The 85857-nt window shown below is 41.0% G+C and carries 72 protein-coding genes and 2 pseudogenes; 37 read left to right on the top strand and 37 right to left on the bottom strand.

Features of this window, described 5'->3' with window-relative positions; all coding sequences use genetic code 11:
* The first annotated feature begins 411 nt into the window (after window positions 1-411).
* The 4 genes from AN389_RS12370 to AN389_RS12355 all read left to right on the top strand — a co-directional run bounded on the left by AN389_RS12370 (window position 412) and on the right by AN389_RS12355 (window position 2587).
* On the top strand, window positions 412-876 hold the full coding sequence (locus tag AN389_RS12370) for a hypothetical protein (RefSeq protein WP_055016912.1): 465 nt from the start codon (window positions 412-414) through the stop codon (window positions 874-876).
* Between the two features lie 244 nt (window positions 877-1120).
* Complete coding sequence (locus AN389_RS12365) at window positions 1121-1390, top strand: hypothetical protein (RefSeq protein WP_235575972.1); 270 nt, start codon at window positions 1121-1123, stop codon at window positions 1388-1390.
* Window positions 1391-1438: 48 nt separating this feature from the next.
* The gene (locus AN389_RS12360) at window positions 1439-1762 is read left to right on the top strand and encodes a hypothetical protein (protein ID WP_055018919.1); all 324 of its coding nucleotides are present in this window, start codon (window positions 1439-1441) and stop codon (window positions 1760-1762) included.
* Between the two features lie 189 nt (window positions 1763-1951).
* The gene (locus AN389_RS12355; RefSeq protein WP_055019912.1) at window positions 1952-2587 is read left to right on the top strand and encodes a trimeric intracellular cation channel family protein; all 636 of its coding nucleotides are present in this window, start codon (window positions 1952-1954) and stop codon (window positions 2585-2587) included.
* Here AN389_RS12355 and AN389_RS12350 read toward each other — a convergent pair.
* Window positions 2584-2964: an N-acetyltransferase gene (locus tag AN389_RS12350; RefSeq protein ID WP_055019911.1), complete on the bottom strand. Its 381-nt coding sequence runs from the start codon at window positions 2962-2964 to the stop codon at window positions 2584-2586. The genes AN389_RS12355 and AN389_RS12350 overlap by 4 nt on opposite strands.
* A gap of 358 nt (window positions 2965-3322) precedes the next feature.
* Between AN389_RS12350 and AN389_RS12345 the strand changes: the two genes are divergently transcribed.
* The 7 genes from AN389_RS12345 (at window position 3323) to AN389_RS12315 (ending at window position 9560) form a co-directional block, all read left to right on the top strand.
* A complete protein-coding gene (locus AN389_RS12345) occupies window positions 3323-4162 on the top strand; it encodes a DUF417 family protein (RefSeq protein WP_055019910.1) in 840 nt (279 codons plus the stop codon).
* Window positions 4163-4177: 15 nt separating this feature from the next.
* Window positions 4178-4429: a Rho-binding antiterminator gene (locus tag AN389_RS12340; protein ID WP_055019909.1), complete on the top strand. Its 252-nt coding sequence runs from the start codon at window positions 4178-4180 to the stop codon at window positions 4427-4429.
* A gap of 357 nt (window positions 4430-4786) precedes the next feature.
* Window positions 4787-5038: a hypothetical protein gene (locus AN389_RS12335; RefSeq protein WP_055019908.1), complete on the top strand. Its 252-nt coding sequence runs from the start codon at window positions 4787-4789 to the stop codon at window positions 5036-5038.
* A gap of 138 nt (window positions 5039-5176) precedes the next feature.
* Window positions 5177-5929 (top strand): SDR family oxidoreductase, encoded by a 753-nt coding sequence (locus AN389_RS12330; protein ID WP_055019907.1) that lies wholly within the window; start codon window positions 5177-5179, stop codon window positions 5927-5929.
* 421 nt (window positions 5930-6350) lie between these two features.
* Window positions 6351-7889, top strand: coding sequence for a glucan biosynthesis protein (locus AN389_RS12325; RefSeq protein ID WP_055019906.1), 1539 nt, complete (start codon window positions 6351-6353; stop codon window positions 7887-7889).
* 267 nt (window positions 7890-8156) lie between these two features.
* Window positions 8157-8468 (top strand): hypothetical protein, encoded by a 312-nt coding sequence (locus AN389_RS12320; protein ID WP_055019905.1) that lies wholly within the window; start codon window positions 8157-8159, stop codon window positions 8466-8468.
* 531 nt (window positions 8469-8999) lie between these two features.
* Entirely contained in the window at window positions 9000-9560 is a 561-nt protein-coding gene (locus tag AN389_RS12315) for a YrbL family protein (protein WP_055019904.1), read from the top strand.
* A 111-nt stretch (window positions 9561-9671) separates the two neighbouring features.
* Here the strand turns inward: AN389_RS12315 and AN389_RS12310 are convergent, their stop codons facing one another.
* The 7 genes from AN389_RS12310 to AN389_RS12280 all read right to left on the bottom strand — a co-directional run bounded on the left by AN389_RS12310 (window position 9672) and on the right by AN389_RS12280 (window position 17291).
* Window positions 9672-10958 carry an allantoate amidohydrolase gene (locus AN389_RS12310; RefSeq protein WP_055019903.1) on the bottom strand — a complete coding sequence of 429 codons (1287 nt, stop codon included), beginning with the start codon at window positions 10956-10958 and terminating at the stop codon, window positions 9672-9674.
* Window positions 10959-10972: 14 nt separating this feature from the next.
* Window positions 10973-12202: an alanine--glyoxylate aminotransferase family protein gene (locus AN389_RS12305; protein ID WP_055019902.1), complete on the bottom strand. Its 1230-nt coding sequence runs from the start codon at window positions 12200-12202 to the stop codon at window positions 10973-10975.
* A 2-nt stretch (window positions 12203-12204) separates the two neighbouring features.
* Window positions 12205-13029, bottom strand: a complete 825-nt coding sequence (locus AN389_RS12300; protein WP_055017403.1) for a sulfite exporter TauE/SafE family protein — start codon at window positions 13027-13029, stop codon at window positions 12205-12207.
* The gene (locus tag AN389_RS12295; protein ID WP_055019901.1) at window positions 13026-14600 is read right to left on the bottom strand and encodes a gamma-glutamyltransferase family protein; all 1575 of its coding nucleotides are present in this window, start codon (window positions 14598-14600) and stop codon (window positions 13026-13028) included. The genes AN389_RS12300 and AN389_RS12295 overlap by 4 nt, the downstream gene beginning before the upstream one ends.
* On the bottom strand, window positions 14597-15805 hold the full coding sequence (locus tag AN389_RS12290; protein WP_055019900.1) for an amidase family protein: 1209 nt from the start codon (window positions 15803-15805) through the stop codon (window positions 14597-14599). Before AN389_RS12290 ends, AN389_RS12295 begins: the two co-directional genes overlap by 4 nt.
* A gap of 346 nt (window positions 15806-16151) precedes the next feature.
* The gene (locus AN389_RS12285) at window positions 16152-16634 is read right to left on the bottom strand and encodes a putative 4-hydroxy-4-methyl-2-oxoglutarate aldolase (RefSeq protein WP_055019899.1); all 483 of its coding nucleotides are present in this window, start codon (window positions 16632-16634) and stop codon (window positions 16152-16154) included.
* Window positions 16635-16637: 3 nt separating this feature from the next.
* Window positions 16638-17291, bottom strand: coding sequence for a TetR/AcrR family transcriptional regulator (locus tag AN389_RS12280; RefSeq protein ID WP_055014521.1), 654 nt, complete (start codon window positions 17289-17291; stop codon window positions 16638-16640).
* A gap of 175 nt (window positions 17292-17466) precedes the next feature.
* Here AN389_RS12280 and yddG point away from each other — a divergent pair, with 175 nt between their 5' ends.
* Window positions 17467-18387: an aromatic amino acid DMT transporter YddG gene (gene yddG, locus AN389_RS12275; RefSeq protein WP_055014520.1), complete on the top strand. Its 921-nt coding sequence runs from the start codon at window positions 17467-17469 to the stop codon at window positions 18385-18387.
* 20 nt (window positions 18388-18407) lie between these two features.
* On the opposite strand, the gene AN389_RS12270 is transcribed toward yddG, so the two are convergent.
* The 3 genes from AN389_RS12270 to AN389_RS12260 all read right to left on the bottom strand — a co-directional run bounded on the left by AN389_RS12270 (window position 18408) and on the right by AN389_RS12260 (window position 21765).
* A complete protein-coding gene (locus tag AN389_RS12270) occupies window positions 18408-19274 on the bottom strand; it encodes an alpha/beta fold hydrolase (protein ID WP_055014519.1) in 867 nt (288 codons plus the stop codon).
* Window positions 19275-19664: 390 nt separating this feature from the next.
* Window positions 19665-20126, bottom strand: a complete 462-nt coding sequence (locus tag AN389_RS12265) for an ankyrin repeat domain-containing protein (RefSeq protein ID WP_408003056.1) — start codon at window positions 20124-20126, stop codon at window positions 19665-19667.
* 100 nt (window positions 20127-20226) lie between these two features.
* Window positions 20227-21765, bottom strand: coding sequence for a catalase (locus tag AN389_RS12260; protein WP_055014517.1), 1539 nt, complete (start codon window positions 21763-21765; stop codon window positions 20227-20229).
* A 373-nt stretch (window positions 21766-22138) separates the two neighbouring features.
* Between AN389_RS12260 and AN389_RS12255 the strand changes: the two genes are divergently transcribed.
* From AN389_RS12255 to AN389_RS12225, 7 genes are all read left to right on the top strand, one after another.
* Window positions 22139-22810, top strand: coding sequence for an HAD family phosphatase (locus AN389_RS12255; protein ID WP_055014516.1), 672 nt, complete (start codon window positions 22139-22141; stop codon window positions 22808-22810).
* Between the two features lie 382 nt (window positions 22811-23192).
* The gene (locus tag AN389_RS12250) at window positions 23193-24914 is read left to right on the top strand and encodes a cytosine permease (RefSeq protein WP_055019898.1); all 1722 of its coding nucleotides are present in this window, start codon (window positions 23193-23195) and stop codon (window positions 24912-24914) included.
* A gap of 36 nt (window positions 24915-24950) precedes the next feature.
* Window positions 24951-26474: a mannitol dehydrogenase family protein gene (locus AN389_RS12245; RefSeq protein WP_055014514.1), complete on the top strand. Its 1524-nt coding sequence runs from the start codon at window positions 24951-24953 to the stop codon at window positions 26472-26474.
* Window positions 26475-26476: 2 nt separating this feature from the next.
* On the top strand, window positions 26477-27394 hold the full coding sequence (locus tag AN389_RS12240) for a carbohydrate kinase (protein WP_055014513.1): 918 nt from the start codon (window positions 26477-26479) through the stop codon (window positions 27392-27394).
* 270 nt (window positions 27395-27664) lie between these two features.
* Window positions 27665-29131, top strand: coding sequence for a carbon starvation protein A (locus AN389_RS12235; RefSeq protein WP_055014512.1), 1467 nt, complete (start codon window positions 27665-27667; stop codon window positions 29129-29131).
* Between the two features lie 92 nt (window positions 29132-29223).
* Window positions 29224-29916, top strand: a complete 693-nt coding sequence (locus AN389_RS12230; RefSeq protein WP_055019897.1) for a cupin domain-containing protein — start codon at window positions 29224-29226, stop codon at window positions 29914-29916.
* 226 nt (window positions 29917-30142) lie between these two features.
* On the top strand, window positions 30143-30523 hold the full coding sequence (locus AN389_RS12225) for an STAS/SEC14 domain-containing protein (RefSeq protein ID WP_055014510.1): 381 nt from the start codon (window positions 30143-30145) through the stop codon (window positions 30521-30523).
* Window positions 30524-30588: 65 nt separating this feature from the next.
* Here the strand turns inward: AN389_RS12225 and AN389_RS12220 are convergent, their stop codons facing one another.
* The 3 genes from AN389_RS12220 to AN389_RS12210 form a co-directional block, all read right to left on the bottom strand.
* Window positions 30589-31536: a carbohydrate kinase gene (locus AN389_RS12220; protein ID WP_055019896.1), complete on the bottom strand. Its 948-nt coding sequence runs from the start codon at window positions 31534-31536 to the stop codon at window positions 30589-30591.
* 112 nt (window positions 31537-31648) lie between these two features.
* On the bottom strand, window positions 31649-34039 hold the full coding sequence (locus AN389_RS12215; RefSeq protein WP_055019895.1) for a TonB-dependent receptor: 2391 nt from the start codon (window positions 34037-34039) through the stop codon (window positions 31649-31651).
* Window positions 34040-34202: 163 nt separating this feature from the next.
* Window positions 34203-35420, bottom strand: a complete 1218-nt coding sequence (locus AN389_RS12210) for a sugar MFS transporter (protein WP_055019894.1) — start codon at window positions 35418-35420, stop codon at window positions 34203-34205.
* A gap of 173 nt (window positions 35421-35593) precedes the next feature.
* On the opposite strand from AN389_RS12210, the gene gtfA reads away from it, so the two are divergent.
* The gene (gene gtfA, locus AN389_RS12205; protein ID WP_082422664.1) at window positions 35594-37066 is read left to right on the top strand and encodes a sucrose phosphorylase; all 1473 of its coding nucleotides are present in this window, start codon (window positions 35594-35596) and stop codon (window positions 37064-37066) included.
* Between the two features lie 73 nt (window positions 37067-37139).
* Here the strand turns inward: gtfA and AN389_RS12200 are convergent, their stop codons facing one another.
* Window positions 37140-38171: a LacI family DNA-binding transcriptional regulator gene (locus AN389_RS12200; protein WP_055017417.1), complete on the bottom strand. Its 1032-nt coding sequence runs from the start codon at window positions 38169-38171 to the stop codon at window positions 37140-37142.
* Between the two features lie 79 nt (window positions 38172-38250).
* Entirely contained in the window at window positions 38251-39147 is an 897-nt protein-coding gene (locus tag AN389_RS12195) for an AraC family transcriptional regulator (RefSeq protein ID WP_055017418.1), read from the bottom strand.
* A gap of 163 nt (window positions 39148-39310) precedes the next feature.
* Here AN389_RS12195 and AN389_RS12190 point away from each other — a divergent pair, with 163 nt between their 5' ends.
* The 5 genes from AN389_RS12190 to AN389_RS12170 all read left to right on the top strand — a co-directional run bounded on the left by AN389_RS12190 (window position 39311) and on the right by AN389_RS12170 (window position 43390).
* Window positions 39311-40831, top strand: coding sequence for an aldehyde dehydrogenase family protein (locus AN389_RS12190; protein ID WP_055019893.1), 1521 nt, complete (start codon window positions 39311-39313; stop codon window positions 40829-40831).
* Between the two features lie 432 nt (window positions 40832-41263).
* Window positions 41264-41836: a hypothetical protein gene (locus AN389_RS12185; protein ID WP_055019892.1), complete on the top strand. Its 573-nt coding sequence runs from the start codon at window positions 41264-41266 to the stop codon at window positions 41834-41836.
* Window positions 41837-41862: 26 nt separating this feature from the next.
* Window positions 41863-42081 (top strand): hypothetical protein, encoded by a 219-nt coding sequence (locus AN389_RS12180; RefSeq protein WP_235575971.1) that lies wholly within the window; start codon window positions 41863-41865, stop codon window positions 42079-42081.
* Between the two features lie 114 nt (window positions 42082-42195).
* The gene (locus AN389_RS12175) at window positions 42196-42774 is read left to right on the top strand and encodes a hypothetical protein (RefSeq protein WP_146258084.1); all 579 of its coding nucleotides are present in this window, start codon (window positions 42196-42198) and stop codon (window positions 42772-42774) included.
* 316 nt (window positions 42775-43090) lie between these two features.
* On the top strand, window positions 43091-43390 hold the full coding sequence (locus tag AN389_RS12170) for a hypothetical protein (RefSeq protein WP_055014500.1): 300 nt from the start codon (window positions 43091-43093) through the stop codon (window positions 43388-43390).
* 292 nt (window positions 43391-43682) lie between these two features.
* Here AN389_RS12170 and AN389_RS12165 read toward each other — a convergent pair whose 3' ends face one another.
* The 10 genes from AN389_RS12165 to AN389_RS12120 form a co-directional block, all read right to left on the bottom strand.
* Window positions 43683-46616, bottom strand: coding sequence for a TonB-dependent receptor (locus tag AN389_RS12165; RefSeq protein WP_055019890.1), 2934 nt, complete (start codon window positions 46614-46616; stop codon window positions 43683-43685).
* Between the two features lie 66 nt (window positions 46617-46682).
* The gene (locus AN389_RS12160; RefSeq protein ID WP_055019889.1) at window positions 46683-49343 is read right to left on the bottom strand and encodes a glycoside hydrolase family 16 protein; all 2661 of its coding nucleotides are present in this window, start codon (window positions 49341-49343) and stop codon (window positions 46683-46685) included.
* A 594-nt stretch (window positions 49344-49937) separates the two neighbouring features.
* Window positions 49938-50729 (bottom strand): sterol desaturase family protein, encoded by a 792-nt coding sequence (locus AN389_RS12155; RefSeq protein WP_055019888.1) that lies wholly within the window; start codon window positions 50727-50729, stop codon window positions 49938-49940.
* Window positions 50722-51366 carry a CDP-alcohol phosphatidyltransferase family protein gene (locus AN389_RS12150; RefSeq protein WP_055019887.1) on the bottom strand — a complete coding sequence of 215 codons (645 nt, stop codon included), beginning with the start codon at window positions 51364-51366 and terminating at the stop codon, window positions 50722-50724. Before AN389_RS12150 ends, AN389_RS12155 begins: the two co-directional genes overlap by 8 nt.
* Before the next feature lie 22 nt (window positions 51367-51388).
* Entirely contained in the window at window positions 51389-52027 is a 639-nt protein-coding gene (locus AN389_RS12145; RefSeq protein ID WP_055019886.1) for an ATP-binding cassette domain-containing protein, read from the bottom strand.
* A gap of 22 nt (window positions 52028-52049) precedes the next feature.
* Entirely contained in the window at window positions 52050-53804 is a 1755-nt protein-coding gene (locus tag AN389_RS12140; protein WP_055019885.1) for an ABC transporter permease, read from the bottom strand.
* On the bottom strand, window positions 53801-55078 hold the full coding sequence (locus AN389_RS12135; protein WP_055019884.1) for an ABC transporter substrate-binding protein: 1278 nt from the start codon (window positions 55076-55078) through the stop codon (window positions 53801-53803). The genes AN389_RS12140 and AN389_RS12135 overlap by 4 nt, the downstream gene beginning before the upstream one ends.
* A complete protein-coding gene (locus AN389_RS12130; RefSeq protein WP_055019883.1) occupies window positions 55065-55883 on the bottom strand; it encodes a DUF547 domain-containing protein in 819 nt (272 codons plus the stop codon). The genes AN389_RS12135 and AN389_RS12130 overlap by 14 nt, the downstream gene beginning before the upstream one ends.
* A gap of 1 nt (window position 55884) precedes the next feature.
* Window positions 55885-58038: an FAD-dependent oxidoreductase gene (locus tag AN389_RS12125; protein ID WP_055019882.1), complete on the bottom strand. Its 2154-nt coding sequence runs from the start codon at window positions 58036-58038 to the stop codon at window positions 55885-55887.
* Between the two features lie 21 nt (window positions 58039-58059).
* The gene (locus AN389_RS12120) at window positions 58060-60414 is read right to left on the bottom strand and encodes a TonB-dependent siderophore receptor (protein ID WP_055019914.1); all 2355 of its coding nucleotides are present in this window, start codon (window positions 60412-60414) and stop codon (window positions 58060-58062) included.
* A gap of 380 nt (window positions 60415-60794) precedes the next feature.
* Here AN389_RS12120 and AN389_RS12115 point away from each other — a divergent pair.
* Window positions 60795-61174 (top strand): annotated as a pseudogene (locus tag AN389_RS12115) (hypothetical protein).
* An 85-nt stretch (window positions 61175-61259) separates the two neighbouring features.
* On the opposite strand, the gene AN389_RS12110 reads toward AN389_RS12115, so the two are convergent.
* The gene (locus AN389_RS12110; protein ID WP_055014489.1) at window positions 61260-61685 is read right to left on the bottom strand and encodes a hemerythrin domain-containing protein; all 426 of its coding nucleotides are present in this window, start codon (window positions 61683-61685) and stop codon (window positions 61260-61262) included.
* 313 nt (window positions 61686-61998) lie between these two features.
* On the opposite strand from AN389_RS12110, the gene AN389_RS12105 reads away from it, so the two are divergent.
* Genes AN389_RS12105 through AN389_RS12095 form a run of 3 tightly spaced genes read left to right on the top strand, consistent with a single transcriptional unit; the run spans window position 61999 to window position 62810 of the window.
* Window positions 61999-62250, top strand: a complete 252-nt coding sequence (locus AN389_RS12105; RefSeq protein WP_055014488.1) for a hypothetical protein — start codon at window positions 61999-62001, stop codon at window positions 62248-62250.
* 57 nt (window positions 62251-62307) lie between these two features.
* On the top strand, window positions 62308-62565 hold the full coding sequence (locus AN389_RS12100) for a hypothetical protein (protein WP_055014487.1): 258 nt from the start codon (window positions 62308-62310) through the stop codon (window positions 62563-62565).
* A 26-nt stretch (window positions 62566-62591) separates the two neighbouring features.
* Window positions 62592-62810 (top strand): DUF6500 family protein, encoded by a 219-nt coding sequence (locus AN389_RS12095; protein ID WP_055014486.1) that lies wholly within the window; start codon window positions 62592-62594, stop codon window positions 62808-62810.
* 10 nt (window positions 62811-62820) lie between these two features.
* Here the strand turns inward: AN389_RS12095 and AN389_RS12090 are convergent, their stop codons facing one another.
* Window positions 62821-64728: a tetratricopeptide repeat-containing diguanylate cyclase gene (locus AN389_RS12090; protein WP_055019881.1), complete on the bottom strand. Its 1908-nt coding sequence runs from the start codon at window positions 64726-64728 to the stop codon at window positions 62821-62823.
* A 301-nt stretch (window positions 64729-65029) separates the two neighbouring features.
* On the opposite strand from AN389_RS12090, the gene AN389_RS12085 reads away from it, so the two are divergent.
* The 3 genes from AN389_RS12085 to AN389_RS12075 all read left to right on the top strand — a co-directional run bounded on the left by AN389_RS12085 (window position 65030) and on the right by AN389_RS12075 (window position 67998).
* Complete coding sequence (locus AN389_RS12085) at window positions 65030-66025, top strand: transposase (RefSeq protein ID WP_055019880.1); 996 nt, start codon at window positions 65030-65032, stop codon at window positions 66023-66025.
* A gap of 396 nt (window positions 66026-66421) precedes the next feature.
* Complete coding sequence (locus AN389_RS12080; RefSeq protein WP_055014483.1) at window positions 66422-66928, top strand: TetR/AcrR family transcriptional regulator; 507 nt, start codon at window positions 66422-66424, stop codon at window positions 66926-66928.
* Between the two features lie 11 nt (window positions 66929-66939).
* On the top strand, window positions 66940-67998 hold the full coding sequence (locus AN389_RS12075) for an alcohol dehydrogenase family protein (protein WP_055014533.1): 1059 nt from the start codon (window positions 66940-66942) through the stop codon (window positions 67996-67998).
* Between the two features lie 56 nt (window positions 67999-68054).
* Here the strand turns inward: AN389_RS12075 and AN389_RS12070 are convergent, their stop codons facing one another.
* From AN389_RS12070 to AN389_RS12060, 3 genes are all read right to left on the bottom strand, one after another.
* Window positions 68055-69281: a threonine/serine exporter ThrE family protein gene (locus tag AN389_RS12070; RefSeq protein WP_082430556.1), complete on the bottom strand. Its 1227-nt coding sequence runs from the start codon at window positions 69279-69281 to the stop codon at window positions 68055-68057.
* Window positions 69282-69388: 107 nt separating this feature from the next.
* Window positions 69389-70618 carry a glycosyltransferase gene (locus AN389_RS12065; RefSeq protein ID WP_055019879.1) on the bottom strand — a complete coding sequence of 410 codons (1230 nt, stop codon included), beginning with the start codon at window positions 70616-70618 and terminating at the stop codon, window positions 69389-69391.
* Window positions 70618-71595 carry a LacI family DNA-binding transcriptional regulator gene (locus tag AN389_RS12060; RefSeq protein ID WP_055019878.1) on the bottom strand — a complete coding sequence of 326 codons (978 nt, stop codon included), beginning with the start codon at window positions 71593-71595 and terminating at the stop codon, window positions 70618-70620. Before AN389_RS12060 ends, AN389_RS12065 begins: the two co-directional genes overlap by 1 nt.
* A 165-nt stretch (window positions 71596-71760) precedes the next feature.
* Here AN389_RS12060 and AN389_RS12055 point away from each other — a divergent pair, with 165 nt between their 5' ends.
* Window positions 71761-74226 (top strand): prolyl oligopeptidase family serine peptidase, encoded by a 2466-nt coding sequence (locus AN389_RS12055; protein ID WP_055019877.1) that lies wholly within the window; start codon window positions 71761-71763, stop codon window positions 74224-74226.
* A gap of 67 nt (window positions 74227-74293) precedes the next feature.
* Window positions 74294-74911 (top strand): LysE family translocator, encoded by a 618-nt coding sequence (locus AN389_RS12050; protein WP_055017438.1) that lies wholly within the window; start codon window positions 74294-74296, stop codon window positions 74909-74911.
* A gap of 50 nt (window positions 74912-74961) precedes the next feature.
* Here the strand turns inward: AN389_RS12050 and uvrA are convergent, their stop codons facing one another.
* Window positions 74962-77544: an excinuclease ABC subunit UvrA gene (gene uvrA / locus AN389_RS12045; protein WP_055019876.1), complete on the bottom strand. Its 2583-nt coding sequence runs from the start codon at window positions 77542-77544 to the stop codon at window positions 74962-74964.
* A 183-nt stretch (window positions 77545-77727) separates the two neighbouring features.
* Between uvrA and AN389_RS12040 the strand changes: the two genes are divergently transcribed.
* On the top strand, window positions 77728-78138 hold the full coding sequence (locus AN389_RS12040) for a hypothetical protein (RefSeq protein ID WP_055014477.1): 411 nt from the start codon (window positions 77728-77730) through the stop codon (window positions 78136-78138).
* Window positions 78139-78154: 16 nt separating this feature from the next.
* Here AN389_RS12040 and AN389_RS12035 read toward each other — a convergent pair whose 3' ends face one another.
* Genes AN389_RS12035 through AN389_RS12025 form a run of 3 tightly spaced genes read right to left on the bottom strand, consistent with a single transcriptional unit; the run spans window position 78155 to window position 81861 of the window.
* On the bottom strand, window positions 78155-78943 hold the full coding sequence (locus AN389_RS12035) for a LytTR family DNA-binding domain-containing protein (protein WP_055019875.1): 789 nt from the start codon (window positions 78941-78943) through the stop codon (window positions 78155-78157).
* On the bottom strand, window positions 78940-79980 hold the full coding sequence (locus AN389_RS12030) for a histidine kinase (RefSeq protein ID WP_055014475.1): 1041 nt from the start codon (window positions 79978-79980) through the stop codon (window positions 78940-78942). Before AN389_RS12030 ends, AN389_RS12035 begins: the two co-directional genes overlap by 4 nt.
* A 27-nt stretch (window positions 79981-80007) precedes the next feature.
* Complete coding sequence (locus AN389_RS12025) at window positions 80008-81861, bottom strand: CIA30 family protein (RefSeq protein ID WP_055019874.1); 1854 nt, start codon at window positions 81859-81861, stop codon at window positions 80008-80010.
* Window positions 81862-82140: 279 nt separating this feature from the next.
* On the opposite strand from AN389_RS12025, the gene AN389_RS12020 reads away from it, so the two are divergent.
* Both AN389_RS12020 and AN389_RS12015 read left to right on the top strand, forming a co-directional pair.
* Window positions 82141-83100: a hypothetical protein gene (locus AN389_RS12020; RefSeq protein ID WP_055019873.1), complete on the top strand. Its 960-nt coding sequence runs from the start codon at window positions 82141-82143 to the stop codon at window positions 83098-83100.
* 207 nt (window positions 83101-83307) lie between these two features.
* Window positions 83308-83808, top strand: a complete 501-nt coding sequence (locus AN389_RS12015) for a hypothetical protein (protein WP_055019872.1) — start codon at window positions 83308-83310, stop codon at window positions 83806-83808.
* A 148-nt stretch (window positions 83809-83956) separates the two neighbouring features.
* Here AN389_RS12015 and AN389_RS12010 read toward each other — a convergent pair whose 3' ends face one another.
* Both AN389_RS12010 and AN389_RS12005 read right to left on the bottom strand, forming a co-directional pair.
* Complete coding sequence (locus AN389_RS12010; protein WP_055019871.1) at window positions 83957-85282, bottom strand: hypothetical protein; 1326 nt, start codon at window positions 85280-85282, stop codon at window positions 83957-83959.
* Window positions 85283-85644: 362 nt separating this feature from the next.
* Window positions 85645-85857, bottom strand: a pseudogene (locus AN389_RS12005) (sulfotransferase family protein); the annotation flags it as partial.

The raw sequence follows: 85857 nt of genomic DNA, 5'->3' as shown, positions 1-85857 counted from the left end.
AAAGCTAAAAGCTAAAAGCTAAAAGCTAAAAGCTAAAAGCTAAAAGCTAAAAGCTAAAAGCTAAAAGCTAAAAGCTAAAAGCTAAAAGTTAAAAGTTAAAAGTTAAAAGCTACGCCAGTCTTTAATTTAAGATATTGAATAAATTACTAAAGCTATGCTACTTTGAGATAAATTACGTAAAGGAATCCCCCCAAGCATGGACACCCCAATAGACTTTTCTACCTACACATTAGATGAACTTTACTCCAGCGCAAAAGCCATTGACCGAGAACGCTTTCCTGAGCGCGAGAAGGAATAGACGCACTTATAAGCGCAAGAGCCCGCAAACAATGCCGACCCAACAATAGCAGGAAAAAAATAAGTAATATTTTGTAGCAATATTTATCTAGGGATAACGTTAAAAAGGGACTTATGAATAAACTAACAAGGTACAAAAAAACACCCAGCGCAAAACTACTTTGGACGCTTGGTTTCAACACATTTATCGCAGTTATAGTTTTATTTTGGGTAGAGGTATTTATTGAACAGCCTTTGCTGCATCAATTTTTATACCTCTTTGCGTTTGTATTATTGAGGTTTTTTTCACAGTGGTATTGTGCAAACACAGAACAGGCTCATGCAATTGAAATTGTAAATGGCGAGTTTGAACTACTCGGCATAAATATAAAAGTGTCTGAGCTAGAAGAAGTGCTTTATTGCCAAACTAAGCGTTTTGAGCATATTTTACGATTTAAGTTTAAAAACGCGACATACCAAGATATTGAAATAACCGCTCCAGACTTAATTGACGACCTACGTTTTTACTATTTTATGGTTGATAACGGCCTACCAGTAAAAATGACAGATGATAGTGGCCGTTTTTTTGACGAAGATTAACAGCGCAGCAAGGAGCAGTGGTGAGCAAACTGGTTTTAATATTTTTGATGCTAGTAAGTGTCATCTTTAGTGGATATTCATATGCAAGCTCATTTGAAGGATGTTATTCCACAACGGATAAAATAACAGGCGCGACCCCTATGCTCAACAAAGATGGAGGCGAAAGTAATGAGCATTTTAAACTAAAAACGAGTTACATAAATATATTCAAAAAAAGCGAAAAATATTTTACAGAAGGCCTTATATGGGGCTACAACTTTCATATTTGCACTATCACAGCGCCGCTGAGGGAACTACAGAACCATTACCTTTGGTACTAAAGGATAAAAAACTGGTGTTTGAAGAACAAGAGCCCGAATACGTCATTAACTGTAAATTTGAGCTAGAATTTGATGAAAATGGCTTGAATCTTAAGGATGAGAACCATCACTGCTCCAACTATATGTTTTACTGTGGCGCCCATGCAAGTGTTCATGACGTTCACCTAACTAAAACCAATAAAGGCTGCAATTAACTAGGCTAGTTATTATTTAACTTACAATTCAGCTAACAGGGACTTACTATGCGCGGCTTTTTATTATTTATAGGTTACTCATCTTATATTGGCAGTGTGGGTGATGGCTTGCTTGGTATGTATGCACTATGGGTTGTAATCAGTAATAATTTAGCACCTCTGAGCTTATCGCTTAATGACTTTTTAGCGCAGTATGTTGAGTTTATTTATTGGGTGAAGCAGGTTGCATTTTATGTAATGCCCCAAGGCTTTGCCAATTGGTTATTTGGTATTCCTGCTGTTGTTTACTTTCCCGTACGTATATTAATGAGTCTAACAATTGGTTGGTGGGCACTAAAAAAAGCAGCTCAGCTAAAAACAAAAAATGTGTAAAAACTACTCACTTTTAAAATAATTACCTTTTTAAATATTACATTTTATTAAGCCTTACCTACAACTGCGTTAAACGTTTTCTACTGTATTGTTTTTAAATAGTATTTTTTAATCCTCTTTTTGCTCTTGCTAATTATTTTTGGCATATAAGTTGATGCACACATTTATAAATTTTTAAAAGGACTGCACATGACTGCTGAATACTTTATGGTGCTGGGGTTACTCGGTGTGGCATTTTTTGCTGTAGCAGGCGCATTATTGGGCTACGAAAAAAACATAAGTGGATTTGGTGTAGTTGTAGTTGCAACAGTTACTGCTTTAGGTGGTGGCACACTACGAGATATACTGTTAGATAAACCGATCTTTTGGGTAGCCACGCCCGAGTATTTATATTCAGCGTACGCCGCTATTATCGCCACCATATTATTTGTGCGTTATCTACCACATGTAAACAACTATTACTTTTTACTCGTAGATGCCATAGGGATGGCATTATTTAATATTATGGGCATAGAAAAAGCCTTAATAGGCGGCACAGGTATGATTATCGCGATAACAATGGGGATCACTACAGGGATATTTGGCGGCCTAATACGCGATGTGATTTGCCGTGAAGTGCCTTCAGTTATGCGTAACGAACCCTATGCCTCAGCCTGCTTAGTCGGTGGTTTAGTTTATGCTGCGTTATTTACCCTAGAAGTCGATTATATTTGGTGTATTTTAGGCTCATTGTTTTCAACGGTTTTTTTAAGGCTTGGCTCGCTTAAATGGGGCTGGCACCTAACCATTTTCAGAAAAAAAGATTTTAAAAATCAAGGTGATTAGGTTTTAAGGCGGGAGTTATTAATTGGCTGAGTTTGCATATGGTACTCATAGTTATCTTCCCCAGTGATCTTAAAGCCTAGTCGAGTATAAAGTGCTTTAGCAGGGTTGTTTTTAAGTACTGTTAGTTTGATAGGCTTTAACTTTGCAGTTTTAATTACTTGCTCAATAACGCCTCTGCCGTAGCCTTTATTTTGATGGTTGGGGTGTATTTGTAATTGCATTATTTCAATGTGGCTACCCCATATTTTGTACTTTAACGTACCTATGGTATTACCATTAAACTGTATAAGATGAGAGCAATCGTATTGTTCGTCAACCCTTTCATTATGCTGTTGCTCAGTTAAAAATAAGCCGGCCACCTCAAGGTGCTCTACCATAGTAAGTTTTCTAAGATTTAATTAATAACCTGAGCCTTGGCTAATAAATCTATCTCAAGCAGCTATTCTTAGCGCTAACTGCGTTGAATTTACTTGCAATAGGCTAGCTATTGACGCGCAAATTCGCCTTGTTTTCACTTAAAATTTCTAGCTAGAGAAAACAGACCCAGTAACATTACTAACCAACTATATCTAAATCTCTTAACCAAAGCGCAGGTTAAACCGCTTTTCACGCGTGGCTTTTGTAAACGTAAAATCCAAAATGTCCTTCCTAGTATTTAAAAAATTTAACTTTAGTTGAATCACTTTTTGTAAAAATTAGGTCTTTATTAGCCATTACAGATTTAATGGGCACACAATGAACATAACACACACAAATAACGCACTCACCTTTTTACTTACACTCAGCTTTGCATTACTTGGCGTATCGTTTGCTTTAGGTGCAAACCCAAATACACTTACAGCTACCTTTAGTTTTTATAAACTTGATACTTTACTCAGTGTAAACACATTAGGTTTACTCACAGGCACTGCAATGATTGCGCTGGCAGTCACCACCTTAGCTGCGCATTTAAAATTAGTAAAGCCTGTGCCTGCAGTTATACTCGCATTAGTTGTTAGCATAGTGCCTTTACTTACCTTATTTGCCAGTAACCGCTGGATGGCACAGTTAGGCGGCTTTCCAATTATTGGCAGTGGGCAAGGCATAATTAAATACTTTGCTGTTATCCCTTTGTATTTATTTTTGTTTTACAAAAATAAGCTAACAGACAAACAACACGTATTTTTAAACTTTATACCGGTTGCTATGGTTTTACTGTGGATTGGCGGCATGAAATTTTATGAGTTTGAGGCCAAAGCCATTGTAAGCCTAGTAGAAACCTCACCGTTTATGTCGTGGTTATACACGGTATTTAGCGTACAAGGCGCATCAAATATCATTGGTGGGTTTGATGTATTATTTGCAGTACTACTTGGTGCAGGCATTTTACTCAACAATAAAAAGCTTATTATTGTTAGTGGCTTAGCGTGTTTAAGTGTATTTTTAATGACCCAAACATTTTTAATTACCGCCACCGGTGCATTTAGCTCAAGCACGTTATTAGAACGTTTAGGACAATTTGTAATTAAAGATTTATGGTATGTAGGCAACTTAGTTGTTATTGCCACTTTAATGCTATTTAAACCAGCTAAATAATGTAAAGAGAACTTTATGATCAGTTGCAACCATTACGATTACATCGAAATTGCCTGTATGCACAGGCTGAATATTGAGCTTGTATTAAAAAATGGCGATGGTGTATGTGGCGTAGCAACTGATACAAAACGCAATGCACTTAAACAAGAGTGCATTGCCATTAACGTAAATGGCGAGCTAAAGCTTATTGTGCTCACTACAATTAGTCTACTTAAAGCGCGTGAGAGTAATCCTTACTTTGATCATGTGAACTTTGATGTAAAGTAAATCACTAACCAATTCGTTTTATCATAAACACTCCAGCGGGCCTGTTTCATTATTATGTTAAGGCTCGCTTATCTGGCCAATGCTTTAACTCATACGTGCTAAATACCCAAAGCCAAAATTTACCCTTAGAATAAATTGTTCACATAAACAGCTATTGTGACGTTGTCCAATAACATTATTAAAAGTCGTTTTGGTGCAAAATAAACAAGGGTTTTTAACTGCATGCCTAATTGCTTGTTTACATTGCAATTATTTAGTGGAATTATTGAGCGATGTAATATGCGCCGTTTTTGGGGGGTTATAACCCCCCAAAGTGGTGTTCAATAAGCTGTTATATACCCCAAGGAGTTTGTGGTAATGGATATAGATCAAAGTATAAAAATTATCGAGCAACAAAATCGAAAACTTTTCAGTGCAACCCACACATGGCTTATTGTCATTGGAATTACTGCAATTGCGCTCATCCTTACTCTAACTATTCCGTCTATACCAGCCGCTCTAATAACAGGTATATCAGCATTTTTTGTTCTTTATCATTATGTCGCTCATGCGATTAAAAACATTAATGCTCGTATCACGTTAATGGAAACAAGAAATAAAACAAAGTAAGGGTATATAACAAGCGCCTAAACTCCGGCAATGTTACGTTGTCATGTTTTTGGCAAACAACGCAAAAAGCCATGCCAACAAATTATTATTTAGCAAAGCATTCCATATTCCTCCAATATCATTATTTAAGGATGACTTATGAATAACACAAAAGTGGTTTTAATAACGGGCGGAGGCCGAGGTATTGGTGCTGCTACGTCTAAATTATTTGCATCAAAAGGGTATGCGGTTTGTATCAATTACAAATCTAATCGAGCTTCGGCTGAAGCTGTCGCAAGCGATATTAGGGCTGCAGGTAATCGTTGTATTACAGTCCAAGCAGATGTTTCGGTTGAGAATGATGTAGTAAGGCTGTTTAAAAAAATTGATTCAGAGCTAGGCCCTTTGTCAGTGCTTGTTAATAACGCTGGTATTTTACATAAGCAGTCGCGTTTGGAGAATTTAACAGCTGAAAGAATTAATACTATTTTAGCAAACAACGTGACTAGTTACTTTTTGTGCTGCCGAGAGGCCATAAAGCGTATGTCTACACGTCATGGCGGAAACGGAGGGGTTATTGTAAATGTTTCATCGGGGGCGTCTCGTTCAGGTTCACCGAATGAATATATTGATTATGCTGCCTCAAAAGGGGCTATAGATACACTCACCAAAGGATTATCACTAGAAGTTGCCAGTGAAGGCATTAGAGTTAATTGTGTGCGCCCTGGGCTAATTAATACGCAAATGCACGCTGATGGTGGTGAACCTGAAAGAGTAGAAAGGTTAAAGGAGCTTATTCCTCTTAAGCGTGGAGGTGAACCTGGGGAGGTGGCCGAAGCTATTTATTGGCTTTCATCGGCAAAGTCATCGTTTTCAACAGGGAATTTTTTAGACTTATGTGGTGGCCTCTAATACATAGCAAACCAATGTAATGGCAATTCCCCAGGCTTAGCACTTTTAAGTGGGTGTTAAAATTTAATAGGGGGTTGAACATGCTACTCGACTTCTCAGTTCTTGTTCACAAGCCTTTATTAATCAGGTGTTTATACTAAGCCTAGCTGCGACGCATTGTTCAGTATTTCGATTTTAAAGCACTCACTGGCTTTAACTAAGTAAAAGCTGGATTAGCCGCATTTATTAAACACAACTATCCAAACATAACTATTCAAATACAACTTCCCCAAACGCAGCTAAGCATAAAAGCTTCGCCAAATAACGTTATTTTAGTAAACGCGAGTTCATATTGCCGTGTGTAATATCTTTACACGCATTTTAAGTTAGGCGCTCATACTGGGCGCTTATTTTTAGACTCATTTTACTAGAGATACTTTTTATGAAGTTAAAGTTATTTATTGCCGCTATTATTACCTCCTCTGTGTCGTTACACGCGGCGCAAGCACAAGCAAGTGCTAAGTTTACTTTTGAAGATTTAAAAGCAATGGCAAAAGCCTCTGCCAAAAAGCCTTATACGCCAACTGCAGTGCCCGCACCTGATCTTATTGATAAAATTACCTACGATGAACACTGGAAAATACGCTTTAAAGAAGATGAAACCCTCTACCCAAATGGCAAAAAGGCACCGGTGCAGTTATTTTACCCAGGGCGATATTTTCCTGAGCCGGTAAGTATTTATATCAGAGATGATAAAAACAACGTAAAAGAACTGCCTTTTAATAATGCGCTTTTTGATATGCCTGACGACAGCCCTGCCCACGACCTGCCAGAAGGGTTTGGGTTTGCAGGCTTTAGAATTATGCGCCCTGATATAAAACCAGATTGGATATCGTTTTTGGGGGCGTCTTATTTTAGAACTGATGGCCCACAAGGGCAATATGGGTTGTCGGCTCGCGGTATTGCAATAAATACCGGTATGAGTGAGCCAGAAGAATTTCCGCGCTTTTCGGCATTTTGGTTAGGCCCTGCAGAAAATAAAGGTGAAAGCATGTCTGTGTGGGCATTGCTTGAGGGACCCTCTGTTACAGGTGCTTATCGGTTTGGTTTAAGTAAAGACAACAAAGAGGCCAAAGGGCATGTTACCTCTGTAAGTGCTAATTTGTATATGCGCGCCGATGTAGAGCGCTTAGGCATAGCACCGCTAACGAGTATGTATTGGTACTCAGAAAAAGATAAAACACAAGCTAAAGACTGGCGCCCAGAAATTCACGATAGCGATGGCTTAGCGATTCATACTGGATCGGGCCAGTATATTTGGCGACCGTTAAATAATCCGCAATCGGTGTCGACCAATAGCTTTATTGATGAGAACCCAAAAGGCTTTGGTTTAATCCAAAGAGATCGCGACTTTAATAACTACCAAGACGATGGCGTATTTTACAATAAGCGCTCATCAGCATGGATAAAACCTCAGGGTGATTGGGGTAAAGGCGCTGTGCAGCTAATCGAAATTCCAACTAAAGATGAAACGTTTGATAACATTGTTGCTTATTGGGTGCCTGAAAAAGAGGTACGTAAAGGCGATGAGTTTACCTTTTCTTATGATATTGAGTGGCGTCCACTCGATCCAAAATTAAAAAACCTAGCAAGTGTTGTTAATACTCGCCAAGGGCAGGGCGGAGTTCCTGGCCAGCCTATTCCTGAGGGCGTAAACAAAATGGTGATAGACTTTGAAGGGCCTGTATTAAAAGGCCTAGACAGAGAAAGCGGTATAAAGCCTATAGTTGAAGCCAGCAACGGCGAAATATTAGAGCCAATTGGTGCTTACCCAATAGTGGGTACCAACCAATGGCGATTAGCATTTGACTACAAACAAAGCAATAACGACCCCGTAAGCATACGCGCGTATTTAGTTGATAAAAACGAAGAGCCGATAACCGAAACATGGGTAAGTGATGCAAAGGTAACGATTGAGTAACTATAAAAATTAAAGCGGGTGGCCCTAAAGTTAGTTTTATGTAGCCACCCGAACAACTGCATAATAAATGTTTTTAACGAGGGTTAGCTAAAGCAATTCTCTTATTTCAATATACATCTAATACTTAGTTATAAATTTAATAGGCTTGGCTAACTACTTGGTGAATTGGCTATTTTAAGTTGCTCCTACTTGTTTTTATGTTTGCTTGTGTGAATAATAAACATTCGCTCAGGAAAAATAATAAAAGTAATTAAATTAAGGATATATATGAAACTTTACCCATACTCAAAAATTAAAACAGAAAACCTTAAGGGCCTGCTTATCGCTTCTAGAATGCTTGGGTTTTTGAGTTACATACTGTTTTTTGTAGCTATTTGCATTGGTTTATTTGGTATTTTCTCTAATCTTGGCGCACCTAAAGACTTAGGAAATGGAATAGTTATGTCTGCACCAAATGCCGGTTTACCTGTGATGATAATGGCAATTTGGGGTGCAGTATCGTCAGTCTGTATTTTAGCTTTTAGTGGCTTATGTGCAGCGGTTGTTTCATGCGAATACAAATATACAAAGTCTGTTTAGCTATATACCGGAGTATTTAGATAGTAAAAAAAAAGGGCTTCTACTATCTAAATATTTATTTTTAAGACTAGGTCAACTACCACGAACAACTCTCAACTTTTTGTATCTCCTCCTTACCTCAACAGCCTGAAACTCATTTAAAAAAACACAAAAGAAAGTCGAATCTAGCCTTTATTGTGAGTGAATTGTAGCTAATTTACCTTGATTAACCCTAATTTATAGTTAAAATGGTCGGCTTATTTAACGAACGTGCCTACTTTATTACTGACACCGTAATAGAAGCAGCACTAATAGATGTAAATACCAAGCGTGCATTTTAAGGCGTGTTATTTACCTCGTTTATTACTAATCCACAATAATACTTGATCATTTTACGGGGCTAAACGTCTTGCTACCTGTTAAAAAAAACTCATTTAGAGCGACTAAATAGCGAACTTTTGCCCAGCTATCAACACGGGTTTCCCTTCTTAAAATAGATTACTTAATTAAGCGAGTTAGTATTTTTAAATTTACGCTAGGACGAAAATTGGTTTGATCTCATTAAACGATGACTTAATGGTAGGTAAAGGGGCGCATAGAACGTGTTATAGGCACCCTGAGGCACATAATTTATGTATTAAAGTAAGCCATGATGGGTTTTCGCAAGAACAAGACCAAGAGTTGGCTTATTATAAGCGACTTAGTAACCGAAATATTCAGTGGCAGTTATTAGCGCGATACCATGGTACGGTGCAAACCAATATTGGCACAGGGTACGTGTTTGATTTAGTGATTGATGCAAATAATCAGCCGGCTAAAACCCTTGAGCATTATTTAAATCAGCCAAATAGTGAAGCACTAGTCGAGCCGCTATTAAAGCTAAAAGATTATTTAATACATAATTTAGTGATCACCAAAGAAATAAAACCACGCAATATAGCGTGTGTTAATAATAACGGCACCATTGAGCAATGTGTAGTGGTGGATGATATTGGTAATACTGAGTTTTTTCCTATTAGTAATTATGTGAGCTCATCGGCTAAGCGTAAGATAAATAGAAAATGGCAACGTTTTGAAGCGAGTTTAAATGAGCTTGGCTTAAGCCTTAATTAAGTTTAAAACACCGACTTTAAATACTGGCTTTAATTAATAATCACAGCCAAGTTTAATACGCAGGGCTAAGCTAACAAACATAACTTTACCCTGCGGATGCACAAGCGTTTGTTACTTTTCTAACTCTTTTACATACAGCATAAGGGCGCTGTACATTACGCTAAGGGCTTTTGTTACATCCTCATCAATAACAGCTTCTGCGGGGTGATGGCTTATTCCGCCAGGGCTGCGTATAAACAGCATACCAACAGGGCAAATAGGGGCTATTGCCATGGCATCGTGCCCAGCGCCAGAGGCAAGTGAAGGCGAGGCTTGGTTATTCAATTTACAGGCACTGCTAAACAATTGTTGAATTTGAGTGTCGCACGCTACGGCGTCGGCCGCATGTGTCCATTGCCAATCGAGCGTTAAATTACGGCTAGTTGCAATTTGCTCCGCGCGGGTATGTATTGCATTAAGTAAAACTGCAAGGTCGTTATCGTTTTGTGCGCGTGCATCAAGGCTTATAGTGGTTTTACCGGCAATGACATTTGTAGCGCCTGGGCGTGCTTGAATTTGCCCTACAGTGGCTACTTCACCATTACTGGCACTTTTTGCTAGTTGCTCTATGGCAAGGGTAAGCTCGGCGCAGCCTGCTAACGAATCTTGGCGTAAGTTCATTGGTGTAGTACCCGCGTGGCCGCTTTGGCCTGTTAGCGTGATCATAGCGCGCTTTGCCCCTGCAATGGCAGTAACAATGCCTAATGCTTGATTTACCGACTCAAGCACGGGGCCTTGCTCTATGTGGGTTTCCCAGTAACCGAGTAACTCGTTTTTATTAAGCGCTGCTTTTGCGTAATCATTTGGGTTTAGGCCAAAATCAAGCATGGCTTGGCGCATAGTAATGCCGTTTGTATCTTCTATATTTAACCACTGCGGGTCAAACTCGTTTGCCAGTGCTTTTGAGCCAATTAATGTGGTGGCAAAGCGGGTGCCTTCTTCATCACAAAAACCCACAACATCTAAATGAAACGGTAAATCAAGCTTAAGTGTATGCGCAAGGGCGGCGATTTCAATACCCAGCAACACGCCTAAAATACCATCAAATGCACCGGCGTTTGGTACGGTGTCTAGGTGTGAGCCAATAATTAAACGTTTAGCGTTTGGGTTAGATGATGCTAAACGCCCCCATAAATTGCCGACTTGGTCTTGCCACGATTGCATGCCCGCCTCAGCCATCCACGCAGCAGTTACACGGTTACACTCTTTGTGCTCTTTAGATAAATACACACGGTGAATGCCACCTTGCATTTGCGATAGGCCACTGAGCGTTTTACAGCGCAATAACGCGCGCGCGGCAAATTTATTAGCCAGCTCAGTGTTTAATAATGGCTCATGGAGGGGGCTTGCGATCGTCATGCTAAATCCTTTTTTTATTTATAATGGGCAAGGGCGGCAATAGCGGCTTCGCCTTTAGGGCCTTTATAGCCGTTGGCATGTAAGCAGGCATCTAGGCTTGCCAATGTTTGTAATACGGCATCTTTACGGGCGTTGTAACCCATGGTGCCAATACGCCAAATTTTGCCATGCAGCGGGCCAAACGAGGTGCCAATTTCAATACCAAAGTCGGTTAGCATTTGAGCGCGGACGTGGTCAGCATTAATGCCCTCGGGGATATACACACCCACTACGTTGTTCATTTTATGGTTTAAATCGCCAAATACATTTAAGCCTAGCGCTTGAATACCCGTTAGCATGGCATCGCCGTGTAACTTGTGGCGGGCAACGCAGTTGTCTACGCCTTCTTCAATAACAATGCGAGCGCATTCTGATGCGCAATACAGCATGCTGGTGGCTTCGGTGTGGTGGTTAAGGCGCTCCTCGCCCCAGTAATTCATGATCATGCCTAAATCAAAGTAGTTTGAGCGTACAAATGGCTCGGTGCCGTCGGTATGATCGGCCGTGCGTATACCCGCTTCTACTTTTTTACGTTTTTGGATCCAATCGGCGCATTTATCGCTCAGTGTTAAAGGCGCAGAGCCAGAAGGACCGCCTAAACATTTTTGCAAACCAACCGAAAGCGCGTCGAGTTTCCACTCATCGGCGGGTAAATCGTTACCTACAATCGAAGCGGTGGCATCGCAGTAAAATAATACGTCGTGCTTTTGGCAAATATCGCCAATGTGTTCAAGCGGTTGGTTCATAGTTGTAGAAGTATCGCCCTGTACCATAGCAAGTACATGGGGTTTTACATCAACAATGGCTTTTTCTATTTGTTCGGGGGTAAATACCTCACCCCACGGAACTTCTATGGTGTGTACTTTTGCGCCTACGCGCTCGGCTATTTCAGCAAGCAAGTGGCCAAAGCGGCCCATAATGGGCACCAGTACTTTATCGCCTGGGCGTAAAATAGAGCATAAAACGGCTTCTATGCCTGCGCGCGATGTACCGTCAACTAGCAGGGTCCATTCGTTTTTGGTTTTAAAAATTTCGCGATAGCGAGCCATGGTTTCGTTCATAAAACCGGTCATTACTGGGTCGTATTGGCCAATTAGCTGCGCCGACATAGCACGTAGCACGCGTGGATCTGCGTTTATTGGGCCTGGGCCCATGAGTAATCGCTGTGGCGGATTTAAAGTTTGAATTTGCGTGTCGCTAAACATGTTTAGGCTCCCAGAGTCTGAATAAGCATACGAATGCCCGTTATCATTAATACAACGGCAAAGGCGCGTTTTAATTGTTTTTGATCTAGCTTGCTACCAATTTTTACGCCAATAGGCGCAAACAAAATAGTAAGCGGAATAATAAGTATAAAAGCAGGTAGGTTTACAAGGCCCCACGTGCCAAGCGGTGCATCGGCGGGTGTAGTACCAATACTTAATAAAGTAATAACGCCCGGTAGCGCAATTAATAAGCCAAATACAGCAGCGGTGCCAACGGCAACATGGGCGCGTACGTTAAACGCGTTTAGCATGGGCACGCCAATAGTGCCACCACCTATACCAATCATTACCGATAAACCACCAACAATACTTGCCATAATGCCTTGGCCAAATTTACCTGGTAATTTACTAACTAGGGCAGGCGCGCCGGCTCTAAATAACATGTTTAAACTTACTAAAATAGCAATACAGGCAAACATAAGTACCAACGCATTACCGCGTATTGAGTGCGCTAAGTAGCTACATACAACGGCCATTACTAAAATAAACGGGGCCCAGTATTTAATTAAAGCAAGGTCGATATTGCCTTTTGCATGGTGCGAACGTATAGACGAAATAGACGTAGGCACTATGGTGGCAAGCGAGGTCGCCGTGGCTATCATCATGGCCGACTCGGGGCTTACGCCAAAGCCTTGCAATAAAAAATACAGCACAGGCACAATTACTATGCCGCCGCCTACACCAAATAGGCCTGCTAAAATACCTGCAAAAATGCCGGTTGCTATTAAGGCCGCTATAATGGGCCATTGATTTATTATTTCTGTCATTGTGTTCCTGCTGTAGTTACTGTTGCACGACCATCTGAACGAGGGTCGGTGGCTGCTTCAAGGCTGGTAGGTGTATCTAAAATGGCACCCGCGTGGCCCATCATTTCATTGTTATTATCAACGCTTACCCAGTCGTGGTCACGTTGATTTAATTCATGTTTAACTTGAATTACTAAGCTTTGCTCTACCTTTAAGTTTGTGCTTGTATCGCCCCAGGTGCGCCCTAGTAACCAACGCGGATCGCTTACTGCTTGGGTAATTGATTTATTACGCCATGCGTAACCACTAAATACGGCAGCTTGTGTTTGTGGTTGGCCTTCGCCGCCCATGGTGCCGTAGGCAAGGCGTCTGCCATCATCAAATTTTGCTAAAGCAGGGTTAAGTGTATGAGCTGGCTTTTTATGTGCTTTTAAGGCATTGGCATCGTTGTTATTTAAACTAAAGCTCAAACCACGGTTATTCCACACAAAACCACCTTCACTCATTAATATGCCGCTGCCAAATTCCCAGTAAACACTTTGAATAAAGCTCACGAGTTGGCCGTTTTTATCACGTGCTGCCATCCAAACGGTATCGCCTGGCTCTGCATTAAATGGCCATTGCTTGGCTTGGTTCATATCAATATTGCTGGCAAGCGCACTTAAGCGCTCATCGGTTAGTGCATTTTTATAATCATCGCCAAGCGCATCTGGGTCGGCCCAAAGTGTGGGACGGTGAGTAAAGCTTTGTTTGGTTGCCTCAACAATTAAGTGCATCCAATCGGCCTCTGTTTTGGCCAAGTGTTTTAGTTTATTAACGGCGCCAATTATTTGCAGAGAATGCACGCCTTGCGTGGGAGCAGGTAAGTTAAAACACTGTATGCACGATAAATTAGCATTAAGTGGTGTTACTACATCTGCTTTTGTATTGGCTATGTCGGCTGGGGTAATAACACTGCCTGCGGCTGCTAAATCGCTTGCAAATGAGTCGGCAAGTTCTCCTTCATAAAAAGCATTTAATCCCTGCTCGGCCAAGTGCTCAAAGGTACTGGCGAGTTTTGGGTTTTTAAAATGTTGCCCTGCTTGTAGCGGTTTACCATTGGGTATGTAAAGCTCTTTAAATGCAGCGTTAGTGTTTGAAACGGCAGCAAGCTTTTCGCAGCCTGCTTGCAGGCTTTTTGACACTGTAAAGCCTTCGCGCGCAAGCTTTATGGCAGGCGCTAAAATAGTACTTAGTGGTAGAGCTGCGTGCTCATCTACCTCAAGGGCTTTTTGCCAGCCACGAAGCGTAGCCGCTTGGGTCAATGCGCTTAAACCACCGCGCTCTGGTATGTGTGGCTCATTGCTATAGGCGCTTATATCATTTGGTGCGCGCCCGCAGGCATCTATAGCTGTGGGTGTGCTTTGGTTTAGGTTATCAATAAGCCAAAAGCTGTCGCCGCCAATTGAGTTCATATGCGGGTATACCACGCTAATAGCAGCGGCGGCTGCTACCATGGCCTCAACGGCTGTACCGCCTTGCTTTAATATTAGGGTGCCTGCCTCGGTTGCCGCAAAATGCGGGGCAGTAAAGGCAATGTTGTGTGTGCTCATGCAAGTGTGTCCTGTTTAAAGTGGGCAGCTAATTGTTGTACGCAGGCAAGTAGGCTTTTATCGTTGCCATGGCTCATCATTAATGAAAACCCATAAGGGTGGCCATTTTCTAAATTAGCCAATGGTAAGTGTACTTGCGCCGAGCGGCTCAAACCCGCTATGGCCGATAAGGTGATTATTTGCATGCGTAAGGCGCTTGTGTCGGCGCCCAATTTAGGTGCAGTTATGGGTGTGGTTGGCAAAAATAAACAACTGTTTGTATTTAGGTTTTTAGCAATTAATGTTTGCCATTGGGTTTGTACATTTAGTGCTTCTTGTTCTTCTTGGGCGGTTAGGGCAAGCGCCATGTTAAAACGTGCCGCAATTGCCGGAGCAAACTGGGGAAGTTGCCCTGGCAATTGAAGCCAATCTTTATGCGTTTTTGCGATTGCTCGCCCTTGCAGTATTCTAAAGCTGTCAGCCAGTTCGCTTAATAAGTTGCTGTCAGGCAGTTTAAATTCTTTATGGTGTTTAAAATAAGGTTTGGTTTTTTTAAGCAATTGTTTAAGCGGGGCTTGTAATGCAGGGTCAACCAGCTCAAATAATGGCTCGCAAATAACTAAAGTATCAACGTTATTAATAGCTTGATTTGGCAACAGTATATTGCCTATATCGCTTAGCAGCTCTGCACTTTGCGTAAGCCAGCCTATGGTATCAAAAGGGGGGGCGAGCGGTATTAGGCCATCTTTTTCAATGACGTTATGGCTTGGCCTTATGCCAAATAAGCCACAATAACTTGCGGGTATTCTAATAGAGCCGCCGGTATCGGTACCTAAGCCAATATCAGCTAGGTTAGCAGCTACGGCGGCCGCCGACCCCATACTTGAGCCACCACTTGCATGGCCCTTAAGTTTTGGGTTTTGTGCTGCACCATAGTGAATGTTATTGCCCTCTAAGCTGTAAGCCAGCTCATCGGTATGGGTAAAGCCTGTAAAGCGACAACCTTCATTCATTAGTTTATTTACGGCACTTGCTGTTTGCTGTGCAGGTTTTGCTGCTTTAAACCAGCTTGGGTTACCCGCGCTGTTGCGCTCGCCTTTAACAGCAAATACATCTTTTACCGCAAGGCGCTTATTTACAAGTTTGCCGTGGGTTTGTGTTTGCCATGCGTTAGGGCCATGGTCACAAAAAATACCGGTAAAATTATTATGTGTTTTGGTACTCATATCACCACTCGTTATAAAGTAAATCTGACCAACTGGTTATAATCAGATTTAGGGTGATTAAAAAGACGAATTAGTTATTATTATTTTTCAGCCCACTGCGTAACATCTTATTTTTATTTTACAGAGCCTGATCCGCTTTTTAATCGGTTAGCTATTATATTGCCTAAAAGCTAAGCAAAAGCAATGCCAAATGCAATAAAGTTGTCCGCTCGGTCAGGTTTTATTTGGTTTACATGGGGTTTAGCAGATATTTATAAAAATATAAGTATTAAAGAAGGCGTAATTTAGAGGTGAAAACACACCAAGTTGGTGCGTGATTGCACCAACTTGGTTGCAAATATGGCGTTTATAGTAATGCGTTAGGGCTAATAATTAAGCCATTTACATCGGCGTATAGCCAATCGTTAGGGTTAATTGAGGTACTCAGCATGGTTACAGTTTGGTTTTTATCGCCAAAGCCACGCTTTAATGTACTGCGCGGGGTTGAACCTAGCGCCATAACCGGTAAATCCATAGTGGCTAGTATTTCAATGTCGCGGCAACAGCCGTTAATAACAACGCCTTCCCAGCCATTTTTTAACGCGCGCTCAGCCATAATATCGCCTATAAAAGCAAAGCGTTTGCTAGCAAAGCCATCAATAACCAATACTTTACCCTCACCGTTTTCATGCAGTATATCGGCGGCAAACGAGTTATCGTCTGGACATGTAACGGTAACTGCTTGACCACTAAAGGTGGTTTTTTTACCAAAGTGGCGCAGGCCGCTGTCGGCGACTTGTACGCTTTCGCGGTGATCGTCAAATAAGTCTGGGGTGGTAAAGTTATTCATGGGTTAGGCCTCACTGTGCTCAGGTATTTTTAAGCCAATACCTTTTAAAATTATGTGGGCAGTTGATTGCGTTATTTGTGCCACATCGGTTTCGTCGTATTCTAATTTGTTCATTACCAGTAGCACTTCGGCTTGAAAGTCGGCGTAGTACTGCGTAGTTGACCAAATGGTAAATAATAAATGATAAGGGTCAACATTATCCATTTTGCCTGCATCTATCCAGGCCTGAAACATGTCTACCTTTTGTTTTACCCACGGGCGCGTGTTAGTTCTAAAGTAGTTTTGCAAATATGGAGCACCGCGCAGTATTTCACTGGCAAATAAACGTGATTGCAGTGGCTGGTTTACGGCAAGTATTACTTTACTTTTAATATAGTGATAAAGCACATGTGCAGGGTCGTCCTCAGGGGTTACGTTATCTAAGCCTAAGTTCCAGTGCGCAATTATGCGATCTATTACGTTTTCGTATAGGCCGTCTTTGCTTTTAAAATAATATAAAATATTGGCCTTAGGAACGCCTGCTTCTTTGGCAACCATGCTCATACTGGTGCCATCGTAACCAAGCTGAGAAAATAATTGCTCGGCGGCATCGAGTATTAATGTTTGGTTTTTTACTCGGGTGAGTTCTTTTTTATTTGGCTTTGTTTGTGTGCTCATTATGGCGATGCTGTTTTTAACGTGTTGAATGATTGTAACTTTACTGACCAAAAGGTCAAACACTTAAGTGCAGGCTAAAAACACCTTTATAACAATAAATGATGAGCAACAATTGTTTAAAGCATTAATTACTGTTAGCGTAACGTCAAACATAAGTAGTACTTTTAGGTAGTTAATGGACTTTTTTTCTAATCACAAATACACGCTTTATGGCATTGCCGCTATTTTATTATGGAGCTGTTTAGTGGCTCTGCTCAGGGATGTTTCGGAGTTATTTGGCCCTATAGGTGGGGCGGCACTTATGTATAGTGTAAGCGCGCTGTTTTTAATTTTGGTAATGGGGCGTCCTAAATTTGCTGGGTTTAATAAGCGTTATATTATTTGGGGTACTGCTTTATTTGCACTTTACGAGGTGTGTTTAGCACTGTTTGTGGGGCTTGCTAATAATCGCCACCAAGCAGTAGAAATGGCGGTTATAAATTATTTATGGCCCACGCTTACCATTTTGCTCAGTATTGTTGTTAACCGTAGTAAAGTAAGTGTATTGATTTACCCCGGTATGCTGCTCGCCTTTTTTGGCGTGGCATGGTGCGTGGGTGGCGATAGTGGGTTGTCAATTAACAGTATTATGGGCAATTTTGCAAGTAACCCAACGGCCTACTTGCTGGCGTTTGTAGCGCCTTTTATTTGGTCTGTTTATTGTGTGATTACTCAAAAAAATAGCAATGGGAAAAATGCCATTGTGCTATTTTTTATCGCCACAGCACTGAGCTTATGGGTATTGTATGGATTAAGTGACGAGCCAAAAATGACCTTTACACTACACGCTACCATAACGCTTATTTTAGCTGGTGTGGTTGTTGGCAGCGGTTATGCACTTTGGAACCAAGCAATTATTGGCGGTAACTTAATGCTGCTTGGTACGCTTTCGTATTTTACGCCGGTTTTTTCGGCGATTATTTCGGCGCTTTATTTATCAATTACCCTTAGTGCCTCATTTTGGCAAGGAGTAATAATGGTCACTGGTGGTTCACTCGTTTGCTATTTTGTAACACGTGAAAAACCAGCTAAAAAGCCACTAAACGCCGTAAATTAACGGCGTAAACGCATCCTTTTTTAACTGTGTTTGTTTAGCCAGTTAAGTGCCAGTGGCCATAGTCCGTCTGACTTTTTACTAAAAAACTTCATATGGCCAATTTCCTTCAAACCATAGTCGTGTGGGTTTAAGGTGAGTGTTTGTGCTTTTAATTTAGGAAAAACCGAGAGCATATCGGCGACATTCGCGTTATTTGCAATGTCGTCGTCGGTAGCATTAACCCAAAGCGAGGGCATAGAAAGCGTGTTGTAACAGTGTTGAAATACGGTATTGCCAAATGCTGATTGCACATACCCTTGTGCGTTACACCATTTTTGCCATTGTTTAGCTACGCCTTTAGGTAGTGGCTCGCCCATGCCAAACCATTGTGATTTAGTATGGCCAAATAGTGCATTACTAAGGGGGATAACTCCATTCATAAAAAAGTGCGCTTTAACCTGATACGCCAAGCGCATATTAGTTAATTTACCTGACGAGCAAGCAAAGTTAAACGCAGATCTTAGCTCGTTGGCGTTATGCATTAGCCCCACTAATTGTCCGCCGGCGCTATGGCCCACTAAATGATACTGCGTATTAGGAAACACCCTTTGCAAATGCTCAAGCACCGCAGGCATGTCTTGCTCGCCCCAGGTTTGTAATGTGGCTTTGCTTTTTTTAATACTGCGGTTAAGCGATTGGCCAATACCACTGTTATCAAAGGTAATTACGCCAAAGCCCTGTTGTTGTAAGTAAGTAGCAAAATTTGCATAAAACTGTTGTTTTATACCGGTTGCAGGGGCAATCATCACCGCACCTTTAATAGGGCTGGTGGGTGTAAATACACGGGCGCTTAGAGTTTGCCTGTTATTACAGGTTATAGTGGTGTGCTCAAAGTGTGGTGAGGTCATTAGAATTATTATTTCCCATATAAAGTACACAGGTTAAAAACAATATCTGGTAAGACCAGTTTAAGCAAGAGGGGAAGGCGTTGTTTATACCTACTCCATTAAGTATGTGCTCTTAATTTTACGCCGACAAAAAATTCAGCTTTAGGCATATATTGATGTAAATGGTTGTTCCCTTGTCGAAATTACAAAAAAAAATGAGTTGTTTTAGCGAGTAAAATAGGCCAGCTATTTATTGGAATTGGTATAAACCACGCCCCAAATGAAGTGGGGCGAGAGGAAGGTTTAAATAACTACAGGGTACTACTTATTTTGCTAAAGCCTTGTTATTGGCAGTTAATGGAGCCTTATTGCCATTAACAATAACGGGCTAATAGGTATATTAAAAGTTGGTTAATTAGATTTACTGTTTACCTGAGCGAGTAAGTCGAGCACTTTTTGTTGGCCAAATTTTTGTGCAAATTGCTCGGCTGTTTGGCCTGCTTTGTTTTGATGTGCGTTGTCGCAATCAAGGCCTACAAGTGTTTTAGCGATACTAAATTCGCCTCTAAAAATGGCGGCCATTAGGGCTGTGTTACCGCGGTTATCTTCAAGGCAGGCATTAGCACCTAGTTGCAATAAAGTGTTTACCGTATTTTTATTGCCGTGGTAGGTGGCAATCATTAGCGCGGTGTAACCTTTGTTGTTGTAACTATTAATAGGAATGCCAGCATCAACAAATTGCGTTATTACGGCGGTGTCGTCGGTGCGTGCGGCTGCAAAGTAATAAGCAAGTAAGCTGTCGTATTGCGACTGGGCGGTGCTTTGTTCATTTACAGGGCTTTGTGGCTCATTGGCAAAGCCTGAAAAGCTCATCACTAAAGTAAATATAATAAGTAATTTACGCATACTGGTTACCTTTTTAAAAAAGAGGAAAGCTAGGCTTTCCTCAATAACTTACAGGTTGGGTAAAATATTAAAGCTTAGCGGCTAGTTGCTTAACTTGTTTCATGTCGCCGTTTACAGCGTTAGTTAAGCGTGTACCGTATTCGCTATCTGCTTTGTAGAAGTGGCTAAGCATTTTGTGCATAACTTTGCTGTCTTTCACTTTGCCTAAATCGCCGGCTAAGTTGTTAACTAAGTTAGTGCGCTCTTGCTTGCTAAAGCTGCGGTAAAGTACACCCGCTTGAGCAAAGTTTTGCTGCTTTTTAATAGCTGCTTGTTGTACGTAGCCTTTTAGCTCTGTGTTACTTCTGCGTGCAATTGGGTTTTCTGCAACGTTTTCGTGACTTGGTTGGTAATTCACGTTACTTGTTGTATTACCGTAGTTCATTGCGCCGTCTTGGTTGTAGTTAACCACTTCAACTTTTGCACGGTTAATTGGCAATTGTTGGTGGTTAGCACCTAAGCGGTACATTTGCGTATCGGCGTAAGAGAAAACACGCCCTTGTAATAGTCTGTCTTCAGATGGCTCAATACCCGGAATAACATTTGCCGGTGCCATTGCAACTTGTTCTGTAGATTGGAAGAAGTTAGTTGGCATACGGTTTAGGGTCATGGTGCCTACTTTAGTCTCTTTCACGTCTAACCACATTTTTGTTGCATCTAATGGGTTGTAGTCAAAGTCATCTAACTGCGACGGATCAAGGGTTTTAATGTATAGATCCCATTTAGGGAAATTGCCTTTACCAATCTCACTGTATAGGTCGCGTGTTAAGTGCTGGAAGTCTTGGCTTTGCACTTCAGCTACTTCTTTTGAGTCAAGGTTATCAATACCTTGCTGGCTCACCCAATGAAACTTAACGTATTTAACATCGCCTGACTTATTAATCATTTTGTAAGCATGTACGCCCCAGCCGTCCATTTTACGAAGGCTTGCAGGTGTGCCGTAGTCGCTGTATACCCACGTTAACATGTGAGTAGAACCTGGCTCGTATGAGAAAAAGTCAAAAAAGCGGTTAGGATCTTGAATGTTATCAACCGGTGATGGCTTTAACGAGTGAACCATGTCTGGAAATTTAATCGCATCGCGAATAAAGAATACCGGTAAGTTGTTACCTACTAAATCCCAGTTACCTTGGTCGGTGTAAAACTTAGTCGCAAAACCACGCGGGTCGCGCAGTGTTTCTGGGCTACCTTTTGAGTGAATTACTGATGAAAAACGTACAAATACGTCTGTTTCTTTACCCGCTTCTGCAAACGGTGCAGCAATTGTTAAGTCATCTAACTCTTTAGACGCTACAAACACACCGTGAGCACCTGTACCACGCGCATGCACTACACGCTCAGGAATGCGCTCACGAGCAAAGCGTTGTAGCTTTTGAATTAGGTGTACGTCTTCAAGTAATACACTTCCGCGCTCACCAGCGGTAATAGAGTTTTGGTTGTCGCCAACAGCCGCGCCGTTGTCTTTAGTTAAGGTGGTAGCGGCACTTGCAGGTAATGCCATTGCTAGCGCTAATGCACTTAGCGTTAATGTAGATTTATTATTAATCGTGTTTTTTTGAGTATTCATTGTCGACCTCATCTGTATAAAAGTGCCGGCAGTGTTGCTGGCTGTTTAACTGTGAATGAGTGTATTAACAAAAGTTAGTTCGGTAAAATTGATTGTTTAGATTGGGGTAATCACAAATTTAGATTGTTATTTGTGAGCTGCCTTCTATTTTCTAAATAGCGTTTTTGTAATGTTCGACCTTAGTCGTAATTGCAATTTTGAAATCAATGAAAATACAGACAATTTCATATTTAATGAATAAATATTCACCATCGTGGTGCGTTTTTCACTAACAAGATGTTGACTTATTATAACAATAAAGAGAATATGCTCACTTGCTGGGCTTATGCTCAAGTTAAGGTTGCACCAAACTAGGTGCATAAAAAGGGGCAATATGAATACTAAAATAGAATTAGTTATTTTTGATTGTGATGGCGTTGTTATAGATAGCGAAATATTGAGCGCGCAAGTGTTAATAAACATGCTTGCAGAGATTGGCGTTAATATTGACCGAGCCTATGTACAACAATATTTTTTAGGCTGTAATTTTAAAACAGTTACCCAAAACTTATTCGATACCTTTAACGTGACATTAGCTGAGAGCTTTGAAGCCGATTACCGAGAAGCATTATTAAACGAGTTCGAAACTGCATTAATGCCAACTAACGGTATTAAACACGTGCTAGAGCAATTATCTGTACCTTGTTGTATTGCAACAAGCAGTAGCCCTAAACGCACTGCTAAAGCGCTTAATGTGGTTAATTTATCGCAGTACTTTAATAAGGTATTTACCTCAAGTGAGGTAAAAAATGGTAAGCCCGCACCCGATTTATTTTTACATGCTGCAGAGCAAATGGGTGTTAACCCAAGCAAATGTTTAGTGATTGAAGACTCAAAAGCCGGTGTGTGCGCTGCACTTGCCGCCAATATGCAGGTTTTGCATTACAGCGGAGGTGGGCATATGCAAGATGCAGTGAACTTTGTTCACCAAGCTTACCCAGAGGTCGCACATTTAACCCATTGGGATGACTTTTATAAGCAGTACCCAGCATTACAAACACAGTAATAGAATATTAACGTTGAGCTTTATGACACTGACAAAGCTTAACGTAAAATGCATTAATTATTAGATAGTTATAGTAGTAGCATTATAAAAAGGCACGGCGATTTACTCATTATTAATTTAAATAAAAAAACACTTATTTAAATTAATAGTTAACCTGAACTTTGGTTAAGAGATTTACTAACATATTAAATCAAAAGTGATATCTATGTTTATTTTCTCTAGCCAGAGATTTACAGTGAAAACAAGGCGAAATTACGCGTCAATAGCTAGCCTATTGCAAGTAAATTTAACGTAGTTAGCGCTGGAAATAGCTGCTTGAGATAGATTTATTATCCAGAGTTCAGGTTAGTTAGGGCTGTGCTTAAAACAATAGGAAAATACCATGGCATCAAGTCCACACACACAAACATTTAACGATGTTAACGAAGAGCAATTGCCCGTTGCTAATCATAAGCTTCATGGTTGGAAGCACTTTGCCGGCTTATACGCTGGTGAGCACGTTGCAGCCACCGAATTTGTTATTGGTGCAACCTTTGTTGCATTAGGCGCATCGACCATCGACATTCTATTAGGTTTATTAATTGGTAACCTATTAGCAATGTGTTCGTGGTGGTTAATTACTTCTCCAATTGCGGTAGAAACACGTTTAAGTTTATACAACTACCTAAATAAAATTGCGGGTAACTCAATGACCAAGCTCTATAACTGGGCAAACGTGGTCATATTTAGTGTGATATCCGCCGCGATGATCACGGTATCGGCAACCGCCGTTCGGTTTTTATTTGATATACCCGCACAACTCGATTGGTATCCTAACAGCTTAGCATTTGTGGCCATTGTATTATCAGTTGGCTCTATTGTTGTATTTGTGGCTATGTATGGTTTTTCTACGGTTGCTGATTTTTCTAAAATTTGTGCGCCGTGGTTGTTTGTTATTTTTATAGCGGGCTCGTTTGCATTGTTTCCTGAGCTTTCTAATCATGTATTAGGGGTAACCACGCTAACAGGCTTTGACGACTTTATGGCAATAGGGGATTCATCAATCTGGACTGGTACCACTGCTGATGGCGAAAAAGGTATTGGCTTATTAGAGGTTATAGGTTTTGCATGGGCTGCAAACTCTATTACCCACTTTGGCTTAATTGATATGGCTATTTTTAGATTTGCCAAACGTAAAAGCTACGGTTTGTTTTCTGGCGTAGGTATGTTTTTTGGCCATTACTTAGCGTGGATATCGGCCGGTATTATGGGCGCGGGTGTTGCGGTATTACTTAAAACCACTATTTCATCGCTTGACCCAGGTGACGTTGCTTACCACGCATTAGGTTGGACGGGTTTTGTAATTGTAATTATTGCAGGCTGGACAACAGCTAACGCTAATCTTTACCGCGCAGGGCTTGCAGCACAGTCTATTTTTGTTGACCAATCACGTGAGCGTACAACCGCCATTGTGGGTGTTGTAACCGTTATTATTGCGTGTTTCCCGTTTGTATTTTCGCAAATGTTACCACTACTTACCTACGCAGGATTATTAGTAGTGCCTGTGGGCGGTATTGTATTTGCTGAGCATGTTTTATTTCCTAAAATTGGTTTAACCCGTTACTGGGCTAAATATAAAAACATTACCCGTAGCGTACCGGCTATTGCTTCTTGGGCGTTGGCACTTGTGTTTGGCTTTGGTTTAAATGCAATTGATGTAATGTCATTTTACTACCTATTTATTCCTACTTGGATATTCACCATTGTGGTTTACACCCTACTGGCTAAAAAGTACGGCGCAGGTGAAGACTACAGCAAAGAAATTGCAGCAGAAGAGCAAGAGCTAAAAGACATAAAAGAGTACCAAGCAGGACTGGCTAAAGATGTTAAAGCGCCAGTTATTGATAACTCATTGCTAACCAAAGTGTTAAATGGTGTGTCTACTGTTTCGTTACTTATTATTTTTGGCTTTGCCAGCCAAGTCATGTTTTTTAGTGACAGCATGAGCATTTACGCAGGAAATAAAACGCAGTTTGAAATTGCCTGTTTTATTTGCACCATTATTTATTTTGCAACCGCTTACTGGTCGCTATTGCGCCATAAAGCACTCAACACTGCATCTTAAGTTAAATTTTTAATATTGTTTTAGTAAGGTCGCACCATGACGCAACACCAGCACACTGACGCTCTTGTTAAAGGGCTAAACCAACAAAGCTTGGCAGATATGCCAAGCCATGTAGATACACCAAACTACGACCGCAGCAAGCTAAAAGCGGGTATAGTACATATTGGTGTGGGCGGCTTTCACCGTGCTCACCAAGCGGTGTACATAAACGAGCTATTAAAAACGCCAGGTGCTGAACAGTGGGGTATTTGTGGTGTGGGCTTATTAGAGGGTAACCGTGGTCTGCGCGATATTTTAAAGCAGCAAGACTACCTTTACACGCTAACAGTAAGACACCCAAATGGGCAGATAGATAACAAAGTTATTGGCTCTATGATTGACTTTTTGTTTGCCCCAGAGGACAAACAAGCGGTTATTAATAAGCTTGCGCACAGCGATACGCATATTGTGTCGTTAACCATTACCGAAGGGGGTTATAACTTTAACCCTGTAACGGGTGAGTTTGATTACTCAAATCCAGACATTATTAACGACATTAATAATCCTAACGATCCAATCACGGCGTTTGGTTACATTACTGCTGCGTTAAAACTGCGTAAAGAGCAAGGCCTTGATGCGTTTACTGTACAGTCGTGCGATAACATTCAGCACAACGGTAATGTAACGCGCAAAATGCTACTTGCCTTTGCAGCTGAGCAAGATAAAGAACTAAGCGAGTGGATTGCCGCTAATGTAACCTTTCCAAATGCAATGGTTGACCGTATTACACCGGTGTCTAAAAAGAGCGATATTGACTACGTTGTTGATGCGTACGGTGTTAGCGATGAATGGCCAATTACGTGTGAGTCGTTTACTCAATGGGTGATTGAAGACTCATTTTGCTGCGGACGCCCAGATTGGGATAGCGTAGGCGCACAATTTGTAAGTGATGTAACGCCTTATGAAACCATGAAAATACGCTTATTAAATGCAGGCCATTCGGTACTGGGTTTATTAGGCTCTGTACATGGCTATAGCACAATTGACGAAACAGTATCTGATCCTTTATTTGCGAAGTACCTACGTGCGTTTATGGATAAAGAAGTAACGCCTAACCTAGCGCAACTAGAAGGCATTGATCTTGAAATCTACAAAGACACGCTAATCGAGCGTTTTGCTAATCCAAACATTAAAGACAGCTTATCGCGCATTTGTTCAGAAAGCGCAGCAAAGCTACCTAAGTTTTTAATTGCCACTATTAACGAAAACCTAGTGCAAGGCCGTGATGTGTCTCTTGCGACTCTTGTTATTGCTGCATGGTGTTTTTACAGCGATAAAGGGGTCGATGAGCAAGGCAATACACTTGAAATAATCGATGCAATGCAAAGCGAATTGCATGAAGCCGCGGCTAAAACAGCCAGCGATGACCTTGCATTTTTGTCGCTAACAAGTTTATTTGGTGATTTAAACACGCAAAGTGCTTTTACGTCTCACTACAAAAACAACATAGAAGCGTTATACGCACCGGCAAGTAAAATTAAAGCAATTATGAATAACGTGCTTGAGCCTAAAGGTAACTAATAATGAGCATTTTAATTGATTCTAAACAAGGTAAAGACGTAAGCGTAAGTTGCTTTGGTGAAGTACTATGGGATTGTTTTGAAAACGATAAACGCTTAGGCGGCGCGCCGCTTAACATGTGTGTGCGTATTAACTCACTGGGCATTAAAGCCGACATGATAAGCGCGGTAGGTAACGATGAACTTGGTACTGAGCTATTAGGCGAAATTAAAAGCAAAGGCGTTAGCTGCGAATATATTGGCGTTAATAACGACAAAAAAACCAGCACCGTGCAAGTTACCCTAGATAAAAGCGGCTCAGCCAGCTACGAAATAGTTGCCGATACAGCATGGGATAACATTGAGCTTACAGACTCACTTATTGAAAAAGTAAAAGCCAGTGATGTATTTGTATTTGGTAGCCTAATTGGCCGAAGCGAAGCCTCACTTGCTACCTTAAACCAGTTAGTTGATGTAGCTAACTTTAAAGTGTTTGACGTAAATTTACGTGCGCCACACTACACGTTAGATACATTAGTAGATTTAATGAATAAAGCCGACTTCATCAAATTAAACGATGAAGAGCTTTACGAAATTGCCAAAGCAATGGGCTGTAAGTTCCATTCACTTGAGCAAAATTTAGCGTTTATTGCACAGCAAACAAACACCGAATACTTATGTGTAACTAAGGGCAGCCACGGTGCACTACTAACCATTAAAGGCGAAAATTACTATAACTCAGGTTATTTAATTAGCGTTGTGGATACAGTAGGTGCGGGGGATTCGTTTTTAGGGTCGTTAATTTATCAGCTTTGTAGTAGTGATTGTGCACAACATGCTGTTGATTTTGCGTGTGCAGTAGGTGCTATGGTGGCAGAAAGTGCTGGTGCTACACCTACACTTACTCATGAACAAATTAACGAATTTATGAGCCCAGCGTAACGTAAATTACACAGCTATACCCAATCATTGTGTGTGTAAGCGGTTTTACTTTTTATAGTAAAGCCGCTTTTTTTTGCTTTTATTTTTATTAATGAAGCCGTTTAGATTAAGTGTTGAGCAAGGTGCACAAAAAGTGGCTGGTGTATTAGCTAATCGTCTTATAGCGGTGGCATTAATACTTTGTTAATGTTCGTCGATTATTCATGGATTGAAAGGCGGGGCGTTAATTACACGCTCTATACTCCAAATACAAAAAGAGAAACGTGCTTTATGATCATCTTTTTTATCTGCATAACAATCTTAATACTGGGATATAAGTTTTATAGCCCGTTTGTTGAAAAACAAGCAGGTATGGATACAACGGTTGATACACCACAAAAACGCTTTAGCGAAGGTGTTGACTATGTAGCCATTCACCCTGTGCGTGCATTTTTAATTCAGTTTTTAAATATTGCGGGTGTAGGCCCTATATTTGGCCCAATTTTAGGTGCACTTTACGGACCGGTAGCACTTGTGTGGATTGTGCTTGGTAACGTATTAGGCGGTGCAGTACACGACTTCTTCTCAGGTGTGATGAGCATTAAAGAAGATGGCAAAAGCTTACCAGAAATAGCAGGACACTATTACAACGTTGTGTTTAAAGGCTTTATGCTGATATTTACAGCCATGCTGCTGTTTTTTGTGGGCGTTGTATTTATTATGAGCCCAGCGGGCTTATTAAGTAACTTAGATGTATTTGAAGGCACTTTTTTTGCTAATAATACTTTTTGGGTTTTGGCTATTTTAGCGTACTACTTTTTAGCAACGCTGCTCCCTATTGATAAAATTATTACTAAGTTTTACCCGCTATTTGGCTTATTAATGATTGTAATGACTACATTAATAGCCGGTGCGCTATTACTCGATGCGCCACATTTACCAGTTGCAGGCGACTTTTTAGCCTACTTTGAAGCCGACCACGCGCATGACTTTTTAGAGCCAAACCCTGATGGCTTACCAACCTGGCCATTACTGTTTATTACCATTACTTGTGGTGCCATTAGTGGCTTTCACTCTACCCAAGCGCCTATTATTGCCCGCTGTTTAACAAACGAAAAATACGTACGCCCAGTATATTATGGCGCAATGATGTGTGAAGGCATTGTAGGTTGTGTATGGGCACTTGCGGGTATTGCTGCATTCCCAGAAGGTTACGCTGGCTTAAAAGCATTGCTTGACCAAGGTGGCCCAGGTTTAGTGGTTAACCATGTAGCAAATAGTTACTTAGGCGTAATGGGTGGTATTATGGCCATTATTGCTGTTGCGGTGTTCCCTATTACCTCTGGCGATACGGCGTTCCGTTCACTGCGTTTAACCGTGGTTGATGCGTTTAATATTCCGCAAAGCTTACGTAATCGCTTATTACTGGCAGTGCCTATTTTAACGATTGCCTTTTTTATGACTAAATTAGATTTCTCAGTGATTTGGCGCTACTTTGCGTTTTCAAACATGCTGCTTTCAACAAGCGTACTATGGCTTGCTACTAAGTACTTGTTTGATAGACGTGCCTTTCATTGGATCACCAGCGTACCTGCTGTAATTGCAACGGGCGTAACTCTTTCGTACATAATGACCGCTGCAATTGGCTTTAATTTATCGGCCGACCTAGGCAAACCTATTGGCGCAGCAGTCGTTGTTATTGGTTTAATTGCTTTAGTTTTTGTACACTCTAAACATAAAAAGTTAGATGTAGCATAACAGCTTAAAAATTTAAGGAAGCGAGCTTAGTAAGCTCGCTTTTTTTATGCGTAAAATTTACTCTCACACTATGCAATTTTAAAGGTAAAAAAATGAAAATAGCCGCCGATTTTTCAAAGCGTGTCGTTGTTCATAGTGAGCAGCTTGATTGGATTTCCTCACCAATGGCAGGCGTTGATAGGCGCCCTCTTGATAGAGTTGGCGCAGAAGTAGCCCGCGCTACAAGTATTGTGCGTTATGCCCCTGGCAGCGAGTTTTCGCCTCATGTGCATACAGGCGGCGAAGAATTTTTAGTACTAGAGGGCGTATTTCAAGACGAACATGGGGATTTTCCGCAAGGCTCGTATATTCGTAACGCGCCGAAATCAAAGCACAAACCAGGCTCCGATGAAGGCTGCATAATATTTGTGAAGCTCTGGCAATTTCAGCCACATGATAAAACCCACGTGCGCCTACAAACACACCACATGGGCAGCGTACAACACGCCACATTTAAAGGGCTTGCCATTACACCGCTTTATAAAGATGACCTTGAAGAGGTGAGCCTATTGCACTTTGAAGCCGGTGCCAATATGCAAATTAGTGCAAGCGATGGGGCTGAGCTACTGGTGCTTGAAGGCGATATTCGTGAGCAATCAGACACTTTAAAAAAGCACAGTTGGTTAAGGCTGCCTATTAATAGCGAGCTTAATATAACTGCTGGTAAGCAAGGTGCAAAAGTATGGCTTAAATTAGGCCATTTAACAGATGTAGATAAGCAAATTGAGCGTGTGCAAAACGCTTAGTAAATACCCTTATTTAGCAGTGTTGTTTGATCTAGTTCAGTACTAATTAACTTAATAGGGTGTAGTTTTATAGTTTAACTCAGTAAGTGATGGGTATTTTTGGGGTTTTTATTTTTTTAAAGGGAATAATTTCACTTTATAGGCTTTAATTAACTCCAACTTTCGTTATTAAACCCACTCACACAGGCTGTAAATAACATAAGCGCACCCGATTAAGGAGAGCTGCATGGTACACACAACACATGGTTTATCTATTGGTATTGAACGCGCAGGCCGAGAATTCTTTTTAAAATTAAAAGCAGTGGGTACACTCACTCACGAAGACTATAAAGTCATTACCCCCATGATCGACTCAGCCCTTGGCGAGGTTAAACACCCTATAGCAAATGTACTTATTGATGCCAGTGAGCTAGAAGGCTGGGAGCTTCGCGCCGCGTGGGATGATTTAAAGCTTGGCGTAAGACACTCAAAAGAATTTAATAAAATTGCTATTTATGGCAATAAGGAATGGCAAGCCCGCATGGCCAAAATAGGCAACTGGTTTATTTCAGGTGAGGTGCAATACTACGAAAACGCCACCGCCGCTATTGATTGGCTAGATGAATAACGTGATTAAAAACGCTCTCAAGAGCGTTTTTTATTATTTAAAGCACCTTGCACTCTACTTAAGAGTTACATTACATCAGCGAGTACTGGTAACGCCGGAAAAGCACCTTTAGCTAAACACGCTTTAGAGCCACATTTAAGTGCAAAGTGCAGGGCGCCTTTTACGCTTGTTTCATCATTTAGTTTATCTGCTAGCGGTAAATCACGTCCTAGGTTATTTAAGTAGTATAAAACTCCCGCTATAAATGCATCACCCGCACTTGTTGTATCTACTGCGTTTATTTTTGGTGCCGACTCGTTAAGTGTAAATGCGCTGTGGTAAACCTTGGCAGGCTCTGGCCCGTCGGTTAAAAACACCAGTTTTACTCCCGTATTTAATAGCGTTTTAATGTAATCGTCGCCCGTTGTATCGCTATGCTGTGCTAAAAAATTAAGTTCATCACGCGAAAGTTTTACTATGTCGCAATAGGTATAACAGGCTTGTACATTGCTTGCTATATCATTTGTGTTTTGCCACAAGCTATAGCGTAAATTCACATCAAAACTAACGAGCTTATTATGTGTTTTAGCAAGTTCTAGCGCTTTAAGTGTTGTGCTGGCAATTGCGGGGTCGGTTAGGGTGTTTGAACAAAAGTGTAGGGTGCTAATGTCTTGCCAATTTATATGCGCTAAATGCGCTTGGGTTAATAATACATCGGCTGTGTTATGGCGATAAAAGCCAAAACTACGCTCGCCGGTTTCATCAAGGCTGACTATTACCATAGCGGTTTGTGAGCCTTCAATGGCAAATAAATAGTCTGTATTTACATTATATTGCGCTAATGCATTGTTTAATTGATTGGCAAAATGATCATCCCCTTTACCACCACAAAACGCGGCTTCACCACCGAGTTTTGCATAGCCAACAGCTACATTGGCAGGTGCACCGCCAGGTATAGGTAAATAGGCCGAGTTATGAGCATCTTGTGGCAGCATATCAATTAATAGCTCGCCTAAGCACAGGAGTTTTGTCATTTTGAATATCCTAAAAAGCCTAGCAAGGCTAGGCTAAAAACGTGAAGGGGGTTATTTATTCATACTTTAAAAGGCGCTACAGTGATTACTCACTGCAGCGCAATACACACATTTAGTTAAAAGCGTATTTTAAAGTAACCGACGTTGTGCGGCCGTTAATTGTACGGGCACGAATAATGTCGTTTTCAGGTACTGAACCTTCTTCAGCTTCTGTAATACCTACTGTATCGAATAGGTTGTTTACATTAAGCGCAAGGTTTAAGTTTTCTGATAAGTCGTAGCTTACAAATGCATTTACTTGCGTGTAGCCGTCAAACTTAAGGTCGTTGTTATCTTGTGCGTAAGCATCGGTTGTGCCAATAAAGCTTACACCTGCCGCGCCTTTATCGTAGCTGTAACGTGCCATTAGTGAGTAAATTAAATCCGCTTGGCGACGTGGTGTGTTACCTACAACTTCAGGGGTTAGCGCATCTTTTGCAATTTCAGCATCGGTCCAAGTAAAGTTACCTCTAAAGTCCCACGCATCCATAAAGTAAGTTGATTCTACCTCAATACCTTTTGCTTCGTATTCGCGGTCAAAAAAGGTTTGCGAAGTTGCTTCAAAGTTTTGCTCTTCTGTTTCTGCATAGAAGGCCGTTGCAAATACTGAGAACGAATCAAAACGTTTTTTCACACCAATCTCAAATTGATTTACTTCATCTACTGCATCTTCGTCAGCAACACTGCCGTCACTGCGTACTTTACCAAATAACAAACGGTCTGCATTGGCACGGCCGCCTTTACTGATACGCGCAAACGTAGCAAGGCTTGGGTCAATTTGGTAGTTAGCACCCACTGAGTAAGATGAGTAGCTCCAATCGTAATTTACTGGGCTGGCGTTAGCTATATCAATACCAGCTACGTTTTGCTCAGGAATAGAAATAGTACCGTCGCGGTTCATATCTACTGTTGAGGTTACAGCATCTGCGTAGTTACCGCGTGCTTCACCGCTGTCGTAGCGGGCGCTTGCATCAATGCTTACATCACCAAGTTTTGTTGAAAAGGCAACGTACGGGGCGCGTGTATCGTACTCGGTGTCGTAATCGCGCTGACAACAGTTACCCCAATAAGGCGTGCCATAAGCGTATAAACCATTTTCTGAATATTCAGTGCCATCGGCTGCGGTTACATTTAAAAGTGCAGCATTGTCGCCTTTAAGCTCCATTAAGTACGAGTTCCATAACCACGACATCGCAATATTTTGTGTAGAGGCAAAGTAACCAAAAGTTAGGCTGGTGTCATCTCTAAACGATTTAGTTAGTTTAAAGTCGTTAACAATAGATCCAAAGTCATTAAGCGTTACATCAAAAGTGTGAATACGCATAGCAAGTTCATCATTAAACGCCTCACCCGTATTTGCGTTACTCAGTGTTGCACCTGCACCACCAATACTTTGTGCAATAGACGATGCACTGCCAACTTCCGCAGGAATTAGCGAGTTAAAGTTGCCGCTAATTGACGATTTACGAAAACGGTTTTCGATTCGCCAATCGTTATCTAAATCAAATACAGCTTCAAAACCTACCGCATCTACATTAGGGTTCATGCCGTCGCGTAAATCGCCACTGCTAATTTGGTTTTCGCCATTTAAGCGCACTGTTTTAGTAAATAAAGCAGAGTGTGGTGTATCTGATTGTGCATCAAATCCTGCAATAGAATCACCATTTGAGTACATTGGCATAGGTAAGTAACCTACGCTTTTATCGTCTAGGTGTTTGTAGTAAAGGCGTACGTAGCCGTTTTCAAAATCTTTAGTAAGGTTAGCTTTAATTTGGCCACCCTTATTTGATGTGTAGCCTGTTTCGCGCGGGCCTTCGCCTTGGCGTACAAAACCGCCTACATGAAAACGTACACTATCGGTTAAGTAGGTGCCGTATTCAAAGTCGGTGCGAACACTGTCGTAATCAAGACCAACAGTAGAAGATACGCTACCCGATTCGTTTTCGCCGTTTTTAGAAATAAAGTTAATAATGCCACCGGGTGCATTACTAGCCGAGGTAGAGGCAGAGCCACCACGGATTGATTCGATTGTTTGCACCGTGTTATCAAGGCGCATAAAAATATCGGCGTTACCAAAGGCAACATCACCAAACTGCATCACAGGCAGGCCATCTTCTTGCAGTTGTAAAAACTTAGCGCCACCCGAGGCTACAGGTAAACCACGCACTGCAATATTTGCGTTACCTTCACCGCCTGTTGATTCAGCGCGAACGCCCGGGATAATTCTAAATGCCTCAGCCGTTGAGCGCGGTGTAGATACCTCTACTTGTTCAAGCGATAAACTGCTTACTGATGAACTCGACGCCATAATAGTTGTGCGGCGAGGAACGCCGGTAACAACAATTGTTTCAAGCCCTTGGTTAGCTTGCACTTTGGTTTCTTGCTCGTCTTGTGCATGAACGCCTTGGCTTACTGCAAGTGCTAAGGCACTGATTAAATATAAAGGTGTGTGGTGTGTTGTCATGTTAACGCCTCATTGTGTTGTGTGAGTTTGTTATTTTTACTTAATCGATTAAGTAAAAATAACAAATTTTTTACAAGAAGCAAATTATTTTTGTGTGTAATTTGCTCTTACTTTGTTTTCGTATTGATTTATAAAGTGTTTTTAATAGAGATTTAATGGCAATTTATGCACTTTTAGTTAATGCTTTTGCCGCAGGGTCGCGGTAAAAGTTATAAAGCATGGCTAAAAACAAGATCACAGCAAAGCCTGTTGCTAAGTAAAAACCGTAGCGTACGTGGCCAAAGTAATCACTTATCATGCCCATAAATAAAGGTGCCAATGCGGCCGAAAGCGCGGTAAAAAATAAAATAACACCAGCTACTGCACCATGTTGTGCAACAGGAAAGCACGATATACCTTTAGAGTTTAAAGTAGGGTATACCATCGACATAAATAAGCCAGAAAGCGGCAGTAAGCCCACAGCCCAATCAACGCCGCCTACCAAAGTGCCCACATAACATAGCGCGATACCTAAACTTAAATAAGCCATAACCCCTTGCCAGCTAAAGTGATTTAAAAGCCATACAGCAATAAAGCGCCCAGCAGCACGTAATACAAAAAATACAGTAAGTGCGTAGGTTGCAAGTAAAGGCCACGAGCCTGTGTAATCTTTTAAAAGGGTTGGCATCCACACGTAAATCGCAACCTCGGTTGCCACATACAAGGCAATTGCTAGTGAAAAACCAAGTGCGTACGGGTTTTTAATCATTTTCATGGTGGTGGCAAGTGAAGCGGGCTTCTCTGTATTTTTGACAACGGCAGGGTAGTCGGCGCGCCATGCCATTAATGCTAAAATTAAGCACATAACACCGGCAATAATATAAAGGTAAGTCCAGCTCACGTTTTGAGTAAGTAGTACGCCTACCAGCGCAGGGCCAACAATGGCACCAATACCAAAAAAGCCTTCTACTTTATTCATGGTTTTAGTGTGTTCTGCGTTACTTGCTGAAATATCGCCAAGTAGCGCTAGTGCGCCCGTTTTAAATAAACCAATGGCCAAACCGATACAGCAAAGCAAAATTAAAAATATTGAAAAGCTGTTACTAAAAGCAAACAAAAAACAACTGCCAGAAAAAATAAGTAAGCCCAGCATTATGGTTTGTTTTCGGCCTAGGCTGTCGGCTAAAAAGCCTAAAAACAAGCCACTAAAGGCAATCAGTGCCATAGGTGCGTAATGAAAAGCACTGGCTTGGGTCATACTTAAACCAAAATCTGAGATTAACTCTGGAATAATCATTCCTACCGCATCAGAGGTCATCGCAAACATAAAAAACATCATGTAAGTGAGTATTCGTATGCGCTGCATTGGGTCGCTTTGCGTGTGTGTGTGTAAATTCGTCATGTGATTTTTCCTCGTTGTGGCTCAAGTTATAGTAATAACTCAATCACTTACTCTGATTAGTATTACCTTTGTCACAACTTTTGTATGTAAAATATTTAAAAATTACTTGTAAAATTGTACGTGCTAGTTAAAGATATATCTTAATCGATTAAGTTTCAACTTGGTAATCACACATGATGAAGAATAAAGTTCAATTGATCACATACGCTGATCGAATCACAGGGCAAGATATAAACGCACTGACAACACTATTAAAAGGGCCTTTAGAGGGCGTATTTGGTGGTGTGCATTTACTGCCTTTTTATAATCCTATTGACGGAAGCGATGCGGGTTTTGATCCGATTGACCACAGCGAAGTAGATTCTCGCATTGGTACATGGGCTGATATTCAAGCACTGGGTGAAAACCATGACCTAATGGCCGATTTAATCGTTAACCATGTATCGGCGCAGTCTTATCAGTTTCAAGATGTGCTAGCAAAAGGCAAGCAATCAGAATTTTGGGATTTGTTTTTAACAAAAGAAGACGTTTTTCCAAATGGTATGAGCGAGCAAGAGCAACAAGCAATTTATCGCCCGCGCCCAGGGAGCTGTTTTACGCCAATGCAGTGTGGCGATGGTCAAACGTATGATTTTTGGACCACGTTTACCGATAACCAAATTGACATAAACGTAAAAGTTGAAGCGGGTATTGCGTATTTAAATAACGTATTAACTAAGTTTTCTGAAAATAACGTAAATATTATTCGTTTAGATGCAGCGGGCTATGCAATTAAACAAGCCGGTACAAATTGTTTTATGCTAGACGAAACTTTTGGCTACCTAGATAACCTCTCAAAGCAAGCAAACGAGCTTGGCATGGAAACCATTGCCGAAATACACAGCCACTACCAAACACAAGTAGAAGTAGCAAAGCGTGTAAATATGGTTTACGACTTTGCATTACCGCCGCTTATTTTACACAGCTTATTTAATAACGATGTAGATGCATTACTTAAATGGTTACAAATTTCACCACGTAACTGTTTAACCGTACTAGATACGCACGACGGTATAGGCATTATTGATGCAGGCCCAATGGGCGACAAGCCAGGGCTATTAAATGCTCAGCAAATAGATACCCTTGTAGAAACCATGCATGCCAACAGCAATAACCAAAGCCGCCAAGCTACGGGTGCTGCTGCCAGTAACGTTGATTTATACCAAGTAAATTGCACGTATTACAATGCATTAGGCGCTAACGATTTAGATTATTTGATTTCGCGTGCCATACAGTTTTTTGCCCCCGGTGTGCCGCAAGTGTACTACGGCGGTTTATTTGCCTGCGAAAACGATATGGATTTACTTGCGCGTACCAATGTGGGCCGTGATATTAACCGCCCGTATTTAAATACTGAAACAATTGAGCATGCACTCAATAAACCTGTAGTAAAAGGTTTAATAGAGCTCATTAAATTACGTAATGAACACCCCGCTTTTGCAGGCGAGTTTAGTGCTCATGGTGCAGAGGGAGAGTGTTGTTTAACATGGCAACTAGAAGAAAAGTCTATTGCATTAAGCGTTAACTTTAAAACACGCGATGCGTTGATTACTCAAGTTAATGGGGATGAAGAAACAACGATAAGTTTAAACGCATTGTTAGTTTAACAGGCTATTAAAACATAAAAGCCAAGCTCAAAAGCTTGGCTTTTGTTTGCCCAATCCTTTTTAACATAACCTATTAACCGCTTGCGCCAATATCTAGCTCGTAACTTACATCACATATTTTTTCTTCTTTTGATATAAAGAGCTCGGCGGCAATTACGCCTTTTTCTTGGCTGTTTTGATGAATAGTGGTTAGGCGCGGCACAAAACGAGCGGCTTCGTCTATTCCATCAAAGCCGACAATACGCAGTTCTTCACCTATTTTTATGCCTTGTTTTATAGCTTCTCGCATGGTGGCAAGGGCAATTAAATCACTCATACAAATTATAACGTTAGGGCGAGGGGAGGCACTTAACACCTCTTTAGCGGCAATGTTAGCAAAACGCTCGCTGCTCTCAGGTATATTCCAAATACGGTCATCAGCTACCGTAATATTTGCCTCACTTAGAGCACGTTGATAACCCCGTAAACGTTGGTGCGAAATAGATTGCCCCGTTTCAAATTCGTGATGCTCATATACGCGGCACAATACGTTTTCATCAAGTAATCTTAAGCCTAAAATAGCGACTTTATCGCTTGTTTTTTTTAAAACATGCTTGGCTATTTCGTAACTTGCTTGCTCGTTATTTATATTTACTGAGGCATTGCGGGCTATATCAAAATCAATAGTGACCACATGTTTAGAGACCGTTTTTAACTGTTCAACTAATGCGTTATTTCGAGGGCGGCCATAACAAATAAAGCCATCAACAAAGTCGACCACGCTGTTAAGGTTATCGCTATTTCCTGAAAACAATAAAACATTAATGCCGTTTTTTTCAAGCACCGAGGTTACACCCCGCATAAAGCTACTGGCCACAGGGTCCGATACCATATATTCCACACTATCGGGCAGCACTAACGCTACAATATTAAACGTACCACTGCGAAGCGATTGCGCGGCTTTATTGGGCCCGTAATAGCCCAAGGTTTTGCACGCTGCAAGAATATCGTCTCGGCGTTTAGCCGATAGCTGATCAGGGCGATTAAACGCATTAGAGACTGTTGCGTTAGATACACCTAACTCTTTAGCAATACTTTTTAGGGTCCAGCGGGTTTGCTTACTCATACCAATTCTTTACTCAATACTCATGTTAATAAACTAACATATTCAGGGCGTTAGCAAAGTAAAAAATAAGGTTTTAGCCTTAATGCCGGCACTCTTTAGGCGCAATGCCAAAGGTTTGTTTAAATACACGACTAAAGTGGCTCGCGCTATTAAACCCAACATCAAAACACACTTGGCTAATTGCATGGCCTTGTAGTAATTGATTGCGGGCTTTTTTAAGTCTTAATTGTTGCTGCCAAAGGGCTGGGGTAGTGCCAAATGCCAATTTAAACTGCTTATAAAACTTACTGCGGCTCATGCAGGCTATTTTGCACAAGGTATTTATGTCGAGCGTTTCGTTTAAGTGCTCTTCAATATAAAGCAGTGCATCGCTTATTTTTGTTTTAAGGCGTGGTTTATCGCTATTAGCGAGTAATAAATCGCGACTTTGTTGTTGTAACAACCGGGCGATCAATTCGTTTAATGACAAGTCAATTAAGTAATGTCGCTGTGCGCCTTGTTCGCTAAATAAATGCACCATGCGCTCTAATAATTGCTGTGTTTGGCTATTATGTTGGCTATGCACCAATTGCGGCACATACTCGAATAAGCCGCCATCGTGTGCAAAGCTTTGCTGCATGTTAAGCGCATTTGCCACAGCGTTTATTTTATCTTTGCTTATTTCAATTGCTAAACAAGTGGTTGGGGCGTGCATTGATGCCTGTGGAAAATCAATTAATACACCTTGCTCTGGCGCTAATACAAACGACTCGTGGGGTAAAAATGCTTTATGGTATTGGCTACTTTCTACGTGCATTACTTTTTTACCGCTGAGCATGGCACAAAACAGTAACTCGTTTGAATGCAGTGCCACCTTTTGTGCGCTTTGGTACGTGTCGTAAATACTCAACTCGCTGTTATCTGCTGCAAATGTCACTTTATTTTCTATTAAAACATCAAGTTGTTGGCGTTTTTTGTTTAACTGAGATGTGTGCATATCAATCCTTTAAATTTTTATTAGTGTGGACTCACAGACAACTTTTATGGACAGCTAATCAAGTTTTTAGGTGCTCGTTAGGCTAATGTCAAACTAAATATAAAGCATTTTGTTTTATATAAATGTTCGACCTTTAGCTAACAACAATAAAGAGAGCACACACATGATATATGCAAATCCAGGCAGCGATGGCGCACTCGTAAACTTTAAAAAACAATACGGTAATTACATTGGCGGGGAGTGGGTAAAGCCTGTAAACGGCCAATACTTTGATAATATAAGCCCAGTAAACGGTAAGGTATTTTGCCAAATACCTCGCTCCGACAAAGACGATATAAACCTAGCACTCGACAAAGCGCATGCAGTGCGAGAGCAGTGGGGCACAACCTCGGTGACCGAGCGCAGTAATATACTGTTAAAAATAGCCGACCGAATTGAGCAAAATCTAGAATTACTAGCCGTTGCCGAAACATGGGATAACGGTAAAGCCATTCGCGAAACACTCGCGGCTGATATTCCGCTAGCGGCCGATCATTTTCGCTACTTTGCAGGGTGCCTGCGCTCGCAAGATGGCAGTATTGGCGAAATTGACGAAACCACGGTGGCGTATCATTTTCACGAACCGTTAGGTGTGGTTGGGCAAATTATCCCGTGGAACTTCCCTATTTTAATGGCCGCATGGAAACTTGCCCCAGCTCTTGCTGCAGGTAACTGTGTGGTACTTAAACCAGCCGAACAAACTCCAGCATCTATTTTAGTTTTAATGGAAATTATTGGTGACTTACTGCCTGCAGGCGTGCTCAATATTGTAAATGGGTTTGGTAAAGAAGCAGGCGAAGCACTGGCCACAAGTAAACGCATCGCTAAAATTGCATTTACAGGCTCTACACCTGTTGGCTCACATATTTTAAAATGTGCTGCTGAAAACATTATTCCCTCAACGGTAGAGCTTGGCGGTAAATCGCCCAATATATTTTTTAATGATGTAATGGAAAAAGACGACGCGTTTTTATCAAAAGCCATAGAAGGCGCCGTACTTGCTTACTTTAACCAGGGCGAAGTATGTACCTGTCCATCAAGATTGTTTATTCAAGAAGATATATACGAGCAGTTTATTGAGCGCATACTCGAACGTACCCAACAAATTAAACGCGGTAACCCACTCGACAGCGAAACCATGGTGGGCGCTCAAGCTTCAAAAGCACAGTTTGATAAAATACTTAGTTACATAGACATAGGTAAAAAAGAAGGCGCCGAAGTACTCACCGGCGGAAACGTAGAGCAGCTAAATGACGATTTAAATGGTGGTTATTACATACAACCTACACTGCTTAAAGGTACAAACGACATGCGTGTGTTTCAAGAAGAAATTTTTGGCCCTGTTATTTCTATGTCGACCTTTAAAGATGAAGCCGAAGCACTCGAACTTGCCAACAGCTCAGAATTTGGCTTAGGCGCAGGGGTGTGGAGCCGAAACATGAACCGTGCTTATACCATGGGGCGCAAAATTGAAGCTGGCCGGGTGTGGACCAACTGTTACCACATGTACCCAGCACATGCTGCATTTGGTGGGTATAAAAAATCAGGAATAGGGCGCGAAACACACAAACTAGCACTCGATCACTACCAACAAACTAAAAATTTATTAGTGAGCTACAGTGAAGATCCGCTCGGCTTTTTTTGATAAAGCAGTTCAAGCTTAAACACAACAACCATTAAGTAATGAGGGCGCTGCATATTTGCAGCGCTTTTTATTCACAGTGCTCACAACGCTACTTTAAGCGTGTTGTAATATATAAGTACAATACCAGCCGCGTTCAAAACGTTAAAACCTAAGCGTTTTAATAACTCATTACCTGCGTTAAAAACGATTTTACGATATTAACTTTTTATAAAAGTTGCTCTAAAAATGTGCAGTGATTTATGCATTGTCGGATATTACAGATCTCCCCCATTTAGGTGCATTACAGCATTAACGGAGATTTCTTTATAGTTAACTAGTTGTTTACAGGTGGTTATTTGCTGGCTAAGATAAATGCATTGTAATATAGGGACATTTGTCGGTTTATAAAACGACAAATGTCGTAGACAAAGTTGTTAGTGGGCAAGGAAGATTATGAGTGATACCAATCATTTCTCTGAAAGACTCAGAGAGCCATTGAATGAAACCACTAGAAAGGTTCGCCGAAATCTCATGGCAGCCTCAGTTATTGGTGTGGTTATTACCAAGGTAGGTTTGGTTCCAACTAAGATATCTGCATTTGGCGTTGAGTTTACATCCTCAAATCAGCAAGCCTTAATGCTATTGCTTGCAGCAGCAATTGCCTACTTCGCGATAAGCTTTTTGGTTTATGTCTACTCTGAGCTGACTGCGTGGCAAATAGTAATTACCTCAAAAGAAATCGAAGAACTGAGAGAAATATCTGAAAAAGAAAGATCTTCAGTATTTGGAAGTGTCGAAGAAGACAAGTTTCGAGATCATGTAAAGCATATCTATTTCAAATCAAAGCCAACATTTTATATTCGTCTAGGTGTAGAGTTAGCCATACCAATTATATTTGCCATTTATTCCTGTATAGCTCTTCTTAATGTAAATATTCCAGTTAAAGGAGAGGTGCCAGTATCTGTGCAGGAGCCCACTAACAAGTCAAGCAAGAAGGACGCGCAAACTACGCGCGCCTCTTCTTGAGGCGTTAGCAGCCAGAAGTTACCATCATGCAACCAAGTAATCTGTTAAAAATTGAATCATTAAATGATGATTGGCGGGATAAAGACTCCATACTTTTACATGCCTGTTTTCAGCTGCTAAAAGACTTCGTAGAGAAAGAAGACTTAGCCCTTGGAAATACGGATTGGAATGCAGATGAAAAGCATCGACTAGCCAAAGCTGAGATAGACGAATTGTATAAGTGGTGGATTAGCTATACCGTTTAATTAAAATAAGGTGGGCCTTGTGGACATAGCTGCTAACAAGTCAAGTCTAGGGACTTGTACTCGCTGCGCTCCCACAAGCCCCAGCTGTAAGCGTTAGCTGTACAAGAGAGTACGATGAATTATCTACTAGTATTTTTCATTATTATATTTTCAAATCACTCCTTTGCTGACAAGTGGGGAAGCCCTGAGGTAACTTCTGCCCTAAATGAGGACTCATCAATTGTAGTTAGGGTTATTCCCGGGAAAAGCTATTTGAATCATGACTTAACAAATTCAAAAAAAGCGTTTGCTAAAGCTCAATATTTCAAATGGAATGGAAGTAATGCCTATGACATTTATCAAAACATAACGTTAAAAAACCCAGCTGCCCCAATTCACATTTTATTAGCAAATGATGGCACATTAGTTACCATCGATAATTGGTATTCGACTGGCTCTGGCAAAGTTATTGTGATTTATGCTCCTAACGGTGAGTTAATCAAAGAGTACGAATTAGCAGAACTTTTTCCTGACAAAGAGGATTTCGATAAACTTGGGCGCAGCGTATCTTCTATCCAATGGAGATGCTTAGAGTTACAGCCTGATTTGCGTTATGGTTACCTATATGTTCCTCATATCTTAGGTGGGAGTTTACGCTTCGATTTAAAAACAGGGGCTTTAGATAAAATTCAACCTAACAGTCAGTGTAAATAGTACAGCTAACAAGCGCCTAAACTCCGACAATGTTTCGTTGTCATGGTTTTGGCAAACAACGCAAAAAGCCACGCCAACACATTGCGTGTTAGGCGGGCGTTGAGGCTGTAGAAGAATTAACAAGATGTAGAAGAATTAACAATAAACCCATCCAAACTTTGCGTTTTTTGATGCCCAGATTCTAATGGGTTAAATAAAGTAGGTGTCATCATAATTTGCTTTTTAGGTACAAACTAATTGCCTTAAAGCATAAAGCTATATAACTTACTAAAGTGAATACATTTTATTGACGTACAATAATTAGCAGGAACGCCGAATGAACAATAAAATACTCAAATCATCTACCGCTACGTATCAAAGTGGTGTTGCAAAAGCCGATGGTAAATTTTATGTAACGCAAGGTGAAGTACGTTTTGAGCCATATAATGAAAGTGCTGGTTTAGGGCCTCATACTTTTACACGAAGCGCAATCGTAAAAATTGAAAAGTCAGCAGGGACAGGCGCAGGCATTTTACCACTAACAAGCGATGCCATAACAATCACTTTAGATAATGAAGATACTTATGACTTTATTTTAGCAAACCCCGATGAATGGATTCGTCTACTCAAGCATTAAGCAATCTCTAGAGCTGGCATTTAGGTAAAAATAAACGAAGCACCCATCTTAACTTTGCAGTTTAGTAAAATATGCATTAGATTTTTGCCTAAAAAATAGACTAGTTGTTTTGTGGTAATTGCAATTAGGCTTGGTTAAAACAAAATACAATCACTGTATTATGCGCTACATGGGGCAGGGGATTTTTATAAGCACGATGTGGCATATAACGGCATTGCTTGAGCAAATAAAAGCGTTATAAAAAAGCCGCTTGTTAAAACAAGCGGCTTAACTATTCTAACTAGGGAATAATTTAAAACGTGTAACGGGCACCAATTGAGTAGCGTGGGCCGTACTGATTAGCAAATAAGAACTGCTCTTCGTAACGGCCGTAGCCTTCTTCGGTGGCATTATTTAAGTTTATGCCGTCAAAAAATACGGTTACGTTTTCGTTTACATCGTAGTTTACGCTCATATCCCATTGGCCGTAGGCTTTTGCATATTGCGGTGGCGCGTCGGCTGAGCCTTGTGCTTGGCCTACACCAATTAGGTACGAGTCGCGCCATGCGTAAGTAATTTTGATTGATAGGCCGTCTTTTTCGTAAAAGCCTTGAAAGTTAGCAGAGTCACTTAAACCTGTAAGCGGAGCTTGTTGGTCTAGGCTTTCGCTATCAAATTCTACATCGCCATCTACAAACGTGGCGTTAACACCTACACCAAAACCAGTTTCGCCAATTAAGTGCTGAACAGCCACTTCAAAACCATCTACCGATTTGCTGTCGGTGTTTTGTGGTTGGCTTATGTTCCATACCATAAGTGGGTCATCGCTATTTGGCTCAATGATGCCATTCGCATTGCCATAACCATTGCTGATCATTTGCGCAAAAATAGCATCGGTGGTTGCTTGCTCGCCGCGCGATTCAATATCGCTAACTGCTTGTAAGTAACGCGGGCCGTTTAAAATGTCGTATAGGCCTTCAATCGTGGTTTGCGTAATAGTGGTTTGAATAAAGTTATCTACGTCTTTTTTAAAGTAACCAACAGAGGCGTAGCTGCCTTCTGCGTAGTAATACTCTAATGATAAGTCGAGATTGGTTGATTCAAACGGCAATAAATTTGTATTACCTTGGCTACCCGTGCGCGAGCCAGGTTTTGGGCTGCCTGTTAAGCTACGGCCACCGGCTAAATCACCCAGTGGTGCACGCGACATAGTTTTACCCCATGAAACACGGGCTACAACGTCTTCGGTTAAATCAACACTTACATCGATTGACGGTAATAATATGTCGTAATCGCCTTGCTGCTCAAGGAAGTTATCATCGCCGCCGGCTGCATATTGCATTATCCACTCTGAGGCGCTGATCCAGTTTACTTGTTCTTCAACACGTTGGCGTACTGTGCTGGTTACATCTGTTTGCTCGTAGCGCAGGCCAGCGTTTACTTTTACGTAGTAATCGCTTATATCAAACTCCCAGCTTGATTGAATATAAAAGCTGTTTGTAATTTCTTCTACGTAGCTTTCGCTATCAATACCATCCATGTAAGCATTGGCTGCGTATGCATCGCCACCGGTTACATCAGAGGTTAAGTAAGCCATTTGGCGAGCCACTGCTTCGTCAAAATCGTAGGTGTAGTAGTAACCTGGTTGTAAGTTGCTGCCGCCGCCATCAAATTGATCTAAAAGGCCCGACGTATCGTGGCGAGTAAACATGCTATCTGGGAATATTTCTGTGTACGATGGGTTAAAACCAGGGCCACCCACTAAGCCACTCCATGCAGTGTAACCGCCGGTGTTTTGCTCAGTGCGTGATGCACCAAATTTTACTTTAACCAGGCCAATATCAAAGTTTTCGTTGTACCACGTGGTGTGTAGTTGCAACTGCTCAATATTTGATTCACCCGGCGAGTGCGTAAATTGGCTAAAGTTAGAGTCAATTTCGCCTGGCGTTAATTCGCTTGTGCCGTTTAACCAGTTAACTTGAGCACTTGGGATTTCGCCTGTGCGGTAATCATAAATTTTATTAGCAAGCTGATCAGAGCCTAAAATAACTTGGCCGGTACTGCCTAGCCCGTCATCGGCGCCGTTATCGGTTTCATTTTTAGAGTCATGGTAGTCAAGCTCAACGTGCCACGTGTCGTTAATTTCCCACTCTAGGTTTAAACCAATAGAGCGTGCTTTTACTTCTGTGGTGCCTTTGTTGGCTGTAAACGAGGCATCGTTACCGCTAATATCGGCATAAACAGCGGTGCCGTTTTCATCAAGCTCGTAGCCATTAATATTGCTACCAAAGTCGTTCCAAATACCCCAACCAATACTTTCAGAGCCCGTAACCGCTTTACTTGCTGTGTAATCTAAGGTGGCTACAAAGCCATCAACCGGTTCAAATTGAAAAGTAACTTGGCCGTTAGTACGTTCACGCTCTACATCTTCAATAGAGTAGTTCATGTCTTTAGGGAAGTAGTAGTTACCTGATGGGTCAGTACGGTTATCAACAACGTTACTGCTATCTAATTCAGGTAAATCAACATTGGCTTGCCAACCTTGAATATTGGCGCGTTGTTTTTGAAAGTCACGTTCTTGGTGCGAAAACGAAAAACCAAAACCAAATCTGTCATCTGCAAATGTGTTGCTATAAACAGCAGAAAGCTCAGGCGTTACATCATCACCGGCTTCGTTTGATGAGTCGTGATTTGCTTTAACCGTGGCTGAAAAATTTTGACCTGGCTTTTGAAAAGGGCGCGCAGTAGAAATATTAACTGTTGCACCTAAACCACCGCTTGGTACATCGGCGCGCGCTGTTTTAAATACTTCTAGCGCACTTACGCCCTCTGAGGCAATGTTTTCAAGGTTGTACGAACGCGTATAACCTGTGCCTGGCATTTGGCGGCCGTTTAGCGTAATTAAGTTAAACTCTGGGCCAAAACCACGTACGGTAATTTGGCTACCTTCACCGTTTGCTCGGCTCACCGATACACCGGTAATGCGTTGTAATGATTCTGCTAAATTGGTATCTGGAAATTTCCCCATTTCTTCTGCTGAAATGGCATCTACCACGCCCGATGAATCACGTTTCATATCCATAGAACGAATAAGTGAACCACGAATACCTTTTACTTCAATAACTTCTACATCAGGAGATGCTGCAGTGTCTGCCTCGGCAGCAATGGCCGTATTTAACGTGCTTGCAGCAATGATAAGAGACACAGAAGCCGCAAGTTGGCTCTTTTTAAAATTGAATGTGTTCATAATAGCTCTGCTTTATAAAATGTTGTTGTGTAGCAATAGGCGCCATGCGCCTATTGTAGTGTGTTTTTATGGATTCGCGATAATCACGTTATCTATGCGGTATAGTGCTCCGTTGCCCATATCCCACGTAGGGAATACCATGAGCACGTTTATAGCGCTAATATCTAAGCCCGCATCAAATAGTTGCCCAATAGGGAAGGTGTATGTTTGCCACTCGCCTGTAACAGGTGTTTGCCCTTCAACACTTTGATTTAATGCCAGCTCTACTGCGCTTGAAGCGCCAATTGATTCAATTTTAAATAACCATTGTGCATCCACGTTTGAGGGTGCTGTTATTACTTTTAAATCAAACTGTACAACGCCATTTTCTAACAGGGCTGATGCATCAAACGATACGTCTTCATCGGCTAAAAAGCCCATTACAGTAGGTGTTGCACCAATGCTAAACTGAGCCACTGCGCCGTGCTGATCATCGTCGGTTTCTGTTGTAGGTGTTGAACCACCACAGCAATCCCATATGCTCCACTGATCGGCGACTGTATCTGTAAATACGTTTAGCTCACCAGAGGCAACGGGCGCTGCATTAGGGTTGTAAATTTTAACATTATCTACACGGTAAACCGCGCCTTCACCTGCGCCCCATGCCGGAAAAATCATAAGTACATCAATTGCACTTACATCAAGGCCTGCACCTGCGAGATCTGATAACTTAAATGTATAAGTTTGCCACTCGCCAGTCACTGGCGCTTCACCTTCAACACTTTGCGTTAGTTCAAGTTCTGCAAATGAAGTTGCACCATTTGCTTCTACTTTAAATAACCACGCAGTTGACGGGTCGCTAGGGGTAGATGTTACTTTTAAGTCAAACTGTATAACGCCTTCATCTAAAATGCTGCTTGCATCAAATGACTCACCTGCACCACCTACTTCAACACGGCTGTTAAAGCCCATTACTGTAGGCTCTGCACCAATACTAAATTCAGCGGTTACACCGTGCGCTTCATCATCTACCACTTCGATAGGCGTTGAGCCACCACAACAATCCCACATTGGCCATGCTAGGTTTTGCTCATCTTCAAAAATAGTCAGCTCTGGTGATGCGCCTAGGTTGTCTTGTGTAATTTCAACGTCGTCAATTAAAAAGGTTGCGCCTTCGCCCGTGCCCCACTCAGGAAATACCATAAGTACGTCAATTGCGCTGATATCTAAATCTAAGTCAGCAAGGTCAGAAAGTAAAAACGTATAGGTTTGCCACTGACCTACTACAGGTGCTTGGCCTTCAACGCTACTTGTAAGCGGCATATCAGCATCGGTTGAGGCTTCTGTGCTTTCAAGTTTTACAAACCAAGGTGTGTCTGGCACGCTTGGCGCACTGGTTACTTTCATTTTAAAGCGAACGTAGCCTTCTTCTAGCATAGGTGATGCATCAAAAGGTGTTGCAGCGCCGTTTTCGTCAGTAATAAATGCATCGCGGCTAATAAAACCAACCACTGTAGGCTCGCTACCTATTGTAAATTCAACAACGTCGCCTTGCTCTTCATCACTTACAATTGCAGGTGTAGAGCCACCACAACAATCCCATGCTGGCCAGTTAGGGTTAAAGCTGTCGCCAAAAATAGTTAACGGTGTAGCAATACCTGTAGATGGCGGGCTAGGAATAGGCGCTTCGCCCTCTAGCAGGGCATCGTCTAGGCTATCGTAACCTGGGCGAATAGTTTCACACCCTTTGCCGGTATCTGGGTTTGATGCACATTGATAAACGCGTACGTAGTCAATTGCAAACGTTTGACCGTTTTCAAATGCGCTGGCATCGATACCTAACTCATTTACGTTTTCAGGCCAGTCGCCGCCTACTGCTAAATTTAACAGTAAGTGAAAGTCTTTATCGTAAGGAGCGCTATCCCAATGAGTTTCTAGCTCGCCAGAACCTTGTTCAAAATACTCTGCAAACCAACCGCGATGTTTCAAACCTGCGGCTTCGCCTTTGGAATTATATAATACTTCTGATTGGCGCTGTGTGGCATATAGGTAGCCATCAACGTACCAGCGTATTTCACCTTCTTGCCACTCTACTGCGTAAGTATGAAAGTCATCTGCTGGGTTGCTATCTTCAGGAAATTTGTACTCTTGGCCTGTGTAGCTGTTATCTGGCCATGCACGGCCGTAATGCAATGTGCCATGAATGCTTGATTCAATACCGCCATCTTCGTCAGCGGTTTTGAGGTTTACTGATTCTAAAACATCAATTTCGCCTGAGCGTGGCCATGTACCGTATTCTTCATCGGTTGGTAGCATCCAAAACGCAGGCCAGCTGCCTTGCCCCGAAGGGAGCTTTGCACGTACTTCAAAGCGGCCATAAGTAAAGTCAGCATTGTAACGGGTATTTAAACGCGCAGAAGTGTAGGGCTTTTCAGCGCCTTCTGTTGCGGGTAGGGCAACAATGTTTAACACACCGTCTTGTATAAAGGCGTTTTCTTCGTTATCGGTGTAACATTGTTTTTCGTTGTTGCCACCGCCATCGCAGTTTAATTCAAAGTTCCACTTATTAGTATCAATGGCTGAGTCTTCAAACTCGTCGCTCCATACTAGTTGCCAATCTGAAACTGGCTCAGAAGCGTCGATATTTTCAAAATTAGATGTTGTGGCTGAGTCGCCACCACAGCCAGCTAAAGACGCTAACGAAATAGCAGCCAGTAAGCGAGCAATGTGTGTTTTTTCAATGTTCATAGCTGAACCCCGGTTTCACAGATTGTTGTCAGAATGTGTGTTTAAACTAATTAAAAGAACCATATTTATTTTTGTAAGCGCTTACATTTATCATGTGTTTTTGTAAGCGCTTACAAATAATATTGCGCACTACGTAAATGGTCAACATATTTGTGTGTTTTATTTACATTTAGTTTACGGTAAGACCAGTTTACCAATTGGAGTTATTAACTAAATCGCTAATAAATTTAACAGCTTACATTATTTGTAATGTTGCATTTTTAATACATCTATTAATATTTTACTTAATTGGTAAATATTAAAGTTACCTGTAGCAATTACGTTTAGCGCTAATTGCGATGATTTACCTGCATTAGGCTAACTATATGGCGTGTAATTTTGCTTTTTTACAAAAAACGAAAGTTTAAAAAAGTGAAAGTGGTATAGCATTCAATAGGTTAGTAAACCCTTTAAAGCGCTTAGCTTGTAAAGGTTAAATTTTAGCAGGTAAGGCTTTGGCGGGGTTTAATAAGGTAAATGTGTAAATTTAAATACGCATTTACCCCTTAATTTATTGTTTATTTTAAGAGTATTGTAGCCACTTGAAATGGCAGCTTATTTACGTTTAAACGGCATAATTAGCAAGCCCCACAGCGAGGCGTTTTGCTGCGGGTTAGGGTATTCTTTTAAGCCTATATCTATATCGTTATCGGCTTTTTGCGCTTCATTTTTGTAACTGCCAAATAGTTTGTCCCACCAAATAACGCTAAATCCGTAGTTTGAATTGGTTTCGCTTACACGTTGGCTATGGTGAATACGATGCAGTATTTGGGTCATTAAAATTAATCGAAGTGGTTTTTCTATAGCTTGTGGTAAGCGTATATTTGCGTGGTTAAACAGCGCTAAACCGTTAAGTGTTATTTCAAATATTAATACAGCAATAGCGGGTACACCCAAAGCGGTAACGGCAATCAATTTTATAACTATGCTGAGCACAATTTCGATAGGGTGAAAACGCAAACCTGTGCTGGTATCTACGTGCGCATCGGCGTGGTGTACACGGTGCAAGCGCCACAAAATAGGCACCTGGTGAAATAGCCGGTGCTGCCAATAAATAAGTATATCAAGCAGTAATATGCTTAAAATAATAGCAACACTACTTGGTATGGCTATTTGATTAAATAAACCGATACCGTGCTCTTGGTTATAAAGCGCGACGGCAGTTAAGCCTATTGGCACACTTAAGCGCGCAATTAATGATGAAGCAAACACCAGCCCAAAATTAGCAAACCATCGGGTGTTATTTTTTATAGGTGATTTACGCGCAGGCATACGCGATTCTAGCAGCATCATAATAACCAAAATGCTAAAAAAGAACCCTAAACGCAACCAAATTTCATTACTCATTGGCTTGTGTAACCTCATCAGCTTCTTGGCGTTTTAACGTGTTATAACCACCATGTATACGTGTAAAAATAGTAATAGCGCACGCAGTGGCAAAAATACTCGCCATTATGGCAAAGTGCTGCGGCCAAATACAAAAGGCAATAAACAACGCGATGGTTTCTGTGCCTTCGGTTAAGCCATTTAAATAGTAAAAACTTTTGTATTTAAACTGGGGTTTTTCGAGCTTAAATTTTTCGGCGGCTATGGCAAAGGCTAAAAAGCTTGAGCCTGTGCCTATAAAAGTGGCCAGTAATATGCTGCCTGCAATGGCATTTTGCTCAGGGTTTGCCAAAATAAAGCCAAGCGGAATTGCCGCGTAAAATAAAAAGTCGAGGGTAATATCTAAAAAACCGCCAGCGCTTGAACTTAAATTTGCATATCGTGCCAATGCACCATCTAGCCCATCTAAAATACGATTTAAAGCAATAGCCGCTAACGCTGCGTACCACATTTCATATGCAATTAATGGCACAGCTAATAGCCCTATTAAAAAGCCTGCCACAGTGAGTTGGTCGGGCGTTATACCGCGCTTGTGGATTAACGCTACAACCGGAGTTAACAGTGGCTTTATAACTGGGGTGATGTATTTATCTAACATGCTCGTTGCCTTGTGCTTTTACTTATTTGGCTAAATTTAAAGTGATCTGTTTGCCGTTTGCGGCCTCAGCATCGCTATGATCGTGGGTTACCATAATAGCGGGCAGTTTATGCTCACGTATTTGGCTAAATACCAGCTCGCGGGTATCTACTCTTAATTGGGTATCGAGTTTGCTAAATGGCTCATCAAGCAAAATAGCTTTTGGCTCACTTAATAGCATACGCAGTAAAGCAACGCGTGCTTGTTGCCCACCAGAGAGGTTGTCGGGGTGGCGATTAGCCATGCCTTTTAATCCTACTTGTTCAAGGGCGCGCTCTATTTTTTCAAGGCGCTGTTTTTTATTGCCTTTAGGCATAGCAAAAGCAATGTTACCGCTTACCGATAAATGCGAAAATAATAACGCATCTTGATAAAGCACACCTATGTGGCGTAAATGTGCAGGCAAGTTATTAATATTTTCACCGTTAAGCCACACTTCACCATTTGCATTAAAGCCACTAGGTAATGTACCGGTAAGCCAATTTAATAAACTTGATTTACCACTTCCTGATGGCCCCATAATAGTAAGTATTTCGCCGCCTTTTACCTGCTCGTTTAAGCTTAGTAATTGTTGGTTTTGACGATAAAGCTGACAATTTTTAATCTCTAAAGATGACTGCATTAAAAACCTTTTAATTTATGGGTTAGCGATGGGCGCTTTTAAAAAAGTACTTTGGTAACACCCACGCCAGTATAAAGCCTATTAGTGGCAATGCCATTTGCATAATGGCATACACCGCACTGGTACGCCTACTTGCGCCATTAGCAAGGGTAACCGCTTCAGTTGTTATGGTTGCTATGCGCCCGCCACCGGCTAAAAGTGTAGGTAAATATTGGCCAAAGCTAATGGCCAAACCAAGTGCGGCCGCAATTAAAATAGGGGCAAATAACTGGGGTAATTTTACGTGTAAAAACACTTTGCAGGGCGTTGCGCCAAGGCTTGCTGCTACATGAGCAAAGCGAGGGTCTAATCGCCTATAACTGCTCGCAAGCGATAAAAACACATACGGTAGTACAAACAATAAATGGGTAAATACCACATTAAAAAACGCAGCTTGGTTATTGACTAATTGTTGCAGCCACACCAGGCCAAATAAAAACGCAATACTTGGTACAAGCAGCGGTAAATAAATAATTAAACTGGTAAAGCGCGACATGGGTTTTGCACTTAATTGCTCTGACTCTAAGCACAAAAGCGTAATTATAATGGCAAATAACGTTGTTACTAACCCTATAGCAAGGGTATTAAAAAGCGGGCTTTGCATTTGCATTAGCGCGCTTTTAAAGTGAAGTAGCGTAAGCTGCTCAGGCAAAGCCGCCGGAAAGCGCCAAAAACCAGCGACAGACCACATAATCAAGCCAATTAACGAGAGCAATATAAAGCTAATTACAAATACTGTAAGGACGGTCGTTATTTTTTGCCAATAAATGCCGCCGTATTCTCGCTCGCCATTGGTGAGTAAATCATTAAATAATGCTTTTATCGCTTTTTCGCCGCCAAGCCAAAATGCTAACAATCCAGCAGTAAGCACAAGCTGCAATAACGCCCCAGCAGACGCTTTAATACGCAGGTTTAAATCTACATCGTTAAACCAATGCATAATAGCGACAGCCAAGGTGGGTGGTGTATTTGGCCCCAGAATAAGTGGCATTTCTACACTCGCACTGGCATAAGCTAATACGGCTAAAATGGGTAGGCGCAATAATGGATAAAGGCTTGGCAGTATCACTTTAAAAAAAGCAGTCATAGGGCAGTAGCCTAAATTAAGCGCTACTTTATGTTGCTGGCGCAGCTTTTTGCCAAGCTCAGGTTGGGCAAGCACACCTAGCGCCATTAACAATAAAAAAGGCAGCTCTTTAAGGGTTAAGCCTAAAATTATACTAATACCAAACGAGTCATGCGGAAACATGCCGTTAGGGGCAAGTTCCCATCCACTAAACCAAGGCGATACTAACCGCGAGATCATACCCGAAGGGGCTATTAAAAAACCTACGGCTATAGCGGCTGCTGCGTGGGGTATTACCAGTATTGGGCTCAGTAAACGTTGAATACGGTTAAGCCACGGGCTATTAAAAAATGCCGCTAAAATCATTAACGTAATGACAAAGGCAAGTAAGGTACTTATTAGTCCGCTGCCAACACTTAGCATAACCATGTGTGTTAGGCCGGGTGTTTGCATAAGCATAGTAAAGCCATGTAGGCCAAGTGTTGTGTGCTCAAGTACCGGCGCATAACCAAAAGCGGGCAATAGCACGCTAATTAAGCCGCCTATTACAGGTAAAATAAGCAATGCCAGTAAAAAGCGTGGGCTTAATTTAACTAATTTACTAAACATATCGGCGCTTTTATGTGGTTTAAGCGCTGGGCTTGCTGCTAACTTATTTGAAACAACACTCATTGGCTTACTCCAAAACGTGTTTGCCAACCTTGCATAATCGCGTTTACCCAGCTTGGGTGTGGCTCACTTAGTGTGCGTTTAATACTATTTAAAGGCAGGGCGCTTGGATGTGGTTGCGTTGTTTTAAATAAAGCTTGTTGCTGTGGTCTTAGCGTTGATTGAATAAGTACACTTTTATCGCCCCATATAGGCGCTTTTTGTTTTTGCGCTTGCGCCTCGGGGCTTAATAAAAAATTAGCCACTAATTGCGCACTTTGCTGGTGGCTTGCATTATAAGGTATAGCTACAAAGTGGGTGTTACTTAAACTGCCATCTTGCATTGCATAACTGCGAATACTTTTTGGTAAATCATAACGTTTAACGGCGGCGGGTACTTCGGGCGCTGAAAACGTAAACGCGATGCTTAGCTCGGTGTCGCCTACTAAGCGGCGCATTTGTGCACCACTTTGCATAAAATGACTGCCACCGCGCCAAAGTGTTGGGTGAAGCTTATTTAAAAAGTCCCATAATGGGTTTAGTACTTGGGCTGTGTTTTGTGCAGTAGCAGGCTGATTTAACTGCGCTTTAAGTGTGTCATTACTTTGTTGATGTAGCATAACAAGCGCGTATTTTAAAAAGCTCATGCCTAAAAAGTCAGGTGGTTTTGGGTAACTAAAGCGCCCTGGGTTTTGTGCGCTCCAACTAAGCAATTGGTTTAAGGTTGTGGGTAGTGTGTTATTGGCCGTGCCGTCAATTGCTAAGCTGTCGTAGTAAAAGGTAAGCGATGCTTGGCCCCAAGGTGCTTCCATTCCATTTGTGGGTATTCCAAAATCAAAATTAACCGCAGGGTTATTACTAGGGTCGGTGTAGCTAAAATTAGGCAGCTTATTAGCCCATTGTTTTAGTAATAATGAGTGCTCGCTCATAGTGGCAAAGTTAGCACCGTTGATCCAAATTAAATCTACGCTGCCTTTGTCGTTATTGTTTGCTGATTTTTCGGCCAGTACCCGACTTACAGCTTCGCTGGTATCACTTAGCTTTACATGAACTAAGTTTATGTTGTATTTGGCTTTTACTTGCTGTGCAGCCCATTGAATATATGCATTTATTTGCGCATCGCCACCCCAGGCATAAAAATATACGCTTTGGTTTTTTCCTAAGCTTTCAATTTGCTGCCAACGGCTTTGTAATTGTGTACTTGCTAGGCTTTTAAAGCTAATAACAAGGCAAATGCAAAACGCGACACAGCACACGCTGTATCGCGATAATGTTTGCCAACATTTATTGGCGAGCATTTAAATCCCAGTCATAATCTAAAAATTTCACTTTCATGTCGTTATTTTTAAGCGCTTTTTGCTGAGCGGGTATCAGTTTTAGTGCTTTAGGGTATTGCATAAAAAACTGCTGCAGCGTGTTTGCGCCTTTAAAGCCTTGTTCAAAATCATCGCTGTACCACTTAAATATTGAAGACACACTTAGCGTGTTATCTTGCGCTATGTTACGGGTTGTATCTGATAAAAAACGCACTGTTTGCGCTTGCAATTGTGCCTCTAATGTATCAGCAGTATACGCTTCTTCACGTAGTGCTGGGCAGCCAATACTTGCGCAATTTACAGCAAAGTGAATACGTGGGTCGTTGTATTTACCACTGCCACGTATTAAACCATGCTCTATATCATCAAGGCTGCGAGTTTTACCAAGTAATGGCACAAACTCTTTGCTCCATGGTGAGCTAAAAAAACTGCCTAAATCTTTAATTGATTTAAGGCTTGGGTACTTAGTTAATATTAGCTCAACAGTAAAGGCGTTATAGGCATTGATTAAAAACGCCAGCTGCTTTGGTTTTTCCCATGTATCAAACTCATTTTGCGTAACCGCCGATAACAAATCTAAATAGGTTTTAAGCTCGCTGTGCTTAGCTTTAATTGCTGCGTAATCAACTTCTGTGCTATGACCATGATTAATAGCTACAACATGGTTGTTTAATAATGTATTCCAGCCCTCGTGCATATTTTGAGCTTGGGCCGAAAATGACGTTGCAAACGATGTTGCAAACAAAGCCGACCCTAACAATAGCGCTTTTAAAGGTGTTTTAGACATATTAGCCTCTGCGCCATGTGTGATATTTTTCAAGCATGTTAAGTACTTTTTCAGGTGCATGAGCGCGTTTCCACTCGCCTGCTGCGTACTTATTACCTTCAGCCCACGTAGGGTAGCTGTGAATTGTGCCTAGTATTTTGTTAAGGCCCAAACCGTGTTTCATTGCCAGTACAAACTCAGCAATTAAATCACCAGCATGCTCAGATACCACAGTAACACCGAGTATTTTGTCTTTGCCTTTAGGTGTAATGACTTTAATAAAGCCTTTGGTGGCGCTGTCGGTAATAGCGCGGTCTAGTTCTTCAAATTCAAAGCGAGTGATCTCGTAGTCTATGCCTTTATCAATAGCGTCTTGCTCGTTTAAGCCAACACGTGCTACTTCTGGGTCAATAAATGTGGTCCACGGAATAACACGGTAATCTACTTTAAACTTTTTAAGATTACCAAATAAGCCATTTACTGCTGCATACCAACCCTGATGAGCGGCTACGTGCGTAAACTGATACGGGCCTACAATATCGCCAGCGGCAAAAATGTTAGGGTAAAGCGTTTCAAGGTATTCGTTAGTAACTACAGTGCGATCAGTTTCAATACCGAGCTCTTCAAGGCCGTAGCCTTTAAGACGAGCGCTTCGGCCCACAGCACATAGGAGCTCATCGTATTCAATATCGATTTCGGTATCGTTATGTTTTACCACAATGAATTTTTTGCCATCGCGCACTTCACAACGAAGTGCCTGATGCGAGGTTAAAATGTTTACGCCGCTCTCAGTAAGCGCTTTGTGAGCAAAGGTAGACACTTCTAGGTCTTCTTTGATCATAATACGATCGCCCATTTCAACTTGCGTAACATTTGAGCCTAAGCGTGCAAAGCTTTGTGCAAGTTCGCACCCAATTGGGCCACCGCCAAGTACAACAAGCTTTTTAGGGGCTTCTTCAAGCTCAGCAAATTTAGTCCATAAGGTATCGCTTGTTACATAGCCTGTTTCTTCAATGCCAGGTAATGGCGGTACAAATGGGCGTGCACCAGTGGCAATAACAATAGTACGGGCTGTGAGTGTTTGCGTGCCGCCATCGTTAAGCTTAATTTCTACAGTCCACGGGTCTAATAATTTACCGTAGCCTTTTACAACATCTACGCCTAGGTTTGTGTAGCGCTCAACGCTGTCGTGCGGTGCTACGTCGGCAATTACTTGGTGTACACGTGCCATTACTTTTTTAAACGAAAACTGCGGTGTCGCGTTTTCTAGGCCGTAGTGTTCACCGTGGCGAATTTGCTCAGCAATTTTAGCGCTTTTAATAACAGCTTTACTTGGCACACACCCGTAGTTTAAACAATCGCCGCCCATTTCGCCGGCTTCAATTAGGGTTACTTTGGCTTTAACTGCTGCTGCAATGTAACTTGTCACTAAGCCGCCAGCACCTGCGCCAATAACAATCATGTTGCGATCGAACTTTTTAGGTTTAGTGTAATTTTTGTATACGCGACGTTTTTTAAACACGTTTAGGATTCCTTTAGCAATAAATGGGAACACACCCAATAAAGCGAACGATAAAATAAGATCGAGCGATAAAATGCCTGATAAGCTTTCAATTTGCGCAAGTTGCGTACCCGCGTTTACAAATACAAATGTACCTGCCAACATGCCTATTTGGCTCACCCAGTAAAAGGTCCACGCTTTAATTGCAGTAACACCCATTAATAAGTTAATTAAAAAGAACGGAAATACTGGCACTAATCTAAGTGTAAACAGGTAAAAGCCACCTTCTTTTTCAACGCCTGCGTCAATAGCGTCTAAGCGCTCAGGAAAACGTTGTTTAATTGTATCGCGCAGTAAGTAACGCGATACTAAAAAGGCAAGCGTAGCACCTACAGTCGAGGCAAACGAGGCTACAAGTAAGCCTTCAACTAAGCCAAATAACGCACCTGCGGCCAGTGTTAATATTGCCGCACCCGGTAAAGAGAGAGCCGTTACTACTACGTACAGTAAAAAGAAGCCACCAAAAACCAATAATGGTGATTGTTCTTTATATTGGTTAAATTGCTCCATAGAGCCTTTTAAGCCTTCAAGTGTAAGTAGCTGATGTAAATTAAAGTGAAAGAACATGCCTATTACGACCGCTGCAATCAATATCAAAAATAGTTTTTTTATCATGTTCTCTCTCTTAAAACGTTCTTAAAAATTATGTGTAAGTGTTAGTTTTGCGTTAATTGGTAACTCTGGAAAAGCCAGCGTTGCACCAAAGTAACCACCTTCAAATACTGGACGCCAGTTTTTTTGATTAGTGACGTTATTTACATCTAACCGCAACTTAGTGCTAGGCGTAAATGCGTAGCTAGTATTAACGTTTAGTGTGTATTGATCACGAATTTTAACTGTTGCCAAAAAGTCTAATGGGTAACTCTTTGTATATAGACCTGAAAAACCCATTTGCCATTTCGAATTAATTGAATAATTTCCGTTAAAACTGAACGACTGCTCAGGAATGCCCTGAACTTGGCGGTTTGAAGGTGCAAACGCGGTAAAACTTGGCGCGCCAACGCCGGTACCTGCAATAATATCTGGGCGCGAATTGTCAAACGCATCGATTACTTGGGCAGAATCTTGGCTGCTTGCAGAGTTGTCGTAGCGAGCATCTATGTAGCTATAACCCGCACTTAACCAATAAGGGTATGCATCGTAAAATACTTGGCTTTCAAAACCTGTAGTACGAATACCTGTATTGCTGCCGTCGCGATTACGTAAACTGCGGCGCTGGCTAAATACCGCGCCATCAGCGTACCAATCGCTGTCGGTTGGGGCGTACTTTAAACCAAATTCAACTAATGTGTTTTCGGTAGCAAAATTTTGTGCGCTAATGGTGTTACCGCTGCCAAGCGATGTACCGCCAGCCATACTGTTTGATGTTGCTTCGTTATAACTTGCTGCACCGTAAGTGGTATAGTCGGCATTTATTTTGTAGTTAAAACTAACTTGGCCAGAATGCAGGGTTTCGTTAATGCTATCGCTTGCCGCAACTTGGCCTTGTGGTGCAATAGGGTCGTTTGCTTCTACATCGTAAAAATCGATGCGGTAACCCACACTAGTATGAAGTTTATCGCCCCAATCTGAATCTTGTTGGATTGCAAGCCCGGTTTGCCATGAACGTGAGTCTGTGGTGTCTGATAAGTTAAAGTCGCCGCTGCCATCGTTATCTAAATCGTATTGACCACCAGGCGATACAAACACACCTGGGCTTAGCTCTACTAAACGTGCTTTTTGTGCATCGGTTAAGGGAATGCGGCGGTTTGAAAGTGGGCCAGTTAAATCAATAGGTAAATCGGCCTCGGTAGTAAATTGGCTGTAGCCAAGTACTTTGTTGTAGCGTACGTCAAAAGCAAAAATTGTTTGCTGGTCGCTATTCCATCGGTAGGTAAGTTCAGTGCGGTTTTGCGCTGTATCGGCGCCGTCTATAATTTCTACAAAGCTGTTTTGGGCTATTTCTTCACGCTGTAAATGCTGAAAGTAGGTAATATTTTTTAATGAGGCATTAGCACTTAGTTCACGCTTATAAATGCTATGAATTAAGTAGGTCGTTGCTTCGTTTTGGTTATCAGGGTCGGTAAGTACGGTGCTGCGATCTATTTTTACTTGCCCAGTAGGCGATACAATTGAACCTGCCGCCGGTACGGTACTACCATTTGCTTGCACGCCTTGGCCGGTAATGTAAAGGCCATCATCAATTAAGGCTTGGGTAGGGCGGTTAATACCGGCGTTGTCGGTAAATTCAACTTGGTATAGCTCAAAGTTAATATCCCAACTGCTTTTATCATCGGGCAATATGCGTAGTGCTGCAAATAAACTGTCGCTTTTAGTGCCTGAGTAATCGTAGTAACTGCCTTCATCGAGGTGCTCGTAACTTACTCTAAGGCCCACTTTATCTTTTATAATGGGGGCAGTGTAATCTACTTGGGCACTATATTGATCCCATCGCCCCGCTGAGATCTTAACTTTACCTTTACTTTCATCTGTAGAGGCAGCTTTAGAATGTAGATTTACAAAACCACCGTTACGTTGGCTTGAACCAAATAAAACCGGCGGTGCGCCTTTTACTACATCTATTTGTTCTACAGAATTGAACGATAACGGCACGCCAAAGCCATTATTACCTGCTTGGCGGCGTGTACCATCTTGAAAAAGCTCACCCAGTTGGCCACGAATAGTAGGTAAGCTGGGTGCACCAAAGCCACTTGCAGAGTATGTGTTTGGGCTTACGGCTAGTACGTCTTGTAGGGTAGTAATATTTAGTTGCTCTATTAACTCACTTGAAATAGGCGTGACCGAGCGGGCTATGTCTTGCAGCGCAAGGTTGTCGCCGAAGGGGCCGTTAATAGTGGCATCTTTTACAGAAAGCCCTTGAGATTTAATCGTTTGGCCTGCTACTTCAATACGTTCAATTGAGTCGGTATTCGCTGCAGATTGTGCCGCATGAGCATAAAAATTAGTTGTGAGTGAAGCGGCTATAAAAAGTGCCAAATATGAATGTTTCAAAAGGGTTCTCATTTTGGTTAGTGTTAATGTGGCAATAAAGACCTGTAGGTTTGTGAATAACTTTCAGCAATTATTAATTCTTTTTGTTTTTTAGAACGAAACGTTAAAAGTCTAGCATATTGCTTTAAAGCGTTATTCAGTTTTAAGCACTATTTATTGTTTAATAAATGCTGTAGTTAGTTATTGTCTTAATAAGGTTGTAACTTACAAATAGCGGTTTTATACGCATTTAAGCACAATGCAGCGCACCCAATTTATTAAAAAGTTATACATAAAATGAAATAAAATATGTGTTAAGCGGTCTTGCTAGTTTCACATTAGATTATTTAGTTTTAAGGAAATTTTATGACGGGTACAACAGGTACTGACTTTCAAATCGTCTGCAATGGTCGCTTTTTTCGCTACGCCTTGGCGTATTTATTGTAATGATTATGTGGACGTTCGATAAGTTTGTTAACCCAAGGCACAGCGCACGAATTTTTTTGAGCACTTTTATGGGATCAGCGGCTCTACAGATATGGTTGCGTATGTACTGGGGGCGTTACAGCTTATATTAGTATTGGCTTTTTTAGCGGGTATTAAAAAACGCCTTACTTATGGCGTTATATTTGTAATGCACGGCTTATCTACGCTCTCATCTTATAATCAGTATATTGATGGCTTTAATAATTTATTGTTTTTTACAGCGTGGCCAATGTGGGCAGCCTGTTTTGCACTTTACCTATTACGCGAGCAAGACGTTAAATTTACAATTAAGTAGCAGAGCAAAAAAAATGGTTATAAGCCGTAAGGCTTATAACCAATAAGTACACAAGGGAGTGTATGGAAGTCGGTTTAAGTTAAAACTAATGCATGGCATCGTTATATTGTTTAGCTAGGCTTTCTTTTTGCCCCTCAGTTAGGGCTTTACCCGCTAATTGAAATACCTCATGCTCTTCTTCATCTAAATGGTGATGTACTAAGTGGTGCAGTTTTTTAGCTGCAACTAACCACGCCGATGAACTCATTTCGGTGTCTTCAAGTTGTTCTATTAGTTCGTCAATTTCATGATGCTCGGCAACGCTGTGGCGTGCTTTTTCATGTGTTAAATCTTCAAACATAAGTGGGTTATAAAAATAACGCTCTTCAAATTTTGCGTGATCTTCTAATTCGGTTTTTAGCTTGTCCATTAGCTTGTGGCGTTCAGTGGTATCGCCGTGCGTTTGAATAAGAGCATCTACTAACTCGCGTTGTTTGTCGTGATCGTGACGTAGTGCTTCAAAAATATTCATAACTCTTTCCTTGCTGTAATTGCTTTACAAACTTAAAAGCAAGCGAAATGCCAAAGTTTAAGTTGTTGATATATATGAATTAAATGAATTGTAAATGCTTGCTATAGAATTGCTCTGTAACTTTTACACATAAAAAGCTGCAATTTTTTCAGATTAAAAGAAGAAGGTTGCTTATCACGCTACATAAGCTTACATATTTTTACTGGTTGGGTATTTTAAAGGGGTGTTAAAGTGGCGCATTATTTAGGTACGAGTTGAAAATACTCGCCTTATATATTTTTTATAAAACTTTAGATATTAGGATAGTTTAAGGATGAACTTAAAAAGCCCCACTACAGCATTAATATTGTGTGTGTTATTAAATGCATGTACTACAGCATCGCATTACAGTAGCCGTTTATGTAGAGAAGAAGCTGAAATGACCGAGCTAAAGGGAATTCAAACAAGCTTAAAGGTTTACAATGAATGTATTAGCGCTCAAATAAAAAAGGATGCTAAAGACGACGCTTTTGTAGATGAAGTAGGTGTGTTTTTTATTGATCTACTTGTTTTGATAACCGACTAACTAAGCAAACTTACAGCTATAATCTAAAGCAAAAGGGTGCATAAAATAGGATTGATGATGAAAGCGGTTTTAGCTTTATTATTGCTGAGTATATTTTTAACGGGCTGTGCGGCAAAGCCTTATGCGGGCTCTGCAAAATGTATGGAGCAAGCTGATATAGCTTATGAAACCAATATACATAAAAATGAGCCGCTAAATAATGAATGCAAAGCTACAAAAGTAAATACGCCTAATAAAGAGTTTGAGAATCATAGTATTGTTGATAGAAGTCTTTTACAGCTAATTGTTAGTTTTTTAAACGGTATATTTAGATAATTAAAATACAATTAAATAAGGTATGTATGCAGGAAGAACTAAAAGCAAAAATTATAGCTGTATGCGATAAAAAAATAGCAGCCAAAGGCGAAAACGTAGGTCTTTCTTTTTACGCTTTTTTTGCAAATAAAAACGACAATCCAGAGCTGCTGATGCAAGCCGCTACGTGGTGGATACACACCCATAAGTTAGATCACTTTGAAAAAGCGATAAAAATAAAACAAATGATTATAGAAGGGCAGTAATAACGTATATTTATGCGATTGCTATTTGGTTTCTGCCATTTTCTTTTGCTTTATAGAGCTGTTGGTCTGCACGTTTAATGAGCTCACTTAGTGAGTCGTTTTTAGAATCACTTATTGCCACACCAGCACTAAAGGTAATGTGTGTTTTATTTGGCAATACTTCAATATCGCTGCAGTACTGCGCTAACTTACTTTCAAGATTTTTGAAAAAGTTATTTATTTTATCGCGATTTTGCGTTTTTAAAACAAATAACCACTCTTCGCCGCCATAGCGTCCAAACTTGTCATTAGTATTTAGAGTGTCTTTTGCTGCTTGAGCAAAGTTTATAAGTACTAAATCTCCTATATCGTGGCCAAATTTGTCGTTAATAGCTTTAAAATAATCTAAGTCGACAATGGCTATTGCTAGGCTATGCTGGGATAAGCACTCATCAGCTTTTTGTAGTATGCCACGTCGGTTTAAGCTGTTAGTTAGGTAGTCGGTTAATGCTATAGCGTGGTATTTTTTACGTTGGCGCATTTGTCGGTAAAATAAAAATAGCGATACGATCACCACAATAAAGGCAATAGATGCACTTAACCGCCAAATTATTTTTTGTTGGTGTTCTTCTGTAGCTTGCAATTTGTTTATGTTTTTTTCGTATTCTAGCTGTAAAATCTTGTCTTCTTTTTCTTTTACTTCAAATTTAACCTGCAAGGTTTTTATATTGGTTTCGCTGGTGGCTTCGTAATGTTTTATTGTATAAGCAAGCTCATCTTCAATGGCGTGAAAGGCATCCTCGGTGTAGTTAAGTTGACGCTTTAATTTATAGCGTTTGCTTAAAAAATCAGCCTTATAAATGCTGCGACTAAATTTATCGAGATTTAAAAATACCTCGTCGTTTACTTGGTTGGCTTTATTTAATAAATTTTGTTTTATATAAATATCTGATAATAAAATCATTGAGGCTAAATGCATATCGTTAATGCCGGCGGAGCTTGCAAGTGCAATGTTTTTGTTTGCGAGTATTAAAGCCGTATCGTAATTACCCTGCAGGTATTGAATATTTGCAATAGAATATTGAGCAAAGGCTAACCCTTTTTTCATATTAACTTTACTAAAATAAGCCAGCGCTTTATTTAAGTATACAAGCGCGTTTTTAGGCTGACCGACCTCTAGTAATACATTTCCTAAGCTCCAATAAGCCTTTGCAGTAAATAGACCATCGTTTGTTTGCTCGTAGGCATCGACCGCTTTTTGGGCATAATAAATGGCTTTTTCTTTATCATCTTTGTAGAGGTAGTTATAAGCGTCGGCAATTTTTCTGAAAAAGTAGCCCTGCGAGGCTATGTCTTCTTCTTTTATAGCAAGCTCTAACCCTATTAATGCTGCACTTAATGTTTTTTTAAGTTCGTCGGTTTCGGTGTAGTAATAGGCCATAGCCCGAAAAACAATAATTTGCTCGTTAGGAGCGAGTTGTTTTACCTGGATTTGAAGCTGCTTAGCAAGCGATTGCGCATTACTTAGCTCTTTGTTAATTGCATAAAGCTTAAGCTGAACCTCTAAAAGTAGCAGGTGACTACTTTTATAATTAATAAGATCAGTATTATTTAAGTACTCAAGTAAATGAGTACTCAGTGCGGTGTATTTTTCTTGTCTAAAAAGTAGCTCTGAATATAAGGCTGCCGCTTCAAGGTGCAACTGTTTGTGCTTTGTATGTTTAGTGACATTATAAGCGTAGGTTAGCTCTTTTTGGTGCAAAAGGTAATCTAGCTTGTTGGATTTTATATCAGCCAGCAGGCTTTGGATTGATTTTATATCAGATGAAATTAGTGAAGAACTATTAGCAAATGATGAGTAACTGGTAATTAAAAATAAAACGAGCCCGAACAAGCAAAGGCATAACGGGTTAATTTTTGTTATTGAATTGTTCGTCATTTATTGTTTTCTGAATTAAAACTTAAATCTAATTGGCTAACTATAGCATTGCTTGTAAATAATAAGTTAATACTTTATTCGGTCAGTCTCATCGCGAACATTAAATATAGCCTTATCTCGCAAATAAGTATGGGATTTACTAAATAATAGACATGACACCCATCTAAAAATAATAGTCATGACACCCATCTAAAAACTAATTTAGACACCTACCTAAATAATAAAAAGACACCCATTAGATAATTGTATAAAACACTGGTTCAAACTACGCTTTAGATTAAATGATAAACAGGGTTTTGTAATGGCTATTGCTCGTAAGCGCCAAATAAGTTTGGCAGATACAAAATATTATCACTGTATTTCCCGTTGTGTTCGCCGTGCCTATTTGTGTGGTGAAGACCCCTTTACTGGGCAAAGTTATGCGCATCGAAGAGAATGGGTAGAGGAAAAGCTTATCACCCTCGCAAAGGTTTTTTGTATAGATGTATGTGCATATGCCGTTATGAGTAATCATACTCATATAGTGTTGCATGTAGATGATAATAAGGCGAATAGGTTAAACGATAGAGCAATAGCAATTCGTTGGCAGAAGCTTTTTAAAGGCACTGCTATCACACATAAATTTACAAGTGGTGAGAAGCTATCGGCTACCGAGCGTTGGTTTTTAAACGAAAGCATAAAACAGTACCGTGAACGATTAAGTAGTATTAGTTGGTTTATGCGTGTATTGAATGAAAATATTGCAAGGCGAGCTAACAAAGAAGATGGCTGCACAGGCCGGTTTTGGGAAGGACGGTTTAAATCTCAAGCGTTACTAGATGAAGCTGCTTTGTTAGCGTGCATGGCATATGTAGATTTAAACCCAATACGCGCCAAAGCGGCTGTCACGCCTGAGGGTTCGCACTTTACAAGCGTAAAACAACGCATACAATTAATTGCTTCTAAAAGCGACCAGTCGTTAAAAGTTAAGCAGCCAAAACAGTTATTACGCTTTGCGGGTAAACCCAAAAAATACATGCCAAAAGGTTTACCATTCGAATTAAAAACATATTTAGAGTTAGTTGAATTAACAGGCCGGTGTGTTCGTGCTAATAAAATAGGTTTTATTGCGCATTCAACACCTGAATTATTGATACGTTTGAATATAGCGCCAGAGAACTGGTTAAAACTTACAACTAAATTTGGCAACATTTTTCATGGAGCGGTGGGGCGTGTAAGTTCATTAGATAGCTATTGTAAACATCAAGCTATTAAGCGAAGGCCTAGCTATTCAAACAGTAAAAAATTATTAGCCTAATAAAACCATTAAATAAATAGTATGTCACTTAGCTTTGCTGAGCTTTTACGCTGCGTTAAGTTTCTTAATGGCCATAAGATTACGATAAAAAGCTCAAGTCTATAAATTTAAACATCTCTATTACCACTCAACATCTCAACATATAGCCCCAACCAAATATTTCTCACTACATTGTTTGTTATAAATAATTAGAATGGGTGTCATCATATTATTATTTATATTTGAACTCGAGGGCTTTCCTCATCTTAATTTTATAATGGGTGTCATAGTTATTATTTTTTAAATTTTAAGATGGGTGTCAAAGTAATTATTTTGTATAAATCTGTATTGGTTGACATGTAGAATGAATGCTCTACCATATTAAGTAGAGCATTCATTCTACACAGGTTGAACACTATGCTAAAACAAGAAATAGCAGCTGCGCTTGAGGTGGCTTTTAGTCAACATGGTTTTGCTGAGCCAAGCGTAGCTAAGCTCCAAAAGCTCAGTGGCGTTAGTTTGCGCACTCTCTATAAATACTATCCGTCAAAGCAGGCAATGATCATTGCTGCGCTAGAGTACCGCCATAATCGCTATATTAATTTTTTACTCAAAGATGTGCCGGCTCCGGGCTTAGAGGCGGTTTTGCACATGTTTGATCAGCTAAAAGGGTGGATGGTGGAATTTGCGCCTAACGGCTGTTTATCTATCAATGCGCTGTCGGCGTTTCCTGAGGATGAAGCTATTAGCCATGCGGTGCAAACTCATAAAAATGACGTAAAAAAACTGCTAGGTGAGCAAGGGTTAAATTCATCATTGGCTAGTAGCCTGTTTTTGTTACACGAAGGCGTGTCGAGTGCGTGGCCAGTTATGGGCGATGAGGCGGTAACATCAGCAAAAAACAGTATTCTTAAATTAATATAATGGAGCTATTAATGGCAAATTTACCTACTACAATGCATGGCGTACAGCTTACCGAACATGGCGATTTTGATGTATTAAAGTATGCAACTAACTTACCGCTGCCAACGCTTGCACAAACCGATGTACTAATAAAAGTTATGGCGGCGGGTGTTAATAACACCGATCTTAATACTCGCACAGCTTGGTACGCTAAAAAACAAAGCAGTAAGGACGATGCAAGTTGGTCTGGTGATGCGTTTGTTTTTCCACGTATTCAGGGAGCAGATGTGTGCGGTGTGATTGTGGCTGTTGGTAAAAACGTAGATCCAAACCGTATTGGTGAGCGAGTAATAGTTGAGCCATGTTTAATTAAAGCTAACGGCGAAACACTAAAAGCACCGTGGTACTTTGGCTCAGAGTGCGATGGTGGTTTTGCACAGTTTACTCGCGTTGACACTATTCATGCGTATAAAATTAATAGTAACTTTAGTGATGCTGAGCTGGCATCTTTTCCGTGCTCATATTCTACAGCCGAAAACATGCTATTTCGCTCAAACCCACAGCCAAGGGAAACTGTTTTAATTACGGGGGCCTCGGGCGGGGTTGGCTCTGCGGCGGTGCAATTAGCTAAAGCGCGTGGTGCTTTTGTTATTGCTATTACAAGTAAAAGTAAGGCACAGCAGCTTGAAGAGTTAGGTGCCGATAAGGTTATATTTCGTGAAGATGATTTAATTCAAGCTATAGGTAAAAACAGTGTTGATGTAGTCATTGACCTCGTTGCTGGCGAGCAATGGCCGACGCTTTTGGAAGTATTAAAGCCAAAAGGGCGTTATGCGGTGTCGGGCGCTATAGGCGGGGCATTAGTAGAGCTTGATATACGTACTTTGTACTTAAAAGATCTAACTTTTTTTGGCTGTACAGTTATAGAGCCTGAGGTATTTAAAAGCTTAGTTAACTTTATTGAACAAGAAAAAATTAAGCCCATAGTGGCGCAAACATTCCCACTGAGTGAAATTGTTACGGCGCAAAAGGTGTTTGCACAAAAACTACACGTAGGAAAAATTGTACTAACCATCCCCCATAACGAATAGCAGTTTAAACAACACAGCCCGTTACAAAGTTAACGGGCTTATTAGTTGTAACGAGTTTATAAGCTTTTTTTAGGCGGTAAAGCCACGTTTGCAAATATGAGCCCTGCTACAAGCGACATAAATATTAAAAACGTTTGCTGGCCTATATGTTCAGCATAAACAAAATCTTGGCCTTCAATAAGCGAGTTTAAGCCAATATAAGTTTTACTGCCGGGTACCAGTACAATTAAGCCCTGCATGGCAACAATGGAGGCTGGGGCATTTGCAACGCGATTAAATAAGTTACTAAATACACCAACCGAGAGCGCACCAACAAATGTACCTAACGTATAATCAAGGTACATTGCTGAGCCAATACTCGTGCCATAGGCTATAAAACCAGATGCAATAGACCAGCCCGCATGCTTAATTTTAGTTCTAAATATAACAACTAAGCTGCTACAAAGCAGAAGTATTGCTAGCCAAGCAGTCCATTTAGGAAGAGACTCAGGTTGCACAAAGTCTGCTTGGCCAAAAATGGCAAAGCCAATGCCTATGCCAATAAATGCACCAAAGTACAATTTAAACAATAGCATAAACGAGTCCATTACCCGCGCAGTTCCCGACACCAAATGCCTAGCTGCAAGTTCGGCTAAACCAAGTGCAAGGGCTAGGCCTGGTATAAATACAATAATGGCTGAAAGCACCACTAAACGTATATTAATTTCGGGGGTTATATACACACTTACCGCACAAGCTAATATAGCTGAAATAATGGCTACAAGTGGCTCAAGCATATGTGCAACACGTTTAGAGCGACTTGACCATAACACAAATAAATATACAACTAAGGTGAGTAACCCAGACCAAATAACGTCTGTCCAACTGGTGCCCATTAACATAGCAAACGCGCCACCCGACGTTGCAAACGCAATACCGGTTACGAGTTTGTTGTACGGATTTGGCATGTCGTAAATGGCATCAAGCTGGGCATCAACCTCTTGTAAAGTGAGCTTGTCGTCGAGCATTTGATTTACCAAATCGTCGGTATCGGCTAGTGAGCCTAAGTCGTGATCGCCCGGGTCTACGCGTGCCACGTGGGTATATTCGTCTTCGTGGCCATCAGTCCAAATTACAAACGTTACTGAAGTTGGCGACATAACAAAAGACGATTTAAGCCCTAAGTAGGTGGCCACTTCCATTAAGTGTGCTTCTAAACGGTACGCAGGGGTGCCGTACTTGTGTAGCATTTTACCTAATTTAACGATAAATTTGCGCTTTTCAGTAAAGGTTGCAGTTTTCAAATCTTGTATGGACCAGTGAGTAAATAAATTAGCTAAAAGTATAGGCTAAAACGCCCATTTGTAATGGGCGCGATTTTAAACACAAATTTGTAGGAGTCTAGTCATTTTTAATCTAATTTTTTATTTTTTTCAGCAATCCATTGCGCCATATATTGCGTACTGCGCATAGTATGGTGTTTTAACATTTGTCCTGTGAAGTTTTTTTCCCTGTGCGCTTTTAAATCCTTGCTTATTGAGTCAATTTTATTAATTAACCCCGTGCTTAATTTTACTTTGTCGTACAGGGTATTAAGTAGTGTTTTGCCAGCTTGTTGCGCGTGTTCAAAATCGGCTTGATTGGTGTAAAGCTCAACGGCTGCATTTGCAAAATCGTCGGTATTATTAGCCACTTTACCAGGCCAGGGTAAATCGTTGTGCATTCCCTCTGCACCAATATTTGTGGTAACGCTGGGCGTTTGCATTATCATCGCTTCTAGCAGCTTGCCTTTTATACCTGCGCCAAAACGAAGCGGTGCTAAACACACGCGTGCGCTTTGCATTACCTTATAGGCGTCGTCGGCCCAGCCTTTTATTAAAAACCCTGTTTTAGGGTTATTAAGTGCAGTTGCTTTTGGGGGCGGATAAGAGCCATAAATGTGTAGCTCGGCTTTTGGTAGTTGCTTGCGAATAAGCGGCCATATTTTTTGTAAATACAGCACGGCGTCCCAGTTGGGGGCATGTCTAAAGTTACCTATGGTCATAAAGTGCGCGCGTTCATCAAAGCTTTTTGTGGTTTTAGGTAATGCACTTAAATCGACCATAAACGGTAAATGGTGTAATAAGCTTGGTTCGACCTTAAATACACTATTGAGCAATTCCATTTCGTAGCTTGAAATAATTAAGCTGAGGTCGCAGCGCAAAATAGCCGCTATTTCGCGTTTTGCTATGTCGGAATGTAAATCGTTGGTGGTAAACTCGCGCTCGCCTTTATGCGCTTCGTGGCGCGCATTTCGTAGGCATTGTAAATCTTCTGTATCGAGAATTTTAATGGCATTAGGGCAATGTTTGTCTACACGCCAGCCAAATTGCTCTTCCATCATAAAGCGGTCAAACATCACTATATCTGGATTGTACGCTTTAACGTACTCATCAAAGCTTTCGCAGTTTAGGGCTATGCTTTGGCTGGTAATACCGTACTCGTCTAGGTTTACCATGTGCTCGGTGCGTTGTGCTGGGGTGGCAAATTCTACTTGCCAATTTTGCGCTTTAAACGCGTTTAATAACGACATCATGTGCGTACCCGCAGCAGACGAATTTGGTTCTGGCCATACGTAACCAATTACCAGCACTTTTTTCATTACGGTGTTTCTCTAATTTGAAGGTTTACATTTACCAGCGTTTTTACTGGTGCTGTGTGTGTTTGGAGTTGTTCTTGCAGCACTAAAATACTGCGCTTAGCAAGCTCTTGTGTGCTTATATTAGCGCTAGTAAAGCGAGGCTGCATTTCGGTAATATCAGGAATATGTAAGCAACTCACTATACTGTTTTTTAAATGCGGGGCGGCGATTAAAACGCCATGTGCAATAACAGTGTTAGCGCATACTACCGCGTCAATACTCGGCTTATTAAGTAATGTGTTACTAAATACTTGCTTAGCATGTAATGGGGTGCTTTTTGTGCACGTAATTGCAGGCTCGGGGGTTATATTGTGTTTTTGACACGCGCTATTAAAGCCACTTAATAAAGCCTGTGCCGATAAGCTTTCATCCCCTATAAACAGCATGTTTTTAGGCGACTCATTTATTAGCTGCAATGTGACTAGGTGGCTTGCTTTAGTGTAGTCGGGCAAAACACACGGGGCTGAGCTGTAGGCCACTTCGTGCATTAGGCTAATGACAGGGTAGGCAGTAGTAAGGTTGTCGAGCCACTGTGCACAGGTATTTTCCACAGGGCAAATTATAAATGCAGCTACTTTGTATTCTTTTAAATTATTTATTAGCTGCGTTTGGCGCTCTACGCTGTTGTTACTACTAACAATAATGGCTTGAAAAAAAGCCTCGCTTAAAGCCTGCTCTATATTTTTAGCAAGCAATGCCATAAGCGGGTTTGTTAAATTGTCAATTACTACAACCACTAAGTTAGTGCGCCCAGAGCGCATAGCTGCAGCATCACGATTATACACATAGCCTAGCTCTTCAATGGCTTGTAACACTTTTTGTTTGCTTTTATCGGCTACCTTATTGCTGTGCGTAAGCACCAGCGACACAGTCGATTTAGACACCCCCGCGTGGTGAGCAACATCAAAAATAGTGACCGATTTAGCTTTATTAGGCATGGAATTTTAAGCGCACAGTAATGAGTAAATAGCTGCGTAGTGTAGCGTAAATAATGCATTTAAGTCATCTTTTAGCCCTGCAATTTAAAGCTTAATACTTTATGAACAGGGCAAAACATGTTTATATACCTTTTATAATCTTAAAAATAACAAAAGGATAAAAACATGAACGCATTTAGGCTGTTAGTTGCCTTTATTTGTTGTGTTGTAATAATGCCAAGCAGTTATGCTGAGCAAGGCTATCAAACACCTTCGCCAGAGCTTGCTGCTGTGGTAGATGCCAAATTAGCACCGACTAGTTTTTTATCGAGCGATGGCCAGTGGCTTGCTTTATTTGAGCGAAAGCGCGTAGTAACACTAGATGAGCTTGCCAAAGATGAGCTCAAACTTGCGGGTATTAAACTTAACCCGACTAACTTTTCGCGTTCACGTGTTAGCGCAAAATACAGCGCAGTTGAGCTAAAGCACGTGCAAAGCGGCACCGTTATTAATATTAACAATTTACCAAACGGTATTATTCGCTCGCCTAAATGGTCATCTAATAGTAAATATTTAGCGTTTGTTGTAGAGCAACAAAGCCAAGCAAATTTATGGCTTTACAGTGTAGAAACAAAACAAGCAAAAATGCTCTCAAACGCAGCGCTTAACTCGGTTATTACCGCTACGCCTTACCAATGGCTACCCGATAGCAGCGCACTTGTGGCAAATTTAGCAGTTAATATAGATAAACCCGCGTTAAAAAACAGCAGTCAAAATGTAGTGCCGGTTATACAGCAAAGTACCGGCGAAAAAGCCCCCGCGCGTACCTATCAAAACTTATTAACCAGCCCGTTTGACGAAGCACAGTTTAAATTTTACGGCCAAGGGCAATTAGCTTATGTAACGCTTGATGGCAATACACAAGCTATTGGTAGCCCAGCGTTATTTAAATCGTTTTCGGTATCGCCAGATTCAACCAATATATTAGTTGCTGCGATAAACGAGCCGTTTTCGTATCAAGTACCTTACAGCCGTTTTGCCAGTACGTGGCAAATATGGGGAATGCGCGGTTACGCATTAGCCGAACTTGTAAAACAACCGCTTGCCGATAACATTCCACAAGGCTACGACAGTGTCCGCACTGGCCGACGCAACTTTGAATGGCGCGCGGATCAAGGCGCTGAAGTTATTTGGGCCGAGGCGCAAGATGGCGGTGACATGAAAACCGATGTTAAGCACCATGATTATATTTACAGCTTACGTGCGCCATTTAAACGCGAGCCTAAATTATTTGCTAAAGTAGAGCGCCGTTTTGCAGGTATTGAGTGGGGGAACCAAAATGTTGCCATGCTTGTTGATTGGCGCTTTAGCGACCGCCAAGTACGCACATTTGTTATTCAACCGCGTAATGCCGATAAAAACCGCGTGCTGTTTTCAGAGCGAAGCTATAACGATGCGTATAAAAACCCAGGTAGCTTTATATACGAGCGCAACGATTTAGGCGCCAACGTGATTAAAATTGTTGGTGGGCGCTATATGTACCTGCGCGGCAATGGCGCATCAGAGCAAGGTAATATTCCGTTTTTAGACAGGTACGATGTAAAAACAAATAGCAGCAAGCGTTTATGGCAGTCACAAGCGCCATACTACGAGCGCGTTCGTGCATTGCTTGACGACGAAGGCGAGCGCTTTATAACTGTGCGCGAGTCTAAAACCGAGCAACCTAACTTTTTTATTCGTGATTTAGATAACGATACACTTACCCAACTAACTAACTTTGCTCATCCGTACCCTGCATTTAAAGGCGTAACAAAAGAGCAGCTACGTTACAAACGTGATGACGGCGTTGAGCTTTCTGGCACGCTTTATTTACCGCCAGGTTACGATGTAACCCAAGGCCCGTTACCCGTACTTATGTGGGCATACCCGCTTGAATACAAAGATAAAGCCGTAGCATCACAAGTGCGTGAGTCGCCATACGAATTTACCTACATTGGCTATTGGGGCCCTATGCCTTACCTTGCAAAAGGTATTGCCGTATTTGACGACCCTAAAATGCCGATTGTAGGCATTGATGGCAGTGAACCAAACGATAACTTTAGAAAACAGTTAGTATCAAGTGCACAAGCAGCGGTTGATGTATTGGTTAAAAAAGGTGTTGCCGATAAAAACAAAATAGCTATAGCAGGGCATTCGTACGGTGCATTTATGGTGGCAAACCTATTAGCACATAGCGATTTATTTAAAACCGGTATTGCCCGCAGTGGCGCGTATAACCGTACGTTAACGCCGTTTGGTTTTCAGGGTGAAGAACGTGATTTTTGGCAAGCTCAAAGTGTATACGCTAATATGTCGCCGTTTTTTCACGCTGAAAAAATCAATGAGCCAATGCTGATGATCCATGGTCAAGAAGATCCGAATTCGGGCACCTTCCCAATGCAAAGTGAGCGTATGTACGCTGCGCTTAAAGGCCTAGGTAAAGACGCTCGTTTAGTAATGCTTCCTTACGAAGCCCACGGCTACCGCGCACGTAAAAGTTTATTACATGTACTGTGGGAACAAGAGCAGTGGCTAGATAAGTATTTGTTAAATGATACAGCAGAGCCAGTAGAAGTAATTACTGAGCCAGTGGCAAGTACTGGGCAAGAGTAATCACATAAGTAAGCAGCAACGCGGCTACTTATAGCCGCGTTTTTTGTTTTTAATACAAGGTAATTTAATGATTGATGTAGCAGCACTTGCGGTTTTTATTCCAACGTTCTTTTTTGTGTCTATTACTCCAGGTATGTGTATGACCCTTGCCATGACACTCGGCATGAGCATAGGTGTGCGCCGAACCTTATGGATGATGATAGGTGAGCTATTAGGCGTAGCAACCGTTGCCGTTGCTGCGGTACTCGGTGTAGCAAGTGTAATGCTAAATTACCCTGATGCGTTTGCTATTCTAAAGTGGGTAGGCGGCGCGTACTTAATTTATATTGGCGTAAATATGTGGCGCGCTAAAGGTAAAATGTCGGTTAATACACACAGCCCAACCGATGTAAGTAGGCAGTCGCTTTTTACGCAAGGGTTTATTACCGCTGTTGCTAACCCTAAAGGATGGGCGTTTATGATTTCACTACTCCCACCGTTTATTAATGTTGATCAGGCCGTTGCGCCACAATTAGTGATTTTACTTAGCGTAATTATGGTAACCGAATTTGTAAGCATGTTAGCTTACGCAACGGGTGGTAAAAGCCTGCGTCTGTTTTTAGCCCGAGGCGATAATATTAAATGGATGAACCGTATAGCAGGCAGTTTAATGATGCTTGTAGGCGTTTGGTTAGCCTTAGACTAATAAAAAGAGCCCTAGGCTCTTTTTATATTATGCATATTGCTTTTAACATTTTAATTAGCGCGTGCGTCATTTAACTGCGCTTTTAAAAATGGTGCCGTTTTACTTTTTGGGGATTTAGCGACGCTTTCAGGTTTACCTTGTGCAACTATTACTCCGCCTTCGTCGCCCGCACCTGGGCCTATATCAATAACCCAATCACTGTTACTGGCTACTTGCATATCGTGCTCAACCATAATGACGGTGTTGCCCGCATCAACTAAGCCATTTAGCTGCGTCATTAGCATAGCTACATCTTTTGGGTGTAGGCCTGTGGTTGGTTCATCTAAAATATAAAGCGTATCGCCGCGCTGTGTGCGTTGCAACTCTGTGGCAAGTTTGATGCGCTGGGCCTCGCCGCCCGAAAGCTCAGTAGCAGGTTGGCCTAAACGTAAATAGCCAAGGCCCACTTGTAAAAGCGCATTGAGCGCACGTAAAATAGCGGGTTCATCGGCAAAAAATGTATGCGCAGACTCAACGGTTAAATTAAGTACATCGGCAATGGTTTTATCTTTATAGGTAATCTCGAGTGTTTTTTGGTTGTAGCGCTTGGCGTTACACACAGGGCAAGGCGAATACACGCTAGGTAAAAATAACAGCTCTACGCTTACAAAGCCTACGCCTTCGCAATTTTCGCAGCGTCCTTTTTTAACATTAAACGAAAAACGGCCTGCGTCGTACTTACGAGCTTTTGCCTCTTTGGTATTGGCAAACAGTTTACGTACGTGATCGAACAAACCCGTATAAGTTGCAAGATTTGAGCGAGGTGTGCGACCAATGGCTTTTTGATCAACCGTTATTAGGCGCTTTATGTGCTCAATGCCCCCAGTTATTTGCCCGCCGGTTGTTATATCGAGCTCTTGCTCGAGCAGTTCGGCTTCATCGGTAGGTATTTGTGGCTGCAATTTTTGCCCTAGTGCATCGTAAACCAGCTCAACAAGCGCTTGGCTTACTAAGCTTGATTTACCTGAGCCAGAGACTCCTGTAACACTTGTAATAACCCCAAGCGGAAATTCTACATTAAGCTTTTGTAAGTTATTACGCTCAACATTTTTAAGCTTAAGCCATGCTTTTGCTGGGCGTTGTTTACCTTGTAATTGAGCTTGCTGAGATTCGTTATTTTTAAATAAGTATTGGCTCGTGTGTGAGCTGCTAATTTGCTTTAAGCCCTCAACAGGGCCGCTATAAACAATATTACCGCCACGGGAGCCCGCATTTGGCCCTACATCAACCACCCAATCGGCATGGCGAATAACACTTTCGTCGTGCTCAACTACAAACACTGAGTTACCAGCGGCTATTAGTTCATCTAATGCGGCTAATAAAGCTTGTGTATCGGCAGGGTGTAAACCTGCCGAAGGTTCATCTAACACATACACAACGCCAAATAATTTTGAGCGAATTTGCGTTGCAAGCCTTAAGCGTTGTAATTCACCCGGCGATAACGATGGAGTGGTGCGCTCAAGCGATAAATACCCTAAACCAAGTTTGGTGAGTGCTTCTACGCGTTTAAGAATGTCGCCTGCTATACGCTTTGCAACTATGGCTTTTTCGGGGTTTGCTGCGTTACTTTTAGCGGGGTTATTAACGGCAAATCTTAATTTATCTGCCAGCTCATTGAGTGTTAATTGCGAAATCTCACCTATATCAAGGCCCGAAACTTTAACCGATAACGACTCTTTTTTAAGCTTTTTACCTTCGCACTGCGGGCATTGTGATATTTGCATATACTGCGATACGCGCTTTTTAGTGCGTGGGCTTTGCGTACTGGCAAACGATTGTAAAACAAAGCGTTTAGCACTTGTAAATGTACCCATGTAGCTAGGGCTTTCTTCATTTTTAATCGCCGCTTGGGTTTGTTCAAGCGTGTACTCAGGAAACACGGGCACTGTGGGTGTGTCGTCGGTAAACAAAATCCAATCACGGGCTTTTTTAGGCAGGGTATTCCACGGTTTACTAATATCGTAGCCTAACGAGGTGAGAATACGGCTTAGGTTTTTACCTTGCCAAGCTGGCGGCCATGCGGCTATAGCGCGCTCTTTAATTGATTTAGTAGGGTCGGGCACTAACAGCTCTTCGGTTACGTTAAATACACGGCCAATACCGTGGCATTCTGGGCAGGCGCCTTGTGGCGTATTAGGCGAAAACGCATCGGCGTACAGTATGCTTTGCCCATTGGGGTATTCGCCTGCGCGTGAGTAAAGCATTCGCAGCGCGTTAGAAATAGTGGTCACACTCCCTACCGATGAGCGTACCGAGGGTGCACCACGTTGTTGTTGCAGGGCTACCGCGGGTGGCAGCCCTTCAATTGAATCTACATCAGGCTCGTCTACTTGGTCTATTAATCTGCGTGCATAAGGGGATACCGAATCAAGATAGCGATGTTGCGATTCGGCAAACAATGTTCCAAAGGCGAGCGATGATTTACCCGAGCCTGATATACCGGTAAAAACAACAAGTGAATTACGGGGCAAGTTTACATCCACATCTTTTAAGTTATGAACACGCGCGCCTCGTACTTGAATGCTGTGCTCTGGGTTTAATAAAGCCGATTGCGCGTTACTAACCTCATGTGAATTTTTAGGTGTGGTTGCCATGTAATTTACTCCTGTTTAATAACCGTGTGTTTATTAACGTGCCGCAAAGTATTAATACTAATGGGGTGACACTGAATGAGGGCTTAGTTAATTTACTGAGCTTTTAATAGAGTGTTTACATAATAGGTAAAAACTGCGAGTATAAATTTTAATCAAGCATCTAAATTTAAAAGGACTTTAAGTGTGGCAAAAATTGTCTTTAGCTTATTATTTTTATTAATACTTTGCGCCAATGTGTTTGCAGCGCAAAATAATGTACTAAACGTAGACCGAGCCATACCAAATAGTATGCAGTTGTCGTTTCCAAACGATAACAATATAACGCCTAAAAAGTCTGACTTTTCAATTGTAAACTATGTACTTATGAGCAACGAAGAAGGGGAGCGTTGGGCGGTTATTACCCTTACTAATTTAGCCTCTGGCAAGCGTGAACTTAATCAGGATCATTTATTAGCGCTGTTTGCAGATGGCAGCAGGCTAACACCCAATGAATTTAAGTTAGGCTTTAATGGCAACCAAACACAGTCGGTAACGGTATCGTTTGCGGAATATAAGTTTCCTATTTTAAGTGTGTATTCGAGCAATGATCAGTAACGCATTTTTAGATACGTTAAATGTGTAGTAATTGCTTTAGTTTATCGGCACCGGCTCTGCTTGTGCTTAGCTCAGATTTAATATCATCATTTACAATCACCATTAGCTTACCGTTAAACCAACGTTGTATTTCTTTAATGTGGTCAACGTTAACCAAATAACTTCGATGAATTCGCACAAAGTTTTTTGCTACTAAGGCATGTTCAAGCTGGTCGAGCGTATCGCTTAAATGATGCAATGTGTCGCCATTCCATGCCAAACTATTACCTCGCTCCGATTTAATAAATTTAATGTCACCTGGGGAGAGTAAAAATATACGCTCACCACTTTTACTAATTAACTTATTTAATGTGTTTTCGGTTAATGCAAAGGTTTGCTCGTGTTCTTGGCTGTTAACTTGGCAGTGGGCACGCTGTTGCTCAAGTTGCTGCTGCGCTTTGGCGAGTGCTTTTTTTAACCGAGCAATAGGAAAAGGTTTTAGTAAGTAATCTGTTGAGGCGTGCTCAAACGCTTCAATCGCAAATTGGTCATACGCGGTTGTGTAAATAATAATGGGCTGGTAGTTAAGTAAATCAATAAGTTCTAAGCCGTTAATTTCAGGCATTTGTATATCAAGTAATACCACATCAGGCTTTAGCTCATTTATTAATGTTATGGCCTCTTTACCATTTGTAGCCATACCCACTACATCAACATGCTCCATTAAGCTTAATTGATGGCTTAATTTTTCGCGAGCGGGAAGCTCGTCATCAGCAAATAATACGCGCATTTTAGCGGCTGTATTTGGCTGGCTTTTATTGCTCATAGTGTTAGCTCCAACGTAACCACTGCACCATTATTATTGCTGAGGAATACCTTACTTTTGCCAAGTTGTTTAACGCGTTTTAGTATGTTTTTCATCCCTACACCACTGCCATGCCCGTGTTTTATTACCTCGCTCGAAAACCCTTTACCATTATCGCTAATTTGTATTTTAACGCCGTTAGGCAGCTCACTGAGCGTTATATTAAGTATTAACGACGTTTGTTTGGCATTATGTTTAATGGCGTTTTCAATTATGGGCTGAATAAGCAGCGGTGGTAGCGATATGTTTTTAAGCGTACTAGGAATGTGGTAATTAACCTGTAGCTTATCGCCAAAGCGTGCTTTTTCAATATTTAGGTACTTTTCTATTATTGTCAGCTCTTGTTGTAAAGGTATTTGCTGTTGCTCGGCAGTATCAAGCGAGTACCTTAAAATATCAGCCAGTTCATGCAGTACTTCATCGGCTAAATCGGGCTTTGTATGAATATAAGCCGAAATTGTATTTAAGCTATTAAACATAAAATGTGGGTTTAACTGGTAGCGCAATGTAGCAAGTTGGGCTTGTTTAAGTGCGTGTTTTTCGGCTGTTGCGCGCTTTTTGCTCTCAATAAAAATACTGGTAAAGTAAATACACGAGCCCCAAAGTAAGCCGTTAAATACAACAAATACCCCCATGGATTTATGCCCTTCAAAAAGCGCAGTGAGCACTGTATCAGTAAGTACATTACCGAGTGCCATAAACACAACCGCAATTACCCATTCAAACGCTATTTTATGAATATGCTTATTGCGCATGTAAAAAATAACCGCTGCCGCACTCCATACCGGCACCCAGTAAAAAGTAACAAACCACACGGTAGCAGCAAGTGCACTACCCGCAGTAAAAGGTGCAGAGTTAGCAATTATGAGCCCAATGGCATAAGCAATATCTATTATAAGTAGAATAAAAAAGCTGTATTTATAGAAAGGATGTTTGAGCATAATAGGTGCTTCTTTTTGTAAGTGATTAAACCATAACAAAAAACAGTCAAAACCCAAAGACTTTGTGTTTTGACTGCATCGTATTTAAAAGTAAGTTAGCTCGCTGATTTGTAAAGTATTTTTTAGTGGCTCATTGCTTGTGCCTGGCATTTTACGCCACATTAAGTTAACCCCAGTTAATTGAGTGGCCGACCACGTAACGGGACTACCAAAGCCGAATTGTTTAAAAGTAGAAAAGGGAATATCAAGCGTTGTCCACTCATCCCGCGGCTTTAAAAGTACACTAAAGTGATCCCAATCTTTTACATCACTATGATAAACAGACATAGCAAAAGGCGTGGTTGAACCTTTATAGGTTAATCGAATACCTTTAAATGCAGAGGCATCAACCGGCGATGTAAATTTTATTTCAGCGCCTGCCCACGCGCCAAAGCTGGTTGGTTTTGTAATGGTTGTATCTATGGTTAAGCTGTTTTTATGCGTAGTAAGTGTTGCCACAGACTGACCACCCATAACCGAGTCGCTCAAGGCTTGCCATGGTGTATCACCGGTAAAATCATCAATAACATGCTGCGCTTGGCTGCTTTTTATTACTTCATTACAAGCAGGGCCTTTTGGCTTTATGGCTTTGTTTTGAGCAATAAGCGCTGGGCGGTCTACTTGTATACCTGATTTGTAAACCTCTGAGATAGTGTGAATATGGTTTATATCATCAAGCGGGTTTTGCTTAAGCAGTACAAAGCTTGCCTCAAAGCCTTTAGCCAGCTTGCCAATGCTATTGGCTTTATTAATAGCCTTTGCGCCGTTAACCGTTGACGCATTAATTATTTCACCATTTGTTAGGCCCGCTTTTTTAAGTGCATCTAACTCGTTGTGTAACCCAGTACCGTGCAGCGTGTAAGGGTTTCCGGCATCAGAGCCTGTGCCAATAGTGATATTAGCTTTATGTAATTTTTGTATATTTGTATAAGCGGTTTTACGTTCATCCCACGCGTGCTCTTTCCATTTTGAAGGTGCAGGCACGTTTTCAAACAAACACCCTTGAAGCTTTTCGGGAATGGTTTTTAGTAACTCTTTTTGTAAGCTAATAGTATGATTATGCTTTTCATCGCTATGGTTATGATACACCGCAAGGGTAGGAATGTAGGTTACGTTATGCTTTTTCATAAGCGTAATAAACTCATCGTCAATCGCTTCGCTATTAATACCGTGGGCTAAAGCCGTTGCACCCGCTTTAATAGCGCGTTTAGCATCATCTAGTGTAGAAACATGCACAAAATACGGTAAATTAGCGGCTTTAGAGCGCTTACCTAATTCGCTTAACTGGCTATCAGTTAACGATTTACCCACACCGCCAAAAGTTTCTATAACAGCTTTAGTCACATGTGGATTAGTACTTATATGTTTTTGCCATAGCGCTGCTATGTCTTCATCTTTTGCAATTTCGTAAGCTTGGCCGCCAAACTGCGTGCCATGTCCGCCAGGGTTGGTAAACAAAGTACCTGCATAAAAAAGGTTAGGGGTCACTTGTGTTGCTTTTAATTGCGCGGCTTCGTTTAGGGTTTGCTCAAACGAAAACAAATCAACAATATTTGTTACGCCTAAATATAAATTAGAATTAAAGTGCGATTTAACCGGCAAATACTGAAACTCAGTAAAGTTACTGCCCGATGAGCCCAAATGAACATGTAAATCAATTAAACCGGGTATTGCATACTGGTTGTTGGCATTAATAGTATTGTCAGCGTTTTGTAGTGGGTCGGTCGTTTTAGTAATGCTTACAATTTTACCATCGTCAATATAAAGCGAACTCGGCTTAGAAAAGCTTTGCGAACTACTTTGGTATAAACGAATGTTGTCGACCCGCAGGTCAATGGCGTGCGCACTAAAGTGGCTTGCTAAACTCAGTGCGATAACTGTTTTTGTAATAATGTTCATGACTATATTCCTTATCAAAATAGATATTTGGCGTTTTGTTGATAAGAAATTTAGCGAGTTTTTTAACCAGCTTCATTAATGTTTATCTGAATCGACATTATTAGAGGTTGAACCGACACAAAAGTAAATAAGCGTTGTGGTGTGAGAAATTAACTTTATTGTATTTCTTTGTTTATATGCCTAATATGTAGCTAAAAGTGAAACGAGATTAATCAAGCCTTTACACTTACAATGGTCAAACGCTAGTATCATAAATTATAAAAAAGTCATGGAAGATCAATGAATAGTATGAAGTTAATACTTTTTTCAATTACCTTAGTTTTGGCTCCTTTACAGCTTTTAGCTGAGCAACAGCTCCCTACCCAATTTGATAATAATCGTATAATTTTAATCCCGGAACTTACTAGTGGCAAAAAGCTAAGATTTTTTACAGATACCGGCGGTGGATGGAATGCCATTTCAAAAGAACTTCACCAGCAATACAATTGGCCAACAATCATAAAAGTAGCGGATGGCGAAGAGTATATCTTGTCAGAAATGCCTAAGTTTAAAGCAGAAGCAGAAATACCTATTGGTGGGCTTGAAAACTTTATGGCTGGGTATTTGTTTATAGCCCCTGAGGCAGAACTATCACAAGAGCAACAGTTTGATGGCTTTTTAGGTGGTCGATGGCACGCAGAAAAAATTATTAAAATTGATTATGTAACTGAATCAATGTTCATCCTTGATTCTCTTGATGAGGTTAACTTAAACAAATTCAAAAAAGTAAAATTGGGTTTTCAAAAAGACTCTCATCAAAAATACACCACAGCATTTCCTAGAATGAGTATAAAAGTTCAAGGAATAGAGTATCAAATGTTGTTAGATACTGGTGCAACATCAACTTTAACTAATACCGCAAAAAAACAAATACAGAGTAAATCGAATGTGGTTGGTACTTCTTTTATCGCAGCTAGTGTTTTTGATAATTGGAAAGCCAGAAACCCAGATTGGGACGTTATCGAAAAAGCCGAACATGGCACCGAGGAAGCTATGATTAAGGTACCTTTCGTTATTATAGCCGAACAAAGTATTGGACCTGTTTGGTTTACAAGAAGAGAGGATAATAACTTTCATGAGTTTATGTCTTCAATGATGGACAAAAAAATTGATGGCGCATTGGGTGGTTCAGGTCTGAAGTATTTTGAATTAGTGATAGATTATATCGACGAGCATGCTTATTTTAAGGCAGAGCTTTAAAGTTTAATCTTTTTTGAATGGCTTCAAAGGGCCGCTATGAGCGTTGCGTGCATAATGGTTCATTTAACTCTACCTAAAATTTTAGAAAGCTTAGAGATAGTAATACCTTAGGTTATTTGTTAAAACATATATTATGTAGAAAAACGAGCGTGGCGTCGGTAGAAATATACGCGATGAGTGCACTATTAAATTATTAGCAGGACTAAATTGAACTCAGATGTATATTTTGAAACTCAGATAGGTCTTGCTTTAGTTCAGCTTTTGCCTATTTTCCCAATAGTACTGATTTTATTTATATTATTTAAGTTTTCTGATGTTACTCAATATATTTCAGAGATTTTAAAAATAAGTAGCAACAAGTTTCTTTTGGGTTTTGGTTTTTTATCTTGCGTTTTGGTATCAGATTGTATCTTTGGCTACTTTAAAGTTTCACATTTACGCCAAATCATTGATGAGAAAAAGTATCAGGTGGTAGTTGGATGCGTGAAACATTACAATTCTGAGATTTCACCAACAAACTACCGTACGGAAACGTTCGTAATCGAAAATACAAAATTCCAATTTAGCAATTACACTCAAAGTTTATATTTTACTGGAGATGATCATACCGACAACTTCATCACTGAAGGCCAGTGTATGGAAATCAGTTATGTCAGAGACGGTCAGAAAAATCGCATTTTTAAAATCGTCTCGTTAACGAGTCGTTAAAGCAGGGCAAATTACAGTTGGCTTTTATTCCTGTGTCGTTTATTTTAACCAACATATCATTTGCCTCTTAACGAGGCTTTACTAATGTCCGCAATTGACAAAACGCTGCCATTTGATTGACTCAAATAAGTGATCAACGAATGCTCATTTATAACGATTCTAATTGGTTAATGTAATTTTCAGGGTCTGCTAACTTATCCGTAGTTAAGTTTTTTAGTCCTTGTAGCATATCGCTAGAAATATATTTTTCAGTCACAGCCCAAAAACCTACTGCACCCGTTTTACCTTTGTTTTTTCCTTGTTCTTTAAAATCATTCCAAACATCAAAAATAGATTGTTTCCCTTTTGATAATTCGCGAGTTTTTTTATCTATTAGAGAGTGAATAATGATTCCACATTGATAATACGATCGGTAATTACCCTTCCTAGCTGCATCTTCTAATGAATATTTCGTTAAAGCATTGGTACAATCTGATTTTGCTTGGTTTAACTTTTTACTAATGAATGGCTCAATAATTTCGGGATAAAATTCCCGCAAGGCTATAGCGGATAACCACTCTGCATTACCTTCATGTATCCAGCTTTCAGATTTATCGCTTACTAATGAAGCGCTATCTTGATAAAAATGTGAAGCTTCATGTGCAAACATCCATAAAGTTCTATTAATAAAGTTTTCTTTTTTTAATTTTTTGTCCAAGTTATCCATATCCCAATGGATAAACACTTGATTAGGCAGAACACCCCCTTGAATATCTTTCCCCCTTTTATTTGAATATGAGGCAAATAGCATCGGTTTAACACTACTACTATTTTTTCCTAAATGTAATTCAAAGAACTTCATTGTTTTTGGTAGTGATTGACTAAGTTCCATCTTCATTTTTTCAGGCAACCCTTGATCTATCATGGCTAAAAACGTTGGCTCATCTATTGGCTTTTGTTGTCCTATATAAACGTATTGTCCATTATCATACTCAAGCCAATTTTTGGATTGATGGTTTACTTTTCCATTGGCAATAAAATGGGTATTACCTTCTACTTCTATTTTTATTTTCCAACCATTATCATCATCCGAGCATAGGTCGATGCATGCAAATAAACGGCCCGTATGAATTAGAACACCTCCGTCTGAAAATGGTGCTATTGGTGCGTAAGATTTAGGTAAATGCTTATAAGTTGGTGTTAAGCTCAGTTGCACATGATTAAAGGCTTTACCATCTATTCGTTGAATAAACTCTTGATGTTTTTCATAAACAACCTCAAATTCATTATTAACAGGTTTCCACCTTTTGGTACGTGAGTCATTTGGGCTATTAACGAAGGCAATTTTTTGTGCAGGACTGCCAGTAGTGTATATAAGCGATAATGTTTCCACTGATTTTTTGATCTGTATATTTACGTCAGTTTTTGCAAATGCACTTGTTTGAAAAAGAAAGTAAAAACATGTAAAAAAAGAGAAGTAATGTACGGCTTTCATTAAATTTAATTCCATTTATTTTTATTATTCAAATTATTATACATATCTTTCATATAACTTTAAGTTATTGTTATTCCTTCTTTAGAGCCATAGAGGTAAGGCTTGAGGACCTTATGTTTCTCACATTTTTAGGTAATGATCAGAAATAACTTGAATGACTGCTCTAGTGGCTTAGCAGTCCAATTCAGATGTTTTTTAAAAGTAATTTCAATGTTTGCTGTTGCGACACTCTAGCCACTCGACAACATAAAATGAGATAATAATTTGCAAGGTATTTTACTGCGTCGGATGGCGCTTCGCTTATCCGACCTACACTTACACAAGTCGCCTATTTAAATCCTCCCATCGGTAAAATAAAACGCTTATTCAACACTTATACCTTGGCTTAAAAGGTATTCAACTGCTGCATCAGTATGGGGCTTAAATGCCTTCCAACGGCCGATTGCTTTGTTGTTAAGTGGTTGGCGTACTTGTACTTTACTGGCTGTAGATACTGGCGCGGTGTTTAAATGAAAATCTATACATTGTGCTTGCCACTCTAAATTACAAAAGCTAACTAGCTCTTTAATTTGCTG

The sequence above is a fragment of the Pseudoalteromonas sp. P1-7a genome, from assembly GCF_001401855.1.
In the GTDB taxonomy this organism is placed as follows: Bacteria; Pseudomonadota; Gammaproteobacteria; order Enterobacterales; family Alteromonadaceae; genus Pseudoalteromonas.
The sequence above is the reverse complement of the archived record's forward strand: the minus strand, read 5'-3'. Positions and strand labels throughout refer to the sequence as shown.

Coding starts and splice junctions, on each gene's coding strand:
- AN389_RS12370 (WP_055016912.1), top strand. CDS start 412: ATGAATAAACTAACAAGGTACAAAAAAACACCCAGCGCAAAACTACTT.
- AN389_RS12365 (WP_235575972.1), top strand. CDS start 1,121: ATGGGGCTACAACTTTCATATTTGCACTATCACAGCGCCGCTGAGGGA.
- AN389_RS12360 (WP_055018919.1), top strand. CDS start 1,439: ATGCGCGGCTTTTTATTATTTATAGGTTACTCATCTTATATTGGCAGT.
- AN389_RS12355 (WP_055019912.1), top strand. CDS start 1,952: ATGACTGCTGAATACTTTATGGTGCTGGGGTTACTCGGTGTGGCATTT.
- AN389_RS12350 (WP_055019911.1), bottom strand. CDS start 2,964: ATGGTAGAGCACCTTGAGGTGGCCGGCTTATTTTTAACTGAGCAACAG.
- AN389_RS12345 (WP_055019910.1), top strand. CDS start 3,323: ATGAACATAACACACACAAATAACGCACTCACCTTTTTACTTACACTC.
- AN389_RS12340 (WP_055019909.1), top strand. CDS start 4,178: ATGATCAGTTGCAACCATTACGATTACATCGAAATTGCCTGTATGCAC.
- AN389_RS12335 (WP_055019908.1), top strand. CDS start 4,787: ATGGATATAGATCAAAGTATAAAAATTATCGAGCAACAAAATCGAAAA.
- AN389_RS12330 (WP_055019907.1), top strand. CDS start 5,177: ATGAATAACACAAAAGTGGTTTTAATAACGGGCGGAGGCCGAGGTATT.
- AN389_RS12325 (WP_055019906.1), top strand. CDS start 6,351: ATGAAGTTAAAGTTATTTATTGCCGCTATTATTACCTCCTCTGTGTCG.
- AN389_RS12320 (WP_055019905.1), top strand. CDS start 8,157: ATGAAACTTTACCCATACTCAAAAATTAAAACAGAAAACCTTAAGGGC.
- AN389_RS12310 (WP_055019903.1), bottom strand. CDS start 10,958: ATGACGATCGCAAGCCCCCTCCATGAGCCATTATTAAACACTGAGCTG.
- AN389_RS12305 (WP_055019902.1), bottom strand. CDS start 12,202: ATGTTTAGCGACACGCAAATTCAAACTTTAAATCCGCCACAGCGATTA.
- AN389_RS12300 (WP_055017403.1), bottom strand. CDS start 13,029: ATGACAGAAATAATAAATCAATGGCCCATTATAGCGGCCTTAATAGCA.
- AN389_RS12295 (WP_055019901.1), bottom strand. CDS start 14,600: ATGAGCACACACAACATTGCCTTTACTGCCCCGCATTTTGCGGCAACC.
- AN389_RS12290 (WP_055019900.1), bottom strand. CDS start 15,805: ATGAGTACCAAAACACATAATAATTTTACCGGTATTTTTTGTGACCAT.
- AN389_RS12285 (WP_055019899.1), bottom strand. CDS start 16,634: ATGAATAACTTTACCACCCCAGACTTATTTGACGATCACCGCGAAAGC.
- AN389_RS12280 (WP_055014521.1), bottom strand. CDS start 17,291: ATGAGCACACAAACAAAGCCAAATAAAAAAGAACTCACCCGAGTAAAA.
- yddG (WP_055014520.1), top strand. CDS start 17,467: ATGGACTTTTTTTCTAATCACAAATACACGCTTTATGGCATTGCCGCT.
- AN389_RS12270 (WP_055014519.1), bottom strand. CDS start 19,274: ATGACCTCACCACACTTTGAGCACACCACTATAACCTGTAATAACAGG.
- AN389_RS12265 (WP_408003056.1), bottom strand. CDS start 20,126: ATGAGCTTTTCAGGCTTTGCCAATGAGCCACAAAGCCCTGTAAATGAA.
- AN389_RS12260 (WP_055014517.1), bottom strand. CDS start 21,765: ATGAATACTCAAAAAAACACGATTAATAATAAATCTACATTAACGCTA.
- AN389_RS12255 (WP_055014516.1), top strand. CDS start 22,139: ATGAATACTAAAATAGAATTAGTTATTTTTGATTGTGATGGCGTTGTT.
- AN389_RS12250 (WP_055019898.1), top strand. CDS start 23,193: ATGGCATCAAGTCCACACACACAAACATTTAACGATGTTAACGAAGAG.
- AN389_RS12245 (WP_055014514.1), top strand. CDS start 24,951: ATGACGCAACACCAGCACACTGACGCTCTTGTTAAAGGGCTAAACCAA.
- AN389_RS12240 (WP_055014513.1), top strand. CDS start 26,477: ATGAGCATTTTAATTGATTCTAAACAAGGTAAAGACGTAAGCGTAAGT.
- AN389_RS12235 (WP_055014512.1), top strand. CDS start 27,665: ATGATCATCTTTTTTATCTGCATAACAATCTTAATACTGGGATATAAG.
- AN389_RS12230 (WP_055019897.1), top strand. CDS start 29,224: ATGAAAATAGCCGCCGATTTTTCAAAGCGTGTCGTTGTTCATAGTGAG.
- AN389_RS12225 (WP_055014510.1), top strand. CDS start 30,143: ATGGTACACACAACACATGGTTTATCTATTGGTATTGAACGCGCAGGC.
- AN389_RS12220 (WP_055019896.1), bottom strand. CDS start 31,536: ATGACAAAACTCCTGTGCTTAGGCGAGCTATTAATTGATATGCTGCCA.
- AN389_RS12215 (WP_055019895.1), bottom strand. CDS start 34,039: ATGACAACACACCACACACCTTTATATTTAATCAGTGCCTTAGCACTT.
- AN389_RS12210 (WP_055019894.1), bottom strand. CDS start 35,420: ATGACGAATTTACACACACACACGCAAAGCGACCCAATGCAGCGCATA.
- gtfA (WP_082422664.1), top strand. CDS start 35,594: ATGATGAAGAATAAAGTTCAATTGATCACATACGCTGATCGAATCACA.
- AN389_RS12200 (WP_055017417.1), bottom strand. CDS start 38,171: ATGAGTAAGCAAACCCGCTGGACCCTAAAAAGTATTGCTAAAGAGTTA.
- AN389_RS12195 (WP_055017418.1), bottom strand. CDS start 39,147: ATGCACACATCTCAGTTAAACAAAAAACGCCAACAACTTGATGTTTTA.
- AN389_RS12190 (WP_055019893.1), top strand. CDS start 39,311: ATGATATATGCAAATCCAGGCAGCGATGGCGCACTCGTAAACTTTAAA.
- AN389_RS12185 (WP_055019892.1), top strand. CDS start 41,264: ATGAGTGATACCAATCATTTCTCTGAAAGACTCAGAGAGCCATTGAAT.
- AN389_RS12180 (WP_235575971.1), top strand. CDS start 41,863: ATGCAACCAAGTAATCTGTTAAAAATTGAATCATTAAATGATGATTGG.
- AN389_RS12175 (WP_146258084.1), top strand. CDS start 42,196: ATGAATTATCTACTAGTATTTTTCATTATTATATTTTCAAATCACTCC.
- AN389_RS12170 (WP_055014500.1), top strand. CDS start 43,091: ATGAACAATAAAATACTCAAATCATCTACCGCTACGTATCAAAGTGGT.
- AN389_RS12165 (WP_055019890.1), bottom strand. CDS start 46,616: ATGAACACATTCAATTTTAAAAAGAGCCAACTTGCGGCTTCTGTGTCT.
- AN389_RS12160 (WP_055019889.1), bottom strand. CDS start 49,343: ATGAACATTGAAAAAACACACATTGCTCGCTTACTGGCTGCTATTTCG.
- AN389_RS12155 (WP_055019888.1), bottom strand. CDS start 50,729: ATGAGTAATGAAATTTGGTTGCGTTTAGGGTTCTTTTTTAGCATTTTG.
- AN389_RS12150 (WP_055019887.1), bottom strand. CDS start 51,366: ATGTTAGATAAATACATCACCCCAGTTATAAAGCCACTGTTAACTCCG.
- AN389_RS12145 (WP_055019886.1), bottom strand. CDS start 52,027: ATGCAGTCATCTTTAGAGATTAAAAATTGTCAGCTTTATCGTCAAAAC.
- AN389_RS12140 (WP_055019885.1), bottom strand. CDS start 53,804: ATGAGTGTTGTTTCAAATAAGTTAGCAGCAAGCCCAGCGCTTAAACCA.
- AN389_RS12135 (WP_055019884.1), bottom strand. CDS start 55,078: ATGCTCGCCAATAAATGTTGGCAAACATTATCGCGATACAGCGTGTGC.
- AN389_RS12130 (WP_055019883.1), bottom strand. CDS start 55,883: ATGTCTAAAACACCTTTAAAAGCGCTATTGTTAGGGTCGGCTTTGTTT.
- AN389_RS12125 (WP_055019882.1), bottom strand. CDS start 58,038: ATGATAAAAAAACTATTTTTGATATTGATTGCAGCGGTCGTAATAGGC.
- AN389_RS12110 (WP_055014489.1), bottom strand. CDS start 61,685: ATGAATATTTTTGAAGCACTACGTCACGATCACGACAAACAACGCGAG.
- AN389_RS12105 (WP_055014488.1), top strand. CDS start 61,999: ATGAACTTAAAAAGCCCCACTACAGCATTAATATTGTGTGTGTTATTA.
- AN389_RS12100 (WP_055014487.1), top strand. CDS start 62,308: ATGAAAGCGGTTTTAGCTTTATTATTGCTGAGTATATTTTTAACGGGC.
- AN389_RS12095 (WP_055014486.1), top strand. CDS start 62,592: ATGCAGGAAGAACTAAAAGCAAAAATTATAGCTGTATGCGATAAAAAA.
- AN389_RS12090 (WP_055019881.1), bottom strand. CDS start 64,728: ATGACGAACAATTCAATAACAAAAATTAACCCGTTATGCCTTTGCTTG.
- AN389_RS12085 (WP_055019880.1), top strand. CDS start 65,030: ATGGCTATTGCTCGTAAGCGCCAAATAAGTTTGGCAGATACAAAATAT.
- AN389_RS12080 (WP_055014483.1), top strand. CDS start 66,422: ATGCTAAAACAAGAAATAGCAGCTGCGCTTGAGGTGGCTTTTAGTCAA.
- AN389_RS12075 (WP_055014533.1), top strand. CDS start 66,940: ATGGCAAATTTACCTACTACAATGCATGGCGTACAGCTTACCGAACAT.
- AN389_RS12065 (WP_055019879.1), bottom strand. CDS start 70,618: ATGAAAAAAGTGCTGGTAATTGGTTACGTATGGCCAGAACCAAATTCG.
- AN389_RS12060 (WP_055019878.1), bottom strand. CDS start 71,595: ATGCCTAATAAAGCTAAATCGGTCACTATTTTTGATGTTGCTCACCAC.
- AN389_RS12055 (WP_055019877.1), top strand. CDS start 71,761: ATGAACGCATTTAGGCTGTTAGTTGCCTTTATTTGTTGTGTTGTAATA.
- AN389_RS12050 (WP_055017438.1), top strand. CDS start 74,294: ATGATTGATGTAGCAGCACTTGCGGTTTTTATTCCAACGTTCTTTTTT.
- uvrA (WP_055019876.1), bottom strand. CDS start 77,544: ATGGCAACCACACCTAAAAATTCACATGAGGTTAGTAACGCGCAATCG.
- AN389_RS12035 (WP_055019875.1), bottom strand. CDS start 78,943: ATGAGCAATAAAAGCCAGCCAAATACAGCCGCTAAAATGCGCGTATTA.
- AN389_RS12025 (WP_055019874.1), bottom strand. CDS start 81,861: ATGAACATTATTACAAAAACAGTTATCGCACTGAGTTTAGCAAGCCAC.
- AN389_RS12020 (WP_055019873.1), top strand. CDS start 82,141: ATGAATAGTATGAAGTTAATACTTTTTTCAATTACCTTAGTTTTGGCT.
- AN389_RS12010 (WP_055019871.1), bottom strand. CDS start 85,282: ATGAAAGCCGTACATTACTTCTCTTTTTTTACATGTTTTTACTTTCTT.